At 49.9% G+C, this 115,343-nt stretch carries 100 protein-coding genes and 5 pseudogenes (1 of these 105 running past the window's edge); 38 read left to right on the forward strand and 67 right to left on the reverse strand.

What is annotated here, in order from left to right; translation table 11 throughout:
* Positions 1–150 precede the first annotated feature (150 nt).
* Positions 151–300 carry a type I toxin-antitoxin system toxin HokB gene (gene hokB, locus ATB02_RS05300; protein WP_001320773.1) on the forward strand — a complete coding sequence of 50 codons (150 nt, stop codon included), beginning with the start codon at positions 151–153 and terminating at the stop codon, positions 298–300.
* Here the strand turns inward: hokB and ATB02_RS26610 are convergent.
* The 3 genes from ATB02_RS26610 to cybB form a co-directional block, all read right to left on the reverse strand.
* Positions 278–346: a hypothetical protein gene (locus ATB02_RS26610; protein WP_212734533.1), complete on the reverse strand. Its 69-nt coding sequence runs from the start codon at positions 344–346 to the stop codon at positions 278–280. The two genes, hokB and ATB02_RS26610, sit on opposite strands and share 23 nt — an antisense overlap.
* 25 nt (positions 347–371) lie before the next feature.
* Positions 372–545 carry a YdcA family protein gene (locus ATB02_RS05305; protein WP_000731856.1) on the reverse strand — a complete coding sequence of 58 codons (174 nt, stop codon included), beginning with the start codon at positions 543–545 and terminating at the stop codon, positions 372–374.
* A 244-nt stretch (positions 546–789) separates the two neighbouring features.
* On the reverse strand, positions 790–1,320 hold the full coding sequence (gene cybB, locus ATB02_RS05310) for a cytochrome b561 (protein ID WP_105271206.1): 531 nt from the start codon (positions 1,318–1,320) through the stop codon (positions 790–792).
* 188 nt (positions 1,321–1,508) lie between these two features.
* On the opposite strand from cybB, the gene gap reads away from it, so the two are divergent.
* Positions 1,509–2,510, forward strand: a complete 1,002-nt coding sequence (gene gap / locus ATB02_RS05315; RefSeq protein ID WP_105271207.1) for a type I glyceraldehyde-3-phosphate dehydrogenase — start codon at positions 1,509–1,511, stop codon at positions 2,508–2,510.
* A gap of 41 nt (positions 2,511–2,551) precedes the next feature.
* Here gap and aldA read toward each other — a convergent pair whose 3' ends face one another.
* From aldA to hrpA, 5 genes and pseudogenes are all read right to left on the reverse strand, one after another.
* Positions 2,552–3,991, reverse strand: a complete 1,440-nt coding sequence (aldA, locus tag ATB02_RS05320; protein WP_088542021.1) for an aldehyde dehydrogenase — start codon at positions 3,989–3,991, stop codon at positions 2,552–2,554.
* 195 nt (positions 3,992–4,186) lie between these two features.
* Entirely contained in the window at positions 4,187–4,987 is an 801-nt protein-coding gene (ydcF, locus tag ATB02_RS05325) for a DUF218 domain-containing protein YdcF (protein ID WP_105271208.1), read from the reverse strand.
* A 115-nt stretch (positions 4,988–5,102) separates the two neighbouring features.
* Positions 5,103–5,168: pseudogene (locus ATB02_RS27060) on the reverse strand (hypothetical protein); the annotation flags it as partial.
* Positions 5,169–5,400: 232 nt separating this feature from the next.
* On the reverse strand, positions 5,401–6,258 hold the full coding sequence (locus ATB02_RS05330) for a DUF2262 domain-containing protein (protein WP_105271209.1): 858 nt from the start codon (positions 6,256–6,258) through the stop codon (positions 5,401–5,403).
* 205 nt (positions 6,259–6,463) lie between these two features.
* A complete protein-coding gene (gene hrpA, locus ATB02_RS05335; protein ID WP_105271210.1) occupies positions 6,464–10,366 on the reverse strand; it encodes an ATP-dependent RNA helicase HrpA in 3,903 nt (1,300 codons plus the stop codon).
* Positions 10,367–10,566: 200 nt separating this feature from the next.
* Between hrpA and azoR the strand changes: the two genes are divergently transcribed.
* Positions 10,567–11,172 (forward strand): FMN-dependent NADH-azoreductase, encoded by a 606-nt coding sequence (gene azoR, locus ATB02_RS05340; protein WP_000048948.1) that lies wholly within the window; start codon positions 10,567–10,569, stop codon positions 11,170–11,172.
* Between the two features lie 53 nt (positions 11,173–11,225).
* On the opposite strand, the gene ATB02_RS05345 is transcribed toward azoR, so the two are convergent.
* The 10 genes and pseudogenes from ATB02_RS05345 to ATB02_RS05395 all read right to left on the reverse strand — a co-directional run bounded on the left by ATB02_RS05345 (position 11,226) and on the right by ATB02_RS05395 (position 28,723).
* Positions 11,226–12,518, reverse strand: coding sequence for a phosphatase PAP2/dual specificity phosphatase family protein (locus ATB02_RS05345; protein WP_105271269.1), 1,293 nt, complete (start codon positions 12,516–12,518; stop codon positions 11,226–11,228).
* 13 nt (positions 12,519–12,531) lie between these two features.
* Positions 12,532–14,288, reverse strand: a pseudogene (locus ATB02_RS05350) (bifunctional alpha/beta hydrolase/class I SAM-dependent methyltransferase).
* A gap of 15 nt (positions 14,289–14,303) precedes the next feature.
* Complete coding sequence (locus ATB02_RS05355; protein WP_105271211.1) at positions 14,304–15,200, reverse strand: phosphatidate cytidylyltransferase; 897 nt, start codon at positions 15,198–15,200, stop codon at positions 14,304–14,306.
* Positions 15,200–15,805, reverse strand: a complete 606-nt coding sequence (locus ATB02_RS05360; RefSeq protein ID WP_105271212.1) for a CDP-alcohol phosphatidyltransferase family protein — start codon at positions 15,803–15,805, stop codon at positions 15,200–15,202. Before ATB02_RS05360 ends, ATB02_RS05355 begins: the two co-directional genes overlap by 1 nt.
* Positions 15,806–15,975: 170 nt before the next feature.
* On the reverse strand, positions 15,976–18,282 hold the full coding sequence (locus ATB02_RS05365; RefSeq protein WP_105271213.1) for a DUF2773 domain-containing bactofilin: 2,307 nt from the start codon (positions 18,280–18,282) through the stop codon (positions 15,976–15,978).
* 63 nt (positions 18,283–18,345) lie between these two features.
* Positions 18,346–19,206: a pyridoxine 4-dehydrogenase gene (gene pdxI / locus ATB02_RS05375; protein ID WP_105271214.1), complete on the reverse strand. Its 861-nt coding sequence runs from the start codon at positions 19,204–19,206 to the stop codon at positions 18,346–18,348.
* 207 nt (positions 19,207–19,413) lie between these two features.
* Complete coding sequence (locus tag ATB02_RS05380) at positions 19,414–24,924, reverse strand: BigA/YdbA N-terminal beta-barrel domain-containing protein (RefSeq protein WP_105271215.1); 5,511 nt, start codon at positions 24,922–24,924, stop codon at positions 19,414–19,416.
* A 646-nt stretch (positions 24,925–25,570) separates the two neighbouring features.
* The gene (locus tag ATB02_RS05385) at positions 25,571–25,897 is read right to left on the reverse strand and encodes a YdbL family protein (protein WP_074497514.1); all 327 of its coding nucleotides are present in this window, start codon (positions 25,895–25,897) and stop codon (positions 25,571–25,573) included.
* Positions 25,898–25,901: 4 nt separating this feature from the next.
* A complete protein-coding gene (locus ATB02_RS05390) occupies positions 25,902–26,087 on the reverse strand; it encodes a YnbE family lipoprotein (RefSeq protein WP_000698145.1) in 186 nt (61 codons plus the stop codon).
* Positions 26,084–28,723 (reverse strand): YdbH family protein, encoded by a 2,640-nt coding sequence (locus ATB02_RS05395; RefSeq protein WP_105271216.1) that lies wholly within the window; start codon positions 28,721–28,723, stop codon positions 26,084–26,086. Before ATB02_RS05395 ends, ATB02_RS05390 begins: the two co-directional genes overlap by 4 nt.
* A gap of 207 nt (positions 28,724–28,930) precedes the next feature.
* Between ATB02_RS05395 and ldhA the strand changes: the two genes are divergently transcribed.
* Together ldhA and hslJ are read left to right on the forward strand one after the other, a co-directional pair.
* Positions 28,931–29,920, forward strand: a complete 990-nt coding sequence (ldhA, locus tag ATB02_RS05400; RefSeq protein WP_000762229.1) for a D-lactate dehydrogenase — start codon at positions 28,931–28,933, stop codon at positions 29,918–29,920.
* 110 nt (positions 29,921–30,030) lie between these two features.
* Positions 30,031–30,453 carry a heat shock protein HslJ gene (hslJ, locus tag ATB02_RS05405; protein WP_001309480.1) on the forward strand — a complete coding sequence of 141 codons (423 nt, stop codon included), beginning with the start codon at positions 30,031–30,033 and terminating at the stop codon, positions 30,451–30,453.
* Here the strand turns inward: hslJ and ATB02_RS05410 are convergent.
* Positions 30,450–30,716, reverse strand: coding sequence for a putative hemolysin (locus ATB02_RS05410; RefSeq protein WP_105271217.1), 267 nt, complete (start codon positions 30,714–30,716; stop codon positions 30,450–30,452). The genes hslJ and ATB02_RS05410 overlap by 4 nt on opposite strands.
* A 273-nt stretch (positions 30,717–30,989) precedes the next feature.
* Here ATB02_RS05410 and nifJ point away from each other — a divergent pair, with 273 nt between their 5' ends.
* The 4 genes from nifJ to ttcA all read left to right on the forward strand — a co-directional run bounded on the left by nifJ (position 30,990) and on the right by ttcA (position 37,699).
* A complete protein-coding gene (gene nifJ, locus ATB02_RS05415) occupies positions 30,990–34,514 on the forward strand; it encodes a pyruvate:ferredoxin (flavodoxin) oxidoreductase (RefSeq protein ID WP_105271218.1) in 3,525 nt (1,174 codons plus the stop codon).
* A gap of 365 nt (positions 34,515–34,879) precedes the next feature.
* On the forward strand, positions 34,880–36,013 hold the full coding sequence (gene ompN, locus ATB02_RS05420) for a porin OmpN (RefSeq protein WP_000837924.1): 1,134 nt from the start codon (positions 34,880–34,882) through the stop codon (positions 36,011–36,013).
* A gap of 140 nt (positions 36,014–36,153) precedes the next feature.
* Positions 36,154–36,588, forward strand: a complete 435-nt coding sequence (gene uspF, locus ATB02_RS05425; RefSeq protein ID WP_001295593.1) for a universal stress protein UspF — start codon at positions 36,154–36,156, stop codon at positions 36,586–36,588.
* A 175-nt stretch (positions 36,589–36,763) separates the two neighbouring features.
* The gene (ttcA, locus tag ATB02_RS05430; protein ID WP_000081415.1) at positions 36,764–37,699 is read left to right on the forward strand and encodes a tRNA 2-thiocytidine(32) synthetase TtcA; all 936 of its coding nucleotides are present in this window, start codon (positions 36,764–36,766) and stop codon (positions 37,697–37,699) included.
* 128 nt (positions 37,700–37,827) lie between these two features.
* Here the strand turns inward: ttcA and dbpA are convergent, their stop codons facing one another.
* From dbpA to ydaN, 4 genes are all read right to left on the reverse strand, one after another.
* The gene (gene dbpA, locus ATB02_RS05435) at positions 37,828–39,201 is read right to left on the reverse strand and encodes an ATP-dependent RNA helicase DbpA (RefSeq protein WP_000123713.1); all 1,374 of its coding nucleotides are present in this window, start codon (positions 39,199–39,201) and stop codon (positions 37,828–37,830) included.
* A gap of 30 nt (positions 39,202–39,231) precedes the next feature.
* Positions 39,232–39,405, reverse strand: a complete 174-nt coding sequence (gene ynaL / locus ATB02_RS26890) for a proline-rich small protein YnaL (RefSeq protein WP_001296046.1) — start codon at positions 39,403–39,405, stop codon at positions 39,232–39,234.
* Between the two features lie 274 nt (positions 39,406–39,679).
* Positions 39,680–40,663: a zinc transporter ZntB gene (gene zntB / locus ATB02_RS05445; RefSeq protein WP_000387385.1), complete on the reverse strand. Its 984-nt coding sequence runs from the start codon at positions 40,661–40,663 to the stop codon at positions 39,680–39,682.
* Between the two features lie 13 nt (positions 40,664–40,676).
* Positions 40,677–40,724, reverse strand: a complete 48-nt coding sequence (gene ydaN, locus ATB02_RS26615; RefSeq protein ID WP_211180494.1) for a protein YnaN — start codon at positions 40,722–40,724, stop codon at positions 40,677–40,679.
* Between the two features lie 193 nt (positions 40,725–40,917).
* On the opposite strand from ydaN, the gene dgcM reads away from it, so the two are divergent.
* Positions 40,918–42,150 carry a diguanylate cyclase DgcM gene (dgcM, locus tag ATB02_RS05450; protein ID WP_001355263.1) on the forward strand — a complete coding sequence of 411 codons (1,233 nt, stop codon included), beginning with the start codon at positions 40,918–40,920 and terminating at the stop codon, positions 42,148–42,150.
* Between the two features lie 20 nt (positions 42,151–42,170).
* Here dgcM and smrA read toward each other — a convergent pair whose 3' ends face one another.
* From smrA to ATB02_RS05465, 3 genes and pseudogenes are all read right to left on the reverse strand, one after another.
* On the reverse strand, positions 42,171–42,734 hold the full coding sequence (smrA, locus tag ATB02_RS05455) for a DNA endonuclease SmrA (protein WP_001046832.1): 564 nt from the start codon (positions 42,732–42,734) through the stop codon (positions 42,171–42,173).
* Positions 42,735–42,987: 253 nt separating this feature from the next.
* A pseudogene (locus ATB02_RS05460) lies at positions 42,988–44,443 on the reverse strand (DHA2 family efflux MFS transporter permease subunit).
* On the reverse strand, positions 44,440–45,468 hold the full coding sequence (locus tag ATB02_RS05465) for an HlyD family secretion protein (RefSeq protein WP_032184115.1): 1,029 nt from the start codon (positions 45,466–45,468) through the stop codon (positions 44,440–44,442). The pseudogene ATB02_RS05460 and the gene ATB02_RS05465 overlap by 4 nt, the downstream one beginning before the upstream one ends.
* A 96-nt stretch (positions 45,469–45,564) precedes the next feature.
* Between ATB02_RS05465 and ATB02_RS05470 the strand changes: the two genes are divergently transcribed.
* Positions 45,565–46,380 carry an AraC family transcriptional regulator gene (locus ATB02_RS05470; RefSeq protein ID WP_000156573.1) on the forward strand — a complete coding sequence of 272 codons (816 nt, stop codon included), beginning with the start codon at positions 45,565–45,567 and terminating at the stop codon, positions 46,378–46,380.
* Positions 46,381–46,553: 173 nt separating this feature from the next.
* On the opposite strand, the pseudogene ATB02_RS26620 reads toward ATB02_RS05470, so the two are convergent.
* Positions 46,554–46,770: pseudogene (locus ATB02_RS26620) on the reverse strand (LysR family transcriptional regulator); the annotation flags it as partial.
* Here ATB02_RS26620 and ATB02_RS05480 point away from each other — a divergent pair.
* From ATB02_RS05480 to uspE, 4 genes and pseudogenes are all read left to right on the forward strand, one after another.
* Positions 46,770–46,913 (forward strand): annotated as a pseudogene (locus ATB02_RS05480) (AbgT family transporter); the annotation flags it as partial. The pseudogenes ATB02_RS26620 and ATB02_RS05480 sit on opposite strands and share 1 nt — an antisense overlap.
* Before the next feature lie 10 nt (positions 46,914–46,923).
* Positions 46,924–47,439, forward strand: coding sequence for a methylated-DNA--[protein]-cysteine S-methyltransferase (ogt, locus tag ATB02_RS05485; RefSeq protein WP_039020832.1), 516 nt, complete (start codon positions 46,924–46,926; stop codon positions 47,437–47,439).
* A 194-nt stretch (positions 47,440–47,633) separates the two neighbouring features.
* On the forward strand, positions 47,634–48,386 hold the full coding sequence (gene fnr / locus ATB02_RS05490; RefSeq protein WP_000611911.1) for a fumarate/nitrate reduction transcriptional regulator Fnr: 753 nt from the start codon (positions 47,634–47,636) through the stop codon (positions 48,384–48,386).
* A 151-nt stretch (positions 48,387–48,537) separates the two neighbouring features.
* On the forward strand, positions 48,538–49,488 hold the full coding sequence (uspE, locus tag ATB02_RS05495; protein ID WP_001262123.1) for a universal stress protein UspE: 951 nt from the start codon (positions 48,538–48,540) through the stop codon (positions 49,486–49,488).
* A 49-nt stretch (positions 49,489–49,537) separates the two neighbouring features.
* On the opposite strand, the gene ATB02_RS05500 is transcribed toward uspE, so the two are convergent.
* The gene (locus ATB02_RS05500) at positions 49,538–49,795 is read right to left on the reverse strand and encodes a DUF2534 family protein (RefSeq protein ID WP_000605090.1); all 258 of its coding nucleotides are present in this window, start codon (positions 49,793–49,795) and stop codon (positions 49,538–49,540) included.
* A 243-nt stretch (positions 49,796–50,038) separates the two neighbouring features.
* Between ATB02_RS05500 and ynaI the strand changes: the two genes are divergently transcribed.
* Entirely contained in the window at positions 50,039–51,070 is a 1,032-nt protein-coding gene (gene ynaI / locus ATB02_RS05505; protein WP_000559893.1) for a low conductance mechanosensitive channel YnaI, read from the forward strand.
* Between the two features lie 45 nt (positions 51,071–51,115).
* Here the strand turns inward: ynaI and mppA are convergent, their stop codons facing one another.
* Positions 51,116–52,729: a murein tripeptide ABC transporter substrate-binding protein MppA gene (gene mppA / locus ATB02_RS05510; RefSeq protein WP_000683032.1), complete on the reverse strand. Its 1,614-nt coding sequence runs from the start codon at positions 52,727–52,729 to the stop codon at positions 51,116–51,118.
* A gap of 182 nt (positions 52,730–52,911) precedes the next feature.
* Here mppA and mpaA point away from each other — a divergent pair, with 182 nt between their 5' ends.
* Positions 52,912–53,640: a murein tripeptide amidase MpaA gene (mpaA, locus tag ATB02_RS05515; RefSeq protein WP_105271219.1), complete on the forward strand. Its 729-nt coding sequence runs from the start codon at positions 52,912–52,914 to the stop codon at positions 53,638–53,640.
* Here the strand turns inward: mpaA and ycjG are convergent.
* Entirely contained in the window at positions 53,615–54,580 is a 966-nt protein-coding gene (ycjG, locus tag ATB02_RS05520) for an L-Ala-D/L-Glu epimerase (protein WP_105271220.1), read from the reverse strand. The genes mpaA and ycjG overlap by 26 nt on opposite strands.
* Before the next feature lie 118 nt (positions 54,581–54,698).
* Here ycjG and tpx point away from each other — a divergent pair, with 118 nt between their 5' ends.
* Both tpx and ATB02_RS05530 read left to right on the forward strand, forming a co-directional pair.
* The gene (gene tpx / locus ATB02_RS05525; RefSeq protein WP_032184040.1) at positions 54,699–55,202 is read left to right on the forward strand and encodes a thiol peroxidase; all 504 of its coding nucleotides are present in this window, start codon (positions 54,699–54,701) and stop codon (positions 55,200–55,202) included.
* A gap of 154 nt (positions 55,203–55,356) precedes the next feature.
* The gene (locus ATB02_RS05530; protein WP_105271221.1) at positions 55,357–57,399 is read left to right on the forward strand and encodes a hypothetical protein; all 2,043 of its coding nucleotides are present in this window, start codon (positions 55,357–55,359) and stop codon (positions 57,397–57,399) included.
* Positions 57,400–57,436: 37 nt separating this feature from the next.
* Here ATB02_RS05530 and tyrR read toward each other — a convergent pair whose 3' ends face one another.
* The 3 genes from tyrR to ATB02_RS05545 all read right to left on the reverse strand — a co-directional run bounded on the left by tyrR (position 57,437) and on the right by ATB02_RS05545 (position 61,581).
* Positions 57,437–58,978 (reverse strand): transcriptional regulator TyrR, encoded by a 1,542-nt coding sequence (tyrR, locus tag ATB02_RS05535; protein WP_032184038.1) that lies wholly within the window; start codon positions 58,976–58,978, stop codon positions 57,437–57,439.
* Between the two features lie 147 nt (positions 58,979–59,125).
* Entirely contained in the window at positions 59,126–60,187 is a 1,062-nt protein-coding gene (locus ATB02_RS05540; RefSeq protein WP_000138727.1) for a YcjF family protein, read from the reverse strand.
* Positions 60,184–61,581, reverse strand: coding sequence for a YcjX family protein (locus ATB02_RS05545; RefSeq protein WP_000825801.1), 1,398 nt, complete (start codon positions 61,579–61,581; stop codon positions 60,184–60,186). The genes ATB02_RS05540 and ATB02_RS05545 overlap by 4 nt, the downstream gene beginning before the upstream one ends.
* 144 nt (positions 61,582–61,725) lie before the next feature.
* Here ATB02_RS05545 and ATB02_RS05550 point away from each other — a divergent pair, with 144 nt between their 5' ends.
* Complete coding sequence (locus tag ATB02_RS05550; protein WP_032184036.1) at positions 61,726–62,724, forward strand: LacI family DNA-binding transcriptional regulator; 999 nt, start codon at positions 61,726–61,728, stop codon at positions 62,722–62,724.
* Positions 62,725–62,834: 110 nt separating this feature from the next.
* On the opposite strand, the gene ompG is transcribed toward ATB02_RS05550, so the two are convergent.
* From ompG to pspA, 16 genes are all read right to left on the reverse strand, one after another.
* The gene (gene ompG / locus ATB02_RS05555) at positions 62,835–63,740 is read right to left on the reverse strand and encodes a monomeric porin OmpG (protein WP_105271222.1); all 906 of its coding nucleotides are present in this window, start codon (positions 63,738–63,740) and stop codon (positions 62,835–62,837) included.
* Between the two features lie 44 nt (positions 63,741–63,784).
* Positions 63,785–64,867 carry an ABC transporter ATP-binding protein gene (locus ATB02_RS05560; RefSeq protein ID WP_000057969.1) on the reverse strand — a complete coding sequence of 361 codons (1,083 nt, stop codon included), beginning with the start codon at positions 64,865–64,867 and terminating at the stop codon, positions 63,785–63,787.
* A gap of 13 nt (positions 64,868–64,880) precedes the next feature.
* Positions 64,881–65,540 (reverse strand): beta-phosphoglucomutase, encoded by a 660-nt coding sequence (pgmB, locus tag ATB02_RS05565; RefSeq protein WP_105271223.1) that lies wholly within the window; start codon positions 65,538–65,540, stop codon positions 64,881–64,883.
* Positions 65,537–67,804, reverse strand: a complete 2,268-nt coding sequence (locus ATB02_RS05570; protein ID WP_105271224.1) for a glycoside hydrolase family 65 protein — start codon at positions 67,802–67,804, stop codon at positions 65,537–65,539. Before ATB02_RS05570 ends, pgmB begins: the two co-directional genes overlap by 4 nt.
* Positions 67,801–68,856: a Gfo/Idh/MocA family protein gene (locus ATB02_RS05575; protein ID WP_105271225.1), complete on the reverse strand. Its 1,056-nt coding sequence runs from the start codon at positions 68,854–68,856 to the stop codon at positions 67,801–67,803. The genes ATB02_RS05570 and ATB02_RS05575 overlap by 4 nt, the downstream gene beginning before the upstream one ends.
* 9 nt (positions 68,857–68,865) lie before the next feature.
* On the reverse strand, positions 68,866–69,654 hold the full coding sequence (locus tag ATB02_RS05580) for a sugar phosphate isomerase/epimerase family protein (protein WP_032184031.1): 789 nt from the start codon (positions 69,652–69,654) through the stop codon (positions 68,866–68,868).
* Between the two features lie 16 nt (positions 69,655–69,670).
* Positions 69,671–70,723, reverse strand: coding sequence for a zinc-dependent alcohol dehydrogenase (locus tag ATB02_RS05585; RefSeq protein ID WP_105271226.1), 1,053 nt, complete (start codon positions 70,721–70,723; stop codon positions 69,671–69,673).
* A 30-nt stretch (positions 70,724–70,753) separates the two neighbouring features.
* Positions 70,754–71,596 carry a carbohydrate ABC transporter permease gene (locus ATB02_RS05590; protein ID WP_000224670.1) on the reverse strand — a complete coding sequence of 281 codons (843 nt, stop codon included), beginning with the start codon at positions 71,594–71,596 and terminating at the stop codon, positions 70,754–70,756.
* Positions 71,583–72,464, reverse strand: a complete 882-nt coding sequence (locus ATB02_RS05595) for a carbohydrate ABC transporter permease (RefSeq protein ID WP_001080790.1) — start codon at positions 72,462–72,464, stop codon at positions 71,583–71,585. The genes ATB02_RS05590 and ATB02_RS05595 overlap by 14 nt, the downstream gene beginning before the upstream one ends.
* A gap of 20 nt (positions 72,465–72,484) precedes the next feature.
* Positions 72,485–73,777 carry an ABC transporter substrate-binding protein gene (locus tag ATB02_RS05600; protein ID WP_105271227.1) on the reverse strand — a complete coding sequence of 431 codons (1,293 nt, stop codon included), beginning with the start codon at positions 73,775–73,777 and terminating at the stop codon, positions 72,485–72,487.
* 13 nt (positions 73,778–73,790) lie between these two features.
* Entirely contained in the window at positions 73,791–75,470 is a 1,680-nt protein-coding gene (ycjM, locus tag ATB02_RS05605) for a glucosylglycerate phosphorylase (protein WP_105271228.1), read from the reverse strand.
* A gap of 213 nt (positions 75,471–75,683) precedes the next feature.
* Positions 75,684–75,998 carry a thiosulfate sulfurtransferase PspE gene (gene pspE / locus ATB02_RS05610; RefSeq protein ID WP_000473128.1) on the reverse strand — a complete coding sequence of 105 codons (315 nt, stop codon included), beginning with the start codon at positions 75,996–75,998 and terminating at the stop codon, positions 75,684–75,686.
* A gap of 74 nt (positions 75,999–76,072) precedes the next feature.
* Complete coding sequence (gene pspD / locus ATB02_RS05615) at positions 76,073–76,294, reverse strand: phage shock protein PspD (RefSeq protein ID WP_001299358.1); 222 nt, start codon at positions 76,292–76,294, stop codon at positions 76,073–76,075.
* A gap of 8 nt (positions 76,295–76,302) precedes the next feature.
* The gene (gene pspC, locus ATB02_RS05620) at positions 76,303–76,662 is read right to left on the reverse strand and encodes an envelope stress response membrane protein PspC (protein ID WP_000907386.1); all 360 of its coding nucleotides are present in this window, start codon (positions 76,660–76,662) and stop codon (positions 76,303–76,305) included.
* A complete protein-coding gene (gene pspB, locus ATB02_RS05625) occupies positions 76,662–76,886 on the reverse strand; it encodes an envelope stress response membrane protein PspB (RefSeq protein WP_001274958.1) in 225 nt (74 codons plus the stop codon). Before pspB ends, pspC begins: the two co-directional genes overlap by 1 nt.
* Before the next feature lie 53 nt (positions 76,887–76,939).
* Positions 76,940–77,608, reverse strand: coding sequence for a phage shock protein PspA (gene pspA / locus ATB02_RS05630; RefSeq protein ID WP_000511033.1), 669 nt, complete (start codon positions 77,606–77,608; stop codon positions 76,940–76,942).
* A gap of 166 nt (positions 77,609–77,774) precedes the next feature.
* Here pspA and pspF point away from each other — a divergent pair, with 166 nt between their 5' ends.
* Complete coding sequence (pspF, locus tag ATB02_RS05635) at positions 77,775–78,752, forward strand: phage shock protein operon transcriptional activator (protein ID WP_032302985.1); 978 nt, start codon at positions 77,775–77,777, stop codon at positions 78,750–78,752.
* Positions 78,753–78,871: 119 nt separating this feature from the next.
* Here the strand turns inward: pspF and puuE are convergent, their stop codons facing one another.
* From puuE to puuD, 5 genes are all read right to left on the reverse strand, one after another.
* Positions 78,872–80,137, reverse strand: a complete 1,266-nt coding sequence (gene puuE / locus ATB02_RS05640) for a 4-aminobutyrate transaminase (protein WP_105271229.1) — start codon at positions 80,135–80,137, stop codon at positions 78,872–78,874.
* Positions 80,138–80,174: 37 nt separating this feature from the next.
* A complete protein-coding gene (gene puuB, locus ATB02_RS05645; protein ID WP_105271230.1) occupies positions 80,175–81,455 on the reverse strand; it encodes a gamma-glutamylputrescine oxidase in 1,281 nt (426 codons plus the stop codon).
* Position 81,456: 1 nt separating this feature from the next.
* Complete coding sequence (gene puuC / locus ATB02_RS05650; protein WP_105271231.1) at positions 81,457–82,944, reverse strand: aldehyde dehydrogenase PuuC; 1,488 nt, start codon at positions 82,942–82,944, stop codon at positions 81,457–81,459.
* 149 nt (positions 82,945–83,093) lie between these two features.
* Entirely contained in the window at positions 83,094–83,651 is a 558-nt protein-coding gene (gene puuR / locus ATB02_RS05655) for an HTH-type transcriptional regulator PuuR (RefSeq protein ID WP_001278727.1), read from the reverse strand.
* 26 nt (positions 83,652–83,677) lie between these two features.
* The gene (gene puuD / locus ATB02_RS05660) at positions 83,678–84,442 is read right to left on the reverse strand and encodes a gamma-glutamyl-gamma-aminobutyrate hydrolase (RefSeq protein WP_001307158.1); all 765 of its coding nucleotides are present in this window, start codon (positions 84,440–84,442) and stop codon (positions 83,678–83,680) included.
* Between the two features lie 211 nt (positions 84,443–84,653).
* Between puuD and puuA the strand changes: the two genes are divergently transcribed.
* The 9 genes from puuA to sapF all read left to right on the forward strand — a co-directional run bounded on the left by puuA (position 84,654) and on the right by sapF (position 93,734).
* A complete protein-coding gene (gene puuA, locus ATB02_RS05665) occupies positions 84,654–86,072 on the forward strand; it encodes a glutamate-putrescine ligase (protein WP_032184028.1) in 1,419 nt (472 codons plus the stop codon).
* 148 nt (positions 86,073–86,220) lie between these two features.
* Complete coding sequence (locus ATB02_RS26040) at positions 86,221–86,385, forward strand: YmjE family protein (RefSeq protein ID WP_123059833.1); 165 nt, start codon at positions 86,221–86,223, stop codon at positions 86,383–86,385.
* On the forward strand, positions 86,375–87,760 hold the full coding sequence (puuP, locus tag ATB02_RS05670) for a putrescine/proton symporter PuuP (protein WP_105271232.1): 1,386 nt from the start codon (positions 86,375–86,377) through the stop codon (positions 87,758–87,760). The genes ATB02_RS26040 and puuP overlap by 11 nt, the downstream gene beginning before the upstream one ends.
* A gap of 133 nt (positions 87,761–87,893) precedes the next feature.
* Positions 87,894–88,139 (forward strand): YmjA family protein, encoded by a 246-nt coding sequence (locus ATB02_RS05675; protein WP_001015099.1) that lies wholly within the window; start codon positions 87,894–87,896, stop codon positions 88,137–88,139.
* Between the two features lie 312 nt (positions 88,140–88,451).
* A complete protein-coding gene (sapA, locus tag ATB02_RS05685) occupies positions 88,452–90,095 on the forward strand; it encodes an ABC transporter substrate-binding protein SapA (RefSeq protein ID WP_032184026.1) in 1,644 nt (547 codons plus the stop codon).
* Positions 90,092–91,057: a putrescine export ABC transporter permease SapB gene (gene sapB, locus ATB02_RS05690; RefSeq protein WP_000583271.1), complete on the forward strand. Its 966-nt coding sequence runs from the start codon at positions 90,092–90,094 to the stop codon at positions 91,055–91,057. The genes sapA and sapB overlap by 4 nt, the downstream gene beginning before the upstream one ends.
* Positions 91,044–91,934: a peptide ABC transporter permease SapC gene (sapC, locus tag ATB02_RS05695; RefSeq protein ID WP_001146166.1), complete on the forward strand. Its 891-nt coding sequence runs from the start codon at positions 91,044–91,046 to the stop codon at positions 91,932–91,934. The genes sapB and sapC overlap by 14 nt, the downstream gene beginning before the upstream one ends.
* Positions 91,934–92,926: a peptide ABC transporter ATP-binding protein SapD gene (sapD, locus tag ATB02_RS05700; RefSeq protein ID WP_001128858.1), complete on the forward strand. Its 993-nt coding sequence runs from the start codon at positions 91,934–91,936 to the stop codon at positions 92,924–92,926. Before sapC ends, sapD begins: the two co-directional genes overlap by 1 nt.
* Position 92,927: 1 nt before the next feature.
* On the forward strand, positions 92,928–93,734 hold the full coding sequence (gene sapF, locus ATB02_RS05705) for a peptide ABC transporter ATP-binding protein SapF (protein ID WP_000573406.1): 807 nt from the start codon (positions 92,928–92,930) through the stop codon (positions 93,732–93,734).
* A 49-nt stretch (positions 93,735–93,783) separates the two neighbouring features.
* Here the strand turns inward: sapF and ATB02_RS05710 are convergent, their stop codons facing one another.
* From ATB02_RS05710 to ATB02_RS05730, 5 genes are all read right to left on the reverse strand, one after another.
* Complete coding sequence (locus ATB02_RS05710) at positions 93,784–94,947, reverse strand: multidrug effflux MFS transporter (RefSeq protein WP_105271233.1); 1,164 nt, start codon at positions 94,945–94,947, stop codon at positions 93,784–93,786.
* Between the two features lie 8 nt (positions 94,948–94,955).
* On the reverse strand, positions 94,956–96,329 hold the full coding sequence (locus ATB02_RS05715) for an efflux transporter outer membrane subunit (protein WP_000946226.1): 1,374 nt from the start codon (positions 96,327–96,329) through the stop codon (positions 94,956–94,958).
* Between the two features lie 3 nt (positions 96,330–96,332).
* Positions 96,333–99,440 carry an efflux RND transporter permease subunit gene (locus ATB02_RS05720; protein ID WP_198600575.1) on the reverse strand — a complete coding sequence of 1,036 codons (3,108 nt, stop codon included), beginning with the start codon at positions 99,438–99,440 and terminating at the stop codon, positions 96,333–96,335.
* Positions 99,440–100,561 (reverse strand): efflux RND transporter periplasmic adaptor subunit, encoded by a 1,122-nt coding sequence (locus ATB02_RS05725; protein ID WP_105271234.1) that lies wholly within the window; start codon positions 100,559–100,561, stop codon positions 99,440–99,442. Before ATB02_RS05725 ends, ATB02_RS05720 begins: the two co-directional genes overlap by 1 nt.
* Positions 100,562–100,709: 148 nt before the next feature.
* The gene (locus ATB02_RS05730) at positions 100,710–101,276 is read right to left on the reverse strand and encodes a TetR/AcrR family transcriptional regulator (RefSeq protein ID WP_105271235.1); all 567 of its coding nucleotides are present in this window, start codon (positions 101,274–101,276) and stop codon (positions 100,710–100,712) included.
* Between the two features lie 476 nt (positions 101,277–101,752).
* On the opposite strand from ATB02_RS05730, the gene fabI reads away from it, so the two are divergent.
* From fabI to rnb, 3 genes are all read left to right on the forward strand, one after another.
* On the forward strand, positions 101,753–102,541 hold the full coding sequence (gene fabI, locus ATB02_RS05735; protein WP_000506490.1) for an enoyl-ACP reductase FabI: 789 nt from the start codon (positions 101,753–101,755) through the stop codon (positions 102,539–102,541).
* A gap of 143 nt (positions 102,542–102,684) precedes the next feature.
* Complete coding sequence (locus ATB02_RS05740; RefSeq protein WP_024212193.1) at positions 102,685–103,812, forward strand: carboxymuconolactone decarboxylase family protein; 1,128 nt, start codon at positions 102,685–102,687, stop codon at positions 103,810–103,812.
* A 67-nt stretch (positions 103,813–103,879) separates the two neighbouring features.
* Positions 103,880–105,814, forward strand: coding sequence for an exoribonuclease II (gene rnb / locus ATB02_RS05745; RefSeq protein ID WP_105271236.1), 1,935 nt, complete (start codon positions 103,880–103,882; stop codon positions 105,812–105,814).
* A 76-nt stretch (positions 105,815–105,890) separates the two neighbouring features.
* Here the strand turns inward: rnb and ATB02_RS05750 are convergent, their stop codons facing one another.
* The gene (locus ATB02_RS05750) at positions 105,891–105,995 is read right to left on the reverse strand and encodes a hypothetical protein (protein WP_000221855.1); all 105 of its coding nucleotides are present in this window, start codon (positions 105,993–105,995) and stop codon (positions 105,891–105,893) included.
* Positions 105,996–106,048: 53 nt separating this feature from the next.
* Here ATB02_RS05750 and pdeR point away from each other — a divergent pair, with 53 nt between their 5' ends.
* Complete coding sequence (gene pdeR, locus ATB02_RS05755; protein WP_000859968.1) at positions 106,049–108,034, forward strand: cyclic di-GMP phosphodiesterase; 1,986 nt, start codon at positions 106,049–106,051, stop codon at positions 108,032–108,034.
* On the opposite strand, the gene ymiD is transcribed toward pdeR, so the two are convergent.
* Positions 108,016–108,144: a protein YmiD gene (ymiD, locus tag ATB02_RS26625; RefSeq protein ID WP_213160361.1), complete on the reverse strand. Its 129-nt coding sequence runs from the start codon at positions 108,142–108,144 to the stop codon at positions 108,016–108,018. The genes pdeR and ymiD overlap by 19 nt on opposite strands.
* 37 nt (positions 108,145–108,181) lie before the next feature.
* On the opposite strand from ymiD, the gene ATB02_RS05760 reads away from it, so the two are divergent.
* The 3 genes from ATB02_RS05760 to osmB all read left to right on the forward strand — a co-directional run bounded on the left by ATB02_RS05760 (position 108,182) and on the right by osmB (position 109,681).
* On the forward strand, positions 108,182–108,355 hold the full coding sequence (locus ATB02_RS05760) for a YciZ family protein (protein WP_001288368.1): 174 nt from the start codon (positions 108,182–108,184) through the stop codon (positions 108,353–108,355).
* Between the two features lie 89 nt (positions 108,356–108,444).
* Positions 108,445–109,194: a DNA-binding transcriptional regulator YciT gene (yciT, locus tag ATB02_RS05765; RefSeq protein WP_001088613.1), complete on the forward strand. Its 750-nt coding sequence runs from the start codon at positions 108,445–108,447 to the stop codon at positions 109,192–109,194.
* Positions 109,195–109,462: 268 nt separating this feature from the next.
* The gene (gene osmB / locus ATB02_RS05770) at positions 109,463–109,681 is read left to right on the forward strand and encodes an osmotically-inducible lipoprotein OsmB (protein WP_000498253.1); all 219 of its coding nucleotides are present in this window, start codon (positions 109,463–109,465) and stop codon (positions 109,679–109,681) included.
* Positions 109,682–109,806: 125 nt separating this feature from the next.
* On the opposite strand, the gene yciH is transcribed toward osmB, so the two are convergent.
* From yciH to pgpB, 5 genes are all read right to left on the reverse strand, one after another.
* Entirely contained in the window at positions 109,807–110,133 is a 327-nt protein-coding gene (yciH, locus tag ATB02_RS05775; RefSeq protein ID WP_001353236.1) for a stress response translation initiation inhibitor YciH, read from the reverse strand.
* The gene (gene pyrF / locus ATB02_RS05780; protein ID WP_105271237.1) at positions 110,133–110,870 is read right to left on the reverse strand and encodes an orotidine-5'-phosphate decarboxylase; all 738 of its coding nucleotides are present in this window, start codon (positions 110,868–110,870) and stop codon (positions 110,133–110,135) included. The genes yciH and pyrF overlap by 1 nt, the downstream gene beginning before the upstream one ends.
* A 191-nt stretch (positions 110,871–111,061) precedes the next feature.
* Positions 111,062–112,231 carry a lipopolysaccharide assembly protein LapB gene (gene lapB / locus ATB02_RS05785; protein WP_000891336.1) on the reverse strand — a complete coding sequence of 390 codons (1,170 nt, stop codon included), beginning with the start codon at positions 112,229–112,231 and terminating at the stop codon, positions 111,062–111,064.
* A gap of 6 nt (positions 112,232–112,237) precedes the next feature.
* Positions 112,238–112,546, reverse strand: coding sequence for a lipopolysaccharide assembly protein LapA (gene lapA, locus ATB02_RS05790; RefSeq protein ID WP_000876284.1), 309 nt, complete (start codon positions 112,544–112,546; stop codon positions 112,238–112,240).
* Positions 112,547–112,694: 148 nt separating this feature from the next.
* Entirely contained in the window at positions 112,695–113,459 is a 765-nt protein-coding gene (gene pgpB, locus ATB02_RS05795; protein ID WP_001256551.1) for a phosphatidylglycerophosphatase B, read from the reverse strand.
* Positions 113,460–113,628: 169 nt separating this feature from the next.
* Between pgpB and ribA the strand changes: the two genes are divergently transcribed.
* Positions 113,629–114,219 carry a GTP cyclohydrolase II gene (ribA, locus tag ATB02_RS05800; RefSeq protein ID WP_001176295.1) on the forward strand — a complete coding sequence of 197 codons (591 nt, stop codon included), beginning with the start codon at positions 113,629–113,631 and terminating at the stop codon, positions 114,217–114,219.
* Between the two features lie 63 nt (positions 114,220–114,282).
* Here the strand turns inward: ribA and acnA are convergent, their stop codons facing one another.
* A protein-coding gene (gene acnA / locus ATB02_RS05805; protein WP_105271238.1) for an aconitate hydratase AcnA crosses the window boundary here: on the reverse strand, positions 114,283–115,343 show its final stretch. It continues 1,615 nt past the right edge of the window; only the last 1,061 of its 2,676 coding nucleotides appear in the window; its start codon lies beyond the right edge, outside the window; the stop codon is at positions 114,283–114,285.

The following is a 115,343-nucleotide window of genomic DNA, read 5'->3' on the forward strand; positions in this document are numbered from 1 at the left end:
GGTCTGACTCCAATTGAATATCGGAATCAGACCTATATGCCTCGTGTTTAACTGTCCAACTTTTTGGGGTCAGTACAAACCGAGGCCAACGAATGAACCTAGCAATTCAGATGTTAGCCTCTTACCCGCCATCCGGCAAGGAGAAAGGCTATGAAGCACAACCCTCTGGTGGTGTGTCTGCTCATTATCTGTATTACGATTCTGACATTCACACTCCTGACTCGACAAACGCTCTACGAACTGCGGTTCCGGGACGGTGATAAGGAGGTGGCGGCGCTCATGGCCTGCACGTCCAGGTAAGGGCAAGCGCGGGGATTTTCCCCGCGCATCTGACTAGCGGATTCAGTTTCTCATGGCACCCCTTTTACACTTCAGTTAGTGCATGTTTTTTTCGATGCACTAATAGAACCATCATTACAGACAAATTTGCCGCCTGCCGTACAGTGTGAGATCCCCCCTTTCGAACCAGAACAGGGTTTGCGCCCGGCATCGGCATAAAAGGAAACAAGCGCTCCCATAACCAAGATAAGTGCCAATTTTTTCATATAACCTCCATGATTTATCGAATCTTATGTTCGATTTGAACGTTATACGCTGGTTTATTTTGATACCGTTGATGAGATCAAAGGTCGGGTGAATTGATTAAAGATAAGCCAGATGGACGTATGGACAAGGATTATGGTTTTATTTGTCATACAAATAAATATAATAGGCGCTTCCGATGTAGGCCCGTACTCTTCGCCTGTACCGCGGGTCGGTTTTAGTACAGGCGTTTTCTTTAAAGATCCTTCAGGAACGTTTACGCGGCATCATGCGTAGAAGTGTGTTGTCCTTCCAGAAATAGTGGTGTGCCAGTGCAGCTGCAGCGTGCAACCCGATGACAAAATATCCCAGATTCGCCAGCGTCTCATGCCACCACTTTAAGCTATCAACCCGTTCGAAATTGGCCTCTGCTGCGTAAGGCATTGTCATACCAAACGCAAACCACGGGTTGCCCCGGTTATACATCATCACCAAACCAATCACTGGTAGCGCAATAAACAGGAGATAAATCACCAAATGTCCCAAATGTGCCAGTCCCGTCATCATCGGTTTTGGTTTAGGTACAATCGGCGGAGTTGGGTATTTAAGCCTTAACAAAAGACGAACAACCATCAGCACGAGAATTGTGATGCCACAGGAAACATGAATCATGTTGATGAGCGGCCGATCGCTACGTGGGAAGAAACCACGAAACTCCATTGCGCAATACGCTGCGATAACCAGCAAAAAGACCAGCCAGTGAATGCCGATTTGTAACCTTGAATATTTATTTTCCATAACATTTCCTGCTTTAAAACAATTTGCCGTTAACATAACGAGCTTTTCTTAAAATTTCATTAAATATTGTTCACCCGTTTTCAGTACGTTACGTTCCACGGCAAGAATGTAGATTGCCCATCCCGCCATCCTGGTCTAAGCCTAGAAAGGATCAATTTTCATCCGAACGTTCCTGACAGGAGAAGACCATGAGTAAAGTTGGTATTAACGGTTTTGGTCGTATCGGTCGACTGGTGTTGCGTCGATTACTTGAAGTCAAAAGCAACATAGACATTGTCGCTATTAATGATCTCACTTCCCCAAAAATTCTCGCCTACCTGCTGAAACATGATTCAAACTACGGACCGTTCCCCTGGAGCGTTGATTTTACGGAAGATTCACTTATCGTTGATGGAAAAAGTATCGCGGTTTACGCCGAAAAAGAGGCTAAAAATATCCCGTGGAAAGCGAAAGGCGCAGAAATCATTGTCGAATGTACTGGCTTTTATACCACCGCCGAGAAATCGCAGGCGCACCTTGATGCTGGTGCGAAGAAGGTGTTGATTTCCGCCCCTGCCGGTGAAATGAAAACCATCGTTTATAACGTCAATGACGACACACTGGATGGCAACGACACCATTGTTTCCGTGGCGTCATGCACCACTAACTGTCTTGCACCGATGGCCAAAGCCTTGCACGACAGTTTCGGAATAGAAGTCGGCACGATGACGACCATTCATGCCTATACTGGCACCCAGTCACTGGTGGATGGCCCGCGAGGTAAAGATCTACGCGCTTCACGTGCAGCGGCAGAAAATATCATTCCCCACACTACAGGCGCGGCAAAAGCCATTGGTCTGGTGATCCCAGAACTGAGCGGCAAACTGAAAGGTCATGCGCAACGCGTACCCGTGAAAACAGGTTCGGTGACTGAACTGGTGTCTATTCTTGGAAAAAAAGTGACTGCCGAAGAGGTGAACAACGCGCTTAAAAAGGCGACAAATAATAACGAGTCATTTGGTTATACCGATGAAGAAATAGTTTCTTCCGATATCATTGGCAGCCATTTCGGTTCGGTGTTTGATGCCACGCAAACGGAAATTACCGCCGTGGGCGATTTACAACTGGTGAAAACGGTCGCCTGGTACGATAACGAATATGGCTTCGTCACACAGCTTATTCGCACCCTCGAAAAATTCGCTAAACTCTGACGCGCACAGGCGGAGGAAAATACCTCCGCCTCTTTCTCTCATTACGACTGTAAATAAACCACCTGGGTCTGCAGGTATTCATGCAAGCCATGTTTACCATCTGCGCCGCCAATACCGGATTTACGCCATCCGGCGTGGAATCCTTGCATAGCTTCGAAGTTTTCACGGTTGATGTAAGTTTCACCAAACTTCAGCCCTTTAATAGCTTTCATCGCGACGTTCAGATTTTGGGTATAGAGTGATGAGGTCAGGCCGTAATCACTGTCATTAGCCATTGCGATAGCCTCTTCCAGCGTGTCAAATGCGACCACTGGCAGCACCGGGCCAAAGGTTTCCTCGTGCATAATCGACATTTCCTGACGAACATCCAGTAGCAATGTCGGCGGATAATAATATCCTTTCCCCTCTACTGCCTTGCCCCCCAACGCCACTCTCGCCCCCTCTTCGACTGCGCGCGCCACTTTTTGCTCGACCCTTTCCAGCGCCGCGGCGTTAATCAACGGCCCCATCGCAATGTCGTTGCGTTCAGCGGGGTTACCAAATTGAACCGCCTGCATCGCTTCACCCAGCCGATTGACGAAATGATCATAAATGCCTTTCTGTACATAAACACGTTCTGCACAGTTACACACTTGCCCACTATTAATGACGCGTGAATCAACGATGGCTTTGACTGCCAGTTCAAGATCGGCATCGTCCATTACGATAGCTGGTGCTTTACCACCCAATTCCAGACACACTTTTGTGATATTTTTTGCTGCAGTCGCCATGATCTTTTCACCTGCAGAGACGCTGCCTGTCATACTGACCATTGCGACCTTTGGGTTACCCGCCAGTTCTTGCCCAACAGTTTCACCACGCCCCAGCACAAGGTTAAACACACCGCGTGGAAGGCCTATTTCATCGACAATTTTGGCAAAAGCAATCGCATTGTTTGGCGTAAATTCACTGGGTTTAATGACGATGGTATTACCGGTCAAAAGAGCGGGCGCCATTTTGCGGGCAATGAGGAAGAACGGGAAGTTCCACGGCAGAATGCCGGTAGTCACGCCAAGCGCACGTTTAAACAGAAGAATATTTTCTCCTGGACGATCGCTTTGAATAATCTCGCCTTCATAACGCCGTGCCCACTCCGCCATGTAATCGATATAGTCCGCAGTAAAAGCCACTTCGACTTCAGCCAGCTGCTGGATCTTGCCCCCTTCTTCAACAATCAGCGCACTGATTTCACCGGCGCGTTCGCGGATCCCGGCGGAGATTTTGCGCAACCAACTGGCGCGTTCAATGGCAGGCAACGCTTCCCATTCTGGTTGTGCACGTTCTGCTGCATCGATTGCCTTACGGGCATCCTCGGCCTGACCATCGGGAATGCGGGAAATGACCGCCTCTGTAGCAGGGTTTACCACATCAATCCATGCGTCTCCACGCCAGGTAACAAACTGTCCATCTATATACATAGGATGTTGAACGGGTACTGACATGGGCGACTCCTGTGATTTATATGTTTGTTTTTGGTAAATGCATTGTTAATTAACATCAATCATCATAGAGACGGCATCGTGAAAGGACAATTCTGTGAAGGGCTTCATAAAAACAAGTGTAAAAGGAATAAAAGGCAGAAATAAACGTCAGGAGTCATGCCCGTTTGCAAACAGTTGTTCTCAAACGGGCAATTTTCAACGTAGCGAGCGACTTTCCATCGCCTCGATAAGCACAGCATCGTGTTTCAGCCTTTGCCATGCCTGGGTGACTTCTGCAGGAAAATCAACGTGAACGATAAAATCTCGCCCACGGGGACCATAGCCATCACTATCATCGTGTAAACGTGGCATCTCACCGGTAAGCAGTGATAGATAACGCTCAACCGGCCATAATCCTTGCAACGGATTAACAAAGATTACACTGTCTGCGTTGTTTCCTAGCTGAGGAACGAATCCGGGATAACTTAACCAGCGAGGTGCATCTGGATTGTCCCCGGTCATACGGCGGAACGTCGCCATCGTGCGCCGCTGCATGGTGGGGTCCTGAACAACGATAGCCGTATGAACTCTTTCTACGGCCTGATTCAATAGCGCGATGCTAAAGCGTGCGTTTTCACCGCAGTTTGTTGACTGGTCTTCAATCCAGATTTTTTCATGCGGAATGTGCCAGAACTGATGAGCGATATCCGCCAGGATGGTAGCTTCTGCTCTGCCAGTGGTGCGGATAGTGTTGTAGTGCGGATGCTGTGCGATGGCGCTATACAAAAAAGTTGTCGAGTGACCGATACCACCACTAATCAGTAGAGGAATTTGCTGATCGCGGGCAATCTTACATGCCGCATCGATAGTCGGCATAACCGCATTGCCTGCAAGGATCACGCAATCGGCCTGATACGGCACCTCACCGGAGAAATCATCCTGCGCCAGCCACTGACCGATAACATTTATGGCATCTATGGTTGCCGGCGAAAGCGTCGGAAACGGGGTAATGTTCATGGTTCCTCCTTATCGTTCCCTTAAGAATACTGCGTGAGATAATAATGAGAAGCGGAGCACTCTGAAAGGAAGATGATGCTTTTTCTATCGCGCCATCGCGAACCAGACACTGGTTTTAGTCATACTGTATTTGCGGAGAAACTGTTGATAAAACATCAATAACATAATGTTCTATCATTTTTAAATGACAGATAATCTGGTGTGATATTTATATAATATTCATTCTTATATTTCTCAATCAAGGGAACATTTGGTATCCAGTGTATCATCCTCATCAACCAGATGTGTTATAAGCACTTTACCTCGTTAATTTTAATATTACGAGTTACAGGACAAAACATCACTCGCATTTAGTCCAGTAACTCGTAGTAGCCAGAGTATACATACCCATTGATAAAATGCCTGGCAATAAATTAACCCGCTATACTCGCACTCGTCGGCCCTGTTTCAATACTACCCACAATATCAATAATGTGACCCCAGAACATATCATCATCGTTATAATATAATGAATAATCTCCATTATAATCCATAGCCAACTCAACAAGATTTATTCTGCTAACAAACATATCTTCTGTAATTTCTTTATCTTCTTCATCTTGAAGCCAGTCATTGGCCAATTCAGTTAATTGTTCTGCAGCATATTGGCGGAACTCCTGATCTTTTTGCTGCATATTGTTAAGAAAGAAACGAAGGTTTTCAAAAGTCTGTTGCCAGGTGCTTCTATCATCTTTATCTACACTCATCATTACAGAAATATTCTGATCATTCCATTTCACTTCCCCGCTAAAATAGGAGTAGTCTTTATAAAGCACGAAAGTCCCCAATTGCTGCTCTTCAACAACAACCGGCTCGCGATATTCTTTCTGTATATTGAGTAGTTCCTCGCACTGAACATGATTTTCAAGGACTTCAAGGACATAAAATCGATTATAAAACTCGGTTAATTTCCCTTCCGGCGCAGTCCTGTCAATCAAGTCTCGTACTCTCAGGCGATATATACCACCAGACTGCATATTAAATGGCCACGCACAACCATGATTTTCCTTATTTTCTTCTGTTATCAACCAGTTGAGTCGTCCATCGCCTAGGTGGATTTCTCCCGTTGTCACACTCTTCCAGGCAAGTATGTGTTGAGTCGCTGTCCAGTAATTATCGCCGCCGCTCATACCGGCACCACCGCCAGCATCACTAAGAAGAACGATAATTTCTTCTTCTGTATCTTTAAATGTGTGACTAAATTTTTTGTATTCTTCAGCATTTAAATCCATTTTTGCCCCGGTGAAAAATAAATTTGATCAATAACATTGAGTGTCGCAGTAATGAATGTGTTATCGATAATTCAAAAATGACGCCATAAGCCTACTCGTTACGCGACGTAAGGAGTACCGCCCTTACTATTTTTCAGAATTCATAAAGAAAAAACCCGGCGCTAAATGCTTACCGGGTTTTAGATTTATCAGGCAAATAGCAGGATTAACCGCTAATCTGCTCCATCGCCTGCAAAATACGCTTATCCGAAATCGGATAAGGCGTACCAAGTTGTTGAGCGAAGTAGCTGACGCGCAGCTCTTCTATCATCCAGCGGATCTCTTTTACGTCTTCATCTTCACGACGTGCTGGCGGCAGTTTGTTGATCCACTGCTGCCACGCCTGCTGGACATTTTCGACTTTCAGCATCTGGGCGCGGTCGCGATGTGGATCAACCGCCAGTTTTTCCAGACGCTTTTCAATCGCCTGTAAATAACGCAGCGTGTCGCCCAGCCGTTTAAAACCGTTGCCAGTGACAAAACCGCGATACACCAGCCCGCCCATCTGCGCTTTAATGTCAGAAAGCCCCAGCGCCATGGTCATATCCACCCGCCCTTTCAGGCGTTTGTTGATATTGAACACCGCTGTGAGGATTTGCTCGACCTGCTTCGCAATATCCACCACCGTGTCGTTCAGTTCAGCGCGCACTTTTTCATGCAACGCAGCAAAGCCTTCTTCCGTCCAGACCGGGCCGCCCGCCTCATCAATCAACTTATCAACACCGCAGGAGATGCAGTCGTCAATGAGATCCAGCACTTTACCGTACGGGTTAAAGTAGAGACCAAGCTTCGCTTTGTTCGGCAGTTTCTCATGCAGATATTTAATTGGCGACGGAATATTCAGCAGCAGCAAGCGACGCAAACCACGCCACATAGCCTGCTGTTGTTCCTGCGGGTTATCAAAAAGCTTAATCGCTACGCTGTCACGCTCATCCACCAGCGCAGGCCAGGCCTTCACTTTGTAGTTGCCACGTTTCTGCTCGTAGTGATCCGGTAAATTACCGAAGCTCCAGATATGTAACCCGCTTTGCTCAATACCATCATCGGCAACGGCGGAAAGCGTTTCCTGCACTTTGCCTTTCAGGGCGTCTTTCAGATCCTGTAATGAGCGCCCTTCTTTTAGCTTCTTATTTTTGTCATCCACCACACGGAAGGTGATTTTCAGGTGATCGGGCACCTGATCCCAGTGCCAGTCTTCGCGGTCAACGGTAACGCCGGTCATCCGCCGTAGCTCGCGCTCAAGGCTGTCGAGCAACGGCAGTTCCAGCGGCGTGACGCGACCTAAAAACGCTTCGGCGTAGTTTGGCGCGGGCACAAAATTACGCCGTACCGGTTTCGGCAACGATTTGATTAGAGCAATCACCAGTTCACGGCGCAGGCCGGGGATCTGCCACTCAAACCCGCTTTCCTCAACCTGGTTAAGTAACGGCAGCGGAATATGCACGGTCACACCGTCAGCATCCGCCCCCGGCTCAAACTGATAGCTTAAACGCAGCTTGAGATTGCCCTGATGCCAGAAGTTCGGGTAATCCAGCTTGCTGATTTTTTCTGCCCCTTCTTTGATCAACATGCTCTTTTCAAAGTTGAGCAAATCAGGTGTTTCGCGGCTGACTTTTTTCCACCAACTATCAAAGTGTCGTGCAGAGATCACATCATGGCTGATGCGCTGGTCGTAGAACTCAAACAACGTTTCGTCATCCACCAGAATATCGCGGCGACGTGATTTGTGTTCCAGTTCTTCTACTTCTGCCCGTAGTTTCAGGTTTTCACGGAAGAATGCGTGACGCGTCTGCCAGTCACCTTCCACCAGCGCGTGGCGAATAAAAAGTTCACGACACAACGCCGGATCAATCTGGCTGTAGTTGACCTTACGCGCAGCAACAATCGGCAACCCGTAAACGGTGACTTTTTCAGTTGCCATCACCGCGCCCTGCGCCCGTTCCCAGTGCGGTTCGCTGTAGGAGCGTTTAATCAAATGCTGAGCAACTGGCTCCACCCATTCTGGATCGATGCGTGCCGCAATGCGCCCCCACAGGCGGCTGGTTTCTACCAGTTCCGCCACCATTGCCCATTTCGGCGGCTTCTTGAATAAACCAGAACCGGGGAAGATGGAGAAACGCGCGTTACGTGCGCCGGTATATTCCTGTTTATCGGCATCTTTCATGCCGATATGCGAAAGCAAACCTGTCAGTAAGGCGATGTGAATTTCGCGATACTCCGCCGGTTCGCTGTTAACCGGAATGCCAAGTTCTTTCACCACCTGGCGCAACTGAGTGTAGATATCCTGCCATTCACGCACGCGCAGATAGTTAAGGTAATCAGTACGGCACAGGCGACGGAAGGCGTTTGAAGAGAGCGCCTTTTGCTGCTCGCCAAGATAATTCCACAGATTTACAAACGCCAGGAAGTCGGATTCTTTATCGTGGAAGCGACGATGTTTTTCGTCCGATGCCTGCTGCTTGTCCATTGGCCGCTCTCGCGGGTCCTGAATAGAGAGCGCGGAAGTGATAATCATCACCTCACGCACGCAGCCATGTTTCTGCGCTTCCAGCACCATTCGCGCCAGACGTGGGTCGACAGGCAGTTGCGAGAGCTGGCGACCGAGCGGCGTCAGTTTATAGGCGCTGGCCTGTTCATCAGTGGTGATCGCGCCCAGCTCTTCGAGCAGACGCACGCCATCCTGGATATTGCGTTTATCCGGCGCTTCTACAAACGGGAACGCAGCGATATCGCCCAGCCCCAGCGCGGTCATCTGCAAAATAACCGAGGCCAGGTTGGTACGCAGAATCTCCGGATCGGTAAACTCCGGGCGCGAGAGAAAATCGTCTTCGGAATAAAGACGAATGCAGATCCCTTCTGACACACGACCACAGCGGCCTTTACGCTGATTAGCTGAAGCCTGCGAAATGGGCTCAATCGGCAAACGCTGCACTTTGGTGCGATAGCTGTAGCGGCTGATACGCGCCGTACCTGGGTCGATAACGTATTTAATCCCCGGCACGGTCAGCGACGTTTCCGCGACGTTAGTCGCCAGCACAATGCGCCGTCCGCTGTGCGACTGGAAGACGCGGTTCTGCTCGCTGTTCGAAAGCCGTGCATAAAGCGGAAGAATTTCCGTATGGCGTAAGTTCAGCTTGTTCAGCGCATCGGCGGTATCGCGAATTTCTCGCTCGCCGCTCATAAAAATCAGAATGTCGCCAGGGCTTTCCTGGCTCAGTTCGTCTACGGCATCGAAAATCGCCTGCAACTGGTCGCGCTCGGTGTCATCAGCTTCTTCAACAATCGGGCGATAGCGCACCTCCACCGGATAGGTACGACCGGAGACTTCGATAATCGGCGCATTATTAAAGTGGCGCGAAAAGCGTTCCGGGTCGATAGTCGCGGAAGTAATAATGATTTTTAGGTCAGGACGCCGCGGCAGCAACTCTTTCAAATAGCCGAGCAGAAAATCGATATTCAGGCTGCGTTCGTGCGCTTCGTCAATAATGATGGTGTCGTACTGCATCAGCAGGCGGTCTTGCTGGATCTCTGCCAGCAGGATACCGTCGGTCATCAGTTTGACCATCGTGTTATCACTGACGTGATCGCTGAAACGCACTTTGTAGCCGATGCAACCGCCCGGCTCCGTTTGCAGCTCTTCCGCAATACGGTTCGCCACCGTTCGTGCCGCCAGACGACGCGGCTGGGTGTGGCCGATCAGCCCTTTAATCCCGCGGCCCAGTTCCATACAGATTTTCGGTAACTGAGTCGTTTTACCGGAACCCGTTTCCCCGGCGACGATCACCACCTGGTGATCACGGATTGCTTCGAGAATGTCCTGCTTTTTCTGACTAACCGGCAAATTGTCCGGATAAGTGATTTCCGGTCGTGCTGCTTCACGCAGCAGGACTTTCCCTGCCGCCTGGTCAATCTCTTTCGCCATCTCCTGGAAAATGGCCTGTTGTGCATCAGGATTTTTAACCTTCTTCACGCCGTGCAGACGGCGGGAAAAACGCAGTCTGTCACGCAGCATCAGCGAATCCAGCAGCTGCTGCAAGGCCGTAAAGGTCAATTTCTGTTGTTCTGTCATAACGTTAGTGGGCAGTAGGCTGCCTGATTAATTTTCTTTTAAATGATAGATATAGAGTACCACATCGCGGCTTTCTATGCGTTGTTCAATAAATTCGAACATAGGCTTCGATTTATTGCGCTATCTCTGTGGCAGGATTGTGAATAAAGTGTCAACAAGCAACGGGGCATCGCCCATTCAAACATCTATAAGGAAACACCATGAGCAAGGTATTAGTTCTTAAATCCAGCATCCTGGCAGGGTACTCTCAGTCTAATCAGTTGTCCGATTATTTTGTTGAACAATGGCGCGAAAAGCACTCCGCTGATGAAATCACCGTGCGTGACCTGGCTGCAAATCCGATTCCGGTACTGGATGGCGAACTGGTTGGTGCACTGCGTCCGAGCGATGCGCCGCTGACTCCGCGTCAGCAGGAAGCTCTGGCGCTTTCCGATGAGCTGATTGCCGAGCTGAAAGCCCACGACGTTATCGTTATTGCGGCACCGATGTATAACTTCAACATCTCAACTCAGTTGAAAAACTATTTTGACCTGGTGGCACGTGCAGGCGTTACTTTCCGCTATACCGAGAACGGTCCGGAAGGTCTGGTAACGGGTAAAAAAGCCATCGTTATTACCAGCCGCGGTGGGATCCATAAAGATGGCCCAACGGATCTGGTAACGCCGTATCTGTCCACATTCCTGGGCTTTATCGGCATTACCGATGTGAAATTTGTCTTCGCCGAAGGGATCGCGTACGGCCCGGAAATGGCAGCGAAAGCGCAGTCTGACGCGAAAGCAGCCATCGACAGTATTGTTGCTGCATAACCGGACACTATTTTGATGTGGACTGTAGATATTCAGTCCACATCTCAATCCACTTACCTGTTTTCCCACAATCTCAGCATCGCTTTGTGCTCGTCTGTCAGCACAATCGGCGGGCGTCTGACGCGAATATAGTTAATCGCTTCATCAACGGTTTTACAGTGTCCGTAACATAACAGCCATGCGGCCACCACCAGCGCACTGCGCGATAATCCCAACGCGCAATGGACCAGAATGCTGCCTTGCTCTTTGCGTAATGTTTCCAGCATCGCCACGGCCTGTCGGAGCTCCCCCTCTTCCGGAACCACCAGATCCAACATCGGTACACAAAAATAGAGTCGATCTTTTGTCGCGCGTCCGCGAGGGAATTCAAAGGTGACGTCCAGAACTGCATTCTGTGCCGGAATATGTCGTGGAAACGCCCCTAAATAAACACCCGCAGTAATTTCGCTCACTGGCTCCAGGCGAAGGCAAAACCAACGCATAGACAGCCACATCCCGATGCGCCAGGGCAACGTCAGCCAGTAAACGGCAGGCGGGAGTTTCCCCTGACTATCTTTCCCTGTTGTTATCGCGCCAAGCCCACCGTACCCACGGCCAATAATGAGTAGCGATAATACTGGCCAACATAACCAGACTGACCACCGTAACTGATTCATCATCATTAGCGTCATCAATACTATGCACGAACACGCGCCTACGACATAAGGCAGTGCTATTTTGATTCGACGTTGATCAGGTATCTGGTAGTTCCAGCGACGGTCGACGGGCACCATCCAGTCAATCAACATACCTACCGCCAGCCCTGTGATGACATCAATAAAATGATGCTGCCAGGTCGTCAGCGTAGAAATAGCGATGAGTAAAAACCATCCGCCACAGACTTTACGCCACCTCACAGCCAGATGCTGACGAAAGTGACGCCAAAGTAGCCAGCAGAGAATAATATGCAGCGAAGGGGACTGGTTATAAGGCAGATCAAACAGTTCAAGTTGCGAAAATAGCCATCCCGTCGCCCCACTCACTTCAGGGCGGATAAAACTAAACTTCAGCGGATAGAGCAAAAAACCGCAACAGGCCATTACCGTTGCCAGAATAAGCCGGTGGACCAGTCGGCGCTGTTCGAATATCGAGCGACAAACGAACAGCGAAAATCCATATAAAAGATCCAGACTCCAGTAAGGAACAATAGTCCAGGGAAGAAAAGGGATCGCCGTTTCCCAACCGAATACCTGACTGGGGATATCATGGTTGTTAAGATCCTGAAACGCGGTGAACTGATTAAGAAATCCATATGTGAAGAAGAAAAACGGGGCCAGCAACAATAACCAGCCAGCTCCTTGTAGCAATACGCTCCGGCGTTCAGTGGTCACGACGCACCGCCATCGAAACCGTAAAAATGCCCCACTCATCAATCCGTTGTGTGCATTTATCAAATCCGGCATTACGCACGAGCGAATCCATCTCCCCTTGCGAACGCACGCGCATTACCCACGGTTTACCATCTTTATGACTGGTTAACACCCCGGCAATCAGCTCCAGTTGTGGGTGCCACGGCTGCCCGGTGTAGATGAGAATGCCACCCGGTTCGATGGCATTGGCAAGACCAGCGAGGGAGTTTTTTACCTGCTCGTTTTCGGGAAAAAGCTCATACAGACCAGAGACAATCGCCAACGTAGGCCGCGGAGTTAACGCGCTGAGTTCTGCCGTATTAAACGCATCGCCCTGTTCAAAACGCGCCCGTCCAGACATTCCCTTTTGGGCAATCATCTCTTGCCCCTGTGCAACATTTAACTCACTGTAATCACGTAACAAAATATCGCTTACGGCAGGCTCGTTTGCCAGCGCATCCAGTACATAGCGCCCATGCCCTGCGGCAATGTCAACCACGCGGACGGCTAAACCTTTGGCGTGGAGATCGGCAACGGCTTGTTTAATCAGCATTTGTAAATGGGCTTTGCGCTGGCGAATACCGCGCCAGCCAACACTGTTCAGGTAGATTTTGTCGATAAAACGCCCGAATGCGTTACTGCCTTGCGGTTGATTTTGATAAACATAATCCAGCGAACTGCCTGAATCAAAGCCGGTGCTCATTCCGAGATGCAGGCCCGCAGATTGCGCCCCGAACAGTTTCATCGCCTTTCGCATAAAGCGATACGCCAAATCAATCGGCGATAATGGCACGGGTCCACAAGAAAGGAGCCGCCATCGATCCGCAGATGGTCCTGTGCGGTCTTCATGCTGATAATCAAATTTTTGCGACTTGTTAGCATATAAGCGACTAATAAAGCTTTGCATTTTTTCAAATGCCTGCGCCCTGTTCTCTTCACCCAACGTGTCGTGATAAAAGCCCGGCAGCAGATGCAGCTCTTTCAGAGGGCTACGTAATCTCTGATAAAAATCAATCTGCGGTTGGCGACGCACCACATAGTCATCGCCCGATATCAGAAGTTGCGTGGGGAGCGTAATCGCCGCCGCATCGCTAACAATACGTTCAGACGTTTTATAGAGATCGAGCAAGATATTGACGGCAATCGCCCGTGTGATCAGCGGATCATTATTGAAACTCGCTACCCGTTCCCAATCGTGGGTCAAATAGCGTCCTTTCACATAGGAATTAATAAAAAACAGACCACGCAGACGATGCCATAACGCCAGCGCAGGACGTGCCAGCGGCACATACAATTTAACCTTAAAGGCCGGAGAAGCCAGCACCAGCCCGCGAATAGCAGGCGCATAATCATGAACCCATGTGGCAACCAGCACTGCGCCGACGCTTTGCGCGATCACAACCACCTCTTCCAGCCCGACCTGGCTGTCGCTGGCAGCAAAACGGACAAATTCATCGCATCCTGCACTGAACGCGCAAGAGATGGGCTATAACCACGCGGCCCCGAAGTTTGTCCATGCCCTCGGGCATCCCAGGCATAAAAAGTAGTATCTGGCATCGCCAGTTCATCAACGATATGTTGTAGACGACCAGAATGTTCATGACCGCGATGAAATAAGACGATGACCTTTTTAACCCCTGGCTGTAAAGCGGGCCAGTGCCGATAAAACAACGCTGTATTATCACTGGCTGTAAAAAAACATTCCCCAGGGATGCGTGAATTTTCCATTTTCTCTATTTTCCTTCAGTAACAGCAGTAGCGAATAAAATAAAAAAATACCGGAGCGGTGAAAATTAATGAGCCAATCCTGTCAAGGAGTCCGCCATGTCCTGGTAATAGTTTTCCACTATCTTTAACACCAATATCTCGTTTGATGGCTGACATCACTACATCGCCGCAAAAACCACTAATACCAATTAACAAACCCGCTAATAATGCCTGTAATGTATCTAGCGGTGTCAGCAACGGTCCAATAATCAGTGACGCAATCATGGTGGTGATTACGCCGCCCATCAGACCTTCCAATGTTTTTCCCGGGCTGACTTTAGGGACCACTTTTCTTCTGCCGCAGGATTTTCCCCATAAATACTGTGCAATATCGTTTGACTCGGTTAATGCCAAAAGAAATAACACCAGTAACGCCCCGCCCTGGATATTTGTGGTTGGCAACATTAATAACCAGGCGGCATGACTCAAGGCGAAAACGGTCATTATCCAGCCACAAAAAATGGCGCTCACGGTATGCAGAAAACCGGAGGGGTCACCCACAAAAACTTGCCAGGTGGCTAATATCAGAAACCCAGCCAAAGGTATGAATAACAGAAACAGCTCAAAGTAATTAAAACCGATAAGCAAATAGTTAAGAGGAATAACCCAATATAACCAACGCGGAAAATGAACGGATATAAGCGTACAATATTCTTTCAATGCCAGAAAATTTATCAGCGCAAAAAACGTCAACGTCATCCAGCGTGGACCTGAAATCACTAGTGAAAAACAAATGACGATGCCCCACCAGGTACGAATACGTAATGTAACCTTACCCCCTTTTCTCTCCGGTAACCGCCATACCAGAAAACGGTTTATCAGCGTTGCTAAAATTAACAACGCGAAAAGTGTTGCCAGAGATTTTTCCAGCATTATCTTTCAGCACTCATAAAAAGCACACTCCGACAACGATTAATCGCAGTCCAGAGAAGCAGAATTGAAGCAATGCTCCATAAAAGATTATTCCATTGCATCCACTGTGGATAAATGGCAACGGCCAGCCCCCACAACCCAAATATTAACGCGCGATCGCTTTTGCCAAATGGACCGGCATAACTGCGAATACCGTTAATCGTCTGCGCGAGTAAACCGCAAAACTCAGTCAATATGGTGCAAAATAACATGAGTATTACGAGTGATGCGTTACTTTCCGGTAATAATAAAAACGGTAAATAAAGCGCAATATCGGAAATAACATCGCCAGTTTCATTCAAAATCGCCCCAAGACGTGTTTGCTGATTGCACTCACGCGCCATCATGCCATCCAGCGCATTGAGCGCCATACGGATAAAAAGCACGATAGGCAATAGCAAAAAGAGGATGGGTTGTGCCACCAACATCAACAGCAATCCGGTAAGAAGAGAAAGCGCCAGTGCAGCAAGAGTGATGTGATTCGCTGTAACATGGTGCTTATTAAGCCAAAACATCGTCGGCCTTAACAGCGACTGAAAGAGCGGTTTTATCTGGTAGAGCGTCATTATCAATCCTTGATAATTCGGTTTGCGCTATGGTGCATCAATTCCCCTGACGGAGATATCGCAACACGCCGCTTCATTAAAAATTCAGAATATATCAAGGTATTGGGGACTCACCGTCAGGAATGATTATCCCCAATAGATCAAGTGGTTAAAAATTATTACGCTGTTATTCAATACAACTCATCAAGTTTTCTCATCGCTTGTTCCCGTATTGCGCGCGTCTTACCGTTAAGCGCCAGCTGCCGAACTAAATCCAGTTCAGGGTTAACAAGCTCTAACGCCAGCAAAGGATCACGTTTCAGCCTCGCCTTCAATACATCAACTGGAAAGCGGGGATTATTCATCGCCACAATCCACCACTCGGGATCAATTTCTGCCGCCAGTGCCGCAGGGGGGGTGTGGCGGTTGCTAAGTGCGCCGAACTTGAAAAATGTGAGATTGCTTTTCGCCAGTGTACTCCACCATATACGATCCGGTTGTTTTGCCAGTACATCCAGTTGTGCTAACGCATCGGGGTCGAGTGCATAATAAACACGTAACGCTTCGTTAACCTGCGCACGGGAACTGTTTTCCTGCCTCAGAAAAAACTTCGCCCAAATATCATTGCGTGGCGTGTTTTGCTGTAATTCCTTGAGAACAACAGCGGGTAAATTATCCCAACTAATTAATGCACTCTCTAAAAAGTCCCAGTCGTCCGAACGTATCAGAGAGGTGGCATTTAATAGCATCTGGTCATCAACTTCACCGTAGCTGATAAGCTCAGACAAAATCATATCAGCGCTGGTTTCATATGCATCTGAATCTGCTTTGGGATTATTTTTCCGATGCGATAAAGCACGTTGCCAAATTTTTTGTTTCATCGACGTGCTCAGATACTGATTTTTCGCCAGATTACTCCACCCCTCAGGATCGTTGAAACGTGTCAATAACCGTTGTAGAGCAGCGTCAGAGTGAATTACCTGCATATCCCGACAGCAAAAGTAGGCAGGGGATTTTTTCTCCATCCTTTTAACAAAATTAAACTGTAAGTTATCTGGCAATGCTAAAAATAACACACGTATTAGATCATCGTCATTCTCGAATTTTTGGTATAAATATACTGCAACTTTGTCACTCTCTTGTGGCGTCATCCGCAATAATTGACCATGGTGTTTCATCTCTGCCAGCTTGAACGCTAAGCTTGTGACAACATTGTTTGATGAATCGTTCGCCAACTGCATTGCCTGATTGTAGGTGAGTTGTCCTCCAGCACCGACCTGACGAATAGAGGGATCATCACTGCGGATATAGCCATCAATAATGGATTCGGGCAATAACCACGCATCTTTATAAAGCTCCTGAATGATCATATCCCAATCTCTTTTCGCCAGAGTCATGACGATATCCAGAGGGAGATTTTCACGTAGCGCAAGATTCAACGGACCGACACCATCAGGTAGATGACTCATTCGCGTCATTATTTCGACAGAGAGCGGTTCACGGTCGAGCAACCCCAGAACAACAGGCTGGTAACCCAATTGCTGATCGGTCAACTCCAGAATCTCATTGTCAGGCATATATCTCGCCATACTTGCAATCGTTTGTCCATCATTGCTATTAATAAGTTGTTTGCGTAGGTTAGCTGAAATTCCTTTAATCCTTGGGAGAGTTCGCATTATGGCAAGATCAAATGTCGCAATATCTCGTCCTTCAAATGCAGCAACGTTGCCTTCATCCAGCATTTGCAATTCCTGCACTAACTCAGGAGAAGGCTTAGGGCGAAACAGCGCTTCTTTTTTCATCAGACTACAGATATTCCCTGCCATGCGAATATTGCTTCGCTTAAAAATTTCTTTCAGAGCATCTTCATCATTTATTAGACCCCAATAATATGCATCAGGATTTATTATCATCAGCGCTTTTTTGACATTTTCAGTGTCATTTTTGTTACTCGCACGGACCATGAATTCACTATTTGTCGAAAACGCAACAACAGGTGCAATTATGTCATTGATAAATATCCCTCGCGCATTAATACTCCCCTTAATCGTAGACGGATTATCGTAATATGAGTCGATAAATACCAGTCCACTTGCATTTATCGAACCGGTAATTAACAGTGGTGAATCCGTAACTATATTCGTTGCCGTCACGTTACCGAGAATAACCCATGGATTAGAAAGAGATAAAGTGGAAATATTACCTTTGACTGTCAAATTGCCAAGAACAATCAATTTTTGATTACTCTCTATATTACCGTCTACCACTAAATCGCCACGATGCACTTTCCAGTCCGATGCAGATAAACCGAAGGGGACAAGGTTCACGCTACTGTTGATAGCTTGTTCAACTTGTTGTTTATCTTCAGCGGTAGCCGCAGAAAAAAATGGTTCAATATCAACTGCATTTGCAACACATCGAAGGTCCGCCTGTACTGGAAGACTCAGCATAAACAGGGGAAGTAAACCTATCCAGCTGCAAATCCTGGGCTTAAACATATGCACTCCATGCCATTAAAAAAGAAACAAAAGGGAAATGCATCTTTCCCTTTTGTATATTCGTTATTCTCGCGAAATACCGTCCAACGTAGACAACACGTCCGCAGAAAGATGCAATTTTTCTGCGGCCATATTCTCCCGTAAATGAGCAACAGAAGACGTTCCTGGGATCAGCAAAATATTCGGTGAACGTTGTAACAGCCACGCCAGCGCCACCTGCATTGGTGTTGCACCCAGGCTCGCAGCAACATCGGAAAGCGTGGAGGATTGCAGCGGCGTAAAGCCCCCGAGCGGAAAGAACGGCACGTAGGCAATGCCGTCACGAGCCAAAGCATCAATCATTGCGTCATCAGCACGATGAGCAATGTTGTATTCGTTCTGCACACAGACGATTTCGGTAATCTTACGCGCCTCTGCAACCTGCGTCGTTGTTACATTGCTCAGGCCAATATGTTTTACCAGGCCTTGTTGTTGCATCTCTGCCAGCACGGTCAGGCTGGCTTCAATCGATCCTTCCGCTGGGCCATGACCATCCCCCATCATAACGCGCAGGTTAACCACATCCAGTACGTCCAGTCCGAGATTATGTAGATTATCGTGTACCGCTTTTTGCAACTCTGCCGGAGAAAATGCGGGCAACCAGGAGGCGTTCTCTCCACGCCGCGCACCAATTTTAGTGACAATTGTCAGATCGTCAGAGTAAGGATAAAGCGCTTCGCGGATAATCTGATTGGTGACGTGCGGACCATAAAAGTCGCTGGTATCAATGTGATTGACGCCCAATGCCAGCGCCTCACGCAGCACGGTTATAGCGACGTGGCGATCTCTTGGGGGGCCAAAAACCCCAGGACCTGCCAGTTGCATCGCGCCATAACCAAGACGGTTAACGGATTTTGTACCGAGAGTAAATGTATCGCTGCTCATCGCACCCTGCCCTGTAATAAAACGGATTAAGAAAAATCAGTATAGAAATGAAAAGAGATAAATAATGCGAAGGCGTAAACAAGATTACTGGATGAGTTGCTCTATTGTCCTGGAAGACACCAAAACAAAACGCGTCAAGCGCCGCATCCGGCAATAAAAAACCGCAACCTGTATCAGCGTTGCGGTTTATGCATCACATACTAAAAATTAGAACGTTTTCTTGAAGTTCAGCATCACGCCTTTATCGCTGATACCATCCTCTTTCCAGTGGTAAGCATCCAGATTCAGCGAACTTTCTTTGCTGCTGTACTTCACGCCGACGCTTGCCAGACTGTTGATGCCGCCGCCCTTTTGCCCATCATCGACATTAAAGTGCTGGTTGCCTGCGCCTGCCAGGCTTGCCGTGCGCTGGCTCTTGCTGTAGCTGAGGTTCGGCCCACCTTCCAGCGCGGCGTTCGCACTCCAGCCGTCTTTGCCTGCGTAGTCCAGCTTCAGCCCAACGATGCTGTCCACCGCCGTTTCGCTGCCGCTGTTCATGCTCAGGTTAAAGTCTCCGGCATTACGCTCCTGATAACCGCCTTCCAGCATGTGACGCAGTTTCAGACCCGCATATGGCGTGATTTTCAGCCCTTCGCGCGGTTCAAAGGTTTTCGCCCCTTCGCTACGGAACTCCAGGTACTGCTGTTTCACATTCGTGTCTGCCGTCTTACTGATGTCGCCGTAAGCCACCGAACGGCTGCTGTCCAGTTGGTGAATATCGTAACGCAGCGCGTTATTCCAGCTCATACCGTTGTCAAAGGACATCTGATGCTTCAGGCCAAAGAACTGGCTGTAGCCGCCTGTAACACCATTATCACCCGCTTTCTGCGCACCATCGCCGTCCAGACGGGCGATACCGTACTCCAGGCTCATGGTCTGGTTTTCGCTCAGGTCGAGGGTTTTGCGCAGCGCCAGCATGTCGTACTCGGTATTATTCCCCAGCTCTGCACGCGGATCGCCTTTCGCCACCACGTTAAATGCCAGACCGTTGCCCATCTTCGGTGCTGCGTCCGCCAACATGCTGAAGCGGTTACTCAACACGCGGGCCTCACGAAATACCGTGGTAGCCTGGCTCCCGCTGACTTGTTTCAGCGCGCTGTTCAGCTCTGCAGTGGTGCCGACGTTCAGACTGGTATACAGCTCGTTGTTGGTGTAACCCGCATCCAGCGCTTTTGCCACGTCATTCACTGAGGCATCCGTCGCCACATCGGTGTAGGCGTTTTTGCTCATGGTCACATCAACGTTGCCGCTGGCGTCGGTACTGCCTGTCGCCTGCCAGACAACAGATGTCGAAGTGATCGCTTGCGCATCGGTCAGGTTGCTGCCTTGCACCACATCATCAAAGCTGACGGTTTTGTCCGCCGTTCCCGCCGCAAAAGCGGTGTTGATCTCCACGCCTTTCATACTGGCGTTGTTGACCATCAGCTTACCGGCGCTACCGTCGGCGTTCGTTCCCACCACGTAACCATTGAGGTTGTTCATGCCATCGTTACGGCTAACGGAAGAAGAATGGCTGCCGTCGTATGGCGTAATGGTGGGTTCTTCCGGCGCGGTAAAGTCGACATAGTGTACTTCCGTACCGTCTCCCCCTTCGCCACTGCCTTCCATCGTCGTGCCAGATTGTTTAATTAATCCGGAACCATTCACGCTGTCGTCAATATAAACAGTGCCGTTGTTAACAATATGACCATTGCTCCCGAGCTTGCTGAAAGCCCAGGAATTATTGGCGTAGATATTAATCGTACCGTTGTTTTCAACCACACCATCCGCTTTGGCGTCCGATGCTAATTGCATCCCAATCATGCCTGTTTGTGTCGTGCCTTCGCTGCCGACATTGATGGTGCCATTGTTAACCATTTTTGCGCTGCCGTGCGCATTCATGGCGATGGTATTATTTTTATCAATATTGATAGTGCCATCGTTAATTGCCCGGCTACCGGCGTTATTATTTGGCGTCGTAACCTGGCCGTTAATCACACCTGTCGTACCGTTATACAAGGTATGCCCATTACCGCCGGTAGCGATATCAGCATCCCCATTCACTGTACCCCAGTTGTTGAAATGCCCAGCCCAAAGTCCGTTATCAAGAAGATCGACAACACCACCGTCCAGGTTATTGAAGGTCGCGTTTTTATCAACCGAACCACTATGAACCGTTCCTGCGTTATTGAAGGTGGCTGCGGCAGAAAAATTCACTTTATTGACCGTTCCATCCGCTTCGTTATTCATCACGGCAGAAGCTGAGGCCCCTTTCCAGGCTGTTACCGTCCCGGCGTTATAAAACGTACTGGCCCATTGTTCAACAGTGTTCATGGTGCCGGAATTGTTGATAACAGAACCCGCAACAGTTGTACCTACCAGCCCGGTCACCGTACCTTCATTAGTGAACACGCCGCCATCCACAGAAACGGTTTTTGTCGTGCCCTTATTGGTGTATTCCCCACCGGTTGCGATATCAACCTCATTAATACTGCCCGTGGTTTCATTGACCAGATGGCCGAAGTCAGCCACGGTGACAGGCCCCCCGGTAACCGTACCCGCGTTGGTTACCAGAGTTTCGGCGGTTGCCGTGATATCAGTCGTACCGCCATATGAAGACAGGTTAAGCGTTTCCCCGTCAGCCGTAATAATGTCACCATTTCTCCAGCTTAATGAAACAACTCCGTCAGTCGGGTTATAGGCGTTACTGTCCTGGCATATACCAAAAGTACAGATGGTTCCGTAATTAACGATGGTCCCGCTGCCATCGTTATAGAACGCCTGCCCGTTTTCAGCATTGATATTGATGATGCCAGTCTGGTCATTAACTGCGCTACCGCCATTATAAACCGCCATACCGACAAGTTTATTCGCCCCCAGGCTGTCATCATAGTTCTCATTCTTCTCGAGGTTGATGGTGCCCTGGTTAACCACGGTGTTACCGGTGCCGTATGCCGCCATCCCGGCCCCGGCATTGTCGATAGTGATCGTGCCTGACAGCTGGTTAAGCGCGGTAGCATTTTGCCTTGCGCCACCATAACTGTCCGTTCCTACCGCCATGCCGACACCATAATTTTTTGCATTGCTGCTGCCGATATCGTTGCGTAAGGTGGTGGTATCGTTTTCATCTACCCAGATCGTATCCAGGGTAATCTGGCCTGCATTTGTTACAGTCGAATGATTAATCGCCAGCATACCGACATTACCCCGGCCATACATATCAATAACGCCATTCGCACCATTTAGCGCTGAACCATTATCCTGAGCAGTCATGCCTGTCATACTAACGACGCCGCTAGTGAAAACAGTGGGATCGCTCAATGACAAAGCATTGAACATGTTTAAAACGCTATACTGTTCCATCACTTTAGCCGTGATGGTACCGTTATTCACAGCCGTTCCGCCTGAGGAGCTATAGAAGGCTTTATTACCTATTTCCGGCGATGCATCAATTGCGGATGAGTAGTCATATTGTTCTAGTAAAACAGTACCGTTATTCGTCGCGACGGAACCCGTGTCCGATATACCAACAAACCCTATATTCCAGAGTTCAACAAACCCGTTATTGATAACTTGCGACCCTGAACTGGCGCTAAGTATTTCTGATGGGTTATTGTAATAATTCGCGTAAACATCAATGTCCTTCATACTGAAGGTCGCATCATCCGTGATTTCAAGAAAGGCATTATTGCTTGTCTGAATAATATCGGTATAGCCCACAGGAAATTCACCGCTGATTACGGAGTCTCCCCCCAGATAAACCGACGAATGACCATCAATCTGAATGAGCGGAATATCACCATAGCCCGTACGACTGGCCGCAGGGGCTGAACCGTCCGTCATGGACGATGCTTCACCGATCAGTTGAATACCACCCCGTAAGGTAACGCTATTGTCATCCCCTGAAACCACCAACCCACTGATGTTTTCCTGACTACCACTGAAATTACCATAGGCGTGTTGCGCAAGTTCGCTATCAACCTTCAAAGTTAATTGACCATCAAGCATGAGGTCATTACTGTTACCCGAAACACGAATGCCCACGGAAGGGTCGAAAAAGTGCTCTGCTGCATTATCAGCCGTCTGATCTTTATCCACCAGAATATTTCCGGTAATGTCGATATTATTACCATCACCCGAAATATTTACTCCGGTAGCCATATTGCCAGTCACATTAAGCTCATTTGTCGCCAGCGTCATGGCGTTATTATTTCCAGAGACATCCAGACCGGTTGAATAATCCCCTACATCCACACGGCCAGCCAGAGAAATCAGACCATCATCTCCGATGATGCGAATCCCGGTACTGAAATTATCAGCAATGATGTCCCCCACATTGATAAGGGTAGAATGATTACCCTCAATCAGAATCCCTGTCGCATTGGCCTCTGAACTACCATTACTGACGGAAATATCCCCCCTGTTAATGAACGTCGACGCATCACCACTGAGAGAAACACCCTGCGATTTCTCATCCACCACCGTTATATTGCCTTTGTTGCTGACGACTGCGCCATTGCCCTCAACATCAATACCCCGTGCAGCATTGCTAACGTATAAATCCCCTTCCTGTATAACCGTCGCATTATTACCAACGATTTTGCTGCCCGTTGAATTTTGCCCATCAACCGTCATATGTCCTTTATTATCGGTCCTGACATCATTACCGCTAATAACGGCCCCTATTCCGCCGTTATTGACAGCGGAGTCGCCAGTGTTATTTAAGATTGTACGATCGCCATTGACGATAACCGCCGTGCCAGCATCGACCACCGTCTGACCGTTATTATTGATGGTTATATTATCGCCGGTCAGGATACCGACCACCGAATCTTCACCGACAGCCTCTGTTTTACCCTCGTTTGTCAGCGCAATGTTGTTACCATTAATCATCATCACCGTGCCGCCATTCAGGGCCGTGTTACCGCCCTGGTCAGTGATAATCGCATCATTAACGGTAATTATTCTGCCCGTTGTTCCATCAGACACGACACTGGCTAACTGTGTGACGTGGAGTTTACCTTCGTCATCGTAGCGCCATTCCATATCACCTGTGGTACTCACACCACTAAAGATGGCGGTATGAGTCTCTTCATGGTTTTCCCACTCTGTCACAATGGTTTTTCGGCCATCTTTTGCCGACAGCGTGTAGCTACCATCGACATTCTGTATATAGGTGAACGTTGCCCCGCGAATCTTCAGGGTTTGCGCGTCCTTGTCCCATGTCACATTGTTATCAAAGACAACGGGTTCTGTTCTCGGTAGGTCAACATCATCACCGCTATTGTCGGGTGGAATAACATTACCGCCGTTATCTGGCTTTACAGGTATACCTGAATCTTCATCACTGGGAACGGGTAGCGGTAGAGGGCCATTATCATCTGGCGGTATGGGCTGAGGAAAAGAAGAGTGAGCAGAATGATCATTGTCATGAGACAATTCAATCACTGCGAGTGTTGCCAGTACCGCCGTGGCACCTAATGCCAGTAACGAGCTGAAACCATTATTTGTAACAACAGCACATTTTTCTGGCATTGTTTTCAACTTCGTTGACGGTCGGGCGTGCCCTTCTGACTGACATGTCATTTGAGAGCTTCTGCGCATACTGTCTGCACTCTCGCCTTCTGTTATTTCCGCCCCCCAGCTTTGGCCACTTAACGCTATAGCGATACACGCTGATAATAACGTTTTCTTTTGCATGAGAAATCCTTTTCAATGAATGACATTTCAAATAATAAAATATGAGTAACAGATAAGAAATAGCCACAGGCTGTGTCATGATTTAATGTCTGCTCTTGAAATTTTATTTAGCAATCCCAGAACATTCAACTTAATTAGTATTTCGAAACCTCAATGCAGACACATAAAAAACAAATTATTCGATTACTTAGGCTATTTGTTGCATTAATACACATCCTCTAACAATAATCAGACAAAAAGCAATGTCAGCGTCAAATTGGGTAGCTGATTCATATTACTGATCACTCCGTAAATTCATTCATCGTGAAAATATTAACATTTAAACCATGTTCCATTTAATCAACCCACTGAAAATCTGGAGGTTATCTACTGCGGTTTGTTGTTGACTGCCCCTGATAGGATTACCAGGCGTTGACAGAAGATGAGGCTTGCAAGATGCTAAAAACAATGTGGTGTTACAAGCAATCCCATAAACCTCGTAACTTCACTTAAATGAGCGATGCCGTCCATATTTGGGTTGACTATAAAAATCCTTAATATTGAGGTTGATGATGATATTCATGATGGCGTTGGAAAAATAGGACACCCATAAAATATCTATACAGCCTTTAAATTAAATCATTGAAATATCGCTGTTGCATAGTGCTTATTTTTGCAACCATTTTCCGTTAATTCCCTGCACATATTCCCCCGGTTTGGCCCGAGCTACAAGCTTTTGTCCGGCAAGCTTCGCGATATCATCTACCGATACATTATTTTGCTTTGCCAGTTGTTGATAACTCACTTTACGTGCGGCATTAATCTCGGTTACTAATTTCTCTGTTTCAGCATCCGTTTTCAACGCAACCAAATAACCATAAAATGTTTCACCTACCCGCCCCTGAGTTCTGGCTTCATCCAGAGTCAATGCCATTACATTGCTGCTTACCAGCCCAACAAGAAACGCACAAAGAAGTAATGTTTTCTTCATCATCGCCTCAGAAAAGATCGCTACGAGTTTCAAGCAGCTCTTCGACATCTTTGTCTGCCTTGATGATGATCTCATGCTCAATTTTAACGTTCATATTGATAGTGATCGGTTCCTTAGGTGCAGCGACTTCAATGCGAGGCGTACAGCCAACCAGCATAAAAGATGACGTCAACGCAGCCAGTAAAATTTTCATTGTTTTTCCTCACACCTTTTTCCTTGCGGACAGCCATTTTCCGGCAGACGCGCGTTCTGCTCCAACCATGCCTGGAGATTATCGCCAAAGCGTAAACTGCGCCACAGGGTAAAAATATTCTCTTCATGATGGTAATTAAGGTTTACCGTACCACTTTTACCGTCGACGCGACTGGTACCTGTAATATTGGCCTGCATGGTTAACACACCGAGATTATCTAAATTAATTTTTGTCGATGAACGGCTAATTTCCATATAGCGCAACCAGTTAATCGCAGAACCCGCGGTCATATTGTCTTTCACCACCGCATCTGCGGTGTCTTTATCCAGCCGCAAGGTCATTGGTCCGCTATTTGCCAGCCAGCCGTCTTTAACTATCCATTTTTCATTGTTCAGCCATAAAGGCAATGCCCCACTAAATGCCCCGGACATGGCGAATTGTTTCGGATTGACGGCGCTAACCAGTTCGCTGGATGAGAGATTATTCAGCCGCAACAGCGCCGGGTCATGTTGCGGCATGCGTAATTGTTTCATCAGCACGTTACCGCCTAACACATCGACGCTAACATCGGTCAACAACAATGGTTCGTCTTCACTCCACGGATAACGCCCTTGCAAGTCAGCCGTAATATTTTTCGCTGTCACCAGATTAATCACTTCGGCAATTCGCAACGTAACGGGGCCGCGAGTCCCCAGATGCCAGGCTCCATCGGCAAAACGGAAAGGCAAAACAAAATCGACACCGTTAACCTGATTATCTGGCATCCAGGCACTACCGCCTTTCAACACACCGTGCCCTCCCGCGCGGAATCCTTGTTCAGGCGCAGCAGAAAATGCGACCTGGGCATATAGTTCGCCATCGCGTAAGTTCATCTTCCAGTCGGGTGGCACCAGCGGCTGGAATACGGTCAGTGATTGTTTAGGCCACCAGGCGTTACCGCGCAGACGAATACCGTCCCAGCGTCCATTTACCTGCACCGGCCCAATCTCACCAGCATGTAAATCCCCTTTGAAGAGGAAATATGTCGGATCGCGTCCATCGACACTAAATTTTAAGGTTGATGGCGGTAACACACTGCCACCCGTGAACAGCGTTTGCCCGGCGTCCAGTGACAGCGCGCCGCTGAACGAAGGATTCTGCACATCACGTACCCAGACGACGGGCTTGTCGAGAATCAATCGCGGCTTTTCTACCGTCATTGTCCCGTATTGCAATTTGTCAAAGCCGGTGGAGAGATCGGTCAGCGTAATCGTGCTGTCACGCCACTCACCTTTTCCTGCGACATCCCAACTGGCGTGCATTGGGGTAAAACTGCCCTTGCCCCAGTAACGCCACTGCCAGCGGCCAGCGTCGGGCAGAAAATCATTCGCCAGACCATCCATATGCAGCACGAAATCGCCCAGTTCATTTTCGTGCGCCTGCAAAATGGCCTGCAAACGCCCGTCAACGCCACGCTGGGTGACTTTAACACCTGCTAAAGGCCAGCGGATTTCATCAATATCCAGCGAATCGATGACTCTCCCCTTTGAACGTAGTAACGCACCCGGCTCAAAGGCCAGTGTTGGGTTAGTAACACTTCCGCTTAGCTGTGCAGGTAAGCGGGCATATAAAATGAGGTCCGCCTGTTTCGCTTCACCGGTCAGCTGCAAAGGCAGCTGGCTGTTATCCATACTTAATTTTCCTGGGCCAAAATTAAGCACCGCGTTGCCCTTACCCGCTTGCCCCTGGGTCAGCACACTCAGTCGTCCGCTGACCAGAGCGTTCTCAAGCCCTGCCTGCCAGTTGTCGACTTTGACACCCAGTCGTCCACTCAAAGGAAAACCTGCATACGGCCAGCTCCAGCGACCATCGCTTACGGTCAATTGTTGGCGAGTAATTTGCCACGGCAGATCGAGCAACGGATCGCCGTTATCCCGTGCCAGCACAATCAATTGCCCGCTATTTTCCTGCCAGTCCAGCTCGGCATCCACCAGTGAAGGCTCCTGCGGCAAGTTTAACGTCGCAGTAGCATGACCACTTACAGGAAGTCCATCCGGCACTAGCGGCATAGTAAATTCCCCCACCAGTTTAACTGGCGGCTGATTTTCAAACGCGACGACATCCAGTTCGCTGACTGTAAGTTGTTGCCCTTTCAGCTGGCCTTGAAATTTAACTTTTTCGCCCTGATAACGCAGTTGCTGGATATCGGAGTTTAATGCGAGAGAGAGTTTTCCCTGCCATTCCTGCCAGGGAGAAAAAATCAGTTTATCGATATTGATCCAGGTGTTAGGCAACATGGCCTGCCACTGCGCGAGGGTTTTTGGAGCGGCTGGCGATTGCTCCGTCTGCGGCAATTTCGCCAGACAAGCAGAATCAAGTTCTACCGTGCCGACATTCAATAACCAGCGGCTGGGATGAGAAAGGCTGGCGTTTGTGATATGTGCAAGCTGACAATCTCCTACCAGATAACGGAGATCGGGAATGATTAAACCTTTACGCGTAATGCGTGGGCTTTCATCTAAAGCAATACGTGTGCCGAGCGGTAGCCAGATGCCTGCCAGCGTGGGAACCCACAACCCGAGCGCCATCAGTAGCGTCAACGGCACAAGAATAATCAGTAATAGCAGCGCGAGAACGGCTTTATATTTACCCAACATGGGTAGTTAATATCCTGATTTAGCGAAAAATTAAGCATTCAATACGGGTATTGTGGCATGTTTAACCGTTCAGTTGAAGGTTGCGCCTACACTAAGCATAGTTGTTGATGAATTTTTCAATATCGCCATAGCTTTCAATTATATTTGAAATTTTGTAAAATATTTTTAGTAGCTTAAATGTGATTCAACATCACTGGAGAAAGTCTTATGAAACTCGCCGTTTATAGCACAAAACAGTACGACAAGAAGTACCTTCAACAGGTGAACGAGTCCTTTGGCTTTGAGCTGGAATTTTTTGACTTTCTGCTGACGGAAAAAACCGCTAAAACGGCCAATGGCTGCGAAGCGGTATGTATTTTCGTAAACGATGACGGCAGCCGCCCGGTGCTGGAAGAACTGAAAAAGCACGGCGTTAAATATATCGCCCTGCGCTGTGCCGGTTTCAATAACGTCGACCTTGACGCAGCAAAAGAACTGGGGCTGAAAGTAGTCCGTGTTCCAGCCTATGATCCAGAAGCTGTTGCTGAACACGCCATCGGTATGATGATGACGCTGAACCGCCGTATCCATCGCGCATATCAGCGTACGCGTGACGCCAACTTCTCTCTGGAAGGTCTGACCGGCTTTACCATGTATGGCAAAACGGCAGGCGTTATCGGTACTGGTAAAATCGGTGTGGCGATGCTGCGCATTCTCAAAGGTTTTGGTATGCGTCTGCTGGCGTTCGATCCGTATCCAAGTGCGGCGGCGCTGGAACTCGGTGTGGAGTATGTCGATCTGCCAACCCTGTTCTCTGAATCAGACGTTATCTCTCTGCACTGCCCGCTGACACCGGAAAACTACCATCTGTTGAACGAAGCCGCCTTCGATCAGATGAAAAATGGCGTGATGATCGTCAATACCAGTCGCGGTGCATTGATTGATTCTCAGGCGGCAATTGAAGCGCTGAAAAACCAGAAAATTGGTTCGTTGGGTATGGACGTGTATGAAAACGAACGCGATCTGTTCTTTGAAGATAAATCCAACGACGTGATCCAGGATGATGTCTTCCGTCGACTGTCTGCCTGCCACAACGTGCTGTTTACCGGGCACCAGGCATTCCTGACAGCAGAAGCTCTGACCAGTATTTCCCAAACTACCCTGCAAAACTTAAGCAATCTGGAAAAAGGCGAAACCTGCCCGAACGAACTGGTTTAATCTTGCCGCTCCCCTGTACGCCAGGGGAGCTTATTCAGATAATCCCCAAAGATATTTCATCCTCTATTCTTAAAATATTCCTCAGTCAGAAACCGTAATTGAGAACCACAATGAAGAAAGTAGCCGCGCTTGTTGCGCTAAGCCTGCTGATGGCGGGATGTGTAAGTAATGACAAAATTGCTGTAACCCCAGAACAGCTACAGCATCATCGCTTTGTGCTGGAAAGCGTAAACGGTAAGCCCGTGACCAGCGATAAAAATCCGCCAGAAATCAGCTTTGGTGAAAAGATGATGATTTCCGGCAGCATGTGTAACCGCTTTAGCGGTGAAGGCAAACTGTCTAATGGTGAACTGACAGCCAAAGGGCTGGCAATGACCCGTATGATGTGCGCTAATCCGCAGCTTAATGAACTCGATAACACCATTAGCGAAATGCTGAAAGAAGGTGCACAAGTGGATCTGACCGCGAACCAGTTAACGCTGGCGACCGCGAAACAGACATTAACTTATAAGCTGGCGGATTTAATGAATTAATAGCTGCCACAGCTCCCGGCGGCAAGTGACTGTTCGCTACAGCGTTTGCCGTTGGGTAATGCACACATCCCAATCGCCGTACCATCCAGTTGACGGGCAACAGAAAGCGAACCGCCGATCATTGCACAATTTGCTTCTCCACTACTGGACATCGACGCTTTTAAACCTGGCGCTACGTGCGCCGCAGTCGCCTGCTGAACAGGTTCACTACTACACGCCGACAATAATAAAGCGGCACACCCTACCAAAAACGCTGCTCGCATCTTTTCTTCCTCTGATCTTCAAGCCAAACGACACCGCCATAAATAATAGGCAGCACAGAGGGCGGCGTCGAGAGCTGTCCTGCGCGTTGCCCCGCATTTTTACTTTTTTATGGCTATTTTTTTGCCCTCTGTTTGATCAAAACATTCATTACGCTGATGTGGGGGACACAAAAGCGAAAATGCAGAAGAAAGCCATTTGCTAAAATTGAAAGATAACTACTGGGCGCGCAGCAATTTCGTGCGCCCCTCATTTGCGCAATGTAAGGGTGTCATATGATTACTATTGACGGTAATGGCGCGGTTGCTTCGGTGGCGTTTCGCACCAGTGAAGTTATCGCCATCTACCCTATTACCCCCAGTTCCACGATGGCAGAACAGGCTGATGCATGGGCCGGAAACGGCTTGAAAAACGTTTGGGGAGACACACCACGCGTGGTTGAAATGCAGTCGGAAGCGGGGGCTATCGCTACCGTGCATGGTGCTTTGCAAACTGGCGCCCTCTCAACATCGTTTACGTCATCGCAGGGTTTGCTGCTGATGATCCCAACGCTGTACAAACTGGCAGGCGAACTGACGCCGTTTGTCCTGCATGTTGCGGCTCGTACCGTTGCCACACATGCACTCTCTATTTTTGGCGATCATTCCGACGTCATGGCAGTGCGCCAGACGGGTTGCGCGATGTTGTGTGCAGCAAACGTCCAGGAGGCGCAAGACTTTGCTCTCATTTCGCACATTGCGACGCTGAAAAGTCGCGTGCCATTTATTCATTTTTTTGATGGTTTCCGCACCTCCCACGAGATCAATAAAATTGTCCCGCTGGCCGATGACACTATTCTTGAACTGATGCCGCAGGCAGAAATTGATGCTCATCGCGCCCGTGCACTCAACCCGGAACATCCGGTGATCCGCGGTACGTCCGCCAATCCTGACACTTATTTCCAGTCTCGCGAAGCCACCAACCCATGGTACAACGCAGTCTATGACCATGTTGAACAGGCAATGAATGATTTCGCTGCCGCGACAGGTCGCCAGTATCAGCCGTTTGAGTATTACGGGCATCCACAAGCGGAACGGGTGATTATCCTGATGGGCTCTGCCATCGGCACCTGTGAAGAAGTGGTTGACGAATTGCTGACCCGAGGCGAAAAAGTGGGCGTGCTAAAAGTTCGCCTGTACCGCCCCTTCTCCGCCAAACACTTACTGCAAGCATTGCCGGACTCTGTTCGGACAGTGGCGGTGCTGGATCGCACCAAAGAGCCAGGTGCGCAAGCGGAACCCCTGTACCTGGATGTGATGACTGCACTGGCAGAAGCCTTTAATAATGGCGAGCGCGAAACCCTGCCCCGTGTCATCGGCGGGCGCTATGGTCTTTCATCCAAAGAATTTGGCCCGGACTGTGTACTGGCGGTATTTGCCGAGCTCAACGCGGCTAAACCGAAAGCGCGCTTTACGGTTGGTATTTACGATGATGTGACCAATCTGTCACTTCCGTTGCCGGAAAACACCCTGCCAAACTCGGCGAAACTGGAAGCCTTGTTTTATGGTCTTGGTAGTGATGGCAGCGTTTCGGCGACCAAAAACAATATCAAGATTATCGGTAATTCCACGCCGTGGTACGCACAGGGCTATTTTGTTTACGACTCCAAAAAGGCGGGCGGCCTGACGGTTTCTCACCTTCGCGTGAGCGAACAGCCGATTCGTTCCGCTTATCTCATTTCCCAGGCTGATTTTGTTGGCTGCCACCAGTTGCAGTTTATCGATAAATATCAGATGGCTGAACGTTTAAAACCTGGCGGCATTTTCCTGCTCAACACGCCGTACAGCGCAGATGAAGTATGGTCGCGCTTGCCGCAGGAAGTTCAGGCCGTGTTAAACCAGAAAAAAGCGCGCTTCTATGTGATTAACGCGGCGAAAATCGCCCGTGAATGTGGCCTGGCGGCCCGAATTAATACCGTCATGCAGATGGCTTTTTTCCATCTGACGCAAATTCTGCCTGGCGACAGCGCCCTGGCCGAATTGCAGGGCGCGATTGCCAAAAGCTACAGCAGCAAAGGCCAGGATCTGGTGGAACGCAACTGGCAGGCTCTGGCACTGGCGCGTGAATCCGTAGAAGAAGTTCCGCTGCAGCCGGTTAATCCGCACAGCGCCAATCGACCGCCTGTGGTTTCCGATGCTGCTCCTGATTTCGTGAAAACCGTTACCGCTGCGATGCTCGCCGGACTTGGCGATGCTCTCCCCGTTTCGGCGCTGCCGCCAGACGGCACCTGGCCGATGGGTACCACCCGCTGGGAAAAACGCAATATTGCCGAAGAGATCCCCATCTGGAAAGAGGAACTCTGTACCCAATGTAACCACTGCGTTGCCGCTTGCCCACACTCAGCTATTCGCGCCAAAGTAGTGCCGCCTGAAGCAATGGAAAATGCCCCTGCCAGCCTGCATTCGCTGGATGTGAAATCGCGTGATATGCGCGGGCAGAAATATGTCTTGCAGGTGGCACCGGAAGATTGCACCGGTTGTAACCTGTGCGTCGAAGTTTGCCCGGCGAAAGACCGTCAGTATCCAGAGATTAAAGCCATCAATATGATGTCGCGCCTGGAACATGTCGAGGAAGAGAAAATCAATTACGACTTCTTCCTGAATTTACCAGAAATCGATCGCAGCAAACTGGAACGTATTGATATTCGTACATCGCAACTGATTACACCGCTGTTTGAATATTCAGGTGCTTGCTCTGGTTGTGGCGAGACGCCGTATATTAAATTGCTGACTCAGCTCTATGGCGATCGGATGTTGATCGCTAACGCTACGGGTTGTTCTTCAATTTATGGTGGTAACCTGCCCTCCACACCATATACCACTGATGCCAACGGTCGTGGACCGGCATGGGCGAACTCGCTGTTTGAAGATAACGCCGAATTCGGCCTTGGTTTCCGCCTTACGGTCGATCAACACCGTGTCCGCGTGCTGCGTCTGCTGGATCAATTTGCCGATAAAATCCCGGCGGAATTACTGACTGCGTTGAAATCAGACGCCACGCCAGAGGTTCGTCGTGAACAGGTCGCAGCTTTACGCCAGCAACTCAACGATGTTGCCGAAGCACATGAACTGCTGCGTGACGCAGATGCACTGGTGGAAAAATCAATCTGGCTGATTGGTGGCGATGGCTGGGCTTACGATATCGGCTTTGGCGGTCTGGATCATGTATTGAGCCTGACGGAAAACGTCAATATTCTGGTGCTGGATACACAATGCTATTCCAACACCGGTGGTCAGGCGTCGAAAGCGACACCGCTGGGTGCAGTAACTAAGTTTGGCGAGCACGGCAAACGTAAAGCGCGTAAAGATCTTGGCGTCAGTATGATGATGTACGGTCATGTTTATGTGGCGCAGATTTCTCTCGGCGCACAGTTGAACCAGACGGTGAAAGCGATTCAGGAAGCGGAAGCGTATCCGGGGCCATCGCTGATCATCGCTTATAGCCCGTGTGAAGAGCATGGTTACGATCTGGCACTCAGTCACGACCAGATGCGCCAACTCACTGCTACCGGCTTCTGGCCGCTATATCGCTTCGATCCACGTCGAGCCGATGAAGGCAAACTGCCGCTGGCGCTGGATTCACGCCCGCCGTCAGAAGCACTGGAAGAAACGTTACTTCATGAGCAACGTTTCCGTCGTCTGAATTCGCAGCAGCCAGAAGTGGCAGAACAGTTATGGAAAGATGCTGCAGCTGATTTGCAAAAACGCTATGACTTCCTGGCACAAATGGCCGGAAAAGCGGAAAAAAGCAACACCGATTAAATGCTCTGGATAAGGATTATCCAATTCTAAAAAAAAGCCCGGACGACTGTTCGGGCTTGTCTTTTTATATGTTGGAAAATCAGTGGCAATGCAATGGCCCAACAGAAAATAAAATCTGTGACAATAAAGGCATATAACCCGCGCAGAATAACGTATAGCAAATTAAAAGTATAATTTTTATTTTGTATGTATTATCTTCGATACATTCACCAGACTTATTATCATTTCAGGGGAATTATTTGATTAAGGTTTTACTTAAGGCGTAACAAATGATATTTATCGGCTAACTGAACTTCTCCTTTAGGATGTTTTCACTCCCCGAAATGGGGATAAAAGGCAAATAAAATAACTAAAGGATTTATTCAATGAAAAGCAAAGTACTGGCACTTTTAATTCCTGCCCTGCTCGCCGCAGGTGCTGCACATGCAGCCGAAGTTTATAATAAAGACGGCAACAAATTAGATCTGTATGGCAAAGTTGATGGCCTGCATTATTTTTCTGATAATTCAGCGAAAGATGGCGACCAGAGCTATGCGCGTCTGGGTTTTAAAGGCGAAACCCAAATTAACGATCAACTTACTGGCTACGGTCAATGGGAATACAATATTCAGGCAAACAACACTGAATCTTCAAAAAACCAGTCATGGACCCGTCTGGCATTTGCCGGACTGAAATTTGCAGATTACGGTTCTTTCGATTACGGACGTAATTATGGCGTAATGTACGACATCGAAGGCTGGACCGATATGCTGCCTGAATTTGGCGGTGACTCTTATACCAATGCAGACAACTTTATGACTGGTCGAGCCAATGGCGTCGCGACTTATCGTAATACTGATTTCTTCGGTCTGGTAAATGGTCTGAACTTCGCGGTGCAGTATCAAGGTAACAACGAAGGAGCCAGTAATGGTCAGGAAGGCACCAACAACGGACGTGATGTTCGCCATGAAAACGGTGACGGCTGGGGTCTTTCCACAACATATGATTTAGGCATGGGCTTTAGCGCTGGTGCGGCATACACCTCTTCTGACCGCACCAATGACCAGGTTAACCATACTGCGGCTGGTGGTGATAAAGCAGACGCGTGGACTGCTGGGCTAAAATACGATGCTAACAATATTTACCTGGCAACCATGTATTCAGAAACGCGTAATATGACCCCGTTTGGCGACAGCGATTATGCTGTTGCAAACAAAACCCAGAACTTTGAAGTCACTGCACAGTACCAGTTTGATTTTGGTCTGCGTCCGGCAGTCTCTTTCCTGATGTCTAAAGGCCGTGACCTGCACGCTGCCGGTGGTGCAGACAACCCGGCAGGTGTTGATGATAAAGATCTGGTAAAATACGCCGATGTTGGCGCGACTTACTATTTCAATAAAAATATGTCCACTTACGTTGACTATAAAATCAACCTGTTGGATGAAGATGACAGCTTCTACGCTGCCAACGGCATCTCTACCGATGATATTGTCGCTTTAGGTCTGGTTTATCAGTTCTAAATCCTCCTGCCCGCTGTTATGGCGGGCTTTTTCTGCTTATTCTTCCTCCTTTGATCTAAATTAAAAATGTGAACTCCGTCATTACACAAAAAGTGTCATCTGGCGTTACACTTTATGCGGATACTAAAACAGGAGGTTTTATGAACAGAACGATTCTTGTCCCTATCGATATTTCCGATTCAGAATTAACTCAACGCGTGATTAGCCACGTTGAGGCAGAGGCAAAGATTGATGATGCAGAGGTTCATTTCCTGACGGTAATACCTTCACTGCCCTACTATGCCTCTCTGGGTTTAGCGTATTCCGCAGAATTACCGGCAATGGATGACCTGAAAGCGGAAGCCAAATCGCAACTGGAAGAGATCATTAAAAAATTTAAACTGCCAACCGACAGAGTGCATGTCCATGTTGAGGAAGGCTCGCCCAAAGACCGCATTCTGGAATTGGCGAAGAAGATCCCCGCTCATATGATCATCATTGCTTCCCATCGACCGGATATCACCACTTATCTGCTCGGTTCTAACGCCGCAGCTGTAGTGCGTCACGCAGAGTGCTCCGTGCTGGTTGTGCGCTGACACTAACGCCCGCACATTGCTGCGGGCTTTTTGATTCATTTCGCAAATGTGCTGACATTTTCCCCTCTAATCCGTACCATACACGCCACAGTTTTTATATCAGATTTCTTATGCTGGGCGTTCCGGCATGACGCATACTCTTCTGATGCCATATAACGAATTGAGTCGCTTTTAAATGTCGCAAAATCAAGAAATTAGTAAGAAAGAACAATACAATCTGAACAAATTACAAAAACGTCTGCGTCGTAACGTGGGCGAAGCCATTGCTGACTTCAATATGATTGAAGAAGGCGATCGCATCATGGTTTGCCTCTCCGGGGGTAAAGACAGCTATACCATGCTGGAGATTCTGCGCAATTTGCAGCAAAGCGCGCCAATCAATTTTTCGCTGGTGGCTGTTAACCTCGATCAAAAGCAACCGGGCTTCCCGGAACACGTTCTGCCCGAGTATCTTGAAAAGCTGGGCATTGAGTACAAGATTGTGGAAGAGAACACTTACGGTATCGTGAAAGAGAAGATTCCGGAGGGCAAAACCACTTGCTCACTGTGTTCTCGTCTTCGTCGCGGAATTCTTTACCGTACCGCAACGGAACTGGGAGCGACGAAGATCGCGCTGGGTCACCATCGTGACGATATCCTGCAAACGTTGTTCTTAAATATGTTCTACGGCGGCAAGATGAAAGGTATGCCTCCGAAACTGATGAGCGATGATGGCAAACATATTGTGATTCGTCCGCTGGCCTACTGCCGCGAGAAAGATATTCAGCGCTTTGCCGATGCAAAAGCGTTCCCGATTATTCCGTGCAACCTGTGCGGTTCACAGCCTAACCTGCAACGTCAGGTGATTGCTGACATGTTGCGTGACTGGGATAAACGTTATCCGGGGCGTATCGAGACGATGTTCAGCGCGATGCAGAATGTGGTGCCGTCGCATCTGTGCGATACCAACCTGTTCGATTTCAAAGGCATTACCCACGGTTCTGAAGTGGTTAACGGGGGTGATCTGGCGTTTGATCGCGAAGAGATCCCTCTACAACCGGCGGGTTGGCAGCCTGAAGAAGATGAAAATCAGTTGGATGAGTTACGACTGAATGTGGTTGAAGTGAAATAACCCGGATAGCGCCCGATGCGCAAGCTTATCGGGCTACTCTTATGGAGGCCGGATAAGACGCGGCCAGCGTCGCATCCGGCAATCCCGAAGAAGATGTTTACTCTTGCACCCTGCGATTCAACATTTCATTATTTTAATAACCGCACCCGGCACGTTTTTCCTTTAATCTTCCCGCCCTGTAACTGTTTCCATGCTTTATGAGCAACAGCCTGACGCACCGCGACATAGACATGCGCCGGATGCACGGCGATTTTGCCAATATCTGCGCCATCAAGCCCGATATCTCCTGTCAGCGCACCTAATACATCACCCGGGCGCATTTTGGCTTTTTTCCCGCCATCGATACATAACGTTGCCATTTCTGCTTCCAGCGGCACAATGGAACTATTAACTGGCGGCGTTTGCCAGTTAAGTTTTATCTGCAACATGTCAGAAATGATATTGGCCCGCTGTGCTTCTTCCGGAGCACAGAAACTGATCGCCAGACCGCTATTTCCTGCACGCGCTGTACGACCGATGCGATGTACATGAACTTCAGGGTCCCACGCCAGTTCAAAGTTCACTACCAGCTCAAGCGATTTAATATCAAGACCACGCGCAGCAACATCCGTCGCGACCAGCACACGAGCGCTACCGTTAGCAAAACGTACCAGGGTCTGATCGCGGTCACGTTGCTCCAGATCGCCATGTAACGACAATGCACTTTGCCCTATGTCATTCAGCGCGTCGCAGACAGCCTGACAATCTTTTTTGGTATTGCAAAACACCACGCAAGAGGATGGCTGATGCAAACTTAATAACCGTTGCAACAGAGGAATTTTGCCTTTGCTGGATGTCTCATAAAATTGTTGTTCAATGGGAGGCAGAGCATCTGTTGAGTCAATTTCAATCGCCAATGGATCGCGTTGAACTCGTCCGCTGATTGCGGTGATGGCTTCCGGCCAGGTTGCCGAAAACAGAAGCGTCTGTCGAGATGCTGGCGCAAAACGGATAACATCATCAATGGCATCGCTAAATCCCATATCCAGCATGCGATCGGCTTCATCCATCACCAGCATATTCAACGCATCCAGTGATACCGTGCCTTTTTGCAGATGGTCCAGCAAACGCCCCGGGGTTGCCACGATAATATGCGGCGCATGTTGCAACGAATCACGCTGCATACCGAACGGTTGACCACCGCACAAAGTCAAAATTTTGGTATTTGGCAGAAAACGCGCCAGCCGACGCAATTCACCTGCCACCTGATCCGCCAGTTCACGCGTAGGGCACAGCACTAAAGCCTGGGTCTGAAATAGCGACGCATCAATTTTCTGTAGCAGCCCGAGGCCAAAAGCCGCCGTTTTGCCGCTGCCGGTTTTCGCCTGCACGCGAACATCTTTTCCGGCAAGGATCGCCGGAAGCGCGGCAGCCTGCACCGGCGTCATAGTTAAATAACCCAACTCATTAAGGTTCGTGAGTTGGGCGGGAGGCAAAACATTCAGGGTAGAAAAAGCGGTCACAATCTGTTCTCGTGGTCATCGACGCAAAAATTAGCAAGCGCGTATCCTCGCAGATCTACGCTCACGATGCGACAATTTAATCGGTTCTTCATCGGGTGGTGGGTCAGGCATGGGTTGCGGGCGAGGGATTGGATCGGGCACTGGAACAGGATCGCCAGGAATCGGTTCAGGGACAGGAATTTGCAAATAAATGAGTGTCGTCATATTTCCCTCCGGTCATTGGGTGGACTCTTAAAGGGTAGACGCTGATATATAACAGGCAAAAAAAAGCCGACTCATCAAAGTCGGCGTCGTACGAATCAATTGTGCTATGCAGTAATTCAAAAAAGGAAGTAAGACAATATGGAGCGCAACGCCCATCGCTTGACGTTGCATTCACCTGCAAGAGAGATATTGCCCTGAATGGGTAGAGAGTTTATTGACTTCGCTCAAACTTTGCGGCGTTTTTGTATACAGACCGCCGGAAAAATTGCTTTTGTTACAACCATTTACTACGATGCAACCATAAAGCAACACCACCAATAAGAACAACTAACAGAATACAAAAAATTGAAAATCCGAATTGCCACCCGCCGCCTGGGATCCCACCAAGGTTGACACCAAATAACCCGGTCAGAAACGTACTGGGTAAAAAGACCATTGCCATTAATGACATTGTATAGGTGCGACGGGCTAAATTTTCCTGCATCACCTGAGCGATTTCATCCGCCATCACGCCAGTCCGTGCTATACAGGCGTCAATTTCGTCCAGGCCGCGCCCAAGGCGATCGGCAATATCCTGCATTCGGCGGCGTTGATCATCATTCATCCACGGCAGACGCTCACTGGCAAGACGAGCATAAACATCACGTTGCGGTGCCATATAGCGACGCATAACAATTAATTGTTTGCGCAGCAGCGCCAGAAATCCACGCGGTGGAATTTGCTGATCAAGGAGATTATCTTCAAGGTCGATAATTTTATCGTGCAGCTGCTCGATAAATTCGCTGGAATGATCGGTCAACGCATCGCACACATCCACCAGCCATCCCCCGCAATCGGTCGGACCAGTGCCTTCTTCCAGATCGCTTACCACATCGTCCAGCGCCAGCACTTTGCGTTGTCGGGTCGAAACAATTAACCGCCCGTCCATATATACACGCATGGCGACCAGTTGATCGGGGCGTTCATCGGTGCTGCCGTTTATACAGCGCAATGTAATCAGCGTACCTTCACCGAGACGGCTGACTCGGGGCCGTGTGCTCTCGCCCGCCAGCGCATCACGTACGTTATTGGGAAGCAGCGGTGTTGTCGCCAGCCATTGGGCGCTATCATGGTGTACATAATTAAGGTGGAGCCAGCAGGGATGCGCTTCATCAATCACATCTGTATTTTCCAGCGGTTTAACGCCGCCTCTACCATCCAGCATCCAGGCAAATACTGCATCCGGGACATTAACGTCCGATCCCTTAATCGCTTCCACAGTGCCTCCATCATCAACGCATTATTTTGTAGTCTAGCCTTCTGGCCCTGTTACGCAACATCTCATCACCCCATTACCCTGAAATGATTAATAAAATTCTGTCTAAATTGAATACAAAAAGCAAAATGCTTTTCCATATACAAACCGTGTGAAGTGTTAAATAGCGTCTATCATTATCAGAATTATCTGATCATATGACGTGGCTTTATTGCGATCGGATAGCAACAAAAATTGATAAAAATAACGGGATCTCAATGATTACGCACAACTTCAATACCCTGGACTTACTCACCAGTCCTGTCTGGATCGTTTCGCCCTTTGAGGAACAGTTAATTTATGCCAACAGCGCGGCGCGACTGTTGATGCAAGACCTCACGTTTAGTCAGCTACGAACCGGTCCCTATTCCGTCTCCTCACAAAAAGAACTGCCGAAATACCTCTCCGATCTGCAAAACCAACACGATATTATCGAAATCCTCACCGTTCAACGTAAAGAAGAGGAAACAGCATTAAGCTGTCGGCTTGTTTTGCGAGAGCTGACAGAAGCAGAACCGGTGATTATTTTCGAAGGTATCGAAGCGCCGGCAACGCTGGGTTTAAAAGCCAGTCGCTCGGCAAATTATCAGCGCAAAAAACAAGGTTTTTATGCGCGCTTTTTTCTGACTAACTCTGCACCAATGTTGTTGATTGACCCCTCACGAGATGGCCAAATCGTCGATGCTAACCTCGCCGCGCTCAATTTCTATGGTTATAACCATGAAACGATGTGCCAGAAACATACCTGGGAAATTAATATGCTCGGGCGTCGCGTCATGCCTATCATGCATGAAATCTCGCATTTACCCGGTGGTCATAAGCCTTTGAATTTTGTTCATAAACTGGCGGATGGTTCGACTCGTCATGTGCAGACCTATGCTGGGCCGATTGAAATTTATGGCGACAAGCTCATGTTATGTATTGTGCATGATATTACGGAGCAAAAACGGCTGGAGGAGCAGCTGGAACATGCTGCCCACCATGACGCGATGACCGGATTACTGAATCGGCGACAGTTTTATCACATTACCGAGCCAGGCCAAATGCAGCACCTCGCCATCGCTCAGGATTACAGCTTATTGCTCATCGACACCGATCGTTTTAAACACATTAACGATCTCTATGGGCATTCTAAAGGTGATGAGGTGTTATGCGCCCTCGCCCGCACTCTCGAAAGTTGCGCTCGCAAAGGCGATTTGGTGTTTCGTTGGGGAGGCGAAGAGTTTGTCTTATTGCTACCAAGAACCCCACTGGATACCGCGCTTTCGCTGGCTGAAACTATCCGCGTAAGCGTGACAAAAGTGAGTATTTCGGGCTTACCACGCTTTACCGTCAGCATTGGTGTGGCGCATCACGAAGGAAATGAAAGCATCGATGAACTGTTTAAACGCGTTGATGATGCTTTGTATCGGGCGAAAAATGATGGACGCAACCGCGTGCTGGCGGCATAAGCCGCGGATGCGTCTCGAGATCAACGACTGCGCTTAGCGTGGCGCTCCCAGTTTTCTTGCTTTGCCTGCGCCGTTTTACGTAGTGCGACGTAACACGCCCCGCTGCCGCCATGATGCGGTAGCGCGGTACAATATGCCTGGACATCATCAAATTCGGTCAACCAGCGCGCCACATAGCTGCGGACAATATTGGCATGCGATTTATCTTCCCGCCCTTTACCATGAATAATCAGCACATTACGCAAACCATCCGCCAGGGCTTGTTGAATGAAACTGAACACCATTTTGCGGCACTCTTCCACCGGCTGGCGCAAAAGATTCAGGCTCGCCTGTTGCGGATATTTACCACTGCGCAGCTTATCCAGCACCCCATGTTGCAACCCTTCCCGCCGAAACTCCAGCGGCTGGCTTAGCGGGATGATGTCGAGAAATCCGGTGGTGAGGAAATTATCAAGTTGCAGCGTGTCGATACGCTGCGGCGCACGTTGGTTACGCGTTGGATGCCAGTGGACATCTGTAGCACGTTTCAGCGGCTGGACATCTTCCATGGCGTCAAGAAACAGCGATTTGTCGTCAAGGTTCATGTAACCTCCTATGCACCTTCACACGTCGTGATTCAGACGGGTTAATTGTTCATACTTACTGCATCGTTCCCTTCACAGATTGAAACAATACTCTACTTCATACCTGTGAGTATCTGCGCAGGCGGGGCATTTTATACTAGCCTGTTAGCAGTATCGAACAGTTTAGCCCGAGTTTAATTCAGCACAGGCTCCGATCAGGATGATTTATTCATAGCAGGAACCAACAAAAATGCGATAAATAACAGACCACTGATTAGCAGAAAGGTATCCGAAAATGCCATAGTTTGCGCCTCCCTCAGCATCAATTGACTCAATAATTTGGTTGAAGCCAGTATTTCCGATGTCTGGTCATTTCCACTGCGATTAAAAAACAAAGCACTTCTGGAAATGAAGTCATTCACCGTATGGGGAACAGAAACCATTTTTTCACCCATTCTCGAAAAATGAAAATTAGTTCGATTATTGAGAATAGAGCCACACAGGGCAATACCAATCGCGCCCCCAAGATTACGTGTTAAATTAAATACACCAGAGGCTAACTTCAGCCGTTCTTATGGAATTCCCCCCAGCGTTAATGTTACGATGGGGGCCATCGCAAACTGCTGCGAAATCCCTCTAATTGCCTGTGGAAACAGTAACTCCTGCCATCCCCATTCGTGGGTTATAGGGGTAAAAAGATACATTGAAAACACAAATCCACCCAGCCCTGCCATCAACAGCCATCGCAGATTTATTTTTTTACTTAACCAGAAGTAAAAGGGAACAGAAAATAACTGGAAAATACCTGTTGTGCAAACGGCAAAACCTATCTCTTCGGCATTTAATCCGCGAACCTGCCCCAAAAACACAGGCATTAAATATACAGTAGAGAATATTCCAACCCCTCCAGAAAAAGAAAAAAAACATCCCAGCGTGAAATTTTTATCCTTAAAAGCATGAAGATCCATTATCGGATTGGATATTGTAAGTGTACGCGCAGCAAATAAAATAAAACTCACCAATGCCAGAACTGATGTCAGCAAAATAGTATTATCATCCAGCCATCCCCAGCGCGCTCCTTCTTCAAGGGTATATTCCAGACATCCCAGTGTCATGGCCAACAGGATAATACTCGGATAATCAGCAACTTTCAGTAAAGAGAGATCAGGTTTATCAAAATTAACCAGAAAAGGAATACTCAAAACTAAATATATGCCAGGTAATATATTGATATAAAATAGCCATCGCCAGTCGAGGTTATCAGTGATCCAGCCCCCCAGAGTTGGCCCTAGCGTCGGTGACAGTGAGGCCAGCGCACTGACTACCGCAGCAGCCAACCCCAACTCTTTACCCTGGTAATAAATAAACGCCGTCGTGAAAACTAAAGGGATCATGGATGCGCCAGCCGCTCCCTGTAAAGCACGAAACAAAATCATGATCTGAATATTCCATGCAAGTCCACACGCGATACTCATTAAAGTAAATATTCCCGCGGATAGAGTAAAAAGCCAACGAGTGGAAAATACCCGTGACAGCCACCCAGAGAGCGGAATAACAATAATCTCAGCAATTAAATAGCTGGTCTGAAGCCAGGCCATTTCGTCTTTACCTGCGGACAGACCACCACCTATTTCATTTAGGGATGACGATACAATTTGAATATCAAGCTGAGCAATAAATAATCCCATACACATACTGGCGAAAGCAATATGTTTACGCATAGACATCATCTCTCATCAACACTGACGGTGACGGACAGTCCCGGGCGAAGAAGTTGCTTTAATTCCTTTGCGTCGTCAAATGCAATCCGTACCGGGACACGCTGAACAATTTTGGTGAAATTGCCAGTGGCATTTTCTATCGGAATCAAGCTGAAACTGGCTCCTGTCGCTGGGGAAAGGCTTTCAATGTGACCGTGAAACACTTCCCCTTTGAGAATATCAGCACGGATCTCAGCCTTCATTCCTGGCTTCATTCCCGCTATTTGGTTTTCTTTGTAATTTGCATCAACCCACAACTCACTGACTGGTACTAGTGAAACTAACGATGTACCGCCTTCCACCCAACTGCCTGTATGGGCGCTGCGGTTTGCGACAATGCCATCAATCGGCGCACGAACAAGGGTATATTCCAGATCCAGTAGTGCCTGAGTCAAAGCGGCCTGAACCTCTTCGATACTTGCACGTACGTTTTCTTCCTGAGCAGATAAAACTGCCAGCCGTTGCTTCTCCACCATGAAATCGTTCGCGGCTTTGCGCTCCTTTGCTGCGACCTGCTGGTAGTCAAACCTGGCGTTATCAATAATTTGTTGCGATATTGCCGCTGATTGTGCGAGTTTTTCATAACGTTCAGTATCTCGCAGGCGCTTTTGCTCCTCATGTTTTACTGCCTGCCATGTTTCACTGGCACTTTGAATTATCGACTGCTGCATCGCAATAGTGGCTTGAATGCTTTCGAGATTGGCTTTGCTACTTTTTATTTTTGCCTCAAGCCTGGCGACATTTGCACGATAATCCCGATCATCGAGACGCAGGATAATATCGCCTTTTTTTACGCTCTGATTATCGCGCACCTCTATAGCAGAAATATAACCAGAAACTTTACTTGCCACCGTGGTGATATTACCACCAATGTAAGCATCATCCGTCGTCTGTATAAATCTTCCTTTGCTTACCCACCAGATAAAAAAGACAACGCCAGCCAAAATAATACCGATCGCTACCACCCCAATAAGCTGTTTTTTAGAAATCATCATCACTCTTTACACCGTATATATCCGGAAACTTGCATTCGTCATATTTAAAATTTAACATGGCTTATTTGATGATTTCTGACAAAATACCTACTGTAAATGACAATTACACTGCAGCCCAAAGCATCACCAGGGCATCACATTATCGGACTGGATTCGGAACATCTGAATGGAGGTACAGTTCCCTGGCATAAACATCTCTATGCCCAGTTGCTTTACCCGGCTGAAGGAGTCGTTCGTGTATGGGCTGGAGAAAGCGTCTGGCTAGTGCATGCCAGCAGCGCGCTTTGGCTGCCCCCACAAATGCCGCATAAGTTTGTTGCGACAGGCAACGTACTTTTAAAAACCGTACTGGTTTCAGAAGCGGAAAGTGAAACGCTGGGAAAAGTTTGCTTCATGACGGGTATTTCACCCCTGTTAAGAGAATTACTAATTGCAATTAACCAACTTCCACCGTCGCAAAGTACCACAGATAAACAACAGTTACGTTTTTCAGCCCTCGAGACACTGATACTTCAGGAAATAAAAATGGGGGTGAAAATGTCACTTGAACTCCCTTGGCCAAATGATGAGCGGCTACAGCAGCTTTGTGAGAATTTGCTAAACAACCAAGGGTATCTGCCAACACTGGATAATCTAGCGGATAAAATTAACGTCAGTAGCCGTACACTCATGCGCTTATTTGTTAAAGAGACGGGATTAACATTTCGCCACTGGGTTCAGCAAATGCATGTTATTTCTGCAGTGACGCTTCTTGATGATGGATATTCGTTGACCAAAATTGCCCATCGTCTGGGCTATGCCTCAGCTGAATCGTTCGGCAATATGTTTAAGCGTCGAACGGGCTACTCGCCCGGTAAATTTACTCGTCGATTAACGATGCATGATTATGCAATCACAAGACAAATGATTTAACTTATATTTTCGTGAAATCTGTCACTGAAGAAAATTGGCAACGGATGGGTAAAACCGTTATAACACTGTCACCGGTCACCAGGACCCCAGGCCGGATTTAAGACGAGGATGCACTGCTGTGTGTACTGTAGAGTCTGGCGGATGTCGACAGGCTCTATTTTTTTATTCATTTTTTAGCTCTGTAAATAACCACATTCTCGCCGGGATTGGGGAATGAGTGACGAGATCAGTGGTGTCTGGCGGCTATCACGCCACAGAATCAAATTACAGATAGCCTACGGTAAAATTTCGCTGACTGGAATTATCCCACCCTCGATCCATGTGATGGCTTGCCCTCATTTCTTCAGGCAGAAAAATCAAAAAATCGCTTTATGCTATCAGACTGAGACAAACCAGACGCGAAACTGGGTACTTACTATTCGTTAGTTTTGCCCTATCCACTTATCTTTTTGGTGGTATGGCTGCTGATGTTGCTGGCGTGGTATCTTGTTGGTCTGCCGATAGGTCCGGGGATTTACCCTCGTTTGTCTTAAGAGAGAACGGATGCTGAGATTACTTGAAGAAAAAATTGCCACGCCACTAGGTCCACTGTGGGTGATTTGCGATGAGCAATTTCACTTGCGGGCGGTTGAATGGGAAGAGTACAGCGAACGCATGGTGCAGCTGCTGGACATCCATTACCGCAAAGAAGGCTATGAACGCATTTCTGCCACCAACCCAGGTGGTTTAAGCGACAAGCTTCGTGAATATTTTGCCGGTAATCTTAGCATTATTGATACGCTTCCCACTGCCACGGGGGGGACGCCATTTCAGCGCGAGGTCTGGAAAACATTACGCACAATCCCCTGCGGGCAGGTAATGCATTACGGCCAACTGGCTGAACAATTGGGCCGCCCCGGCGCGGCGCGTGCCGTAGGTGCGGCTAACGGATCGAATCCCATCAGCATTGTTGTGCCTTGTCATCGGGTCATTGGCAGAAACGGTACCATGACCGGATATGCAGGCGGAGTTCAGCGAAAAGAGTGGTTATTACGCCACGAAGGTTATCTTTTGCTGTAAACATTAAACAATTTGTGCCAGCTTGTTCACACTTTTATGTAAAGTTACCCTTAATAACTTAAGGTTTTTCAAATAGATAGACATATATTTACATCTAATATCGGAATTCTCTGCTGTTAAGGTTTGCTTAGACTTACTTGCTCCCTAAAAAGATGTTAAAATTGACAAATATCAATTACGGCTTGAGCAGACCTATGATCCCGGAAAAGCGAATTATACGGCGCATTCAGTCTGGCGGTTGTGCTATCCATTGCCAGGATTGCAGCATCAGCCAGCTTTGCATCCCGTTCACACTCAACGAACATGAGCTTGATCAGCTTGATAATATCATTGAGCGGAAGAAGCCTATTCAGAAAGGCCAGACGCTGTTTAAGGCTGGTGATGAACTTAAATCGCTTTATGCCATCCGCTCCGGTACGATTAAAAGTTATACCATTACTGAGCAAGGCGACGAGCAAATCACTGGTTTCCATTTAGCTGGTGACCTGGTGGGATTTGATGCAATCGGCAGCGGTCATCACCCGAGCTTCGCGCAGGCGCTGGAAACCTCGATGGTATGTGAAATTCCGTTCGAAACGCTGGACGATTTGTCCGGTAAAATGCCGAATCTGCGTCAGCAGATGATGCGTCTGATGAGCGGTGAAATCAAAGGCGATCAGGACATGATCCTGCTGTTGTCGAAGAAAAATGCCGAGGAGCGTCTGGCTGCATTCATCTACAACCTGTCCCGTCGTTTTGCCCAACGCGGCTTCTCCCCTCGTGAATTCCGCCTGACGATGACTCGTGGCGATATCGGTAACTATCTGGGCCTGACGGTAGAAACCATCAGCCGTCTGCTGGGTCGCTTCCAGAAAAGCGGCATGCTTGCAGTCAAAGGTAAATACATCACCATCGAAAATAACGATGCGCTGGCCCAGCTTGCTGGTCACACGCGTAACGTTGCCTGATTTTTCCGCATCACTCACTATCCTTCTGTCATATCATTAAATTTTTCTGATTTATTGATCTGACAGAAGGTTCATCACTGTTTCATTCACCAGATATGGGTTAATCTTTTAATTACAAACTGCGTTGACAGTTGTTGTAAGGAGACCCTGTATGGCTATGTATCAGAACATGCTCGTTGTTATCGATCCTAACCAGGACGACCAACCAGCATTGCGGCGAGCTGTTTATTTACATCAACGGATTGGTGGCAAAATTAAAGCCTTTTTGCCGATCTATGACTTCTCATACGAAATGACCACCCTGCTCTCCCCGGACGAACGTACCGCTATGCGTCAGGGCGTCATCAGCCAGCGAACAGCCTGGATCCACGAGCAGGCAAAATATTATCTCAATGCTGGCGTTCCCATTGAAATTAAAGTGGTCTGGCATAACCGTCCATTCGAAGCCATCATTCAGGAAGTGATCAGCGGCGGACACGATTTGGTGCTAAAAATGGCGCACCAACATGACCGTCTGGAAGCGGTGATTTTTACGCCAACGGACTGGCATCTGTTACGCAAATGCCCAAGCCCGGTGTGGATGGTGAAAGACCAGCCGTGGCCGGAAGGGGGTAAGGCGCTGGTGGCGGTGAATCTCGCCAGTGAAGAGCCGTACCATAATGCGCTCAATGAAAAACTGGTTAAAGAGACGATCGAACTGGCGGAACAAGTCAACCATACCGAAGTTCATCTGGTTGGCGCTTATCCGGTAACGCCAATTAATATCGCGATTGAACTGCCGGAATTTGACCCGAGCGTTTATAACGATGCCATTCGTGGGCAACATTTGCTGGCAATGAAAGCCCTACGGCAGAAATTCGGCATTAATGAAAACATGACGCACGTAGAAAAAGGTCTACCAGAAGAGGTGATTCCTGATTTGGCGGAGCACTTACAGGCGGGGATTGTGGTTCTGGGTACGGTCGGACGCACCGGTATTTCAGCAGCATTCCTCGGCAACACGGCGGAACAGGTGATTGATCATCTTCGCTGCGACCTGCTGGTCATTAAACCTGACCAGTATCAGACACCCGTTGAACTGGATGACGAAGAAGACGATTAACGACTCTTCAATAACTGACAAGGCCCGAGTTAACGGGCCTATTTTTTACTTACTGCTCTTCGCCGCCAAGGAAATAAATTCCCAACGGGATTGCCAGCAACACAGTAAAGACCAGGCTATAAACAAAAATCATTGATGACTGAATCACATACATTGATGTCGTCCACTCAGACAGCGGAATATTGTACTGTTCTATAACGCCGCCGATGGTCGCGCGAGTCACAACCGACGCCGCAATAATGAAAACCGCCAACAAACCAAAGAGAAATTTCTTCCCTTTCGCTGACTTCAGTTTCGCCATAATCATGATGTAATCCTTGTGCAGACAAATTTCTTGTTACCTAACCGTAACAATACCATGACATTTCACCGTTGTCTGCTCTGAAAACCTCACCTCTTAGCTGGATTTACAATCAACGCATTGATTAGTTAGCTAATGCTGCTACTTCCTTCCCTGACTATTGATGATCTGAATGAATTGTCGCGGTAAAATAGCCCCGCCAGGGGTTTCCGGCATGACGACAATTATCTGGAGGAGCCTGATAAAACAATGATCGCTGAACTGTTTACAAATAATGCGCTTAATCTGGTCATTATTTTCGGTAGCTGCGCAGCATTGATTCTGATGAGCTTTTGGTTTCGCCGCGGAAATCGTAAAAGAAAAGGATTTTTATTCCATGCGGTGCAATTTTTAATCTACACCATAATTATCAGTGCTGTTGGTAGCATCATTAATTATGTTATAGAAAACTATAAACTCAAATTTATCACCCCAGGCGTTATCGATTTTATCTGTACGTCCCTGATTGCGGTTATTCTGACGATTAAACTATTTCTGCTGATAAATCAGTTTGAAAAACAGCAGATTAAAAAAGGTCGCGATATCACCAGTGCGCGGATTATGTCGCGTATCATCAAAATCACCATTATTGTGGTACTTGTTTTGCTTTATGGCGAACATTTCGGCATGAGCCTTTCTGGCTTGCTGACCTTTGGTGGTATTGGTGGTCTGGCTGTTGGTATGGCCGGTAAAGATATTCTGAGTAACTTCTTTTCCGGGATTATGCTCTATTTCGACCGTCCTTTCAGTATTGGCGACTGGATCCGTTCACCGGACAGAAATATCGAAGGTACAGTAGCGGAAATTGGCTGGCGAATTACCAAAATTACGACCTTTGATAATCGTCCGTTATACGTCCCGAACTCGCTGTTTTCGTCTATCAGCGTAGAAAACCCGGGGCGAATGACCAACCGACGTATTACCACGACAATCGGTTTACGTTATGAGGATGCGGCAAAAGTGGGAGCCATTGTCGAAGCCGTACGTGAGATGCTTAAAAATCATCCGGCCATCGACCAGCGACAAACCTTACTGGTTTATTTCAACCAGTTTGCTGACTCGTCATTGAATATTATGGTTTATTGCTTTACCAAAACCACGGTATGGGCTGAATGGCTTGCCGCCCAGCAGGATGTTTATTTGAAGATTATCGATATTGTACAGTCACACGGCGCGGATTTCGCGTTCCCAAGCCAGACGCTGTATATGGATAACATTACACCACCAGACCAGGGTCGTTAATTCAGACATCACTGGCGTTACCCACAAGGGTAACGCCAGTTCACATCAATGTTTCACAATATACATAGTCCGGCTATACGCCACATCTTCCGGGTTATTAATGGGATAACCTTTCAGCCACGGCTTGATTAATCGTCCATTGGTATATTGATAAATTGGTGCAATCGGTGCTTGCTCCATGAGGATTTTTTCTGCCGCGTTGTAATCGGCATTACGCGCTTTAACGGTATTTTCCGTCGATGCCTGGGCCAAAACTTTGTCGTAGGCCGGGTTGTTAAAGCGTGAAATGTTGCCTGAATGCGTTGACGTTAATAATGTCAGGAAGGTGGAGGGTTCATTATAATCCCCCACCCACGAGGCGCGGATAACATCAAAATTACCTGTATTACGACTATCGATATAGGTTTTCCATTCCTGATTTTGCAGTTTGACATCTACACCAAGGTTCTTTTTCCACATCGATGCCACAGCAATCGCAATTTTTTGATGGTTTTCTGAAGTATTATACAAAAGCGTCAGCTTCAGCGGTTTTTGCGGACCATAACCGGCTGCGCTCAACAAAGTTTTTGCCTGCGCATTCAGTTCTTCCTGACTCATTTGTTCAAACGGCGAAGGCTCCGGCGTGAATCCGGCAGTAACATCTGGCGTAAAATGCCACGCTGGTTTTTCGCCCGTCCCCAACACTTTTTCGGTCATCAGGCGGCGATCTATCGTCATACTTAATGCCAGACGAACGCGCTGATCTGCCGTCGGCCCTTTTTGCGTGTTAAACGCATAATAATAGGTCCCGAGCTGCGGCGGTGTATAAACCTGCCCCGGAATATCCTTTAACAGCTTCTGATACATATTTTTTGGGAAGGATTCGGTGATATCAATATCCCCCGCAAGATAACGCTTAGTGGCTGCGGATTCCTGATTAATTGGCAGGAAGGTCACTTTTTGCAACACCGTTTTGGCGTTATCCCAATAATGAGTATTTGGCACCACGACCAGTTTTTCATTGACTACACGCTCTTTAAGAACATAAGCGCCATTGCCGACCAGATTTCCGGGTTTCGTCCACTCTTTCCCGCTTTCTACGTTAGCTTTTTGCACCGGGAAGAAGGCAAAATTGGCTGTTAAATTCACAAACCATGGCAACGGTTTATCAAGCTGGATTTTCAAAGTACGGGCATCAACCGCGGTGACGCCAAGCTGATCAGGCGTAGCTTTACCATCAATAATCGCCTGTGCGTTGTTGATTCCCGCCAGCGCGGCAAACCAGGCAAACGGCGACAACGTTTTTGGGTCAACCAGACGTTGCCAGCTGTAGACAAAATCCTGTGCCGTTACCGGTGTGCCATCCGCCCATTTTGCGTTATCGCGCAGGGTGAAAGTCCAGATACGGTTGTCATTACTTTTCCACTGAGTCGCAACGCCGGGGACAATCTCCCCTTTCTCGTTCTGATTCACCAGTCCTTCAAAAAGATCGCGAATGACCTGAATCTCTGGCAGACCCACGGCTTTAGCGGGATCCAGCGACGCAGGCTCATCTTTAATATGGCGCACCAGCTCCTGCTTCTCTGCCAGTACTGTGCCGCTCGGAACTTCTGCAGCATACGAAAGAGAAATGCTGCTGACCAACAGCGCACAACACGTGACTGAAACAGAGTGCTTCATAAGTTACCCTCAAACCTGCGTTAATAATCATGCGTAATTATTTGTTTCGCCTTAAAGAAATGCAAACAACTTCCGGCAAAAAAGTGATACAAGATCGATAACATAGCGTTGAAGAAAAGGATTTGATAATCCGCAAAATTTGCACAACACTGCCTGTAATACTTCCTGAACCAGAGACGATCATGACCGTAACTCGCCCACGCGCCGAACGCGGCGCATTTCCGCCCGGTACAGAACATTACGGACGTTCATTATTGGGCGCGCCTTTGATCTGGTTTCCGGCCCCAGCCGCCAGTCACGAAAGTGGTTTGATTCTGGCTGGCACCCACGGTGATGAAAACTCTTCGGTCGTGACCCTCTCCTGTGCTCTGCGGACATTGACACCTTCTTTGCGCCGCCATCATGTGGTGCTGTGTGTGAATCCTGACGGCTGCCAGTTAGGGTTACGGGCCAATGCTAATGGCGTGGATTTAAATAGAAACTTTCCGGCAGCAAACTGGAAGGAAGGTGAAACGGTTTATCGCTGGAACAGCGCCGCTGAAGAACGTGATGTCGTTTTACTGACAGGTGACAAACCTGGCTCCGAACCTGAAACTCAGGCGCTGTGCCAGCTTATACATCGCATTCAACCTGCCTGGGTGGTCTCATTCCACGATCCACTGGCCTGTATTGAAGACCCCAGACACAGCGAATTAGGTGAATGGCTGGCCCAGGCGTTTGAATTGCCACTGGTCACCAGCGTCGGTTATGAAACGCCTGGCTCTTTCGGCAGTTGGTGTGCGGATATCAACCTGCATTGCATCACCGCAGAGTTTCCGCCCATCTCCTCCGACGAAGCCAGCGAAAAATATCTCTTTGCGATGGCAAACTTGCTGCGCTGGCATCCTAAAGATGCAATTCGCCCGTTGTGAACTGAAGCGCCGGTTCCACATCTACCGCCAGCCAGGTCGGTCCGTCAAGATCGGCGAAACTGACCTGCGGCACCAGCGGTAAAGCGGCGCTAATGGCACGAGAGGTACACAACATGCAGCCCAGCATCAGACTAAAACCTTGTGCACGTGCTTCAGTCGCCAGCGCCAGCGCTTCCGTCAGGCCACCCGTTTTATCGAGCTTAATGTTAACCATCTCATAGCGCCCTTGCAGCGCCTTCAGATTGCTACGGGTATGACAACTTTCATCAGCACAAATCGGTAACGGATGAATAAAATTCTCCAGTGCCGCATCGTCCTGCGCAGGAAGCGGTTGTTCAAGCATCGCAACGCCTAAATCCGCGAGCAGTTGGCAACGCGCTGCCAACCCTTCTGCACGCCAGGATTCATTTGCATCAACGATTAGCGTCGCATCGGGTACAGCCGTGCGAATTGCTACCATCCGCTCACTGATAAGATGGTTATCCAGCTTCACTTTCAGTAATTTCGCGCCTGCCTGCCAGAGTGTTGATGCACTATTGGCCATCTGATCAGGCGTACCGATGACTACCGTCTGGGCAGTGGTGACTGTCTCAGGAAGCGTTATGCCGATCAAATCAGCCAGCGATTGCTGCTGTTTTCGCGCCGCCAGATCCCACAATGCACAATCCAGCGCATTACGTGCTGCGCCGGCAGGGAGAATTTTTTGTAACTCCTCCCGTGTCAGCCCTTTCTCTAATTGCGGCACGACGCTCATAATTTGCGCCATTACCGAGGCATCACTTTCTCCATAACGCGGATACGGCGTGCATTCACCGGTGCCTTTAATACCTTCTTCTTCCAGTTCAACCACCACCACGCGCGCTTCACTACGACTTCCCCGAGCAATCACAAACGGGGTATGTAAGGGCCAGGCTTCCTCAAATACCTTAACGGTTCTCATCTTTACTCCTTGTTGTCGCGGTGGTCTGCGGATTAAGCGCAAATAGCGTTTGCTGTGTTATTGACAGTTAGCATAAACTAGGTGTGACGTTAACTATATGTAAACAGGAAAGATAATCATGTCACAAACCGTTCATTTCCAGGGCAACCCGGTTACAGTCGCCAATTCCATCCCGCTGGCGGGTAGCAAAGCGCAGACTTTTACTCTCGTGGCAAAAGATCTGTCTGACGTCACCCTCGGTCAGTTTGCGGGTAAACGCAAAGTGCTGAACATTTTCCCGAGTATTGATACCGGTGTTTGCGCCGCATCAGTACGTAAGTTTAACCAACTGGCAACCGAGATCGACAACACCGTTGTGCTGTGTATCTCTGCCGATCTGCCGTTCGCCCAGTCTCGTTTCTGCGGCGCAGAAGGTCTGAACAACGTTATCACCCTCTCCACTTTCCGTAACGCTGAATTCCTGCAAGCCTACGGTGTGGCAATTGCTGATGGCCCACTGAAAGGTCTGGCAGCGCGTGCCGTTGTGGTTATTGATGAAAATGACAATGTGATTTTCAGCCAGCTGGTGGATGAAATCACCACCGAGCCGGATTACGAAGCAGCTCTGGCTGTACTGCGCTAAACAACTGTGCCGTTCACTGAATCACCACCGGTGAACGGCAGTTTTTTGATCTACCAGTCCCATTATTTTCCAGAGTTCCTGCCACTATTCCCCCTAACCGTTGTGCATTAAGATTGCTCTTTGCCATTATTGGCCCAGCGGAGTGATGACTATTATGGATGATAAACAAATTACGGTCTGGCTTAAACACAATTGCTGTTCAACGGACATTCCTGCCATTGCCGAGGCACTAACGAACCATGCAGAATGGCTTTTAGAGCTAGCGCCAGATCCTATTGAACAAGGTAGTTCATGTTTACCGCCGGCAGCTGCAGCCGGTATTTTTCTTGGCGCAGCGGCGATGGTTCACTGCGGCGAGGCTAGTGGTGCAGAAACCTGGCTCGAAGCAGCCATTACTGATTACCATTTCTTTAATCCAAATGGATATAGTTCATGGAGAGGCAGTACGCCTGTTTTTACAGCATTATCGCGTTACCCGGCATTAAGAATGGTGTTATTTAACGCCGCTTGCGCAATGGAAGACTGGAATAAAGCATCCGCTGTTCTTGAATCGCTTTTCCATGCCAGCGATGTCCCGGAAGATAACCCTGTCGCCCCAAATTTTACCCCTTATGCGCTGAAAGCGTTTATCGCGGATTACCACCCGTTAGGGCCTGCTTATTATGATGAAACTTGGTTGCTGGCAAAACAAGCGTGGTTAATTAATGCGGGCGTTCTGGATGAGCGAACCTGTAATACCTGGAAGCAATATACCCGCCATTTGCGCCATTTGATCCACAATGCACAGTTTTCCGATGCGATCTCTTTTGTACGCAGTAAAAAAGAACCATTAAATCATATCCATACCTACTCAGACTTTTATCTCTATGCGATTGGTTTATTTTCGTCTACTGATCAGCTAAGTGAAGCGCTAACCTGGGTAAAACAATTAATCCGCAACAATGATGGTCATTTCCATGATCTTTTCGTTTCAACTGGCGCAAAGCGCCGCATAAAGCCTGAACTTAGTACCTTGCTGAATAATCTCTTGCACAGCGCAGAGTTTCAGGCGTTGCAGGATAAATTTCTCACCGTCGGACATGATGTTGTGCATTCTGGTCCCTTCATGTCACTTTATGAAAAGGTTCTTGGCGGTAAGTCCCGAAAGCGCTGCGCGATTAGTCGAAAATTAATCTCGCCCGGCGAAGCGGTTTATGAATATCGTCAGCTGGATAGTGTGGAATATATTGCAGCGAAAGCGGCCTTTCAGACATCTGAGCTAAATAATATCGCTCACCGGCATCATAATGATAGTTATCAGTGGCATGAATTTGCCGCCCAATGGCCTCGTCGGGGTTCACTTTCTCACCCAGATATTGCCCGTTATTTGTTTGAGCGCCAGGAAGGAAAATGCTTTGATGCCGCAGAGTTTATACAACTGATTGCGGAACCGTTTGTCTTTCCGATGCGTTTCATATGGGTTGCCGGGTTGTCCTTTGAATTACATCAGTATCCGGATGCCTATTTCGTAAATGACAATATGGCGGGTGAATTTGTTAATCTCTGCTGGATGGCTATGAAATGCGGACATGCTGGCGACATTTTCAAACAACTGGCCCACGAGCCGCATGACGTTGCTGACCCTATTTACGCCATGCTCGCCACGTTTGACCGCGCTGATTGCCGTAGCGCCGCCGCCGCGCACTTTGGACAACCGGAACTACCGGAAATAATGGCACTGGCTTTCAGTTCGAGGTTATCGCTCGACAGCGTCCTTACCATCGCTGAGTTTGGTAAAAGTCAGCCGCGATTTTCACATGCGCTAGCAACGGCCCTCCTGCGTTACAACCTGCACATCTACTCAAACTATATGCCGCAGGTTAACTGGTACCTTCAGGGGCTGGAACACTATGCTTTGGCAAAAGGCGGTCAACTTTTAAATTTCTTTGTGCATATTCCAGAACAAATTCCCGTTCTGGCGACCATGCTGGAACATGGTGTATTAGTGCGTGGGATCGGTGAAGGTGCCTATGATGGTTATGATAATTCAGCAAATTCATTTCATCATGCCGCCGTGATGCACTGCCTCACGCACGCGCCGGAAAAAGTCCGCTACTGGATGGAAACACCCTGGATTCAGAACTATTTAGTGAATGCGCCGCTGCGTCAAACGGCGCGCCATGTGGAAGCCTGGCATAAAAAGTTTGGCATCAAATGAACGTTGCCGCTGCGCCTGAACGGCGCAGCCAGCACAATCACTCTTCGCTTTTCTTCTGGTTTAAGCCATATTCCCGCAACTTATTGGCAATCGCGGTATGCGAAACGCCGAGACGTTTTGCCAGTTTGCGCGTGCTGGGATAATTGCGATAAAGCTGAGTTAATACCGAGCGTTCAAAACGGCTGGTAATTTCGTCCAGCGAACCTTCCATCGCATCTTCGCCCACGGCTACCGTTGCGGCGTCATAATCCGGCAACAAAATATCCTGAGGACGCAGCTCATAGCCGTCCAGTTGTGTCAGTGCGCGATAGATAGCGTTCTTTAACTGCCGCACATTTCCCGGCCACGCATAACGCGTAAGTACAGTATTCAGGTCAGCGGCCAGTTTCGGACGCGGCACGCCCTGCTCGTCGGCAAAGCGAGCGACGAACAGTTCAGTTAACGGCATGATGTCCTGCGGACAGTCACGTAACGGCGGTAGATTGAGCGTCAACACGTTCAAACGATAATAGAGATCTTCACGGAAAACGCCTTTTTGCACCAGTTCGACCAAATTCTTCTGCGTAGCGCAAATCACCCTTACATCGACATGCACTTCATGATCTTCACCAACTCGACGGAAAGTACCATCATTAAGGAAACGCAGTAATTTCGCCTGCATCCTTGGCGACATCTCGCCTATCTCATCTAACAGCACCGAACCACCGTTCGCCTGCTCAAAGAACCCTTTTTTACCTTCCGGAGCATGACCAAACAGTTCACTCTCGACCGCATCTTCCGGTATAGACGCGCAGTTCAGCGCCAGGTAAGGTTTGCCCGCTCGTGGGCTTGCCTGATGGCAGGCGTAGGCAAAGAGATCTTTACCTGTACCTGTGTCACCCGTAATCAGCAGCGGCGCGCTTAGCATCGCCAGTTTCTGAGCCTGTTCGACAACATGCTTCATTTTCGGGCTGACGGCGACAATTTGACTGAAGGCGCTGACGTCCTGGGCGGCGACATTTTGCAACTGACGGCCCATACGAATCGTTGATCGCAACATCACCACCGCACCGGTCAGGACGTGTTGATCATTTTCATCCTGAAGATAAACAGGCGTAATCTCCATCAGGAAATTCTGCCCATTAATAACGACATGCTCGTTATGCGAGTCTTGCGGTTCGCTTTCCAGCCAGCGTAAAAAATTAAAGCCGTTAATTAATTGCGCGGCGGTATGGTTGCGCAGGCGATCCAATTTTTGCCCAAAAAGCTGACAGCTCGCCGGGTTCGCCATATCCACTTTGCTTTTCATATCGACAGAGAGCACAGGTTCAGGCAACGCCTCCAGTAACGCGCTCAACGCCAGATGCTCACGTTCGGAAGGCATCCACGGGACAGTACGCACATCGGTAACACCTGCAATACGGCGTATTTCGGCCATCAGACTGCTGAAGCTCTCAAACTCCAGTTCAGCAAAATTGAGGTAGATTCGCCCAATGGGGTCAATCTCAATACCGCGTAAATCAATGCCTCTTAGCACGAGTAGATCGAGTAATTCGCGGGTCAGACCGAGTCGGTCTTCACAAAAGACTTCCAGACGCATGGGAACCTTCACCTGAAAAAAGAACAATTAATATGATGATATGACACTATTTGGATAGCAGGAAGGTTTCTGTCAACAATCATTGACACAAAGACGGAAAAACGGGCACTTCGGCGTAAAGATATCCGGTCAGCACCCGATATTGCATTATTTTTCGGCAGGAGTTTTGCCTTTTTGCAGCGTCTCTTTCACCTGACCAATAAGCTGGCGACGGAAATCCCCGAGGCGAGGTTTGTCATCGTCAATCCACGGCAGCGGGCGGCAAAGTTCCATAGCTTTAATCCCCAGTCGCGCCGTCAGAAGTCCAGCACCAATTCCCTGAGCTGCGCGGGTAGACAAACGCGCAGCGAGATCTTGCGACATCCAGTCCATCCCCACTTCGCGCACCAATTCGCTGGCTCCGGCAAAAGCGATATTCAGCAATACCAGCTTAAACAGGCGCAAACGGCTGTAATATCCCAGTTCAATGCCATACAGCGTGGCGATGCGATTGATCAAACGCAGATTGCGCCAGGCGATAAATGCCATATCCACCAGCGCCAGCGGGCTAACGGCGATCATTAACGTTGATTCCGCCGCTGAGCGACTGATTTCGCGCCGCGCCTGAGCATCTAAAACCGGCTGGACCAGATGAGCATACAGGCTGACCACTTCACGATCGTTCTGCGTTTCATGGATTGAGGCATACCAGCGTTGCAGTGCCGGATGCGACTGGTCGATGCCCGCCTGCTGCGCCAGTTTTTCGCAGAATGCACGGCCTTTACCCGTGCCGTGACTGTGCAACAAATCGCGCGCTTCATCGCGTTCATGAGCGCGCTGTCGCAAGCGCCATAAGCGCCGCCACTCTGTTACCACAGAACCTACGCCAGCGCCGATAATCAATGCCCCAGCGGCACAGCCGCCCAGCGCTACCCAATCCTGAGTTTGCCAGGCATTCATCGTCCACTGCACGCCCTGCCCGACAACGCTTGCACCAAACAGAGCCAACCCGCCCATCACCATTTTGCGCCACAGACTGCGTTTCGGACGTAACGCTGCATCCATCACCGCTTCAACTTGCCCCTCTTCTTCCTGCGCTTCGTCGAGCGTGGCCGGGGCAAAATTTTGCGCCTGATTTTCGTCAAAGGTCTGCTGCGCCCTGAATTTTGGATTCTGATCGACCTCCAGTGGACCGTCGAAATCAATACGTGGTTTTAACGGTTCGGTCATCGCAATTTATCTCCTATTAAAAATTCCAGCGCAGCATCAAGGCGAATATGCGGCAACGGTTTGTCGACATCCATCACCTGCGGGCGAAACGCCTCAAACTGGAAGCCTTGCTTATCCCAGAACGCCTGGCCAGGCAAACGTGCGGGAACTTCGCCAGGATACACAGTGAGCGGTGCGCCATCGCTGAGTCGATTACCGCGCAGCGCCGGGATTTTCTCACCGTTAACATCAATAATGCCGCTGGTGGTTGCCTGAACTGAAGCCAGCCCCAGGCAGTCCATACTGATCCCTTCGAACGCCGCATTTTGCCAGGCATCCTGAATCAGTTGTTGCAGTAATGAAACCATATTGGCGTGCTGATCGATGGTCACATGGTCCGCTTTAGTCGCGGCAAACAACAGTTTATCGATAACCGGCGAGAACAAGCGCCGGAACAGCGTGCGCTGCCCGTAATGGAAACTCTGCATTAATTGCGTCAACGCCAGACGCATGTCATTAAATGCCTGCGGTCCACTGTTGAGCGGTTGCAGGCAGTCCACCAGCACTATCTGGCGATCAAAACGCAGGAAGTGATTTTTATAGAATCCTTTCACCACTTTCTCGCAGTAATAATTAAACCGCTCGCGCAGCATTCCGGCGTTGGTGTGTTTATCGGCCTGCGCCAGTTTCGACTCGCCCCAGGCATCGACATCTGGCCACGGGAAGAATTGCAGCGCGGGCGCACCTGCCATATCGCCCGGCAAGACAAAACGCCCAGGCTGAATAAAGTGCAGCCCCTGCTGTTTGCAGTGGTGGAGATAATCGGTCCATGCGGCAGCAATGTCTGCAAGACGGTTTTCGTCGGCAGGTGCTAGTGGGTCCAGCCCTTCGCACATCATTCGCCATTTTGCCGACCATTCGCCGCGCTGACCATTGAGTAAGCCCGTCATCTGGCGCGACCAGCTTAAATAGTCCTGCGCCAACATCGGCAAGTCGAGTAACCATTCGCCAGGATAATCCACTATCTCCAGATACAACGTGGAAGTGTCTTTGAAGTGACGCAACAGTGAATCGTTCGATTTATAGCGTAGCGCCAGGCGAATCTCACTGACGCCGCGTGTTGGGGTCGGCCAGGCAGGTGGATCGCCATATAACTGCGCCAGCCCTTCATCGTAGGTGAAGCGCGGAATGCCAAAGTCACGCTGGGGAATGCGTTTTACGCCCAGCAGGCGCTCTTCACGCACCGCACTTAATAGCGGCAAGCGTGCTCCGGCATGAATATTGAGCAACTGATTGACCATCGCAGTGATAAACGCGGTTTTGCCGCTGCGGCTAAGTCCGGTTACAGCGAGGCGCAGATGTCTGTCGACACCCCGATTCACCAGCGCATTAAGTTCATTTTTAAGTCGCTTCATTGCTGTCCTGTGGACCAGAAAAAAATCATTCGTAAGGATATGAATGTGGGGGCCATGCCATTGATTATCAACTGCCCGTGTTGTCATCTTGTGGCGAACTCCATAAGATGTGCAGCATTCACGTTCGGACGGAGTTCCTGACCTATGTCCCCTACTATTTATGATATTGCCAGGGTTGCCGGCGTATCAAAATCCACCGTATCACGCGTGCTGAATAAGCAAACCAATATCTCCCCGGAAGCGCGCGAAAAAGTGTTACGGGCCATTGAAGAATTACAGTATCAGCCAAATAAACTGGCCCGCGCGCTGACCTCTTCGGGCTTTGATGCCATTATGGTGATTTCTACCCGTTCGACCAAAACTACGGCGGGTAACCCGTTTTTCTCCGAAGTTTTGCATGCCATTACCGCCAAAGCGGAAGATGAGGGTTTCGACGTGATATTGCAGACGTCGCACAACCCGGCTGAAGACTTACAAAAATGTGAAAGCAAAATTAAGCAGAAAATGATTAAAGGCATTATTATGCTAAGTTCGCCAGCAGATGAGTCTTTTTTTGCCCAACTCGATAAATACGATATTCCGGTGGTAGTAATTGGCAAAGTTGAAGGTCAATACGCCCATGTTTATTCTGTCGATACCGATAATTTTGGCGACAGTATTGCGCTGACCGATGCGCTAATTGAAAGTGGACATAAAAATATTGCCTGCCTGCATGCTCCGCTGGATGTTCATGTTTCGGTTGACCGCGTTAATGGTTATAAGCAGAGTCTGGAAAATCATAATATTGCAGTGCGCAATGAGTGGATCGTTGACGGTGGTTATACCCATGAGACAGCACTGCAAGCCGCGCGGGAATTATTAAGCCAGTCACCGTTGCCTGAGGCAGTGTTTGCTACTGACAGCCTGAAATTAATGAGCATTTATCGTGCGGCGGCAGAGAAAAACATTGCTATTCCGCAGCAGTTAGCGGTGGTGGGTTATAGTAATGAAACGCTGTCGTTTATATTAACGCCTGCACCGGGCGGCATCGATGTTCCGACGCAGGAGTTAGGTCAACAAAGCTGCGAGTTATTATTCCGCTTAATTGCCGGAAAACCGTCACCACAAAATATTACCGTTGCCACGCATATGTCGTTGAAATAAATGCCAGCTACGTTGCCTGAATGCCGGATGCGATGCTGGCGCATCTTATCCGGCCTACATTTATAAACCGGATAAAGTACTCGCGCCGCATCCGGCAATTTAGCACATTATCAGAACGCGTAATTCACACCGACACCTGCATAATGGAATTTTTCGCTATCGCCTTCGTCGTGATCCTGCCACTCAAACGCATATTCCAGCGAAACGGAAAGACCATTCTGGAAATCATAACCGTAAAACAAACCAAGACGGTTAAAATCATGGCCTTCACGTTCGATATCATCCTGCCAGTCCCAGTTACTCCAGCGATCCAACCCAATGCGCGTATACGGTGTTACCGAGTGATTGCCGAGCGTCAGCGGTAAATAGGCGCGAATTTCTTGCGTGGAGAATTCACCGTTATTGCGGCTGTCGTCCATATTGAAGCCGCGCTCGAGATAATAGTTCACTCGCAAGGCAACCGTTTCGTTGAAGGTATATTGCAGACCCGTTTCCGTTTCGACACGGGTATCAGCATAACCGGTTGTATTCAGATCGTTGGCAAATTTATACATCGACAGCCATCCGTTGAAACGTAAATCGTCAGTCAGTTTCACATCCCAGTCTGGCGCGATTTTCCAGCGCTGCATATTTGCCGTGTCTTTACCCGGTTCATCAACGTAGTGATAACCATAGTTACGGAAACCACCGGTCAGGCCGAAACTGACATCATCGCTTTCGAGAAACTGATAATGCACTTCCAGTTCCGGGCGATCAAACCAGGTTCCACGTTTACCCGCGCTATAATCTACTGGCCCTTCCTGATAATAAGCCAGCGATATTCTCCACGGCCCGTTGGCAGCATTAAAATAGACGGAAGGCTCCGCCAGCCCGTCCATATCTTCGCCATAACCCTCAACGTTTTCTATTTCGTACATCGCGCCGATATTAAAGTGCCAGTCGTTTTTTTCCTCAGCCTGTGCGCAGGCCATTCCCGCACACATCACCAGTGCGGTACAGGGTAATAACTTTTTCATTATTGTTCCTTGTATTATCCTGGGGGAATGCCTTCCCCCTGTATTTAGCGAATTGCTATTTCCGTTTCTGCATCAAAGAAATGACATTTGGTCATATCAAAATGAATAGTGACGTTTTCTCCTGCATGATAATCATTTAACGCACCAGCACGGACCACTAACTCGTGCCCCCCAACCGTGGTGTAGAGCATAAATTCCGCACCGGTTAATTCCGCCACGCTAATTTTGGCGGAAATGTTATTTTCCTCTTGCGCATCCGGATGAATATCCTCCGGGCGTATTCCCATCACAATGGGTTTATGCAAACTTTCCTGCGTTTTCAGAACCGCTAATTTATCTTCGGGAATGGTTAATTTAAGCGTTTCCGTAACGAATTTATCGCCATCGATCGTGCCGCGAATAAAATTCATTGCTGGTGACCCAATAAAGCCGGCAACAAACATATTCGCCGGTTGGTTATAGACCGTTTTCGGCGCACCGACCTGCTGAACAATCCCATCCTTCATAATGACAATCCGCGTCGCCATGGTCATCGCTTCGGTCTGATCGTGGGTCACGTAGATCATGGTGGTGTTCAGTTTCTGGTGCAGCTTGCTGATTTCCGCGCGCATTTGTACGCGCAGCTTGGCATCCAGGTTAGAGAGCGGTTCATCCATTAAAAACACGCCCGCTTCGCGCACAATCGCCCGTCCGAGCGCCACACGCTGGCGTTGACCGCCGGAAAGCGCGCCCGGCTTGCGTTTCAGGTACTCACGCAGGCCAAGGATTTGCGCCGCCCAATTAACCCGCTCATCTATCACCTCTTTGGCGATTTTTTGCATCTTCAGGCCAAACGCCATGTTGTCGTAGACCGTCATATGCGGATACAGCGCGTAGTTCTGGAAAACCATCGCAATATTGCGTGCTTTGGCCGGAACGTCATTCATTCGTTTACCGTCGATCAACAGATCGCCGCCGCTGATCTCCTCAAGCCCGGCAATCATACGCAGGGTGGTCGATTTACCGCAGCCCGACGGACCGACAAACACGATGAACTCTTTATCGGCAATCTCCAGGTTGAAGTCCTTCACCACATGCACCTGGTTATCGTAGATCTTTTGAATATGTTGTAACGAAAGCTGTGCCATGTTGATTCCTTTGCTATACGTTTTGCCAGAAGGCCGATAACCGCGGCCAGGTCAGAGATTCCGTTGAGGGCAGCAACAGTTGCGCCCCGGTTAAGCTCGTGCCGATCCCCACCGAGCGCATACCGCTGGCGTTAATGGCGTCAATACCCGCCTGCGCATCTTCAATGCCGATACATGCCTGCGGCGGCACGCACAGCCCGGCACAGGCGGCGAGAAAGATTTCCGGGTCCGGTTTCGAGTGTTTAAGTTGGGAAGCGTCCGCGCAGAAGGTGAAAAACTCACGCAGCTCCAGTGCATCTAAAATCGTTGGCGCATTGAGGGAGACAGAAGCCAGCCCAACCGGAATCTGCTGTGCGCGGAGATCTGCCAGCAAAGGCCGAATTCCCGGCAGAACAGCGTTAACCGTCAGTTCGCGCAGTGAGTGGACGTAGAGCAGATTTTTGCGATACGCCAGTTGCGCCCGCTCTTGCACGTTAAAGTCGCCCTCTTTGCCCCCGTGTTGCAGAATGCGTCGCAGGGACTCATCGCGGCTGATCCCTTTTAACGTCTCGTTAAATTGCACATCGATGCCGATGCCGATTTCGGCGGCAATCTGCTGCCACGCCTGGAAATGCAGATGTGCGGTGTCAGTGATCACGCCATCCAGATCGAAAATTACCCCTTGTAGTTTCATTCATCCTCCTGATGCGTGGTAGCGGTCCCATTGAAGGGCAAAATAAAATCACCCAAACAGAAAACAGACTCTTCAGTCACGGAAATAAGCTGACCGTTCAACCGCAGTGAAACGGGCGCAGAAGTTCGAATCGCAATACGCTGCGCGTCGAGAGTGACCTGTAATTCGCAGCCCTGCCAGAACAGAGGGAAAGACAACTGTTGCCACTGTTCAGGTAACGCCGGATTGAGATGTAATTCGCCGTCACGCACGCTGACTCCGGCAAAACCCTGAATCGCCCCCAGCCAGATAGCGCCAGTTGCGGCAGCATGGATACCGTCATCACAGCTATGCGGATCAGCACCGAGATCGATTTCACTCCCCTCGCGCCAGAACGGGTAACTCTGCGCAAGCAAGCCACAACGCGCGGCAACAATGCCGTGGATCGCTTTACTCAATGACGAGTCGTGGATGGTGCGCGGTTCATAAAATTGCAGATTGGCGAGACACGATGCCACTGAGAACAGCTCCGGCAGCATGTAATTGAGCATCACCACATCGGCCTGCTTGAGGATCTGCATCTCGTTCACTTCTACGCGTGAATAATCCAGCAGAATGGTTTGCTTCCCGGCCGCCGCTTTGTATTTCGCCAGATCTATCGCCGGTTTCGCCATAAACGAATCATCCTGCGGCAAAACGCCGTCGGGCTGAATTTCTGGCATCCACAGCTCTTTGAGGAACATGTCGGCACGATGAATAAACGCGTCGTCGCTACAGCCAAACTGGCGAGCAATATTCAGTGCCTGTTGGACGTTGTAGCAGGCCATATAACTTGTGTATGCGTTATTGTTAACGTGTTCGGTATATTCGTCTGGCCCAATAACATCATGAATTTCCAGACGATCGTTAACCCTTACCGCGCGGCTAATCCAGAACTTTGCGGTCTCCAGCAGTAGCGCCATGCCTTCGTGAGCAATGAAGCTTTCATCCCCCGTTACCTGCCAGTATTGAATAACCGCCCAGGCGATATCGGCAACCAGATGATGTTCTGCCTGCGCTGAGGCCACTTTTTGCCGCAGCCCGGTACGAATGTTAATGGCGGCAAATTCCGGCGTTTCTTCTTCGCCGCTACGTGCGCTCTCCCACGGAAACAGCGCGCCCTGCCAGCCATTGCGTCGCGCTTTCTCCTGCGCCCCCAGTAAGTTGTGCCAGCGATAGCGCAGCAAACTCCGGGCAATCGTCGGTTCGCTAAACAGATGGAACGGCAGCAGGAACACTTCCGTATCCCAGAAAACATGGCCTTTGTAGCCTTCCCCGGTTAAGGCTTTTGCCGCAATGCTGCTACGCTCGTCGTGGGCGGGCGTCATAATACGCAAATGATAAAGCGCATAGTCTAACGCCCGCTGATCGTGCGCATCGCTACTGTTTACCGTGATACGACGTTTCTGCCACCACTTCTGCCAGTTTTCTGTCGATGCTGCTAGAAGTTGGTCATAACTCTGTTGCGTGCACCTTTCGAGCTGGCGAAGCGACGCACTGCCCCACTCGTCTAAAGCGGCTTGTCGGTCGTCCCGCCAGTCAATCCACACCCGCTTTTGCAGGGTCAGTGTTTCACCTGTGCGAAGTTGCGCGCTGGTATGTTGCAGCAAACGGCGCTCTTTGGCGGTATAGCACTGCTGAACGTCACCACTCGCCTGACAGTGACAGCTGATGGCCACATCACTGCGCCCATCCTGGGTGGTGTAGATCCCCTGCATCAAATGCTGACCAAACACCCGCACCTGGGTTTCATCCAGATGCTGGCGACCGTGGTTGGTTTGCGTGGCATCAATGCCTGTTGAGATCAGCACTGATGCCTCGGCGTCCAGCGGGGTAATACTGATTTCCAGCGCGATCAGCGGCAGTTGATCTGTCGAAACAAAACGACGGCTTTCAATGGTGAACCCTGCGCCGTCGCTGGTGCGCCAGGTAACACTGCGGCGTAATTCTCCACTGGCAAAGTCAAGCTCACGCTGCCACGCTTCGCGGGATAACGAAAAAATCTCGCCGTTTAGGGTAATTTCCATTCCCACCACGTCTGGCAGATTCACCAGTTCGTTGATTTCTCCTTTACCCGCTCGATGATAAAGCCCCGCCAGATACATGCCGCGCGTCTGCCGCGTGTAATCTTCTTCATGGCTGGCACGAAGCCCAAGATAGCCGTTTCCCTGCGCCATTAATGAGGCATATTTATTCAGGGTATGCTGGCTGAAATGGGGTTCCGTTAATGTTACTGGCCTGGTCATAATTCCACACGCGTCCCTGTTTCTGCGGATTGATACAGCGCCGCCACCAGTTGCTGGATGATGTACCCTTGCTCGGCATCGGCAATCATCACTGGCTTGCCCTGTACGTGATTGATAAAGGCTTCCATGCTGCGCAAATGACGGTTGTCGTCGGCCAGTTCCCGTTGCATTAGCGTCATTAATTCACCGTTGTTATCGGTATAGATATGCGCCGGAAACAGTGTGGCTCCGGCTTTATCACCGCAAAAGCTGACGTTCATCATCGACTGTTCGCGGATGTTGAGTGCAAATGATGTCTCGAGCCAAAGAATGCCGCCGTTATGAAATTCAATGGTGCCAAACAGTGAATCTTCGACGCTGTAGGTTGCCGGGTCCCACTCGCCAAATTGACCACAGCTCTTTTGCGGGCCGATCTTTTGAAAGCTGTGCGCATTCACGCTTTTCACCGCCGGAAAGCCCAGCACATACATCGCGGCATCCAGCATATGAATGCCAATGTCGATCAGCGGGCCGCCGCCCTGCAGTTCTTTATTGGTAAAGACACCCCAACCGGGAACACCGCAGCGACGCAGGGCGCGGGCGGTCGTGACGTAAATCTCACCCAAAACGCCGTTGGTCACCTGTTCACGCAGTTGTTGCGTATCAAGGGCAAAACGATGGTGAAAGTCGTAGGCCAGCACCTTGCCCTGTTTACGCGCGGTATCACACATCTCCCGCGCCTGTTCCGGCGTCATGGCGGGCGGTTTCTCGCACATCACATGGCAGCCTGCCTCCAGCGCCATCAGGGTATGCTCGTAATGAAAACGGTTAGGTGAACAGACGCTTACCACGTCAGGTTTTACCGCCAGCAGCATGGCCTGCGGATCGTCCCACACGGATGCGTTCCCGTATTTCTCTGCCAACGCCTGCGCCTGGGAAAGACGGCTGTCACAGACAGCCACCAGTTCCAGATCGTTGCGGGTGCAGTAGTACGAAGCATGAACCTTATCCGCCACCTGGCCCGCGCCTATTATCGCGACCCGCAGCGGAGAGCTTGTCATTGCACTTTTCACAAAGACCTCTTAGCAGGTGCGCAACCAGGCCAAAGAATCACGGTACGCCTGAGCAGGATCTTCTGCCCGAATGCGCCCTTCATACACCACATAGCCCTGATAGTTATCGGCGCGCAGCTGTTCAAACAGCGCGTGGAAATCGAGGGTGCCACTGCCCGGCTGATAGCGATGATTATCGGCAATATGCACATGACCAAGCAGGTCACGGTTGTCATGCAGCGCCTGCGCCAGGTTATCCTCTTCGATATTCATGTGATAGAAATCGCCGATAATCTGCACATGTTTAAGATCGTTTTCGACGATGTAACGACGTGCATCGGCGAGCGTGTTGATCATGTGGTCCTGATAGCGGTTTAGCGGTTCGAGATACACCACCGTTCCGGTACGCGCGGCCACCTTTTCCAGGAAACGCAGGGAATCGCTCACCATTTGACGATCGCCGTCCAGGCTGCGCGGTGAGGTCATCGGCGGTAAGCGGAAGGTAAACATGCCCCACGCAGCCGGAACGACAATACCTTTGCCGCCCACTTCCGCCAGCGCCTCAAGAATGCGCTCGATCTGCTTTAAACCATTAAGACGACGTTCTTCGATAAAGTCGCCAATCCAGCCGTCATAACCACCGCAGGCGGTGGTCACCGGTAAACCGGTTTCTTTAATTGCTGCTTTGACTTCTTCGAGATTGTTAACCAGCAGTTTGCCGTCAATCTCAAAACCATCAAACCCCATCTCTTTGATATAACGAAATTTCTCCAGAATATTTTCTGGAAAGAAGGCCTGATTCTGTGTACCGATTTTCATTTTTCCGTCCTTAGAATTAAAAAGTTACGCCCATTTTGATGCTCTGTTCCGGATGCTGGTCGACATACTGCATGTAGCTTTCCGGGCTGTTAGCAAAGGTCACCACCGGGTCGATTAAATCTTCACAATTGAGATAACCGTTCATCAGCAGTTCCCAGCAGGTTTCTTCAATACGCTTGCGGCTCCAGCGCGGATAATCCGGGTTCGGTTCACTGCACGCACGAGAGAAGACAATTTTGGCGTTGTTGAAATGCGCTTCACGTCCGAGGTTGAAACCTTCGGCAAATGGTTTGGCAAATGCGACATACGAGATGGTGCCGCCATAAGCCAGGCCGCGCAGTGCCGATTGCAGCGCGTCGGCGTAGCCGCTGGTTTCGATAATCACATCGGCACCCTGCTTGCCGGTCAGCGTTTTAATCTCTTTGCCTACATCTGTGCCAATGGGGTTAAGGCAGAAATCCGCCCCGTGGCGACGGGCAATATCACAGCGATGAGCGATAGGATCGACACCAATCACCACCGACGCGCCAGCGCGTTTTGCCAGTTGAATGGCAATTTGACCAATCGCGCCAAGCCCTACCACCACCACAAAATCGCCCACGCGCACGTTGGCATCGCGCACGCCGCTCATGGCAAACTGCGCCGGGTCGTAACAGACGGCGTTTTTCCACGAGCTACCTTGCGGCATTTTGCGCAGTTTGTAGTTATTCACCGCGTTAATGATGACCGTTTCGGAAAGCGGGCCGTAGCCGCATACGCTGTCGCCCACCGCGTAGTCGGTAACCTCGCTGCCGCACTCGATAATGTCGCCAACCACCATGTTGCCAAGCTGGAAATTGCCAAACTCAATGCCGCGCGGCGCATCTGCCGGACGGGGGGTGAACATCTGCCATTCGCCATTAAAGTCTTCATCGATAAACGGGCTGGCGGCGCGGAAATCGACCACTTCCGTCCCGTGCTTCGGCGCGCCGAACCGCACGCGGATCTTCACTTCATTGGCTAAAATCGCCCTGTCTTCATACTCAACCAGCGCAGCAACGCGCGGTGCTGTGGCTACTAACTTTTTCATGTAAAACTCCTTGTCAAGAAACTGGCCGCTTTAGCCCTTCACGCCACCGGCGGTCAAACCACTCTTAATAAAACGTTCCGAAAGTGCATACATAATCACCACCGGCAATGCGGTCACCAGCGAGGCCGCCATCATTCGGCCCCAGATGTAATCAGGGGTACTGAACAGCGCGTTCAGGCCTACCGGTAAAGTGAAATTGCTGGCGCTGGAGAGGAAAATCGAGGCAAACAGATAGTCGTTCCACGCCACCATAAAGCAGTAGACGAACACGGATATCAGGCCCGACATCGCCAGGGGCACTGTGATACGGAAGATGATTTGCAGACGGTTGAGGCCATCCATCATCGCCGCTTCTTCGATTTCATCAGGGATGGTGTCGAAGTAGCTTTTCAGCATAAACACGGCGGTGGGCAGGGTTTGCGTCACCATGGTGATGATCAGCGCCATCTCAGTGTCATAAACGCCAAGCGCGGTGATGATTTTGAACAGCGGCACCACCAGCAAAATGCCGGAGAACATGTACACCGTGTAAAAGCTGGCGTTGATGGTCATTCGCCCTTTAAAGCGGAGGCGGGAAAGCGCGTAAGCCCCGAGAATGCCGAGAAATACTGCTATCACGGATGAAACTACCGACACCACCAGGCTGTTACGGAAATAATCGACAAACGGGAAAATCACCGGGTTAAAAATGTCGACGTAATGCTCCAGCGTCCACTGCTGTGGCAGCAGCGTAGGATGCAGCGAGATCGCCTCTTTCGCGCTTTTGAACGAGGTCATCAGCATCACAAAAAAGGGAAACAGCGTGATGATGAGAAACAGCGCCAGCCCGCAGTAAAAACCGATGCGACTGAGTGTGCGTTTATTTGTTGCCATTGAGGTTCACCCGTTTTCTGGTCAGCAGAATGACAGCGAAAATAATGATGAAGAGCACCACCGAGATCGCCGCCGCTTTCCCTAAGTCATTAAATGCAAAGGCGGTTTTGTAGAGATAGACGCCGAGAATATCGACCTTGGTCGTCAGCAAATAAACGTCAGCGAACATGTAGAACATCCAGATGGTACGCAGAGTCACCACCGTCGCCAGGACCGGCATAATCGCGGGCAGCGTGACGATGCGAAACCGTTGCCAGGCATTCGCGCCGTCCATCTCTGCCGCTTCGTAAAGCGATTTATCAATGGTCTGCAAAATCGCCAGAAACGAGATAAAGGCATACGGGAAGTAGCGCCAGATGGCGAACAGCACCACCAGCACAAAGCTACTGCCCGGATTATCGAACCACAGCGGTGCCTGCTCATAGAGATGCAGAAGATCGACGCCGAGGTAGTTCACAATGCCGTAGCCGTTGTTGAACATGTATTTCCAGGCGAACACCAGCGAAATAGACGGCGTTACGTAGGAGAGGATCACCAGCGAACGCGCGGTTTTGCGCAGGCGGAACTCGCGATTGAAAAACATCGCCACCGCCAGCCCGAGCACGGTGCTACCTGCCACCACCAGCGCGGTATACCAGACCGTCATCCACAGCGAGTGCCAGAAGCCGGGATCGGAGAGAATACGCACATAGTTGCTCACCCCAACAAACGTTGACTCGATGTTGGGATTAAGCGGCAGACGTAAAAAACTGATTTCGATATTCGACACCATCGGCCACGCCACCAGACCGCCCAGCAGTAATAAGCTGGGCGCGAGAAGCAACAGCGCAAAGGGCATATCGGAACGACCTGAAAAAAGCCTGTTCATTGCGGATTCCTGTTCTGGGATTAGTGCTGTTCGATCAGTTCATCCAGCTTTTTCTGGCTCGCTTGCAGCGTGGTTGAGAGATCGGCTTTCCCCACGGTGACGTTATGCACCATTGAACTCACCACACCAGAGCCCGTGACATCGCCCATGCGGGTAAAGTTTTTGTCCCCTACCGCACCAAAGACCTGAATGTTTGGCAGTTCGCTAATCAACTGATTCGGCAAGTCTCCCAGCGCCTTAATCACATCGTTATCTTTCCAGGTGGCAGTCGTCACAACCGCTTTGTTCACCGGCAGCGCCGCGCCTGGTGACATCATCACCCAGTCGGCAATGTTGTCTGCCTGCTCCATAAAGGTGACAAATTTTTCCGCCGCTTCCGTCTCTTCGCTGTTTTGCCCGGCGGTAATGGTCAGCGAGGTCAACATGCCGTAGACCGCCGAGTTTTTCTCGGTTGGCACCACGAAACCGACATTTTTCGGGTCACCTTCTTTAATTACAGCCGGAAGGATATAGGTGGAGTAAATCGCCATCGGCGCGGTGCCGTTCATAAAGGCGTCTTTCACTTCCATAATGTCGTTAGAACCCGGCATGGTGTTGGCAGCAAGGTCGCGGTAATAGGTCAGCGCCTGCATCATCTCCGGCGTATCAAGAGTGATTTTGCCTTCGGCGTTAAAAACGTTGGCCTGATTGGATAACGCAAACTGAGAGAACGATTGTTCCGTCAGTACGCTTTCTGCCGTCGGCAGTGCAATACCGTATTTTTTATTCGCCGGATCGTTCAGTTTCTGTGCGACATCCAGCAACTGTTGCCAGTTTTTCGGCTCATCCAGCCCGGCTTTTGCCAGCACATCTTTGCGATACCAGATACCGCCAATCCATGCGCTGACAGGAACCCCAGTCCAGGCGCTACCATCTTCGGTGCGCACAATCCGCAGAACGCCGTCATAAAACGCGCCTTCACCGACATTACTGATGACCGTAGCAACCGCTTTGCGATCGATAAGCTGTTCTTTGTCCATCACTTTGGCGTAGTCATGGCTGGTTTCGATCACTTCCGGCAGCGAGCCGCTACGGGAAAGGGTGATGACTTTGGTGTTATAGGCATCTTCTTCCACCGGCACCTGTTTAACAGTGATGCCTGGGTTTTCTTTTTCAAAACGCGCAATTAACTGACTAATTACCGCCTGGCGTTCCTGTTCCACCGAAGAATGCATAAACTCGATGGAGACATTCGTTTTATTTTCTTCTTTACAGCCTGAAATCAGGGCGCAGGAAACCAGTGCTGATAACAGCACGATTTTTGATTTAATCATGAGATGTTCCTTTTTATTTAATCCACATAACCTGCCAGGGGCGCAGCGTTATTTCATTACCCACTATATCAACTTCACTAATCAGATCCCGACCGTGCAGGTCAGTAATATTTATATGCTGAATATTTTCACTGACATTAAACAAACCCGTCAGACAATTACCATCCGCGTTGCTTCTTTGAATACGCATTACGGATGAATTAACCGTATCGATGGTAAAATCATTATCTGGATGAAACTCGTTATGACTGCGACGAATTTTAATTAGTCGCGACAATTCATGATATACCGCGTGCCTTAACGTCGCTTTATTGTTCAGTTCGGTCGTGATCTCTTCGCTGGTGTATTTTTTACGGTTAATCGCACGGTTATATCCCAGTTTTTCGACACCTGCGTAATCATTACGCGAGCCCAGAATACTTTGAATATATATCGCTGGCACACCGGGGAAAATTAACAAAATCGCATGGGCAAGGATAAACCTGGCGCAACGTTCTTCATCGCTACTCTCGCGGCGGCTTAACGCATCCATATAAGTGACATTCATTTCATACGGACTGCGCGTACCATCGGGATTATTTTTCCAGTTTACTAATGCCCCTTCCTGCTGTAATGCCTCGACCAGCGCTAATATTTCGCTTTCGGGTAGCAAGCCACGCAGTGGGTTAAGCCCGATGCCATCGTGAGAGGCGAGGAAGTTAAACCAGGTGGTGTTGCTGGAAGGTAGTGTCAGGTTTTGCGCCCACGCACAAAGCGCCTCAACGTTCTGTTTTTGCACCGCATGCAGCACCAGCGGCGGCAGCGAGAACTGGTACACCATATGCGCTTCGTCATCACCGTTTCCAAAGTAAGCAATGTTGTCTTTGTGCGGAACATTGGTCTCGGTAATGATCACTGTACCTGGTGCTACGTCATCAATAATCGACCGTAACAGCTTGATAATCAGATGTGTTTTTACCAGATGGATGCAGCTTGTTCCCGGCTCTTTCCACATAAAGCCAACGGCATCCAGGCGGACATACTCAGCACCTTTCTCAAGGTAACACAGTAAAACATCCACCATCGCCAGTAACACTTCAGGGCTACGGTAATTCAGGTCAATTTGATCGTCGCTAAAGGTGGTCCATAAATGGCGCGTTGAATGATCGCGCATCTGGAATGGCGTTAATAACGGTAACGCACGCGGGCGAGTGACGGCGCTGAGATCGGTTTGCGGGTCAACGGCAATAAAAAAATCTTCAAAGCCTGGCTGCTGCTGTAAATAGTTTTTAAACCATTCACTTTTTGCCGACATATGGTTGCAGACAAAATCAAACATTAAATGACTGCATTCACCGAGTTGCTGAATATCCTGCCACTCCCCCGCTTCACTGGCGACCTGATGATAATCAATTACCGAAAAGCCATCATCAGATGACCATGGATAAAACGGCAACAAATGAACATGTGAAAAAATGCTTTGCAGCCAGTGATGGTAAAACTGATTAAATGTGGGTAGTGGTTTTAAATCATTACTGTGAAATTGATCGGCATAGGTAATTAACACGACATCACTTTCATCCCAGTGTTTTTTACGTCGCTGTGTAATTAATCTTTTCGCACTCTCAAGACGCGTTACAAGTTTCTGTAAATGAGTCGCGGTAAATGTTCCACCGTAGATTTCGTCCAGGTAATCCGTAATTTTCTGTTTCATGTTGCCTTTCCGTGGTAGCGGTCCCATGAGACGAGAGACTACTCCGCAGAAAATAAACTGTCAATTGAACACAAGGGTTTTAGTCACGCAGGAAATCATTTTTTACCAAGGAAAAAGCGTATTTGTGAGCTGACGCAAATAATCTATGGGGATGTAAATAAGGTGTGACAGAAAAAGTAAACGGCGCATAAGCGCCGCTTAGGGTGGATTCTTTTAACCTTTGACTTTCGGCATTGCGATGTCTTTCAGGCCGCCAGCGTTCTCAACGTGGGTATATCCCATCTCGCTAAGGATCTCTTTTGCCTGTCCTGACTGGCGTCCGGCATTGCAATACACTTTCACGGTGTCGTTTTTATCCGGAACGGCGGTGGCAATGCGCTCTTTCACTTCCTTCAGGGGAATATTGATGGCTCCCTGAACGTGCTCTTGCTGATACTGCTCTGGAACACGAACATCGATCCAGTGTTCAGCGGCGAAAACGGGCAGTGAAAACACCAGTGTCAGAGCAAGTAAGCCTTTTTTAAACATGTAAGCGTCCTTCTATGGATGAAAATTGCCATCCATAATACGCCTTAGCTTTAACAATTTTTGCGAAACTCCCCTCACCTTTTATAACGCTGCGCCAGTTTATTGGCAGCCCGACTTAACAGCGGTTTCAGCGCCACGGCCAGCAACATTTTCAGCGGTCGGCGAGCAACTGATTTTATCGCCCAGCCAGCTACACCTGCCGGGCCATAGCGCAGTGCGGTAAGAAGTACCAGCTTGCCTGCTAATTTGAAACCAGGCTTCACCTTTTGCCCGGCCTGTTGCCAGCGAGTATTCATAACTTTCCTCACAGTTGACGGAAACGGCTACGTAACGTAAAAGTATCGGAAGTGACATAACGTTCCATCTCGCGTAAACGCGTTTCACTTGCCGCCAGTTCACGGTCGACATCATCCAGCAATTCGCTGCTGGAAGGTAGCTGCTCACCAAAGGCCATGTTGTCCGGCATTGGATCAAGCGCAAATGACAAAATGATGTAAGCAACCAGGGTAAACAGCGCCAGGCCGAAGAAAATCGACAGCACCACCAGGATACGTACCAGTTTTACCGGTACATCAAAATAGTTGGCAATCCCGGCGCAGACGCCACGTACCATGCCCTGCTGTGGAATACGCCATAATTTTTTATTGAGATTAATACCCGCCATTAGCGATCCCTCCAGTTCGGATGTTCTGCATCAAGAATGGATTCCAGTGCCTGAATACGTTCGCGCATCCGTTTTGCTTCATCAGCCAGTTGCGCTAATCGTTGCTGCTCACTTTGCGACAATTCACCGCGACCGGAACGATTGCTGTAATGCAGCCATAACCAGATCGGTAAAACAAACAGCACAAAAATGGTTAACGGAATAGCCAGAAATAGCGCGCTCATAAGGACTCCTTAGACGATGAGCGGCGGCGCGTTCGGACGCCGCCTGGATGTTATTATTGATTGTCTTGCTTCATTTTGGCTTTTAATTGTGCCAGTTGCTCGCTGATTGCATCATCGGCTTTCAGTTCGGCAAACTGATCGTCCAGCGATTTTTGTTTACCGAAGCTGTGGCTTTCTGCTTCCGCTTCCATCTGGTCAATTCGACGTTCGAAAGATTCGAAACGAGCCATTGCTTCATCCAGTTTGCCACTGTCCAGTTGACGACGCACATCGCGCGACGAGTTTGCCGCCTGATGGCGTAACATCAATGCCTGCTGGCGAGCGCGTGTTTCACTCAATTTGTTTTCCAGCTCGCCGATCTCTTTCTTCATACGCACCAGCGTATCGTCCACCAGCGTCACTTCATGTTCCAGGCTCTTAATCAGATCGGTCAGTTTCTGTTTTTCAATTAACGCCGCACGCGCCAGATCTTCTCTCTCTTTCAGCAGCGCCAGTTCGGCTTTTTCCTGCCATTCAACTTCACGCGCCGACGCTTGTTCAATACGGCGAGTCAGCTGTTTCTTTTCTGCCAGCGCACGCGCCGAAGTAGAACGTACTTCAACCAGTGTATCTTCCATCTCCTGGATCATCAGACGCACCAGTTTCTGTGGATCTTCCGCTTTCTCTAACAGAGCGTTGATGTTGGCATTCACGATGTCGGCAAAGCGAGAAAAAATACCCATAATGTTGTCCTCTTGATTTCTGCGTTCAGGATTGTCCTGCTGAACTATTAATACAATTTGCGTGCCAATTTTTTATCTTTTTGATTTATAAAGATCTGATTGAAGAATCAACAGCAACATGCCAGGATGAGTTAGCGAATTACACTAACAAGTGGCGAATTTCATCATGGCAGAATACAAAGATAATTTACTCGGTGAGGCGAACAGCTTTCTCGAAGTGCTGGAACAGGTTTCGCATCTCGCACCGCTGGACAAACCGGTGCTCATCATCGGCGAGCGCGGCACAGGTAAAGAGCTGATTGCCAGTCGTCTGCATTATCTCTCCTCCCGTTGGCAGGGGCCGTTTATTTCCCTTAACTGCGCGGCGTTAAATGAAAATCTGCTGGATTCCGAACTGTTTGGTCACGAAGCGGGCGCGTTTACCGGTGCGCAAAAACGTCATCCAGGGAGATTTGAACGTGCCGACGGCGGTACGCTATTTCTTGATGAACTCGCTACGGCACCGATGATGGTACAGGAGAAATTATTGCGCGTGATTGAGTACGGTGAACTGGAGCGCGTTGGCGGCAGCCAGCCATTGCAGGTGAATGTGCGGTTGGTATGCGCGACGAATGCCGATCTCCCGGCGATGGTCAATGAAGGGACTTTTCGCGCTGACCTGCTCGACCGGCTGGCTTTCGATGTAGTGCAACTGCCGCCCCTGCGCGAGCGCGAAAGCGACATTATGCTGATGGCAGAACACTTTGCCATTCAGATGTGTCGGGAAATCAAGCTGCCTCTGTTCCCGGGTTTTACCGAGCGCGCCAGAGAAACATTGCTGAATTATCGCTGGCCGGGAAATATTCGTGAATTGAAAAACGTGGTGGAACGTTCGGTGTATCGCCACGGCACCAGCGATTATCCGCTTGATGACATTATTATTGATCCCTTTAAACGGCGTCCACCTGAAGAACCCATCGCCGTTCCAGAAAACACTTCACTTCCGACGCTGCCACTGGATTTACGTGAGTTTCAGATGCAGCAGGAAAAAGAGTTGCTGCTACTCAGTTTGCAACAAGGGAAATATAACCAGAAGCGCGCGGCTGAATTACTGGGGTTAACCTATCATCAGTTCCGCGCGTTGTTGAAAAAGCACCAGATTTAGCGAAGTTGGGCAATACAACTTGCCGGATGCGGCGTGAACGCCTTATCCGGCATACATAATCAATACGTCGTTTGCAGGCCTGATAAGCGCAGCGCATCAGACATTATTGCGTTGGGCTATTAATCGCTCAGCGCATCCTGCAATATTTTCATTGCCGCATCGAATTGCGCATCCGGGATGGTCAGCGGATACAGGAAGCGAATCACGTTGCCGTATGCGCCACAGGTCAGCAGGAGCAGCCCCTGTGCCAGCGCGCGTTGCTGGATTTTCTGTGCAATCGCCGCTGACGGCTCGCCCGTTTGCGGATCGTTAAACTCTGCCGCAATCATCGACCCCAGACCGCGTACCGCCGCGATGGCCGGAACGCTTTCTTTGGCATCTATCAGCGTTTGCGTCAGGCGCTGGCCCAGTTGATTAGCGCGTTCACAGAGTGATTCTTTGTCGATAATGTTGAGCACCGCGTGCGCGGCAGCCACCGCCAGCGGGTTCCCGGCGTAGGTACCACCAAGCCCGCCCGGCGCGGGCGCGTCCATAATATTCGCGTTACCGACCACGCCCGAAAGCGGCATCCCGCCCGCGAGGCTTTTCGCCATCGTCATTAAGTCCGGCTTATCGGCGTAGTGATCCATGGCAAACAGTTTACCGGTACGCGCAAAGCCGCTTTGCACTTCATCGGCAATCATCACAATACCGTGCTCGTCGCACAGGCGGCGAATGGCGGCAACCAGCTCTTTTGGCGCAACGTTGAAACCGCCTTCGCCCTGCACCGGTTCGAAAATAATCGCCGCCACCTGCTTCGCTTCAATGTCCGATTTAAACAAGCGTTCGATGGCATCGAGGGAGTCCTGCGTTGAAACGCCATGTAAATCTGACGGATAAGGTACGTGATACACCGAACCGGGGAACGGGCCGAAGCCGATTTTGTACGGCGCGACCTTTCCGGTCAGCGCCATGGTCATATATGTACGACCGTGGAAGCCGCCGCTAAACGCAATCACGCCAGGGCGTCCGGTATGGGCGCGGGCGATTTTCACCGCGTTCTCCACCGCTTCCGCACCGGTGGTGAAGAACGCAGTTTTAGCCTGCCCGCTCACCGGGGCAAGGGCGTTGATTTTCTCCGCCAGGGTGACGTAGCTTTCGTACGGCACAATCTGATACGCCGTGTGGGTAAACTGTTGCAATTGCTGCTCCACCGCCGCGACCAGATCAGGGTGGCGATGCCCGGTATTCAGCACCGCAATGCCTGCGGCGAAATCGATATATTCGTTGCCCTCTACATCCTTCAGCGTGGCGTTTTCTGCCGACTGGGCGAAGAAGTTACACATCACGCCAACCCCGCGTGGGGTAGCAGAAAGACGACGCTGATGGAATTCATTGTTGCTCATGTTTCACACCTTTTGACTCTTCACTGTTAATCGGAAATTAAACGCCCAGACGATCGCGCAGGCTGTAATAAGCCGCGCCCATCGCGGTAAATGGCACGCGCAGCGTGCGCCCGCCGGGGAACGGGTAATGCGGCAGATTGGCGAAGGCGTCGAAACGCTCGGCGTCGCCGCGCAGCAATTCAGCAATCAAACGCCCGGCAAGATGGGTACAGGTGACGCCGTGACCACTATATCCCTGCATGTAATAGATGTTGGTATCAAGGCGACCAAACTGCGGCATCCGTGACAAGGTCAGCAGGAAGTTGCCCGTCCAGCGGTAATCAATTTTCACGCCCTTCAACTGCGGGAAGGTTTTCAGCAGTTTCGGCACCACAAGACGCTCAACATCATCCGGGTCACGCGCGCCGTAGACCACGCCGCCGCCGTACAGCAGGCGGTTATCGGCAGTCAGGCGGTAGTAATCAAGAAGATAGTTACAGTCTTCCACACAGTAGTTTTTCGGGATCAGCGAACGGGCTAAATCTTCCGACAGCCGCTCGGTGGTGATCACCTGCGTGCCGCACGGCATGCTGCGTTTCGCCAGTTCCGGCTCTACTTTATCGCCCAGATACGCATTCCCGGCGACAATCACATACTTCGCCGTCACCTGACCATTGGCAGTCCGCACCACGGCTGGCGTGGTATGCTGGATCTGCGTCACGGCGGAAAGCTCATACACGCGCCCGCCGTTCAGGCGAATGGCATCGGCTTCACCAATGGCGAGGTTTAGCGGATGAATATGCCCACCGCTGTGATCCAGCAGCGCACCAGTGTAGCGATCGCTGGCGACCTCGAGGCGAATAGCGTTGGCGTCCAGCAGCTCCAGCTGTTTATTGCCGTAGCGTTCCCAGTTCTCTTTCTGCTCTTCGAGTGTGGCGAGTTGTTTATCATTCATCGCTACAAACAGGCCGCCGGGGCGGTAGTCGCAGTCAATCTGATAACGTTTGATACGTTCGCGGATGATCTCCCCGCCCTCAAACATCATGCTGCCGAGCATACGGGCGGTATCCATGCCGTAGCTTTTTTCGATAACGTCGATGTCGCGGCTGTAGGAGTTCACAAGCTGCCCGCCGTTGCGTCCGCTTGCGCCGAAGCCGATGCGTGAGGCTTCAAGAACCACCACGTCAAAGCCCGCTTCCGCCAGATGCAGCGCGGAGGAAAGCCCGGTATAGCCGCCGCCGACCACGCAAACGTCGCAGGAAATCGACTCATTCAGCGTGTCGAATGGCGCGTATTTATTCGCACTGGCGGCGTAATAACTGCTGGTATGTTCGGTCATTTCAGGCCTCCAGGCTTATCCAGATGGTTTTCAGTTCGGTGAATTTTTCAAGGGCGTGCAGGGATTTGTCGCGACCGTTGCCGCTCTGCTTATAGCCGCCAAACGGCACGGTCATATCACCGTCGTTGTAGTTATTGACGAAGACGGAACCGGCTTTCAGGCGGCGACTCATGCGGTGCGCGCGGGAGAGGTCGCGTGTCCATACCGCCGCGCCAAGTCCGTACTGGCTGTCGTTGGCAAGCTGTAGCGCCTGCTCTTCTGATGTGAAACGCGTGACCACCAGCACCGGGCCGAAAATCTCTTCGCGGCTTAAGGACGCATTCGGGTCGACATCCACAAAGATGGTCGGGCCGATGGCCGCAGCCAGTTTGGCATTACGACCATCCAGCAGCAGTTGCCCTTTACCTTCGCCTTCGCGAATAAAGCTATGCACCGAGTCAGCGTGGGCGCAGTCGATTAAGGTGCCCATGGTGGTTGCGGGATCAAGTGGATGGCCCGGCTGCCAGTTTTGCGCCTGCTGTTTTAACAGGGCTAAGAACTCATCGGCAATGCTCTCTTCCAGCAACAAACGCGTTCCGGCGATGCACACCTGGCCCTGGTTATAAAATATGCCCGCGGCGGTGGCGTTCGCCGCTTTTTGCAAATCCGGGCAGTCAGCGAAAACGATGTTGGCGCTTTTGCCGCCCGCTTCCAGCCAGACGCGTTTCATGTTGCTGTCGCCTGCATCTTTCAGCAGCTGTTTCCCGGTGCGGGTCGAGCCGGTAAAGGCGATAACGTCGATATCGTTATGACGCGACAGCGCCTGGCCCGCTTCATGACCAAAACCCGTCACCACGTTCAGCACACCATCCGGCAGACCTGCTTCTTTCGCCAGCCCGGCGAGACGAATCGCGCTAAGCGGTGATTTTTCAGACGGTTTTAGAATCACGCTGTTTCCCGCCGCCAGCGCCGGGCCGAGTTTCCAGCAGGTCAGCAGCAACGGGAAGTTCCACGGTACAATGGCAGCAATCACGCCCACCGGTTCACGCACGATCATCGCCAAGTCATTGCTACTGGTGGTCGCCACTTCGCCATACACTTTGTCGATTGCTTCGGCGTACCAGCGAATGGCGCGCGCCGCGCCGGGAATATCATCACGCAGGCTGTGACGAATCGGTTTGCCGGTATCGAGGGTTTCCAGCAGCGCCAGCTCTTCGGCGTGGGCTTCCATTAAATCAGCGAGTTTATTCAGCACCGCTTTACGTTTTGCCGGGGCAGCCTGCGACCAGTCGCCGCGTTCAAATACGCCGCGTGCTGCGCTCACCGCACGGTCGATATCGACGCTCTTGCCGCGGGCAATTTTCGCCAGCGGTGCCTGGGTGACCGGATCAACGGTTTCAAAAGTTTCATTTTCCGCCGCAGCAGTATATTCACCGTTAATAAATAAGCGGGTTTCAATGGCGAGACTTAACGCTTTATCCTGCCAGTAAGCCAGATGATGAAAATTCATTATGACTCCTGTTTCACGTGTATCAGATATATGCAGTTTGTGAACGTCAGGGCGCAGAGATCCCCGGGCCGCATGCCCGCTTATTTCTGGCGACATTCTTTATGGATTGCCGGGCGCATTGCGCTTACCCGGCTTACAGAACAAAAAGATTAAAACGTGGTGGGCGTATGGGCGCTGATAATTCGGCAAATACCTGCCGACGTATTACTGAAACTGTGCGGGATGCCGGTATTAATGGCATAACTTTGCCCCGCGACGAGGTGGTAATCCTGACCATTAATCGTCAGAACAATTTCACCTTCCAGTACAGTGCCTATTTCCTCACCCTGATGCTTAATTCTTTCCCCAGTGGTTGTGCCCGGCTGGTAAGTTTCAAAGATCATCGCCAGCGTGCGATTCGGGTTACCGTTATGAACCAGCTTCATTGACACACCCTGACTGCCCATCTCAATTAAGTCGTCCTGATTAATGACGACCTGTGGCTCATCAGGTTTTTCCGGCTCGGAAAAGAATTCCGAGAGTGACAGACCATACACCTTCAGCAGCTTTTGTAGCGTACTGATGGCAGGGCTGACTTTATCCTGTTCTATCGTACTGATAGCACTGTGAGTCAGCCCGGAGAGTTCGGCGGCACGACGTTGTGAAAGCCCCTGCTGCTGGCGGATTTCCGACAAGCGTTTTCCTGGCGCCAGTCCCTCATCACTCATATTTGCATTTCCTTAAACTGTAGTGGTCAGAGTCGCTGTTTTTCAGCGATATGGTGCTGACAAGCGGTGATAAAGCCCTCGAACAATATACGCGAAAGCGCGTACTCGCTACTGTTCCATTCCGGGTGCCACTGTACGCCCAGCGCAAAAGGATGATTGATGACGCTAACCGCCTCAACTAAGCCATCCGGCGAGCGAGCTTCAACACGCAACCGTGGGCTAACGACCTTCGCCCCTTGTCCATGCAGAGAGTTTACCCAAAAGTTGCTACATTCAGGTAACAGTGCGGACAGCAATCCCCCCTCTTCAACCTGAACTTCATGCGACGGTGCATATTGCTGTTCCACCGGCAGTTCGGGATCTTCCCGATGTTCCAGCAATTCAGGCTGTTCGCACAGCTTGCGATGCAACGAACCACCGGTTGCCACCACCAGTTCCTGTAAACCCCGGCAGATGGCGAAAATGGGGATGCGCCTTTCGAGTGCGGCATTAATTAACGCCATGCTCAGAAGATCACGCCCGGGATCGGCGTCAGGCTCATCGCCGTTTTCACCATATAGGTGCGGCTGCACATTGCTGGGACTACCAGGAAGATAAATACCATCGAGTTTCGGCAAAAGTTGTTCAAGTAATGACGGTTCCGCCAGCGCATGTGGCAGCGCAATTGGCAAGCCGCCTGCGTGGATGATGGCATTCAGGTACTTTTCTTGCAGAGTCTGGGTCGCATGACCCTTAAGCCTGTTCCTGCACATTACGACACCGATAACCGGATTGTTCATTATATTTTCCATGCTCAATCTCACAAAGTGGACTAAATTATCGCCATTACTGCGCTTTAAATGACCTTTATGTTCAATATTTTTTCAATCTAGCAGCGGGTTTTCATTTTTGCAAACTCAATTTAACATTTGACAAACATTTAGTTTGCATACAGATTCGAATGGTGGTCATTATATTTTACGCTTTGATAACGAGCGGAAAACAAACCAAAGGCGAAGAATCATGGAAACCAATATCGTTGAAGTAGAGAACTTTGTTCAGCAGTCAGAAGAGAGGCGGGGTAGCGCCTTTACGCAGGAAGTGAAACGCTACCTGGAGCGCTACCCGAATACGCAATATGTTGATGTTTTACTTACCGATCTGAATGGTTGTTTTCGTGGGAAACGTATTCCTGTTTCAAGCCTGAAGAAGCTCGAGAAAGGGTGTTATTTCCCGGCCTCGGTGTTTGCAATGGATATTCTGGGCAACGTAGTAGAAGAAGCGGGCCTGGGTCAGGAAATGGGCGAGCCGGATCGTACCTGTGTTCCTGTTCTCGGTTCCTTAACCCCATCTGCTGCAGATCCTGAGTTTATCGGTCAGATGCTCCTGACCATGGTCGATGAAGATGGCGCTCCCTTTGACGTTGAGCCGCGGAACGTTCTTAACCGCCTGTGGCAGCAGCTACGCCAGCGCGGATTGTTCCCGGTTGTAGCGGTAGAGCTGGAGTTCTATTTACTGGATCGCCAGCGCGACGCTGAAGGGTATCTGCAACCGCCCTGCGCGCCCGGCACCGATGACCGCAATACACAAAGTCAGGTTTACTCCGTTGATAACCTCAACCACTTCGCCGACGTGCTCAATGATATTGATGAGCTGGCGCAGTTACAGCTGATTCCGGCAGATGGCGCGGTCGCCGAGGCCTCGCCAGGTCAGTTTGAAATCAATCTTTACCATACCGATAACGTGCTGGAAGCTTGCGATGATGCGCTGGCACTAAAACGCCTGGTGCGTCTGATGGCAGAAAAGCATAAGATGCACGCCACTTTTATGGCGAAGCCGTATGAAGAGCACGCGGGCAGCGGGATGCATATCCATATCAGTATGCAAAATAATCGTGGCGAGAACGTGCTTTCTGACGCGGAAGGCGAAGATTCGCCGCTGCTGAAAAAGATGCTCGCCGGGATGATTGACCTGATGCCGTCATCAATGGCGTTGCTGGCACCAAACGTGAACTCGTATCGCCGCTTCCAGCCGGGGATGTATGTACCGACGCAGGCGTCGTGGGGCCATAACAACCGCACCGTCGCCCTGCGTATTCCCTGCGGCGATCGCCATAATCACCGCGTGGAATATCGCGTGGCGGGTGCCGATGCCAACCCGTATTTGGTGATGGCAGCGATTTTTGCCGGTATTTTGCATGGCCTTGATAACGAACTGCCATTACAGGAAGAAGTCGAAGGCAACGGGCTGGAACAGGAAGGCTTACCCTTCCCGATTCGCCAGAGCGATGCCCTGGGTGAGTTTATCGAGAACGATCATCTACGCCGCTATTTAGGTGATCGCTTCTGCCATGTGTATCACGCCTGTAAAAATGATGAACTGTTGCAGTTTGAGCGCCTCATCACAGAAACAGAAATTGAGTGGATGTTGAAAAACGCATAGTACCCCTTGCGGGGTTGTTTCATCGGCCTGAGCGGAGCCAGGCCTGACATTTGCTGGTAATCCAGACATTTCCCGGATGTCGCGTTATGGAGCGCAGGCGGCAACGGGCTTCCGTTAACGATTAAGACTGTGACGAGGAAATGAGATGATGCCGATGATTAAATCCCCGCATGGCGAGGGAGGCTGCGTGTGCGCCCTCCCTGCGACTGACTTGACTCCGCCCCCTTTGCTTCCCTTGCTAAACAGGTTTGATTTCAGGTCGACACGACCGCAAACCTTATTACGCAGGGGAGGCAACAATTATGGCTATTAATTCACCACTGAACATTGCTGCGCAACCCGGCAAAACCCGTCTGCGAAAATCACTGAAATTGTGGCAGGTAGTGATGATGGGGCTTGCCTATCTCACACCGATGACCGTGTTCGATACCTTTGGCATTGTGTCCGGCATCAGCGACGGCCACGTTCCGGCATCCTATTTGCTGGCGCTGGCGGGCGTGCTGTTTACCGCGATCAGCTACGGTAAGCTGGTTCGCCAGTTCCCGGAGGCAGGCTCGGCCTATACCTACGCGCAAAAATCGATTAGCCCGCATGTCGGCTTTATGGTCGGCTGGTCATCGCTGCTGGATTATCTCTTTTTGCCGATGATCAACGTTTTGTTGGCGAAAATCTATCTCTCCGCCCTCTTCCCGGAAGTGCCGCCGTGGGTGTGGGTGGTAACCTTCGTCGCCATTTTAACCGCCGCGAATCTGAAGAGCGTCAACCTGGTCGCTAACTTCAATACCTTGTTTGTACTGGTGCAAATCTCCATCATGGTGGTGTTTATCTTCCTGGTGGTTCAGGGACTACATAAAGGAGAAGGCGTTGGCACCGTCTGGTCACTTCAGCCGTTTATCAGCGAGAACGCGCACCTGATCCCGATTATTACCGGGGCGACGATTGTCTGTTTCTCGTTCCTCGGTTTCGATGCGGTGACCACGCTTTCGGAAGAGACGCCGGACGCCGCACGCGTGATCCCGAAAGCCATCTTCCTGACGGCGGTATACGGCGGCGTTATCTTTATCGCGGCGTCGTTCTTTATGCAGCTGTTCTTCCCGGATATCAGCCGCTTTAAAGATCCGGACGCCGCACTGCCGGAAATCGCACTGTACGTTGGCGGCAAGTTGTTCCAGTCGATTTTCCTCTGCACGACGTTTGTGAACACGTTAGCGTCTGGCCTGGCGTCACATGCCAGCGTGTCGCGTCTGCTGTATGTGATGGGGCGTGACAATGTGTTTCCGGAGCGCGTGTTTGGCTATGTGCACCCAAAATGGCGGACTCCGGCACTGAACGTCATTATGGTCGGGATTGTCGCGTTGTCAGCGCTGTTCTTTGATTTAGTCACCGCGACAGCATTGATTAACTTCGGTGCTCTGGTGGCGTTTACCTTCGTTAACCTGTCGGTGTTTAATCATTTCTGGCGGCGTAAAGGAATGAATAAAAGCTGGAAGGAACACTTTCACTATTTGCTGATGCCGCTGGTTGGCGCGCTGACGGTGGGTGTGCTGTGGGTTAACCTCGAGTCAACGTCACTGACACTCGGTCTGGTATGGGCTTCATTAGGCGGCGCATATTTGTGGTATCTGATCCGCCGCTATCGCAAAGTGCCGTTGTATGATGGTGACAGAACGCCGGTGAGCGAAACGTAATAGTCGGATGCGCGGCGCATTATCCTGCCTGAGGGTAATGCGCCGCGCCATTAACTATAAAAAGATGTATGACCCGGATCACGAGTGCTATCATCCGCCCTTATGCTTAGCGCATTAACCCCAGGGGCAAATAATGAACCACGATATCCCGCTAAAATATTTTGATATTGCCGATGAGTACGCGACCGAATGCGCAGAGCCTGTCGCAGACGCTGAACGCACACCGCTGGCCCACTACTTCCAGTTACTGCTCACCCGTTTGATGAACAATGAAGAGATCAGCGAAGAAGCCCAACATGAAATGGCTGCTGAAGCGGGGATTAATCCCGTACGCATTGATGAGATCGCAGAGTTTTTGAATCAATGGGGTAATGAGTAATTATTTCATTGCAGACGCTCGGTCAGTATCGTTGCCCGGATAAAGCGTTCACGCCGCATCCGGCTAAAAATGACACGCACTGCAGCGTGCTTTAATGGGTTTCTCACGATCGTACCGCTCTGCTCCTCGCTAAGTTGTTCTGTGAGTTATAGTTATAGAGAAATCACGGGTACGAATGTTGAACAGATGGCGACGTCACCTGTTCAACGACCAACCACACGGCCCTCATTACGACCCCTGAACACAAACGGTAATGGCAAATGTCATTAAATATTAGTAAGATAGCCTCTTTACATAAAATCCCTTAATATTATGCGCCAGGTATTATCGTCTCTTTTGGTGATTGCTGGACTTGTGAGTGGTCAGGCAATCGCCGCGCCTGAATCCCCCCCGCATGCTGATATCCGCGACAGCGGTTTTGTCTATTGCGTCAGCGGGCAAGTCAACACCTTTAACCCATCCAAAGCGAGCAGTGGGTTAATTGTCGATACCCTTGCCGCCCAGTTTTATGATCGACTCCTGGATGTCGATCCCTATACCTATCGCCTGATGCCGGAACTTGCCGAAAGCTGGGAAGTGCTCGACAACGGCGCGACCTATCGCTTCCACCTGCGTCGCGATGTTCCGTTTCAAAAAACCGACTGGTTTACTCCCACTCGTAAAATGAATGCCGACGATGTGGTGTTTACCTTCCAGCGAATTTTTGACCGTAACAACCCGTGGCATAACGTCAACGGCAGCAACTTTCCCTACTTCGACAGCCTGCAATTTGCCGATAACGTTAAAAGCGTTCGCAAACTGGATAATCATACCGTTGAGTTCCGACTCGCCCAGCCGGATGCTTCTTTTTTGTGGCACCTGGCGACCCATTATGCATCGGTCATGTCGGCAGAATATGCCCAGAAGTTAGAGAAAGAAGATCGCCAGGAACAACTCGACCGTCAGCCGGTCGGCACTGGACCGTATCAGTTATCGGAATACCGCGCCGGGCAATTTATTCGCCTACAACGTCATGATGACTTCTGGCGCGGCAAACCGTTAATGCCGCAGGTGGTGGTGGATTTAGGCTCTGGCGGTACAGGACGTCTGTCGAAACTCCTGACCGGGGAGTGCGACGTTCTGGCCTGGCCTGCTGCCAGTCAGCTATCCATTTTGCGTGACGACCCACGCTTGCGTTTAACGCTGCGTCCAGGGATGAATGTCGCCTATCTGGCATTTAACACCGCTAAACCGCCGCTAAATAATCCCGCTGTCCGCCATGCGCTGGCACTGGCGATCAATAACCAGCGTCTGATGCAATCCATCTATTATGGTACGGCTGAAACGGCAGCCTCTATTTTACCGCGCGCCTCGTGGGCCTATGACAACGAGGCTAAAATTACTGAATACAATCCGGCGAAATCGCGCGAACAGTTGAAGGCGTTAGGGCTGGAAAACTTAACGCTGAAACTGTGGGTGCCCACACGTTCGCAGGCGTGGAACCCCAGCCCACTGAAAACCGCCGAACTAATTCAGGCGGATATGGCGCAGGTTGGCGTAAAAGTGGTGATTGTGCCGGTAGAAGGTCGTTTTCAGGAGGCGCGGTTGATGGATATGAGCCATGATCTGACGTTATCCGGTTGGGCGACAGACAGTAACGATCCGGACAGTTTCTTTCGTCCGCTACTGAGCTGCGCAGCAATACATTCCCAGACCAACCTCGCCCACTGGTGCGATCCGAAATTCGACAGCGTGTTGCGTAAGGCGCTCTCCTCGCAGCAGCTAGCGGCGCGTATTGAAGCCTATGACGAAGCGCAAAGTATTCTGGCGCAGGAATTGCCCATTTTGCCGCTGGCGTCGTCATTGCGCTTGCAAGCCTACCGTTACGATATCAAAGGGCTGGTTCTTAGCCCGTTTGGTAACGCCTCCTTTGCTGGTGTGTATCGCGAGAAACAGGATGAGGTGAAAAAACCATGATTATCTTCACCTTACGCCGCATTTTGTTATTGATTGTCACCTTGTTCCTGCTGACGTTCGTTGGCTTTAGCTTGAGCTATTTCACCCCACATGCGCCGTTACAAGGCGCGTCACTGTGGAATGCCTGGGTGTTCTGGTTTAACGGCCTGATCCACTGGGATTTTGGTGTTTCCAGCATTAACGGTCAACCGATTGCCGAACAGTTAAAAGAGGTCTTCCCGGCGACGATGGAACTGTGCATCCTCGCCTTCGGTTTTGCGCTGATTGTTGGCATCCCCGTAGGAATGATTGCCGGGATTACGCGCCATAAGTGGCAGGATAACTTGATCAACGCCATCGCCTTACTGGGCTTTTCAATCCCGGTGTTCTGGCTGGCGCTTCTGTTGACGCTGTTTTGTTCACTCACGCTAGGTTGGTTGCCCGTTTCAGGGCGTTTCGATCTGCTCTACGAAGTGAAACCGATTACCGGTTTTGCGTTGATTGATGCCTGGCTTTCGGACTCACCGTGGCGGGATGAAATGATCATTAGCGCAATCCGTCATATGGTATTGCCCGTGATCACCCTGTCGGTTGCGCCAACAACTGAAGTGATCCGACTAATGCGTATCAGCACTATCGAAGTGTATGACCAGAATTATGTAAAAGCGGCGGCGACCCGCGGTTTGTCACGCTTTACTATTTTGCGTCGCCACGTTCTGCATAACGCGTTACCTCCGGTTATTCCTCGCCTGGGCTTACAGTTTTCCACCATGCTGACGCTGGCAATGATCACCGAAATGGTCTTTAGCTGGCCGGGTTTAGGGCGCTGGTTAATTAACGCCATCCGCCAGCAAGATTACGCAGCCATTTCCGCCGGAGTGATGGTGTGTGGCTCACTGGTCATTATTGTTAACGTGATTTCTGATATTTTGGGTGCCATGGCTAACCCTCTGAAACATAAGGAATGGTATGCCTTACGATAGCGTATACAGCGAAAAGCGCCCGCCGGGCACGCTGCGTACCGCCTGGCGCAAATTTTATAGTGATGCCTCTGCGATGGTCGGTCTGTACGGCTGCGCGGGACTGGCTGTACTGTGTATTTTTGGCGGCTGGTTTGCGCCTTACGGAATCGATCAGCAATTTCTCGGCTATCAATTATTGCCGCCTTCATGGTCACGCTATGGCGAAGTTTCTTTCTTCCTGGGGACTGACGACCTCGGACGCGATGTTTTAAGTCGTTTACTGAGTGGAGCTGCACCAACCGTGGGGGGGGCATTTGTGGTGACGCTTGCCGCGACGATCTGTGGCCTGGTACTTGGCACCTTTGCCGGGTCGACGCACGGTCTACGCTCAGCGGTGCTTAACCATATTCTGGATACCTTACTGGCGATCCCTTCCCTACTGCTGGCAATTATCGTTGTAGCGTTTGCCGGACCGAGTTTGTCGCACGCCATGTTTGCCGTCTGGCTGGCGCTGCTGCCTCGTATGGTACGTTCGATTTACAGCATGGTGCATGACGAACTGGAAAAAGAGTACGTTATCGCCGCCCGTCTGGATGGCGCATCAACGCTGAATATTCTCTGGTTTGCTGTGATGCCAAACATCACCGCCGGGCTGGTCACCGAGATCACCCGCGCACTGTCGATGGCAATTCTCGATATCGCCGCGCTGGGCTTTCTCGATCTCGGCGCACAACTCCCCTCGCCTGAATGGGGAGCGATGCTCGGTGATGCGCTGGAACTGATTTATGTCGCCCCGTGGACTGTCATGCTGCCAGGTGCGGCAATTATGATTAGCGTGCTGTTGGTTAACCTCCTTGGCGACGGTGTTCGTCGTGCAATTATTGCGGGGGTGGAATAATGCCATTACTCGATATTCGTAACCTGACCATTGAATTTAAAACCGGTGATGAGTGGGTTAAAGCCGTCGACCGCGTAAGTATGACCTTAACCGAAGGTGAAATCCGCGGTCTTGTTGGCGAATCCGGTTCCGGCAAAAGTTTGATTGCAAAAGCAATTTGTGGGGTGAATAAAGATAACTGGCGTGTTACTGCTGACCGTATGCGTTTTGATGATATCGATTTGCTGCGTCTCTCCGCACGCGAACGGCGCAAGCTGGTTGGTCACAACGTGTCGATGATTTTCCAGGAACCGCAGTCGTGTCTTGACCCTTCAGAACGTGTGGGTCGCCAGTTGATGCAAAACATCCCAGCCTGGACCTATAAAGGCCGTTGGTGGCAGCGTTTTGGCTGGCGCAAACGCCGTGCCATTGAACTACTGCACCGTGTGGGGATTAAAGATCACAAAGATGCGATGCGCAGTTTTCCCTATGAGTTGACCGAAGGTGAATGTCAGAAAGTGATGATAGCCATTGCACTGGCGAATCAACCGCGTCTGCTGATTGCTGACGAACCGACAAACTCAATGGAGCCAACAACCCAGGCGCAAATCTTTCGCCTGCTGACGCGTCTCAACCAAAACAGCAATACCACTATTTTGCTTATCAGCCATGACTTACAAATGCTTAGCCAATGGGCGGATAAAATTAACGTGCTTTACTGCGGTCAAACGGTGGAAACCGCGCCGAGTAAGGAGTTGGTGACAATGCCACATCATCCTTATACCCAGGCGCTGATCCGCGCGATACCAGACTTCGGCAGCGCGATGCCGCATAAAAGTCGCCTCAATACGCTGCCCGGCGCTATCCCACTGCTGGAACAGTTACCGATTGGGTGTCGTCTGGGGCCGCGTTGCCCGTATGCACAACGAGAATGCATTGTGACGCCACGTTTGACGGGGGCGAAAAATCATCTCTATGCCTGTCATTTCCCGCTGAACATGGAGAAAGAGTGAGATGATCGAAACGCTGCTTGAAGTGCGTAATTTAAGTAAAACGTTCCGCTACCGGACCGGCTGGTTTCGTCGTCAGACCGTAGAAGCGGTAAAACCCTTGAGCTTTACGCTACGTGAAGGCCAGACACTGGCGATCATTGGCGAGAATGGTTCTGGTAAATCCACGCTGGCAAAAATGCTGGCGGGAATGATAGAACCGACCAGCGGCGAGTTATTGATTGACGATCATCCGCTGCATTTTGGCGATTATTCCTTCCGCAGTCAGCGTATTCGCATGATTTTTCAGGATCCTTCGACCTCGTTGAATCCCCGTCAACGTATCTCGCAAATTCTGGATTTTCCACTGCGTCTGAACACCGATCTGGAACCTGAACAGCGTCGCAAACAGATTATTGAAACGATGCGGATGGTTGGGCTGCTACCGGATCACGTCAGTTACTATCCGCATATGTTGGCACCCGGGCAAAAACAGCGTCTGGGGCTGGCGCGCGCGCTGATATTGCGCCCAAAAGTCATTATTGCCGATGAAGCCCTCGCCTCACTGGATATGTCGATGCGTTCGCAGTTGATTAATCTGATGCTGGAGTTACAGGAAAAACAGGGAATTTCGTATATTTATGTCACCCAGCATATCGGGATGATGAAGCACATTAGCGACCAGGTACTGGTGATGCATCAGGGCGAGGTTGTCGAGCGAGGTAGTACTGCGGATGTGCTCGCCTCTCCGCTGCACGACCTCACCAAACGACTGATTGCCGGTCATTTTGGCGAGGCATTGACGGCGGATGCGTGGCGTAAGGACCGTTAGTGTTTTGCACCTCATCCTGACAGGCCCCCCCCTCAGGATGAGGTGTTCATTACTTTTGATTGTCGATTCTGGTGAGAGCAACCAGCAATGCCAGCGTATAACACACCGTAATTGCCAGACTCATTTTTAACAGTGTTTCTCCGCCAATTCCCGACAATGGCGCGGCTATACCGCCGAAGACAAACATGCTCATCCCCATCAACGCAGACGCCGTTCCAGATTCCTGCGTCCCTACTGCACTCATAGCCTCTGCCCCGCCAACAGTGCCGATGCCGCTACAAAATGCGATGGTGAAAAATAATGCCACCAGTGCCGGAATGGGCAATTGTACCCATGCGCATAAGACCGTGAGCAATGCACACAAAATTGCCGCTATCAGGCCACCTCGCAACAATGTCATCGCGTTAATCCGTCGCGCCAGGCGCGAGAAGATCCATGAAGCAATGATAAGTCCGATGCCGTTAAGGCCAAACACCAGGCTAAATTGCATTGGACTAAAGCCAAATTCCTTCTGCAACACGAACGACGAAGAGCCGATATACGCAAACAAACCGGCCAGCATAAAACTTTGAATCAGGCAAAAGCGCATAAAAAGGCGGTTCTGCACCACGCTTCGTCCGGTTAATAGCAATGATGAGCCCCTTTTATTTTCTGGCAAGGTCTCATTAATAAATAACAGGCAGCCCAGCAACAGTACGGTGCTAATTTCAGCCATTACCCAGAATAAAGTGCGCCAGTCAAAAGTACTAACAATGTACCCGCCCAGCACTGGCGACAACACCGGTGCCAGGCCATTCACCGTCATTAACAGCGCAAAAAACTGGGTCAAAGTTACTCCCTGATATTTGTCACGAGCAATAGAACGAGAGAGCACCGAACCACCCGCCCCCGCGATCCCTTGAATAAAACGCCAGACCACCAGCCAGTAAATATTGTTCGTTGTCGCGCACAAAATGGAAGAAACAATAAACAATAGCAACGACAAGATTAACGGACGTTTACGCCCTATTTTGTCGCTCAGAGGGCCAAATAACAGTTGTCCGACGCCAAGACCAATCAGTGATGCGGTCAGGGTTAATTGCGTTATGGCCGTGGTTGCCGCCAGTTGCTCAGACATCTCCGGCAAAGCCGGCAAATAAAGATCGGTACACATCGGGCCGATACCGGCTAAAAGACCAAGAATCAATGCCCATGAAAGAGAGACTCTAGCCATATTATTCCTTACTTGAGTGATGACATGCCGCCGCCCAGCGACTGCCAGAGCGTGATTCGGTTTGTAAAATCAGTCAGTTGCAGTGCCAGCAGCTCCTGCTGTGCGCTCCACAAGCTGCGCTGCGCCGTCAACACGGTCAGGTAATCACCAACACCCGCCTGATAGCGACGCAAGCCAACATCGACCGTTTGTTGCTCAGCTTTAACATACTGGCGCTGTGCATCCAGTTGCTCTTCAAGCGTGGTCCGCCGCGCCAGTGCGTTAGCGACATCTTTAAATGCGCTCTGAACGGTTTTTTCATAGGTGGCAATGAGCCCACGCTTTTGTGCTTCTGCGTAACGAAGCTGCGCCAGATTACTTCCGCCAGTGAACAGCGGTAATGTGACCGATGGTGCAAATGACCAGATCTGCATTCCGTGGCTGAACAACGACGACAATGCGTCACTGCCCACACCGGCACTGGCAGTCAGCGAAATCGTCGGGAAAAAGTTAGCCCGCGCCGCGCCAATATCTGCATTGGCGCTCTTCAAATTATGTTCCGCTTCCTGGATATCCGGGCGACGCAGCAGAACATCAGATGATACTCCCGCAGGAACCAGACTTATCATTTGTTCCGGCAGGCTTTCCAGTGTTCCCGGTAGCAGATTTTCCGCAAGCGTTGTACCTGCCAGTAAGTTCAGCGCATTTTTATCCTGCATCACTTGTGTCTGATAGCTGGCAACGCTGGCGCGCGCTTGCTGATAAACACTCATCGCCTCACTGACATCTGTCGCTGCCGCCGTGCCAACCTGTTGCTGGCGCTGGATAATTTTCAATGAGTTTTCTGCACTGGCCATCGTTTCTTTTGCCAGGGCCAGGTTGCTGTTATCGGCCGCCAGTGTCAGCCAGGCGGTGCTGATTTCAGCAATCAGCGTTAAACGAGTGTTCTGGGCTGTAAATTCACTGGCAAGCCAGGTTTCCCGCGCCGCCCGAGATAAACTCTGATTACGACCAAACAGATCTAACGTATAACTGGACACCGTGCCGTCAGCCTCGGCAGTTGTTCCCGTACCATTCGCCAGCGAACGACTGCGAGTCGAACTTAAGGCCGCATTCACCGTCGGAAATAACGACGCATTAGTTTGCCCATAGAGCGCCCGTGCTGAGTCAATATCAGCAATCGCTTTTTGCACATCGCGGTTACTGTTCAGTGCAATGGTTACTACCTGCTGCAATCGGGGATCGTGAATCACCTGCTGCCAGTCATGGCTGATTGCCTTCCCCTGGCCCTGTGCTCCCGGCAAGGTCGCCGGGATTGGGGATTCAGGCGTACTGTAGTGAGGATCGAGCGAGACACATCCCGCACTCAACAGCACCAGAAAAATAAGAGAACGACGCAACATTACTTACTCCTGACGGCGCGGTTTACCGGCAAACAAACGTTTCACCAGTACAAAAAATAGAGGAACGAAGAAAATGGCCAGTAATGTAGCGGTCAGCGTGCCGCCAATAATGCCCGTACCAATGGCGATGCGGCTGTTCGCCCCTGCACCGGTTGCTATCGCCAGCGGCATTACCCCCGCAATAAACGCCAGCGAGGTCATGATGATTGGGCGTAAACGAGTCTGCGCCGCGCGTAATGCCGCACGACTCAAGGAATAGCCCTCTGCAACCGCCGCTTCAGCAAATTCCACAATCAGAATGGCGTTTTTCGACGACAAGCCGATAGTAGTTAATAGCGCTACCTGGAAGTAAACGTCGTTGTTTAAATCACGCATCCAGGCCGCCAGCGCCGCGCCAAGAAGCCCCAGAGGGATCACCAGAATGACCGAGAACGGGACTGACCAGCTTTCGTACAGTGCTGCAAGGCAGAGGAAAACCACCAGAATAGAAACTGCATACAGACTTAATGCCTGACCGCTGGCCAGTTTCTCCTGCAATGACAAACCACTCCAGGCCCAGGTTGTTCCCGCAGGAAGACTGTTTGCCAGTTCCTCCATTTTTGTCATTGCATCGCCGGAACTAAAGCCAGTCGCGTTTTCGCCCTGAATTTCATAGGCTGCCGAGCCGTTGTAGCGCACCAGTCTTTCCGGTCCATACAGCCAGCGGGTGGTCGCAAAAGCAGAGAATGGTGTCATGGCGTTATCGCTGCCGCGCACAAACCATTTACCTAAGTCTGACGGCGCGGAACGAAATTCGCTGTCGCCCTGAATGTAGACTTTTTTCACACGACCACGGTCAATAAAGTCATTCACATAAGTACCGCCCCACGCACTGGACAGGGTGTCGGTGACATCATTCAAACTCAACCCTAATGACACCGCTTTATTGCTATCAATATCTACCTGCAATTGCGGCATTTGTGGCAAATCATTGGCGCGTACAGAATGTAACTCCGGACTTTGATTCGCTTTTTCTATCAACTGATTACGCATTTGCAGCAGTGTTTCACGATCGGTTCCACCGTTAGCTAACAATTCAAACGTAAAACCATTGCTTTGGCCCAGCCCATCAACGGCTGGCGGCGTCATCGCAAATACCGTGGCATCACGAATTGTGCCCAGCTCTTTGGTAGCCCGTAGGGCGATAGCCTGGGCGGTGTTTTCTGCCCCTTTACGTTGAGACCAGTTTTTCAACGAAACAAACGCCATCCCGGTGTTCTGTCCGCTGCCGCTAAAACTGAAACCATCAACGGTAAAGATGACATCGGTATTTGCTTTCTCGTTAATCAGGAACCAGTCAACAATCTGGCGATTCACTTCTGCTGTACGGGCAGCGGTCGCCCCGGCCGGCAGCGTGTACTGCACCATGATTTCGCCCTGGTCTTCAGTGGGTAAGAAACTGCCCGGCAGTTTCCACATCATCAGGGCCATTCCACCACCCAGCACGACATAAAGCCCCATCGTTCGGGCTGCACGGCGCAGGACATAAATTACGCCTCGCTGATATTTATCTTCAGTACGGCGGTAAAAGCGGTTAAATGCGCCGAAAAAGCCTTTTTTATGTGGCGGAACATGCTGGAGGACGGAACCGCACAGGGCGGGAGTCAAGGTCAATGCCACCACCACGGAAAGCAGCATTGCGGAGATGATGGTGATGGAGAACTGACGATAAATTACGCCCGTAGATCCCCCAAAGAAGGCCATCGGCAGGAATACGGCTGACAACACCAGCGCAATGGCAACCAATGCGCCAGAAATCTCGCCCATTGATTTTTCCGTGGCTTCACGCGCGGGCAACCCTTCGTCACGCATAATGCGTTCGACGTTCTCCACCACCACAATGGCATCGTCCACCAGCAAGCCGATCGCCAGCACCATTGCAAACAACGTCAGGGTATTAATCGAATAGCCAAACAGCGCAAGAACGCCGAATGTGCCCAGCAAAACGACGGGGACAGCTAACGCCGGAATCAGTGTGGCACGCAGGTTTTGCAGGAATAAATACATCACGCAAACCACCAATACGATGGCTTCAAACAGCGTCTGAATTACGTCCTCTACGGAGATTTTAATAAATTCAGTGCTGTCTTTCGGGTATGCGATGTCGTATCCCTGCGGCATGTTCCGCTGGAATTCGGCAATCTTATCCTTGACCAGCGTCGCCGTATTCAGCGCATTCGCACCGGGCGAAAGCATTACAGCAACCCCGGCAGACGGGTGACCGTTAAGTTTGCCGATAGCGGTATAATCTTCACTGCCCATCTCAACGCGAGCCACATCTTTTATACGAACAACTGCGCCGTCTGACTGGCTTTTCACGATAATATTTTTGAACTGATCCACCGTCTGCAAACGAGACTGCGCACGTACCGTTGCGGTCAGTTGCTGAGTATCCGGTGAAGGCAATGCCCCTATTTTCCCGGCAGTAACCTGCACGTTTTGCGCTTCAATAGCACTTTGCACGTCTGAAGGCATCAGCGAGTAAGACGCCAGTTTGGCCGGGTCGAGCCAGATGCGCATAGCGTATTCCGCGCCAAAGACTTGCAGACTCCCCACACCTTCAACACGCGCCAGGGGGTCCTGAACGTTACTGACCAGCCAGTCGGCGATATCCGAACTGGAGGCTTTGTCAGTGGTGTCATACACGGCAGCAATCAGCAAAAAGTTGCTTTGTGATTTCTCCACCGTAACACCTGTTTGCTGCACTTCGCTGGGTAGGCGCGACTCCGCCTGCTGAATTTTATTCTGCACCTGAACCTGTGCAGTATCTGGATCGGTACCTTGTTCAAAGGTCACATTAATACTGACCGAACCATCAGAGCTACTGGTTGAGCTGAAATAGAGTAAATTATCAAGCCCAGTGAGTTGTTGCTCGATAACCTGAGTCACACTGTTCTCCAGCGTTTCGGCAGAAGCACCAGTATAAGTGGCTGAAATTTTAATGGTCGGCGGTGCAACGTCAGGATATTGCGCGACGGGCAATGTGCGAATAGCCAGAATCCCCGCCAGCATAATCAAAATGGCGATAACCCAGGCAAAGACCGGGCGGCGAACAAAAAAGTGCGAAAACATCAGGCATTGCCTCCATTAGCCTGAACTTCAACAGCCTTGACGGTCTGCCCTGAAGTGACTTTGGCAGAACCTTCAACAATCAGTCGGTCGCCGTTGTGCAGGCCGTTCAGCACCAGCCATTTATCACCATACGTTTCTCCCGTTTCGAGCGTTCGCTGCTCTACTTTATTGTCTTTATTCACCACCAGCGCAGTTGCATTGCCTTTAGCATCGCGCGTAACGCCCTGTTGAGGCGCGAGAATAGCGTTTTCCATCACGCCTTCATCGACACGAGCGCGAACAAACATTCCCGGTAATAACTGCTGTTGTGGATTGGGGAAAATTGCCCGTAATGTCACCGAACCGGTAGACTCATCCACAGCGACTTCGGTGAGTTCCAGACGCCCTTTTTCGCTGTAGGTTGTGCCATCTTCCAGAATAAGTGAGACGCTCATGGTGTCACTGTTGGTCGCCAGTGACTGTTTACGCAGACGTAATAAATCGACACTGGAGCGAGTGAGGTCGACATACATTGTATCCAGACCACGAATAGTCGTTAACGCTGTATCTTGCGACGCGGTCACCAGTGCGCCAGGGGTTACCGACGAAATGCCAATGCGCCCTGAAATCGGTGCGGTTACCGTGGTCCAGTCAAGATTAATGCGCGCAGTTTCCAGTGCGGCTTTTTTCGCCTCTACACTGGCTTTATCTTGTGCACAGGTAGACTGAGCATCATCAGCATCCTGTTGTGAAACACCGTTCTCTTTCACCAGTCGGGCATAACGCTGCGCTTTCTGGCAATCGGCTTTTACCAGTACCTGTGCTTGTTGTAATGCTGCCCGAGCTTCATTCCATGCAGCCTGATAACTGGCCGCATCAATCTGGTAGAGCGGCTGTCCAGCCTTGACCAGATCACCTTCCTTAAATAAGCGTTTCTGGATAATTCCCCCAACCTGCGGACGTACTTCAGCACTGAGCGCAGCACTGGTGCGTCCGGTTAATTCACTGACTACCGAAACCGGTTGAGATTTGAGCGTAACAACGCCGACTTCTGTTTCTGACGGGGATGAATTGTTACTTTGCGTATTATCACAACCCGATAAGAGCAGCATTGCCACTACAGATGTTGCTATATACTTCATTATTTTCTCCAGGGTGAGAAATACCCTCCTCATTGAAATTAATGAGGATATGTCAGGGATATTCAGTTATAACGAACCCGCATCGCGAAATGAATTTCGCAATGAAATAAGGGGGATTAATATCCCCCGCTATTGGTTAATTCTGTTCTTATTTATTTATCAACATACTAACAATATCCTGATATATTTCCTGCAGATGTTGTGGATCGCTTTTTTGCGGTGTTAAACGACGATAAACCGTACCTTCCATCATGGTAGCAAACACTTCAACGCAGCAACGAATGTGATCGTCGCTAAGATGGGGATGCATTCTTTTCATATGTGCACAACCGTTAGCGAACATTCTGGCGTCAGCTTCTTCAAGCATTGCCATAACCCGCGGGTTGCGTGTGGCTTCTGCAGCCACTTCCAGCATCAGCGCGTCGTCGTCCTCATTTAAGGATTTACGCAAGGCAAGGACTTCCGGGAAGTGATCGGTACGCGCGTCAATGTCCATTTGGGCAATACGAAAGTCGATGATACGGCGAACCATCTCTTCAATAATGGCGTCTTTGTTGGCGAAGTAACGATATATCTGACCCACGCTAAGCTGAGCTTCACTGGCAATTTGCGACATACTGGCGGCATGAAATCCGCAGCGACGAAAACACCGACGGGCGGCGTTAATGATTTCATCCTGACGCTGTTTGTGGCGTATCTCCAGCTTGCTGGTCATTTCTGTCTCCTGGCCTATCACTTAGTGAGAATGATCATTCTCATTTTTGCTAATTATACGTTTCTCCAAAGTAATGGAAAGTATTTTTATTTATTCATGATGCATATTCTGATAATGAAGAGATTGTGGAGATTCTGTGAAGATAGTTGACAATATTAAGTTGGAGTCAATTCATCAGAAAGACAGCGACTTGTTGTCGCCAGTTCTGTTTTCATCATCAAACTTATCGGAGCTAATACGAATAGTTTCAAAGTCAGATTCTATAAGATATTTCCCCAACCTCCCCCTTGCAGGCGTCAGGAGTAGATAACGCAAAATGCTCTGTACCGCAGCTTCTCTCCACTACAGAAAGCGCAACTATAGCCACCCACAGCCAGGTTGATTATAATAACCGTTTATCTGTTCGTACTGTTTACTAAAACGACGAATCGCCTGATTTTCAGGCACAACAAGCATCAACAATAAGGATTAAAGCTATGGGTTTTCTTTCCGGTAAGCGCATTCTGGTAACCGGTGTTGCCAGCAAACTGTCCATCGCCTACGGTATCGCTCAGGCGATGCACCGCGAAGGAGCTGAACTGGCATTCACCTACCAGAACGACAAACTGAAAGGCCGCGTAGAAGAATTTGCCGCTCAATTGGGTTCTGACATCGTTCTGCAGTGCGATGTTGCAGAAGATGCCAGCATCGACACCATGTTCGCTGAACTGGGTAAAGTTTGGCCGAAATTTGACGGCTTTGTACACTCTATTGGTTTTGCACCGGGCGATCAGCTGGATGGTGACTATGTTAACGCCGTTACTCGTGAAGGCTTCAAAATTGCCCACGACATCAGCTCCTACAGCTTCGTTGCAATGGCAAAAGCTTGCCGCTCCATGCTGAATCCGGGTTCTGCCCTGCTGACCCTTTCCTACCTTGGCGCTGAGCGCGCTATCCCGAACTACAACGTTATGGGTCTGGCAAAAGCGTCTCTGGAAGCGAACGTGCGCTATATGGCGAACGCGATGGGTCCGGAAGGTGTGCGTGTTAACGCCATCTCTGCTGGTCCGATCCGTACTCTGGCGGCTTCCGGTATCAAAGACTTCCGCAAAATGCTGGCTCATTGCGAAGCCGTTACCCCGATTCGCCGTACCGTTACTATTGAAGATGTGGGTAACTCTGCGGCATTCCTGTGCTCCGATCTCTCTGCCGGTATCTCCGGTGAAGTGGTCCACGTTGACGGCGGTTTCAGCATCGCGGCAATGAACGAACTCGAACTGAAATAATCGTTCTGTTGGTCAAGATGGGCGGCGTTCTGCCGCCCGTTATCTCTGTTATACCTTTCTGATATTTGTTATCGCCGATCCGTCTTTCTCCCCTTCCCGCCTTGCGTCAGGATAACGATTTCCTTTACGACCAAGGAGCGCCCATGGAACAACGCCACATCACCGGCAAAAGCCACTGGTATCATGAAACGCAATCCAGTACTGCGGAGAATGACGTTCTGCCTCTGGTCCCGGAAGCCGCAAAGGTTCGCGATCCCTTTCTGCTCGACGTGATCCTTGATGAAGAAACGCTGGCCCCCTTCCTTTCATGGATGGTCCCGGCGCGCATTCTTGCAGCGGAGTTGTTCCCTGACCAGCTTACTGTGACCCGTTCACAGACCTTCACCGCTTATGAACGCTTGTCGACGGCCCTGACAGTTGCTCAGGTTTGCGGCGTCCAGCGGTTATGTAACTACTATTCGGCGCGACTTACGCCGCTCCCCGGGCCTGATTCCTCCAGGGAAAGTAATCATCGGTTGGCACAAATCACGCAATATGCCCGCCAACTGGCCAGCTCGCCTTCTATTATCGACAACCGATCGCGCCAACATCTGAATGACGTCGGTCTTACTGCCTGGGACTGTGTGATAATCAACCAAATAATTGGTTTTATTGGCTTTCAGGCGCGGACAATTGCGACATTTCAGGCTTATCTCGGGCATTCGGTACGCTGGTTACCCGGTCTGGAGATACAAAACTACGCCGACGCGTCACTGTTTGCTGATGAATCAATACGCTGGCGAAGCAGCTATGAGGTGGAAAAACTACCTGAAGAGCACACAAAAAGTTCTAATGCAGAACTTTGCCAACTGACCGAAACACTCTCTCTCCACCCTATTTCACTTTCCCTTCTCGAAAAGTTGTTAAACAGCACACGGGTCAATACACAGCCGGATAATAAGCTTGCGGCGTTGTTATGCGCGCGTATTAATGGCAGTCCTGCTTGTTTTGCCGCCTGTATGAATTCATCAAATGAATATAAAAAAATCAGCCCCCTTCTGCGCAAGGGCGAAAATGAAATTAACCAATGGGCTGACCGTGATTCTGTTGAGCGCGCTACCGTTCAGGCGATACAATGGCTGACCCGAGCACCCGATCGCTTTAGCGCCGCCCAGTTCAGCCCATTACTCGAACACGAAAAATCATCAACGCAGATTATTAATCTGCTGGTATGGAGCGGGCTGTGTGGCTGGATAAATCGCTTAAAAATCGCGTTGGGTGAGACATATTAACCTTGCTGCGTCAGACAGATTCGCGTAAAACTGTCAGCCGCTCTAATGGCCACCAAAATAGACAATTATGTTTCAGGACAACCCGCTGCTAGCGCAGCTTAAACAGCAACTGCATTCCCAGACGCCACGCGCTGAAGGGGTGGTAAAAGCCACAGAAAAAGGCTTTGGCTTCCTGGAAGTCGACGCGCAAAAAAGTTATTTCATTCCGCCGCCGCAGATGAAAAAAGTCATGCATGGCGACCGAATTATCGCGGTGATCCACAGTGAAAAAGAACGTGAATCCGCAGAGCCAGAAGAACTGGTTGAACCGTTTCTGACTCGTTTCGTGGGTAAAGTTCAGGGCAAAAATGACCGTCTGGCCATCGTTCCTGATCATCCACTCTTAAAAGACGCCATTCCTTGCCGCGCAGCCCGTGGCCTGAACCACGAGTTTAAAGAAGGCGACTGGGCGGTTGCCGAAATGCGCCGTCATCCGCTGAAAGGCGATCGTTCTTTCTATGCTGAACTAACACAATACATCACTTTTGGTGACGACCACTTTGTACCGTGGTGGGTTACCCTGGCGCGCCATAACCTGGAAAAAGAAGCACCAGACGGCGTCGCTACCGAAATGCTCGATGAAGGTCTGGTTCGTGAAGATCTGACAGCGCTGGATTTTGTCACCATCGACAGTGCCAGCACAGAAGATATGGATGACGCCCTTTTCGCTAAGGCGTTGCCGGATGACAAACTTCAGCTGATTGTGGCGATTGCCGATCCAACCGCGTGGATTGCTGAAGGCAGCAAGCTGGACAAAACCGCGAAAATTCGCGCATTCACCAACTATCTGCCTGGCTTCAACATCCCTATGCTGCCTCGCGAGCTTTCTGACGATCTCTGCTCACTGCGCGCCAATGAAGTCCGCCCGGTACTGGCATGCCGCATGACGCTCTCCGCTGATGGCACCATTGAAGATAATATCGAATTCTTTGCCGCCACCATCGAATCCAAAGCGAAGCTGGTGTATGACCAGGTCTCTGACTGGCTGGAAAATACCGGTGACTGGCAGCCTGAAAGTGAAGCAATTGCCGAACAAGTCCGTTTGTTAGCGCAAATTTGCCAACGCCGTGGCGAGTGGCGTAATAACCACGCACTGGTATTTAAAGATCGCCCGGATTACCGCTTTATTCTCGGTGAAAAAGGTGAAGTGCTGGATATCGTCGCCGAGCCTCGTCGCATTGCCAATCGTATCGTCGAAGAAGCGATGATTGCCGCTAACATTTGTGCGGCCCGCGTACTGCGCGATAAGCTCGGTTTTGGCATCTATAACGTGCATATGGGCTTTGATCCGGCGAATGCCGACGCGCTGGCGGCGTTGCTGAAAACCCACGGTCTGCATGTCGATGCCGAAGAAGTGCTCACGCTGGACGGTTTCTGCAAACTGCGTCGTGAACTGGATGCGCAACCAACTGGTTTCCTCGACAGCCGCATTCGTCGCTTCCAGTCATTTGCTGAAATTAGCACTGAACCCGGTCCTCACTTTGGCCTCGGTCTGGAAGCATACGCCACCTGGACTTCGCCAATCCGTAAATATGGCGACATGATCAACCACCGTCTGCTGAAAGCGGTTATCAAAGGCGAAACTGCGACGCGTCCGCAGGATGAAATCACTGTCCAAATGGCCGAGCGTCGCCGTCTCAACCGAATGGCAGAACGTGATGTTGGCGACTGGTTATACGCACGCTTCCTGAAAGACAAAGCCGGGACCGACACCCGTTTCGCGGCGGAAATTGTCGATATCAGCCGTGGCGGCATGCGTGTGCGTTTGGTTGATAACGGCGCTATCGCCTTTATTCCAGCACCTTTCTTACACGCTGTGCGCGATGAACTGGTTTGTAGCCAGGAAAACGGCACTGTACAAATTAAAGGTGAAACGGCTTACAAAGTGACCGACGTTATTGACGTCACCATTGCCGAAGTCCGCATGGAAACCCGCAGCATTATTGCACGCCCGGTCGCGTAATCTCCTTTCACGGCCCATTCCTCATGAATGGGCCGTTTATTTCCCCGCTCCACCTTCGCCATATCCCGGCAGATTTTTAACTGACTTTCGTTTGAAAACTGGCGTTTTTCCAAAACTGGATTACAAATAAATAGATAAAAAAAACAATGCGTTTAGCCGCCGTTAATTTCATGTAAGTCATGTTGTTCCTTTTATTTAACCGCGGACTCCGCTGTTAACCGGAGGATATGCATCATGAAAACCGTTAGGGAGTCCACAACGTTGTACAACTTTCTCGGATCGCACAATCCATACTGGCGGTTGACGGAAAGCAGCGATGTTTTGCGCTTTTCTACCACCGAAACCACAGAACCTGAACGTACGTTGCAGTTATCTGCCGAACAGGCTGCTCGCATCAGGGAAATGACGGTCATCACTTCCAGCCTGATGATGAGTCTGACCGTCGATGAAAGCGATCTTTCTGTGCATCTGGTAGGACGAAAAATCAATAAACGGGAATGGGCTGGCAACGCGTCGGCATGGCATGACACACCGGCGGTTGCTCGTGATTTATCACACGGGCTTTCCTTTGCTGAGCAGGTAGTTTCTGAAGCACATTCCGCAATAGTGATTCTCGACAGTCGGGGGAATATCCAACGCTTCAATCGGTTATGTGAAGATTACACAGGGTTGAAAGAACACGACGTCATTGGGCAAAGCGTGTTTAAACTGTTTATGAGCCGTCGTGAAGCTGCGGCATCCAGGCGCAATAACCGTGTATTTTTTCGAAGCGGCAATGCATATGAAGTCGAACTGTGGATACCAACACGTAAAGGCCAGCGGCTGTTTCTGTTTCGCAATAAATTTGTCCACAGCGGCAGTGGCAAGAACGAGATTTTTTTAATCTGTTCCGGCACCGACATTACCGAAGAGCGCCGCGCTCAGGAGCGACTGCGTATTCTGGCAAATACCGACAGTATCACCGGACTGCCGAATCGTAACGCAATGCAGGAGTTAATCGATCACGCCATTAATCAGGCAGATAACAATAAAGTTGGGGTTGTGTATCTTGATTTGGATAATTTTAAAAAGGTCAACGACGCTTATGGGCATTTGTTTGGTGACCAGCTATTACGCGAAGTGTCATTGGCCATTTTAAGCTGTCTCGAACATGATCAGGTGTTGGCGCGTCCAGGTGGCGATGAGTTTCTGGTACTGGCATCCAATACCTCACAAAGCGCGCTGGAAGCAATGGCATCACGAATTTTGACCCGCTTACGACTCCCCTTCCGCATTGGTTTAATTGAAGTTTATACCAGCTGTTCAGTGGGTATTTCACTCTCTCCCGAACATGGTTCGGACAGCGCGGCTATTATTCGTCACGCCGACACAGCAATGTACACAGCGAAGGAAGGCGGACGAGGACAATTTTGCGTTTTTACCCCAGAAATGAATCAGCGGGTATTTGAATATCTCTGGCTGGATACCAACTTGCGTAAAGCACTGGAAAACGATCAGTTGGTTATTCACTATCAACCGAAAATCACCTGGCGTGGCGAAGTACGCAGTCTGGAAGCTTTAGTACGTTGGCAGTCACCTGAACGTGGGTTGATTCCACCGTTGGACTTTATTTCCTACGCCGAAGAGTCAGGGCTAATTGTGCCTTTAGGCCGTTGGGTGATTCTCGATGTCGTACGCCAGGTGGCGAAGTGGCGGGATAAAGGCATTAACCTGCGAGTGGCGGTAAACATTTCTGCACGTCAGCTCGCCGATCAAACCATTTTCACCGCCCTGAAACAGGTTCTCCAGGAACTCAATTTTGAATACTGCCCTATTGATGTTGAACTGACGGAGAGCTGCCTGATTGAGAATGATGAACTGGCACTGTCTGTTATTCAACAATTTAGCCAACTAGGTGCGCAAGTGCATCTGGACGATTTTGGTACCGGCTACTCTTCACTTTCGCAACTGGCGCGCTTTCCGATCGATGCGATTAAACTTGACCAGGTTTTTGTTCGAGATATTCACAAACAACCTGTATCGCAGTCGCTGGTCCGGGCGATCGTCGCTGTGGCCCAGGCATTGAATCTTCAGGTGATCGCTGAAGGAGTGGAGAGTAAAAAGGAAGATGCTTTTTTAACCAAGAACGGGATTAATGAGCGGCAAGGATTTTTGTTTGCCAAACCGATGCCCGCCGTCGCCTTCGAACGTTGGTATAAACGCTATCTGAAGCGCGCATAAGTAGATGAATATATATACTTAGCGATATATTCTGTAATTATATATCGTATTCCCGGATGATAATTAACCGTTGCTGTTAAACACTTCTCTTTTAGCGGCAATTTTTGCATTATTCATTTTCTCCCTTTTGCTATAAGGATGTCCTTGATGTCTGAATTTGATGCCCAGCGCGTTGCCGAACGTATTGATATTGTGTTAGATATCCTTGTGGCAGGCGATTACCACTCTGCGATCCATAATCTCGAGATACTTAAAGCAGAACTCTTGCGCCAGGTTGCTGAATCTACGCCAGACATCCCGAAGGCACCGTGGGAGATTTAACAATCGTGCCTTCAGGTTTTCCTATTTGAGGATGCCCGGCGCGTCAGTATTTTTTTATTAAGTATTATAACGTTATAAGAATTACAGCGATGAATTCCCGACAACAAACTATTCTACAGATGGTCATTGACCAGGGTCAGGTTAGCGTAACCGATCTGGCAAAAGCCACTGGAGTTTCTGAAGTTACCATTCGCCAGGATCTCAACACCCTCGAAAAACTGAGTTACCTCCGCCGTGCACATGGCTTTGCAGTTTCGCTTGATAGTGATGACGTCGAAACCCGTATGATGAGCAACTATACACTGAAGCGTGAACTCGCCGAGTTTGCCGCGTCTCTGGTTCAACCGGGCGAAACTATCTTTATCGAAAATGGCAGCAGCAATGCCCTACTCGCCCGGACTCTGGGCGAGCAGAAGAAAAATGTCACTATCATCACGGTCAGCAGCTATATTGCACATTTGCTGAAAGACGCGCCTTGTGAAGTCATTTTACTCGGTGGCGTGTACCAGAAAAAAAGCGAAAGTATGGTTGGCCCTTTGACACGTCATTGCATCCAACAGGTGCATTTCAGCAAGGCATTTATTGGTATTGATGGCTGGCAGCCTGAAACTGGGTTTACCGGTCGCGATATGATGCGTACCGATGTGGTCAATGCCGTGCTGGAAAAAGAGTGCGAAGCGATAGTCCTGACTGACAGTTCGAAATTTGGTGCTGTACATTCATACTCCATCGGCCCCGTTGAGCGATTCAATCGCGTGATTACCGATTCGAAAATACGCGCCAGCGATCTGATGCATCTTGAGCACAGTAAACTCACCGTTCACGTCGTTGACATTTAACCATTTCCCTTCTCTACGGATGATTTGCTGTTTTGCAAATCATCCGCTCTAAGATGATTCCTGGTTGATAATTAAGACTATTTACCTGTTATTAACACTCTCAAGATATAAAATTATTATCAGCGATATAACAGGAAGTCATTATCACCTGCGTGATATAACCCTGCGCGCGAGCGGATTTCACGGAATAATTTCACCAGGCTTATTCTTAGCTATTATAGTTATAGAGAGCTTACTTCCGTGAATCATAAATTCAGGAGAGAGTATTATGTTTGTAACGAGCAAAAAAATGACCGCGGCTGTTCTGGCAATTACCCTGGCAATGTCTCTGAGTGCCTGTTCTAACTGGTCTAAACGAGACCGTAACACCGCAATTGGCGCGGGCGCAGGTGCATTAGGCGGTGCAGTACTGACCGATGGCAGTACGCTGGGTACATTAGGTGGTGCAGCCGTCGGTGGTGTTATTGGTCACCAGGTCGGTAAATAATCGTAAATAAATGTCGATTATCGACTCGCAATTATAATACGCTTGATTCTGTTCAGTACGAAATAACTGAATAATACACACAGTAAAATATTCTAAAGCCACGGATATATCCGTGGCTTTTTATGTTAACCGCCGGCGAGTTTTACCTTCATCCCTTTCGCTTCAAGCAGTGATTTTAATAAATCGCGCTTATCACCCTGGATTTCAATAATTCCATCTTTAACTGCCCCGCCGCAGCCGCATTTTTTCTTCAGTTCCGCTGCCAGTTTTGTCAGTTCGGCATCATCGAGATCGACACCGGTAATCAAGCAAACGCCCTTACCTTTACGTCCACTGGTCTGACGCTGAATACGCACCACACCGTCGCCTTTAGGGCGTACAGGGGCCGCTTTTGGCTCATCAATACGTCCGGTTTCCGTTGAGTAGACCAGACGGCTGTTGGAATCACTCATCATGCACTCCGCTGTAAAGAGGCGTTGATCGCTTTCAGCGTTTGCGCTGGATCTACCGATTGCGTTACCGGGCGACCAATCACCATATAATCAACACCAGCCGCCAACGCCTGTTCTGGCGTCATAATGCGGCGCTGGTCACCAGCTTCACTCCCCTGCGGACGAATGCCCGGCGTAACCAGTTTGAACTCCTGACCGAATACCTGTTTAAAGCGCACAGCTTCCTGAGCAGAACACACCACACCATCAAGGCCACATTTTTGCGTCAGTGCCGCCAGACGTTCTGCATAATCTGCAGGTGACAGCGTCACGCCAAGATCGGCCAGGTCGCTGGCTTCCATGCTCGTCAACACCGTCACAGCAATCAAAAGCGGTGCATCTTTGCCAAACGGGACGAGTGCCTCACGCGCTGCGGTCATCATACGCCCCCCACCGGAGGCGTGAACATTCACCATCCACACGCCTAAGTCAGCTGCAGCAGCGACAGCGTGCGCTGCAGTGTTGGGAATATCGTGAAATTTCAGGTCGAGGAAGATATCAAAACCACGCTGTTGAAGTTCGCGTACAAATTGAGGTCCAAACAGCGTAAACATCTCTTTGCCGACTTTCAGACGACAATCGCGTGGGTCGATCTTGTCGACAAAGGCCAGCGCGGCATCACGATTATGATAATCAAGGGCAACAACCACAGGAGAATTCGTAACAGCGCGGGAAGAAGATGAAGCAGTTAACGTCATGACCAGACCTTCTTGATGATGGGCACCGGAAGTGGCGCGAAACAGGTAAACGGCGAGCATTCTACCCGTGGAAATAAAAAATTAACAGTTGCGATTTCTTCCCTGGCAGGCTTTTCTGCGCCCGAGTTACCGGAGCACAATGGAACATCAATAATTAGTATGTTGTAACTAAAGTCAGATTTTTTTAAAAATTACAGGCCATCAAGACCGCGAATCGGTTTAATGGTTGACCAGGCCCGACAAGATGGACAATGCCAGTAGAGGGTGTATGCGGTAAAACCACATTTCTGGCAGCGATAACGAGGCTTACTACGCACCTTCTCGCCAACCATGTCACGCAGCACCATCAGACTCTCTTTGGCACGCCCTTCTTCCGCTTCATTTAAGTGGTAATCCATTAGCTTATGGAACACACGCATGGTCGGATGACGCTGAAGCTGACGCGTAATATAGACCTGTGCGGCCTCACTGCCGTCGCGCGCTTCGATGATGTCCGCAAGCATTAGTTCAGCATCGGCACCGGTGTTCTCTTCCACCGCGCGCTGCAGGAACTCTGCCCATTCGGCAGTTTTACCCAACTGCTGGTAGCAGGTTTGCAGCATTTCCAGCGTTTCGCTGACCAGTTCTCTGTCCTGGGATATCACGCGTTGCAAACTTTCGACGGCTTTGGCGTATTCTCCTTTCGCCATAAATACGCGCCCCATCATGATGGATACGCGGGCGCTGTTTTTATCTGCCGCCGCACCTTTTTTTAACAAGGCCATGGCACGATCGAGATCGTCGCTGGCCATATGCTGTAGGGCTATCTCGCAGTAGAAATGAGCAATTTCGACGCGCTGCTTATCTTTACCCAGCTTCACCAGGCGTTCGGCAACATCAATTGCTTTCTGCCACTCGCTGGTAGCCTGGTAGATTTGTAGCAACTGTTGCAGCGCGCCAATGCGGAAGTCAGTTTCATCGGTCAGTTGATTGAACATGTCTTCCGCGCGGTCGTATAACCCGGCGGCCATGTAATCACGCCCCAGTTGTTGAATCGCCAACAGACGCTGTTCATAGGTCAGCGAGGCGCTTTCCATTAGGGTCTGATGGATGCGAATAGCGCGATCAACTTCGCCACGCGAACGGAACAGGTTTCCGAGCGTAAGGTGGGCTTCAACGGTACCCGTATCCTCTTTAAGCATATCGAGAAACAAGTCTACCGCTTTATCCTGTTGATTACTAAGCAGAAAGTTAACCCCCGCTACGTAATCACGCGACAAGCGGTTGGCTTCATCTTGCTTGTTTTGTTGCGCACTTCTGCGGCCCATATACCAGCCATAGGCAGCGGCTACAGGCAAAAGCAGAAACAACAACTCCAGCATAGAAAGTTATTCCTTCGCCGCTGACGAATGCGGCGCTACAGCCACGTCAGTCGCGGGTGAAAGCTGGTTTTCCAGTCGCTTTATTTTACGTTCAGCGCGCGCCAGGGAAACACGAACTCGCAGCCAGAACAGGCCGCAAATCAGCCAACCGATAGCAAACCCCGCAGCAAACAATACCGCCAGCAATGTGGATATACGGTACTCCCCTTGCGCTAACAGATAATTAAACGTCACCTGTTGATCGTTCTGCGCACCTAACGTGACTGAAATCACGAAGATCGCTAACACCAGTAAGAAAATGAGTAAATATTTCACATTACTTCCCGTTATGTGGTTAGAGCGAATAAATTATGGTCAACTTACCGCAATAGCCCTTTAAAGTACCATTTTCGCGCCGTCTGCGAAATGGCATCCACGCGCATTGTTGATGATTTAAGGGCTAAATTCAGAAAATCAACCAGCGTTAACTTTCTTGTTCTCGTTGTGCAATTTCGCGATTTTCTTCCGCAGGTGGTGTTAATGGCCCACAAATTCGTTGCGCAAGCCACGTTGCCACCGCCACCAGCGCCCACGAAATCAACGTAGCTACCACCAGATCGCGTGGCCAATGCATCCCGAGCAGCAGGCGGCTTCCCATGACTCCGGTTGCCCAGACCAGCAAGATAGCAATGGTTAACGTTCGCCGACGCGGCCATAGCAAACCAACGGCCAGCAGCGCCCAACTGGCAGCAAACATCGTGTGACCGGAAGGAAAGGCAAACCCCGTCTCTTTCTGCCAGTGTGAACGCAAATATTGTGGGATATTATTCTCTTCAGCCAACTGTTCTTTCACTAAATTTCCGCGTTCTGCTCGCTTTAAAGTGTAGAACTCATCAACCGGAATATGATGTGTTTTTTCCAGCCAGATTACAAAAGGTCGTGGTTCCTGGACTTTGTCTTTGATCCAGGATTTAACGCCTTGTCCCACAAGGATTGCCGCCGCCAGAATGGCAAATAACATAATGGCAGCCTTAATGCGAAAACGCAGACACCAGAGAAACCAGCCGAATAAAATCAAATGTGTAATGACGCCCCAGGGCTGAGTGACAGTTTCAGTAACCCAAAAAGCCGCTTTTAGTAGCCAACTTTGTTCACCAGGTTGCCAACGCCAGCCAGAAATCCATACGGCTACCGGCATAACAAGCAATAGTGCAGCTCCCACTGCGGTACGTCTGGCAATCGAACGCATGGCATCTCCTTTTTGATAAGTCCCACAATCATAACTGAAAATGCCAGTTCCAGGAAAAATTGACAGATTTGTGCCATTCCGTGAACGATCGACGCGTCGTGATTAGGTGAACCCCTTCTCGTTATGGCAAAATAAGCCAATACAGAACCAGCATTATCTGGAGAATTTCATGCAGCTTAAACGTGTGGCAGAAGCCAAACTGCCAACCCCATGGGGCGATTTCCTGATGGTGGGATTTGAAGAACTGGCAACCGGACACGATCATGTCGCGCTAGTCTATGGCGATATTTCCGGGCATACCCCGGTACTTGCGCGCGTCCATTCCGAATGTCTGACCGGTGACGCCCTGTTCAGCTTGCGCTGCGATTGTGGCTTCCAGCTCGAAGCGGCACTGACGCAAATTGCCGAAGAAGGCCGTGGTATTTTGCTGTATCACCGTCAGGAAGGTCGTAACATTGGTCTGCTGAATAAAATCCGCGCTTATGCACTGCAGGATCAAGGTTACGATACTGTAGAGGCTAACCACCAGTTAGGCTTCGCCGCTGATGAGCGCGACTTCACTCTTTGCGCTGATATGTTCAAACTCCTTGGCGTCAATGAAGTCCGCTTGTTAACCAACAACCCGAAAAAAGTCGAAATTCTGACCGAAGCAGGGATTAATATTGTTGAACGCGTACCGTTGATTGTAGGTCGTAACCCCAATAACGAACATTATCTCGATACCAAAGCCGAGAAAATGGGTCATTTGCTGAACAAATAACCCTATTGCATTGTGTAATTCATTTGCTTGCCGGAAGCAAAATAACCGGCAAGCAAATACTCGTTACTTCAACATATTACGAATGACATAATGCAAAATGCCGTCGTTCTGGTAGTAGGTCAACTCCGTCGCGGTGTCGATACGACAACGGCAGGGTACGACTTCCTGGCTACCATCCGCGCGCGTAAACGTCACCGGAACCGTCGCACCGGGTTGTAGACTTTGCAGATCGACAATATCAATCTTCTCTTCCCCGATTAGCCCTAACGTTTTACGCGTCACGCCTTGCGGAAATTCCAGCGGCAGGATGCCCATGCCAATTAAATTCGAGCGGTGAATTCGTTCAAACGATTCGGCAATCACAACACGAATGCCAAGTAGACGCGGACCTTTTGCCGCCCAGTCACGGCTGGAGCCTGATCCATACTCTTTCCCGGCAATCACCGCCAGCGGCGTTTGCTCCTGCTTATAGCGCATCGCGGCATCATAAATAGAGACGACATCACTGTCAGGTAGATGCTGCGTCATCCCCCCTTCAACGCCAGGCACCATTTCATTACGAATGCGAATATTGGCGAAGGTGCCACGCATCATCACTTCATGGTTACCACGCCGCGAACCGTAGGAGTTAAAGTCTTTGCGCTCAACACCCCGACCTTGTAGATATCGCCCCGCCGGGCTATCGGGCTTAATACTGCCCGCCGGAGAAATGTGGTCAGTGGTAACCGAATCCCCCAGCATTGCGAGGATCCGCGCTCCGTGAATATCTTCCACAGGTGCTGGAGTTGCCTGCATTTCATCAAAGAAAGGCGATAAGCGAATATAGGTTGAATCCTCCTGCCAACCGTAGGTATCGGATCGCGCAACGTTAATCTCTTTCCATTCCGCCGTGCCTTCAAAAACTTCTGCGTACTCTTTGCGGAACATTTCTGTGGAGACTTGTTCTACCGCACGGGCAATTTCTTGTGCCGATGGCCAGATATCTTTCAGATATACCGGATCGCCTTTACGATCGTGAGCAATAGGCTCAGAAGCGAGGTTAATATTCATATTTCCCGCCAGCGCATAGGCAACCACCAGCGGCGGCGAGGCCAGCCAGTTAGTTTTAACCAGCGGATGGATAC

This window comes from Escherichia sp. MOD1-EC5189, from assembly GCF_002966045.1.
Taxonomy (GTDB): domain Bacteria; phylum Pseudomonadota; class Gammaproteobacteria; order Enterobacterales; family Enterobacteriaceae; genus Escherichia; species Escherichia coli_F.

Excerpts from the sequence above, each read along its gene's own strand:
- hokB (WP_001320773.1), top strand. The coding sequence starts at position 151 with ATGAAGCACAACCCTCTGGTGGTGTGTCTGCTCATTATCTGTATTACG.
- ATB02_RS05305 (WP_000731856.1), bottom strand. The coding sequence starts at position 545 with ATGAAAAAATTGGCACTTATCTTGGTTATGGGAGCGCTTGTTTCCTTT.
- cybB (WP_105271206.1), bottom strand. The coding sequence starts at position 1,320 with ATGGAAAATAAATATTCAAGGTTACAAATCGGCATTCACTGGCTGGTC.
- gap (WP_105271207.1), top strand. The coding sequence starts at position 1,509 with ATGAGTAAAGTTGGTATTAACGGTTTTGGTCGTATCGGTCGACTGGTG.
- aldA (WP_088542021.1), bottom strand. The coding sequence starts at position 3,991 with ATGTCAGTACCCGTTCAACATCCTATGTATATAGATGGACAGTTTGTT.
- ydcF (WP_105271208.1), bottom strand. The coding sequence starts at position 4,987 with ATGAACATTACCCCGTTTCCGACGCTTTCGCCGGCAACCATAGATGCC.
- ATB02_RS05330 (WP_105271209.1), bottom strand. The coding sequence starts at position 6,258 with ATGGATTTAAATGCTGAAGAATACAAAAAATTTAGTCACACATTTAAA.
- hrpA (WP_105271210.1), bottom strand. The coding sequence starts at position 10,366 with ATGACAGAACAACAGAAATTGACCTTTACGGCCTTGCAGCAGCTGCTG.
- azoR (WP_000048948.1), top strand. The coding sequence starts at position 10,567 with ATGAGCAAGGTATTAGTTCTTAAATCCAGCATCCTGGCAGGGTACTCT.
- ATB02_RS05355 (WP_105271211.1), bottom strand. The coding sequence starts at position 15,200 with ATGCTGGAAAAATCTCTGGCAACACTTTTCGCGTTGTTAATTTTAGCA.
- ATB02_RS05360 (WP_105271212.1), bottom strand. The coding sequence starts at position 15,805 with ATGACGCTCTACCAGATAAAACCGCTCTTTCAGTCGCTGTTAAGGCCG.
- ATB02_RS05365 (WP_105271213.1), bottom strand. The coding sequence starts at position 18,282 with ATGTTTAAGCCCAGGATTTGCAGCTGGATAGGTTTACTTCCCCTGTTT.
- pdxI (WP_105271214.1), bottom strand. The coding sequence starts at position 19,206 with ATGAGCAGCGATACATTTACTCTCGGTACAAAATCCGTTAACCGTCTT.
- ATB02_RS05380 (WP_105271215.1), bottom strand. The coding sequence starts at position 24,924 with ATGCAAAAGAAAACGTTATTATCAGCGTGTATCGCTATAGCGTTAAGT.
- ATB02_RS05385 (WP_074497514.1), bottom strand. The coding sequence starts at position 25,897 with ATGATGAAGAAAACATTACTTCTTTGTGCGTTTCTTGTTGGGCTGGTA.
- ATB02_RS05390 (WP_000698145.1), bottom strand. The coding sequence starts at position 26,087 with ATGAAAATTTTACTGGCTGCGTTGACGTCATCTTTTATGCTGGTTGGC.
- ATB02_RS05395 (WP_105271216.1), bottom strand. The coding sequence starts at position 28,723 with ATGTTGGGTAAATATAAAGCCGTTCTCGCGCTGCTATTACTGATTATT.
- ldhA (WP_000762229.1), top strand. The coding sequence starts at position 28,931 with ATGAAACTCGCCGTTTATAGCACAAAACAGTACGACAAGAAGTACCTT.
- hslJ (WP_001309480.1), top strand. The coding sequence starts at position 30,031 with ATGAAGAAAGTAGCCGCGCTTGTTGCGCTAAGCCTGCTGATGGCGGGA.
- ATB02_RS05410 (WP_105271217.1), bottom strand. The coding sequence starts at position 30,716 with ATGCGAGCAGCGTTTTTGGTAGGGTGTGCCGCTTTATTATTGTCGGCG.
- nifJ (WP_105271218.1), top strand. The coding sequence starts at position 30,990 with ATGATTACTATTGACGGTAATGGCGCGGTTGCTTCGGTGGCGTTTCGC.
- ompN (WP_000837924.1), top strand. The coding sequence starts at position 34,880 with ATGAAAAGCAAAGTACTGGCACTTTTAATTCCTGCCCTGCTCGCCGCA.
- uspF (WP_001295593.1), top strand. The coding sequence starts at position 36,154 with ATGAACAGAACGATTCTTGTCCCTATCGATATTTCCGATTCAGAATTA.
- ttcA (WP_000081415.1), top strand. The coding sequence starts at position 36,764 with ATGTCGCAAAATCAAGAAATTAGTAAGAAAGAACAATACAATCTGAAC.
- ynaL (WP_001296046.1), bottom strand. The coding sequence starts at position 39,405 with ATGACGACACTCATTTATTTGCAAATTCCTGTCCCTGAACCGATTCCT.
- dgcM (WP_001355263.1), top strand. The coding sequence starts at position 40,918 with ATGATTACGCACAACTTCAATACCCTGGACTTACTCACCAGTCCTGTC.
- smrA (WP_001046832.1), bottom strand. The coding sequence starts at position 42,734 with ATGAACCTTGACGACAAATCGCTGTTTCTTGACGCCATGGAAGATGTC.
- ATB02_RS05465 (WP_032184115.1), bottom strand. The coding sequence starts at position 45,468 with ATGATGATTTCTAAAAAACAGCTTATTGGGGTGGTAGCGATCGGTATT.
- ATB02_RS05470 (WP_000156573.1), top strand. The coding sequence starts at position 45,565 with ATGACAATTACACTGCAGCCCAAAGCATCACCAGGGCATCACATTATC.
- ogt (WP_039020832.1), top strand. The coding sequence starts at position 46,924 with ATGCTGAGATTACTTGAAGAAAAAATTGCCACGCCACTAGGTCCACTG.
- fnr (WP_000611911.1), top strand. The coding sequence starts at position 47,634 with ATGATCCCGGAAAAGCGAATTATACGGCGCATTCAGTCTGGCGGTTGT.
- uspE (WP_001262123.1), top strand. The coding sequence starts at position 48,538 with ATGGCTATGTATCAGAACATGCTCGTTGTTATCGATCCTAACCAGGAC.
- ATB02_RS05500 (WP_000605090.1), bottom strand. The coding sequence starts at position 49,795 with ATGATTATGGCGAAACTGAAGTCAGCGAAAGGGAAGAAATTTCTCTTT.
- ynaI (WP_000559893.1), top strand. The coding sequence starts at position 50,039 with ATGATCGCTGAACTGTTTACAAATAATGCGCTTAATCTGGTCATTATT.
- mppA (WP_000683032.1), bottom strand. The coding sequence starts at position 52,729 with ATGAAGCACTCTGTTTCAGTCACGTGTTGTGCGCTGTTGGTCAGCAGC.
- mpaA (WP_105271219.1), top strand. The coding sequence starts at position 52,912 with ATGACCGTAACTCGCCCACGCGCCGAACGCGGCGCATTTCCGCCCGGT.
- ycjG (WP_105271220.1), bottom strand. The coding sequence starts at position 54,580 with ATGAGAACCGTTAAGGTATTTGAGGAAGCCTGGCCCTTACATACCCCG.
- tpx (WP_032184040.1), top strand. The coding sequence starts at position 54,699 with ATGTCACAAACCGTTCATTTCCAGGGCAACCCGGTTACAGTCGCCAAT.
- ATB02_RS05530 (WP_105271221.1), top strand. The coding sequence starts at position 55,357 with ATGGATGATAAACAAATTACGGTCTGGCTTAAACACAATTGCTGTTCA.
- tyrR (WP_032184038.1), bottom strand. The coding sequence starts at position 58,978 with ATGCGTCTGGAAGTCTTTTGTGAAGACCGACTCGGTCTGACCCGCGAA.
- ATB02_RS05540 (WP_000138727.1), bottom strand. The coding sequence starts at position 60,187 with ATGACCGAACCGTTAAAACCACGTATTGATTTCGACGGTCCACTGGAG.
- ATB02_RS05545 (WP_000825801.1), bottom strand. The coding sequence starts at position 61,581 with ATGAAGCGACTTAAAAATGAACTTAATGCGCTGGTGAATCGGGGTGTC.
- ATB02_RS05550 (WP_032184036.1), top strand. The coding sequence starts at position 61,726 with ATGTCCCCTACTATTTATGATATTGCCAGGGTTGCCGGCGTATCAAAA.
- ompG (WP_105271222.1), bottom strand. The coding sequence starts at position 63,740 with ATGAAAAAGTTATTACCCTGTACCGCACTGGTGATGTGTGCGGGAATG.
- ATB02_RS05560 (WP_000057969.1), bottom strand. The coding sequence starts at position 64,867 with ATGGCACAGCTTTCGTTACAACATATTCAAAAGATCTACGATAACCAG.
- pgmB (WP_105271223.1), bottom strand. The coding sequence starts at position 65,540 with ATGAAACTACAAGGGGTAATTTTCGATCTGGATGGCGTGATCACTGAC.
- ATB02_RS05570 (WP_105271224.1), bottom strand. The coding sequence starts at position 67,804 with ATGACCAGGCCAGTAACATTAACGGAACCCCATTTCAGCCAGCATACC.
- ATB02_RS05580 (WP_032184031.1), bottom strand. The coding sequence starts at position 69,654 with ATGAAAATCGGTACACAGAATCAGGCCTTCTTTCCAGAAAATATTCTG.
- ATB02_RS05585 (WP_105271226.1), bottom strand. The coding sequence starts at position 70,723 with ATGAAAAAGTTAGTAGCCACAGCACCGCGCGTTGCTGCGCTGGTTGAG.
- ATB02_RS05590 (WP_000224670.1), bottom strand. The coding sequence starts at position 71,596 with ATGGCAACAAATAAACGCACACTCAGTCGCATCGGTTTTTACTGCGGG.
- ATB02_RS05595 (WP_001080790.1), bottom strand. The coding sequence starts at position 72,464 with ATGAACAGGCTTTTTTCAGGTCGTTCCGATATGCCCTTTGCGCTGTTG.
- ATB02_RS05600 (WP_105271227.1), bottom strand. The coding sequence starts at position 73,777 with ATGATTAAATCAAAAATCGTGCTGTTATCAGCACTGGTTTCCTGCGCC.
- ycjM (WP_105271228.1), bottom strand. The coding sequence starts at position 75,470 with ATGAAACAGAAAATTACGGATTACCTGGACGAAATCTACGGTGGAACA.
- pspE (WP_000473128.1), bottom strand. The coding sequence starts at position 75,998 with ATGTTTAAAAAAGGCTTACTTGCTCTGACACTGGTGTTTTCACTGCCC.
- pspD (WP_001299358.1), bottom strand. The coding sequence starts at position 76,294 with ATGAATACTCGCTGGCAACAGGCCGGGCAAAAGGTGAAGCCTGGTTTC.
- pspC (WP_000907386.1), bottom strand. The coding sequence starts at position 76,662 with ATGGCGGGTATTAATCTCAATAAAAAATTATGGCGTATTCCACAGCAG.
- pspB (WP_001274958.1), bottom strand. The coding sequence starts at position 76,886 with ATGAGCGCGCTATTTCTGGCTATTCCGTTAACCATTTTTGTGCTGTTT.
- pspA (WP_000511033.1), bottom strand. The coding sequence starts at position 77,608 with ATGGGTATTTTTTCTCGCTTTGCCGACATCGTGAATGCCAACATCAAC.
- pspF (WP_032302985.1), top strand. The coding sequence starts at position 77,775 with ATGGCAGAATACAAAGATAATTTACTCGGTGAGGCGAACAGCTTTCTC.
- puuE (WP_105271229.1), bottom strand. The coding sequence starts at position 80,137 with ATGAGCAACAATGAATTCCATCAGCGTCGTCTTTCTGCTACCCCACGC.
- puuB (WP_105271230.1), bottom strand. The coding sequence starts at position 81,455 with ATGACCGAACATACCAGCAGTTATTACGCCGCCAGTGCGAATAAATAC.
- puuC (WP_105271231.1), bottom strand. The coding sequence starts at position 82,944 with ATGAATTTTCATCATCTGGCTTACTGGCAGGATAAAGCGTTAAGTCTC.
- puuR (WP_001278727.1), bottom strand. The coding sequence starts at position 83,651 with ATGAGTGATGAGGGACTGGCGCCAGGAAAACGCTTGTCGGAAATCCGC.
- puuD (WP_001307158.1), bottom strand. The coding sequence starts at position 84,442 with ATGGAAAATATAATGAACAATCCGGTTATCGGTGTCGTAATGTGCAGG.
- puuA (WP_032184028.1), top strand. The coding sequence starts at position 84,654 with ATGGAAACCAATATCGTTGAAGTAGAGAACTTTGTTCAGCAGTCAGAA.
- ATB02_RS26040 (WP_123059833.1), top strand. The coding sequence starts at position 86,221 with ATGCCGATGATTAAATCCCCGCATGGCGAGGGAGGCTGCGTGTGCGCC.
- puuP (WP_105271232.1), top strand. The coding sequence starts at position 86,375 with ATGGCTATTAATTCACCACTGAACATTGCTGCGCAACCCGGCAAAACC.
- ATB02_RS05675 (WP_001015099.1), top strand. The coding sequence starts at position 87,894 with ATGAACCACGATATCCCGCTAAAATATTTTGATATTGCCGATGAGTAC.
- sapA (WP_032184026.1), top strand. The coding sequence starts at position 88,452 with ATGCGCCAGGTATTATCGTCTCTTTTGGTGATTGCTGGACTTGTGAGT.
- sapB (WP_000583271.1), top strand. The coding sequence starts at position 90,092 with ATGATTATCTTCACCTTACGCCGCATTTTGTTATTGATTGTCACCTTG.
- sapC (WP_001146166.1), top strand. The coding sequence starts at position 91,044 with ATGCCTTACGATAGCGTATACAGCGAAAAGCGCCCGCCGGGCACGCTG.
- sapD (WP_001128858.1), top strand. The coding sequence starts at position 91,934 with ATGCCATTACTCGATATTCGTAACCTGACCATTGAATTTAAAACCGGT.
- sapF (WP_000573406.1), top strand. The coding sequence starts at position 92,928 with ATGATCGAAACGCTGCTTGAAGTGCGTAATTTAAGTAAAACGTTCCGC.
- ATB02_RS05710 (WP_105271233.1), bottom strand. The coding sequence starts at position 94,947 with ATGGCTAGAGTCTCTCTTTCATGGGCATTGATTCTTGGTCTTTTAGCC.
- ATB02_RS05715 (WP_000946226.1), bottom strand. The coding sequence starts at position 96,329 with ATGTTGCGTCGTTCTCTTATTTTTCTGGTGCTGTTGAGTGCGGGATGT.
- ATB02_RS05720 (WP_198600575.1), bottom strand. The coding sequence starts at position 99,440 with ATGTTTTCGCACTTTTTTGTTCGCCGCCCGGTCTTTGCCTGGGTTATC.
- ATB02_RS05725 (WP_105271234.1), bottom strand. The coding sequence starts at position 100,561 with ATGAAGTATATAGCAACATCTGTAGTGGCAATGCTGCTCTTATCGGGT.
- ATB02_RS05730 (WP_105271235.1), bottom strand. The coding sequence starts at position 101,276 with ATGACCAGCAAGCTGGAGATACGCCACAAACAGCGTCAGGATGAAATC.
- fabI (WP_000506490.1), top strand. The coding sequence starts at position 101,753 with ATGGGTTTTCTTTCCGGTAAGCGCATTCTGGTAACCGGTGTTGCCAGC.
- ATB02_RS05740 (WP_024212193.1), top strand. The coding sequence starts at position 102,685 with ATGGAACAACGCCACATCACCGGCAAAAGCCACTGGTATCATGAAACG.
- rnb (WP_105271236.1), top strand. The coding sequence starts at position 103,880 with ATGTTTCAGGACAACCCGCTGCTAGCGCAGCTTAAACAGCAACTGCAT.
- ATB02_RS05750 (WP_000221855.1), bottom strand. The coding sequence starts at position 105,995 with ATGACTTACATGAAATTAACGGCGGCTAAACGCATTGTTTTTTTTATC.
- pdeR (WP_000859968.1), top strand. The coding sequence starts at position 106,049 with ATGAAAACCGTTAGGGAGTCCACAACGTTGTACAACTTTCTCGGATCG.
- ymiD (WP_213160361.1), bottom strand. The coding sequence starts at position 108,144 with ATGCAAAAATTGCCGCTAAAAGAGAAGTGTTTAACAGCAACGGTTAAT.
- ATB02_RS05760 (WP_001288368.1), top strand. The coding sequence starts at position 108,182 with ATGTCTGAATTTGATGCCCAGCGCGTTGCCGAACGTATTGATATTGTG.
- yciT (WP_001088613.1), top strand. The coding sequence starts at position 108,445 with ATGAATTCCCGACAACAAACTATTCTACAGATGGTCATTGACCAGGGT.
- osmB (WP_000498253.1), top strand. The coding sequence starts at position 109,463 with ATGTTTGTAACGAGCAAAAAAATGACCGCGGCTGTTCTGGCAATTACC.
- yciH (WP_001353236.1), bottom strand. The coding sequence starts at position 110,133 with ATGAGTGATTCCAACAGCCGTCTGGTCTACTCAACGGAAACCGGACGT.
- pyrF (WP_105271237.1), bottom strand. The coding sequence starts at position 110,870 with ATGACGTTAACTGCTTCATCTTCTTCCCGCGCTGTTACGAATTCTCCT.
- lapB (WP_000891336.1), bottom strand. The coding sequence starts at position 112,231 with ATGCTGGAGTTGTTGTTTCTGCTTTTGCCTGTAGCCGCTGCCTATGGC.
- pgpB (WP_001256551.1), bottom strand. The coding sequence starts at position 113,459 with ATGCGTTCGATTGCCAGACGTACCGCAGTGGGAGCTGCACTATTGCTT.
- ribA (WP_001176295.1), top strand. The coding sequence starts at position 113,629 with ATGCAGCTTAAACGTGTGGCAGAAGCCAAACTGCCAACCCCATGGGGC.